General features: G+C 58.0%; 124 protein-coding genes, 1 tRNA gene, 1 other RNA gene and 6 pseudogenes (2 of these 132 only partly in view). 41 read left to right on the top strand and 91 right to left on the bottom strand.

Going from position 1 to position 108,525, the window contains the following annotated elements; translation table 11 throughout:
* Positions 1-1,622, top strand: the 3' portion of a protein-coding gene (gene rpoD, locus LB453_RS05305; RefSeq protein WP_033752514.1) for an RNA polymerase sigma factor RpoD. The gene continues 223 nt to the left of window position 1, outside the view; 1,622 of the gene's 1,845 nt are visible here — the last part of the coding sequence; its start codon lies beyond the left edge, outside the window; the stop codon is at positions 1,620-1,622.
* A gap of 66 nt (positions 1,623-1,688) precedes the next feature.
* On the opposite strand, the gene mug is transcribed toward rpoD, so the two are convergent.
* A complete protein-coding gene (gene mug / locus LB453_RS05300) occupies positions 1,689-2,207 on the bottom strand; it encodes a G/U mismatch-specific DNA glycosylase (protein WP_103794627.1) in 519 nt (172 codons plus the stop codon).
* Positions 2,204-2,794 (bottom strand): TetR/AcrR family transcriptional regulator, encoded by a 591-nt coding sequence (locus LB453_RS05295; RefSeq protein ID WP_103794626.1) that lies wholly within the window; start codon positions 2,792-2,794, stop codon positions 2,204-2,206. Before LB453_RS05295 ends, mug begins: the two co-directional genes overlap by 4 nt.
* 132 nt (positions 2,795-2,926) lie before the next feature.
* On the opposite strand from LB453_RS05295, the gene LB453_RS05290 reads away from it, so the two are divergent.
* From LB453_RS05290 to LB453_RS05280, 3 genes are all read left to right on the top strand, one after another.
* On the top strand, positions 2,927-3,721 hold the full coding sequence (locus LB453_RS05290) for an SDR family NAD(P)-dependent oxidoreductase (RefSeq protein ID WP_103794625.1): 795 nt from the start codon (positions 2,927-2,929) through the stop codon (positions 3,719-3,721).
* Positions 3,722-3,944: 223 nt separating this feature from the next.
* Positions 3,945-4,020 (top strand) — tRNA-Ile (locus LB453_RS05285).
* Between the two features lie 125 nt (positions 4,021-4,145).
* A complete protein-coding gene (locus LB453_RS05280) occupies positions 4,146-4,520 on the top strand; it encodes a hypothetical protein (RefSeq protein ID WP_103794624.1) in 375 nt (124 codons plus the stop codon).
* 22 nt (positions 4,521-4,542) lie between these two features.
* Here the strand turns inward: LB453_RS05280 and LB453_RS05275 are convergent, their stop codons facing one another.
* The 14 genes from LB453_RS05275 to LB453_RS05210 all read right to left on the bottom strand — a co-directional run bounded on the left by LB453_RS05275 (position 4,543) and on the right by LB453_RS05210 (position 15,625).
* On the bottom strand, positions 4,543-4,761 hold the full coding sequence (locus tag LB453_RS05275; protein ID WP_103794623.1) for an ogr/Delta-like zinc finger family protein: 219 nt from the start codon (positions 4,759-4,761) through the stop codon (positions 4,543-4,545).
* Between the two features lie 63 nt (positions 4,762-4,824).
* On the bottom strand, positions 4,825-5,922 hold the full coding sequence (locus LB453_RS05270; RefSeq protein ID WP_103794622.1) for a phage late control D family protein: 1,098 nt from the start codon (positions 5,920-5,922) through the stop codon (positions 4,825-4,827).
* Positions 5,919-6,404 (bottom strand): phage tail protein, encoded by a 486-nt coding sequence (locus LB453_RS05265; protein WP_033752523.1) that lies wholly within the window; start codon positions 6,402-6,404, stop codon positions 5,919-5,921. The genes LB453_RS05270 and LB453_RS05265 overlap by 4 nt, the downstream gene beginning before the upstream one ends.
* Positions 6,404-9,085 (bottom strand): phage tail tape measure protein, encoded by a 2,682-nt coding sequence (locus LB453_RS05260; protein ID WP_103794621.1) that lies wholly within the window; start codon positions 9,083-9,085, stop codon positions 6,404-6,406. Before LB453_RS05260 ends, LB453_RS05265 begins: the two co-directional genes overlap by 1 nt.
* Positions 9,078-9,203, bottom strand: a complete 126-nt coding sequence (locus LB453_RS05255; RefSeq protein WP_224481611.1) for a GpE family phage tail protein — start codon at positions 9,201-9,203, stop codon at positions 9,078-9,080. The genes LB453_RS05260 and LB453_RS05255 overlap by 8 nt, the downstream gene beginning before the upstream one ends.
* Before the next feature lie 11 nt (positions 9,204-9,214).
* On the bottom strand, positions 9,215-9,517 hold the full coding sequence (locus LB453_RS05250; protein ID WP_033752527.1) for a phage tail assembly protein: 303 nt from the start codon (positions 9,515-9,517) through the stop codon (positions 9,215-9,217).
* A gap of 54 nt (positions 9,518-9,571) precedes the next feature.
* Positions 9,572-10,087, bottom strand: coding sequence for a phage major tail tube protein (locus tag LB453_RS05245; protein WP_033752530.1), 516 nt, complete (start codon positions 10,085-10,087; stop codon positions 9,572-9,574).
* 12 nt (positions 10,088-10,099) lie between these two features.
* On the bottom strand, positions 10,100-11,269 hold the full coding sequence (locus LB453_RS05240) for a phage tail sheath protein (RefSeq protein ID WP_103794620.1): 1,170 nt from the start codon (positions 11,267-11,269) through the stop codon (positions 10,100-10,102).
* 129 nt (positions 11,270-11,398) lie between these two features.
* Positions 11,399-11,860 (bottom strand): tail fiber assembly protein, encoded by a 462-nt coding sequence (locus LB453_RS05235; protein WP_224481610.1) that lies wholly within the window; start codon positions 11,858-11,860, stop codon positions 11,399-11,401.
* Positions 11,861-11,865: 5 nt separating this feature from the next.
* The gene (locus tag LB453_RS05230) at positions 11,866-13,188 is read right to left on the bottom strand and encodes a phage tail protein (protein ID WP_224481609.1); all 1,323 of its coding nucleotides are present in this window, start codon (positions 13,186-13,188) and stop codon (positions 11,866-11,868) included.
* Positions 13,185-13,796, bottom strand: a complete 612-nt coding sequence (locus LB453_RS05225; RefSeq protein ID WP_103794618.1) for a phage tail protein I — start codon at positions 13,794-13,796, stop codon at positions 13,185-13,187. The genes LB453_RS05230 and LB453_RS05225 overlap by 4 nt, the downstream gene beginning before the upstream one ends.
* On the bottom strand, positions 13,793-14,707 hold the full coding sequence (locus LB453_RS05220; protein WP_103794617.1) for a baseplate J/gp47 family protein: 915 nt from the start codon (positions 14,705-14,707) through the stop codon (positions 13,793-13,795). The genes LB453_RS05225 and LB453_RS05220 overlap by 4 nt, the downstream gene beginning before the upstream one ends.
* Positions 14,694-15,050 (bottom strand): GPW/gp25 family protein, encoded by a 357-nt coding sequence (locus tag LB453_RS05215; RefSeq protein WP_103794616.1) that lies wholly within the window; start codon positions 15,048-15,050, stop codon positions 14,694-14,696. The genes LB453_RS05220 and LB453_RS05215 overlap by 14 nt, the downstream gene beginning before the upstream one ends.
* Complete coding sequence (locus LB453_RS05210) at positions 15,047-15,625, bottom strand: phage baseplate assembly protein V (protein WP_103794615.1); 579 nt, start codon at positions 15,623-15,625, stop codon at positions 15,047-15,049. The genes LB453_RS05215 and LB453_RS05210 overlap by 4 nt, the downstream gene beginning before the upstream one ends.
* Positions 15,626-15,715: 90 nt before the next feature.
* On the opposite strand from LB453_RS05210, the gene LB453_RS05205 reads away from it, so the two are divergent.
* On the top strand, positions 15,716-16,600 hold the full coding sequence (locus tag LB453_RS05205; protein WP_103794614.1) for an FRG domain-containing protein: 885 nt from the start codon (positions 15,716-15,718) through the stop codon (positions 16,598-16,600).
* Between the two features lie 4 nt (positions 16,601-16,604).
* On the opposite strand, the gene LB453_RS05200 is transcribed toward LB453_RS05205, so the two are convergent.
* From LB453_RS05200 to LB453_RS05150, 11 genes are all read right to left on the bottom strand, one after another.
* Complete coding sequence (locus LB453_RS05200; RefSeq protein ID WP_103794613.1) at positions 16,605-17,054, bottom strand: phage virion morphogenesis protein; 450 nt, start codon at positions 17,052-17,054, stop codon at positions 16,605-16,607.
* Positions 17,047-17,478 (bottom strand): phage tail protein, encoded by a 432-nt coding sequence (locus tag LB453_RS05195; RefSeq protein ID WP_103794612.1) that lies wholly within the window; start codon positions 17,476-17,478, stop codon positions 17,047-17,049. Before LB453_RS05195 ends, LB453_RS05200 begins: the two co-directional genes overlap by 8 nt.
* Positions 17,441-17,680 (bottom strand): Rz1-like lysis system protein LysC, encoded by a 240-nt coding sequence (gene lysC / locus LB453_RS05190; protein ID WP_233215846.1) that lies wholly within the window; start codon positions 17,678-17,680, stop codon positions 17,441-17,443. The genes LB453_RS05195 and lysC (LB453_RS05190) overlap by 38 nt, the downstream gene beginning before the upstream one ends.
* Positions 17,574-18,008 carry an Rz-like lysis system protein LysB gene (gene lysB / locus LB453_RS05185; protein ID WP_103794611.1) on the bottom strand — a complete coding sequence of 145 codons (435 nt, stop codon included), beginning with the start codon at positions 18,006-18,008 and terminating at the stop codon, positions 17,574-17,576. Before lysB ends, lysC (LB453_RS05190) begins: the two co-directional genes overlap by 107 nt.
* Positions 18,005-18,520, bottom strand: coding sequence for a lysozyme (locus LB453_RS05180; protein ID WP_103794610.1), 516 nt, complete (start codon positions 18,518-18,520; stop codon positions 18,005-18,007). Before LB453_RS05180 ends, lysB begins: the two co-directional genes overlap by 4 nt.
* Positions 18,501-18,713, bottom strand: coding sequence for a hypothetical protein (locus LB453_RS05175; RefSeq protein WP_103794609.1), 213 nt, complete (start codon positions 18,711-18,713; stop codon positions 18,501-18,503). The genes LB453_RS05180 and LB453_RS05175 overlap by 20 nt, the downstream gene beginning before the upstream one ends.
* 3 nt (positions 18,714-18,716) lie before the next feature.
* Entirely contained in the window at positions 18,717-18,920 is a 204-nt protein-coding gene (locus LB453_RS05170) for a tail protein X (protein WP_103794608.1), read from the bottom strand.
* Positions 18,920-19,384, bottom strand: a complete 465-nt coding sequence (locus LB453_RS05165) for a head completion/stabilization protein (protein WP_103794607.1) — start codon at positions 19,382-19,384, stop codon at positions 18,920-18,922. Before LB453_RS05165 ends, LB453_RS05170 begins: the two co-directional genes overlap by 1 nt.
* A 100-nt stretch (positions 19,385-19,484) precedes the next feature.
* A complete protein-coding gene (locus tag LB453_RS05160; protein ID WP_103794606.1) occupies positions 19,485-20,135 on the bottom strand; it encodes a terminase endonuclease subunit in 651 nt (216 codons plus the stop codon).
* 3 nt (positions 20,136-20,138) lie between these two features.
* Positions 20,139-21,200, bottom strand: a complete 1,062-nt coding sequence (locus tag LB453_RS05155) for a phage major capsid protein, P2 family (protein WP_103794605.1) — start codon at positions 21,198-21,200, stop codon at positions 20,139-20,141.
* A 15-nt stretch (positions 21,201-21,215) separates the two neighbouring features.
* The gene (locus LB453_RS05150) at positions 21,216-22,070 is read right to left on the bottom strand and encodes a GPO family capsid scaffolding protein (protein WP_103794604.1); all 855 of its coding nucleotides are present in this window, start codon (positions 22,068-22,070) and stop codon (positions 21,216-21,218) included.
* A gap of 143 nt (positions 22,071-22,213) precedes the next feature.
* Between LB453_RS05150 and LB453_RS05145 the strand changes: the two genes are divergently transcribed.
* Both LB453_RS05145 and LB453_RS05140 read left to right on the top strand, forming a co-directional pair.
* Complete coding sequence (locus LB453_RS05145; RefSeq protein ID WP_103794603.1) at positions 22,214-23,980, top strand: terminase ATPase subunit family protein; 1,767 nt, start codon at positions 22,214-22,216, stop codon at positions 23,978-23,980.
* Complete coding sequence (locus LB453_RS05140) at positions 23,980-25,011, top strand: phage portal protein (protein WP_103794602.1); 1,032 nt, start codon at positions 23,980-23,982, stop codon at positions 25,009-25,011. The genes LB453_RS05145 and LB453_RS05140 overlap by 1 nt, the downstream gene beginning before the upstream one ends.
* Positions 25,012-25,029: 18 nt before the next feature.
* Here the strand turns inward: LB453_RS05140 and LB453_RS05135 are convergent, their stop codons facing one another.
* From LB453_RS05135 to LB453_RS05075, 13 genes are all read right to left on the bottom strand, one after another.
* On the bottom strand, positions 25,030-25,908 hold the full coding sequence (locus LB453_RS05135) for a hypothetical protein (RefSeq protein ID WP_146053803.1): 879 nt from the start codon (positions 25,906-25,908) through the stop codon (positions 25,030-25,032).
* 18 nt (positions 25,909-25,926) lie between these two features.
* Positions 25,927-26,574 carry a hypothetical protein gene (locus LB453_RS05130; protein ID WP_146053802.1) on the bottom strand — a complete coding sequence of 216 codons (648 nt, stop codon included), beginning with the start codon at positions 26,572-26,574 and terminating at the stop codon, positions 25,927-25,929.
* Between the two features lies 1 nt (position 26,575).
* Entirely contained in the window at positions 26,576-27,352 is a 777-nt protein-coding gene (locus LB453_RS05125) for a TIGR04255 family protein (RefSeq protein ID WP_103794600.1), read from the bottom strand.
* A 604-nt stretch (positions 27,353-27,956) separates the two neighbouring features.
* On the bottom strand, positions 27,957-28,190 hold the full coding sequence (locus LB453_RS05120) for a DinI-like family protein (RefSeq protein ID WP_103794598.1): 234 nt from the start codon (positions 28,188-28,190) through the stop codon (positions 27,957-27,959).
* A 13-nt stretch (positions 28,191-28,203) separates the two neighbouring features.
* Positions 28,204-28,392: a hypothetical protein gene (locus tag LB453_RS05115; RefSeq protein ID WP_103794597.1), complete on the bottom strand. Its 189-nt coding sequence runs from the start codon at positions 28,390-28,392 to the stop codon at positions 28,204-28,206.
* A gap of 120 nt (positions 28,393-28,512) precedes the next feature.
* Positions 28,513-30,765 (bottom strand): replication endonuclease, encoded by a 2,253-nt coding sequence (locus LB453_RS05110; RefSeq protein WP_103794596.1) that lies wholly within the window; start codon positions 30,763-30,765, stop codon positions 28,513-28,515.
* Positions 30,762-31,625: a DNA adenine methylase gene (locus tag LB453_RS05105; RefSeq protein WP_103794595.1), complete on the bottom strand. Its 864-nt coding sequence runs from the start codon at positions 31,623-31,625 to the stop codon at positions 30,762-30,764. The genes LB453_RS05110 and LB453_RS05105 overlap by 4 nt, the downstream gene beginning before the upstream one ends.
* On the bottom strand, positions 31,622-31,849 hold the full coding sequence (locus LB453_RS05100; protein ID WP_096073689.1) for a TraR/DksA C4-type zinc finger protein: 228 nt from the start codon (positions 31,847-31,849) through the stop codon (positions 31,622-31,624). The genes LB453_RS05105 and LB453_RS05100 overlap by 4 nt, the downstream gene beginning before the upstream one ends.
* Positions 31,849-32,079 carry a DUF2732 family protein gene (locus tag LB453_RS05095; RefSeq protein WP_033755251.1) on the bottom strand — a complete coding sequence of 77 codons (231 nt, stop codon included), beginning with the start codon at positions 32,077-32,079 and terminating at the stop codon, positions 31,849-31,851. The genes LB453_RS05100 and LB453_RS05095 overlap by 1 nt, the downstream gene beginning before the upstream one ends.
* 69 nt (positions 32,080-32,148) lie before the next feature.
* Positions 32,149-32,490 carry a DUF5347 family protein gene (locus LB453_RS05090; RefSeq protein WP_103794594.1) on the bottom strand — a complete coding sequence of 114 codons (342 nt, stop codon included), beginning with the start codon at positions 32,488-32,490 and terminating at the stop codon, positions 32,149-32,151.
* Positions 32,427-32,630 carry a phage filamentation protein Fil family protein gene (locus tag LB453_RS05085; RefSeq protein ID WP_103794593.1) on the bottom strand — a complete coding sequence of 68 codons (204 nt, stop codon included), beginning with the start codon at positions 32,628-32,630 and terminating at the stop codon, positions 32,427-32,429. Before LB453_RS05085 ends, LB453_RS05090 begins: the two co-directional genes overlap by 64 nt.
* Positions 32,631-32,639: 9 nt before the next feature.
* A complete protein-coding gene (locus LB453_RS05080) occupies positions 32,640-33,149 on the bottom strand; it encodes a phage regulatory CII family protein (protein WP_103794592.1) in 510 nt (169 codons plus the stop codon).
* Positions 33,150-33,180: 31 nt separating this feature from the next.
* Complete coding sequence (locus tag LB453_RS05075; protein WP_103794591.1) at positions 33,181-33,420, bottom strand: regulator; 240 nt, start codon at positions 33,418-33,420, stop codon at positions 33,181-33,183.
* Positions 33,421-33,510: 90 nt separating this feature from the next.
* Between LB453_RS05075 and LB453_RS05070 the strand changes: the two genes are divergently transcribed.
* Together LB453_RS05070 and LB453_RS05065 are read left to right on the top strand one after the other, a co-directional pair.
* Positions 33,511-34,122 (top strand): phage repressor protein CI, encoded by a 612-nt coding sequence (locus LB453_RS05070; RefSeq protein ID WP_103794590.1) that lies wholly within the window; start codon positions 33,511-33,513, stop codon positions 34,120-34,122.
* Between the two features lie 5 nt (positions 34,123-34,127).
* Positions 34,128-35,141, top strand: coding sequence for a tyrosine-type recombinase/integrase (locus tag LB453_RS05065; protein ID WP_103794589.1), 1,014 nt, complete (start codon positions 34,128-34,130; stop codon positions 35,139-35,141).
* Between the two features lie 437 nt (positions 35,142-35,578).
* Here the strand turns inward: LB453_RS05065 and LB453_RS05060 are convergent.
* Positions 35,579-35,950, bottom strand: a pseudogene (locus LB453_RS05060) (VOC family protein).
* 93 nt (positions 35,951-36,043) lie between these two features.
* Between LB453_RS05060 and LB453_RS05055 the strand changes: the two are divergent.
* Complete coding sequence (locus tag LB453_RS05055; RefSeq protein WP_103794588.1) at positions 36,044-37,018, top strand: endonuclease domain-containing protein; 975 nt, start codon at positions 36,044-36,046, stop codon at positions 37,016-37,018.
* A gap of 199 nt (positions 37,019-37,217) precedes the next feature.
* Here LB453_RS05055 and LB453_RS05050 read toward each other — a convergent pair whose 3' ends face one another.
* The 5 genes and pseudogenes from LB453_RS05050 to LB453_RS05030 form a co-directional block, all read right to left on the bottom strand.
* A complete protein-coding gene (locus tag LB453_RS05050; RefSeq protein ID WP_103794587.1) occupies positions 37,218-37,961 on the bottom strand; it encodes an LEM-3-like GIY-YIG domain-containing protein in 744 nt (247 codons plus the stop codon).
* A 257-nt stretch (positions 37,962-38,218) separates the two neighbouring features.
* Positions 38,219-39,052: a GIY-YIG nuclease family protein gene (locus tag LB453_RS05045; protein WP_103794586.1), complete on the bottom strand. Its 834-nt coding sequence runs from the start codon at positions 39,050-39,052 to the stop codon at positions 38,219-38,221.
* A gap of 267 nt (positions 39,053-39,319) precedes the next feature.
* Positions 39,320-40,012: a hypothetical protein gene (locus LB453_RS05040; RefSeq protein ID WP_146053801.1), complete on the bottom strand. Its 693-nt coding sequence runs from the start codon at positions 40,010-40,012 to the stop codon at positions 39,320-39,322.
* Between the two features lie 666 nt (positions 40,013-40,678).
* Positions 40,679-41,425: pseudogene (locus tag LB453_RS05035) on the bottom strand (helicase RepA family protein).
* Between the two features lie 38 nt (positions 41,426-41,463).
* A pseudogene (locus LB453_RS05030) lies at positions 41,464-41,595 on the bottom strand (hypothetical protein); the annotation flags it as partial.
* 84 nt (positions 41,596-41,679) lie between these two features.
* Here LB453_RS05030 and LB453_RS05025 point away from each other — a divergent pair.
* Positions 41,680-42,045: a hypothetical protein gene (locus tag LB453_RS05025; protein ID WP_103794584.1), complete on the top strand. Its 366-nt coding sequence runs from the start codon at positions 41,680-41,682 to the stop codon at positions 42,043-42,045.
* 139 nt (positions 42,046-42,184) lie between these two features.
* Here LB453_RS05025 and LB453_RS05020 read toward each other — a convergent pair whose 3' ends face one another.
* Positions 42,185-43,582, bottom strand: coding sequence for an MFS transporter (locus LB453_RS05020; protein ID WP_103794583.1), 1,398 nt, complete (start codon positions 43,580-43,582; stop codon positions 42,185-42,187).
* A gap of 440 nt (positions 43,583-44,022) precedes the next feature.
* On the opposite strand from LB453_RS05020, the gene LB453_RS05015 reads away from it, so the two are divergent.
* The 3 genes from LB453_RS05015 to LB453_RS05005 all read left to right on the top strand — a co-directional run bounded on the left by LB453_RS05015 (position 44,023) and on the right by LB453_RS05005 (position 47,437).
* Positions 44,023-45,054 carry a LacI family DNA-binding transcriptional regulator gene (locus LB453_RS05015; RefSeq protein ID WP_103794582.1) on the top strand — a complete coding sequence of 344 codons (1,032 nt, stop codon included), beginning with the start codon at positions 44,023-44,025 and terminating at the stop codon, positions 45,052-45,054.
* A 253-nt stretch (positions 45,055-45,307) separates the two neighbouring features.
* On the top strand, positions 45,308-46,237 hold the full coding sequence (locus LB453_RS05010; RefSeq protein WP_224481608.1) for a dihydrodipicolinate synthase family protein: 930 nt from the start codon (positions 45,308-45,310) through the stop codon (positions 46,235-46,237).
* A gap of 276 nt (positions 46,238-46,513) precedes the next feature.
* Positions 46,514-47,437: an amidohydrolase family protein gene (locus LB453_RS05005; RefSeq protein ID WP_103794581.1), complete on the top strand. Its 924-nt coding sequence runs from the start codon at positions 46,514-46,516 to the stop codon at positions 47,435-47,437.
* 379 nt (positions 47,438-47,816) lie between these two features.
* Here LB453_RS05005 and LB453_RS05000 read toward each other — a convergent pair whose 3' ends face one another.
* The 9 genes from LB453_RS05000 to LB453_RS04960 all read right to left on the bottom strand — a co-directional run bounded on the left by LB453_RS05000 (position 47,817) and on the right by LB453_RS04960 (position 55,087).
* A complete protein-coding gene (locus LB453_RS05000; RefSeq protein ID WP_103794580.1) occupies positions 47,817-48,026 on the bottom strand; it encodes an ogr/Delta-like zinc finger family protein in 210 nt (69 codons plus the stop codon).
* A gap of 75 nt (positions 48,027-48,101) precedes the next feature.
* The gene (locus tag LB453_RS04995; RefSeq protein ID WP_103794857.1) at positions 48,102-49,226 is read right to left on the bottom strand and encodes a contractile injection system protein, VgrG/Pvc8 family; all 1,125 of its coding nucleotides are present in this window, start codon (positions 49,224-49,226) and stop codon (positions 48,102-48,104) included.
* A 14-nt stretch (positions 49,227-49,240) separates the two neighbouring features.
* Entirely contained in the window at positions 49,241-49,732 is a 492-nt protein-coding gene (locus LB453_RS04990; protein WP_103794579.1) for a phage tail protein, read from the bottom strand.
* Entirely contained in the window at positions 49,729-52,188 is a 2,460-nt protein-coding gene (locus LB453_RS04985; protein ID WP_103794578.1) for a phage tail tape measure protein, read from the bottom strand. The genes LB453_RS04990 and LB453_RS04985 overlap by 4 nt, the downstream gene beginning before the upstream one ends.
* Positions 52,181-52,303, bottom strand: a complete 123-nt coding sequence (locus LB453_RS04980; RefSeq protein WP_051563656.1) for a GpE family phage tail protein — start codon at positions 52,301-52,303, stop codon at positions 52,181-52,183. The genes LB453_RS04985 and LB453_RS04980 overlap by 8 nt, the downstream gene beginning before the upstream one ends.
* 14 nt (positions 52,304-52,317) lie before the next feature.
* Entirely contained in the window at positions 52,318-52,614 is a 297-nt protein-coding gene (locus tag LB453_RS04975) for a phage tail assembly protein (protein ID WP_103794577.1), read from the bottom strand.
* A 57-nt stretch (positions 52,615-52,671) separates the two neighbouring features.
* On the bottom strand, positions 52,672-53,181 hold the full coding sequence (locus tag LB453_RS04970) for a phage major tail tube protein (RefSeq protein WP_103794576.1): 510 nt from the start codon (positions 53,179-53,181) through the stop codon (positions 52,672-52,674).
* Positions 53,182-53,193: 12 nt separating this feature from the next.
* Positions 53,194-54,363 (bottom strand): phage tail sheath protein, encoded by a 1,170-nt coding sequence (locus LB453_RS04965; protein WP_103794575.1) that lies wholly within the window; start codon positions 54,361-54,363, stop codon positions 53,194-53,196.
* 142 nt (positions 54,364-54,505) lie between these two features.
* Positions 54,506-55,087: a recombinase family protein gene (locus LB453_RS04960; protein ID WP_103794574.1), complete on the bottom strand. Its 582-nt coding sequence runs from the start codon at positions 55,085-55,087 to the stop codon at positions 54,506-54,508.
* 33 nt (positions 55,088-55,120) lie between these two features.
* Between LB453_RS04960 and LB453_RS04955 the strand changes: the two genes are divergently transcribed.
* Together LB453_RS04955 and LB453_RS04950 are read left to right on the top strand one after the other, a co-directional pair.
* Positions 55,121-55,840 (top strand): hypothetical protein, encoded by a 720-nt coding sequence (locus tag LB453_RS04955; protein ID WP_103794573.1) that lies wholly within the window; start codon positions 55,121-55,123, stop codon positions 55,838-55,840.
* Entirely contained in the window at positions 55,837-56,028 is a 192-nt protein-coding gene (locus LB453_RS04950) for a hypothetical protein (RefSeq protein ID WP_103794572.1), read from the top strand. The genes LB453_RS04955 and LB453_RS04950 overlap by 4 nt, the downstream gene beginning before the upstream one ends.
* Positions 56,029-56,058: 30 nt before the next feature.
* Here LB453_RS04950 and LB453_RS04945 read toward each other — a convergent pair whose 3' ends face one another.
* The 18 genes and pseudogenes from LB453_RS04945 to LB453_RS04860 form a co-directional block, all read right to left on the bottom strand.
* Positions 56,059-56,646, bottom strand: coding sequence for a tail fiber assembly protein (locus tag LB453_RS04945; protein WP_103794571.1), 588 nt, complete (start codon positions 56,644-56,646; stop codon positions 56,059-56,061).
* On the bottom strand, positions 56,646-57,701 hold the full coding sequence (locus LB453_RS04940) for a phage tail protein (RefSeq protein ID WP_103794570.1): 1,056 nt from the start codon (positions 57,699-57,701) through the stop codon (positions 56,646-56,648). Before LB453_RS04940 ends, LB453_RS04945 begins: the two co-directional genes overlap by 1 nt.
* Positions 57,698-58,306 carry a phage tail protein I gene (locus LB453_RS04935; protein WP_103794569.1) on the bottom strand — a complete coding sequence of 203 codons (609 nt, stop codon included), beginning with the start codon at positions 58,304-58,306 and terminating at the stop codon, positions 57,698-57,700. Before LB453_RS04935 ends, LB453_RS04940 begins: the two co-directional genes overlap by 4 nt.
* Complete coding sequence (locus tag LB453_RS04930) at positions 58,299-59,207, bottom strand: baseplate J/gp47 family protein (RefSeq protein ID WP_224481607.1); 909 nt, start codon at positions 59,205-59,207, stop codon at positions 58,299-58,301. Before LB453_RS04930 ends, LB453_RS04935 begins: the two co-directional genes overlap by 8 nt.
* Before the next feature lie 4 nt (positions 59,208-59,211).
* On the bottom strand, positions 59,212-59,559 hold the full coding sequence (locus LB453_RS04925; RefSeq protein ID WP_103794567.1) for a GPW/gp25 family protein: 348 nt from the start codon (positions 59,557-59,559) through the stop codon (positions 59,212-59,214).
* Complete coding sequence (locus LB453_RS04920) at positions 59,559-60,149, bottom strand: phage baseplate assembly protein V (protein ID WP_103794566.1); 591 nt, start codon at positions 60,147-60,149, stop codon at positions 59,559-59,561. Before LB453_RS04920 ends, LB453_RS04925 begins: the two co-directional genes overlap by 1 nt.
* A gap of 71 nt (positions 60,150-60,220) precedes the next feature.
* Complete coding sequence (locus tag LB453_RS04915) at positions 60,221-60,676, bottom strand: phage tail protein (RefSeq protein WP_103794565.1); 456 nt, start codon at positions 60,674-60,676, stop codon at positions 60,221-60,223.
* Positions 60,615-60,929, bottom strand: a pseudogene (gene lysC / locus LB453_RS04910) (Rz1-like lysis system protein LysC); the annotation flags it as partial. The gene LB453_RS04915 and the pseudogene lysC (LB453_RS04910), both read right to left, overlap by 62 nt.
* Positions 60,850-61,200, bottom strand: a pseudogene (locus LB453_RS04905) (LysB family phage lysis regulatory protein); the annotation flags it as partial. The pseudogenes lysC (LB453_RS04910) and LB453_RS04905, both read right to left, overlap by 80 nt.
* Complete coding sequence (locus LB453_RS04900) at positions 61,197-61,706, bottom strand: lysozyme (RefSeq protein ID WP_103794563.1); 510 nt, start codon at positions 61,704-61,706, stop codon at positions 61,197-61,199. The pseudogene LB453_RS04905 and the gene LB453_RS04900, both read right to left, overlap by 4 nt.
* Positions 61,703-61,912 (bottom strand): HP1 family phage holin, encoded by a 210-nt coding sequence (locus tag LB453_RS04895; RefSeq protein ID WP_103794562.1) that lies wholly within the window; start codon positions 61,910-61,912, stop codon positions 61,703-61,705. Before LB453_RS04895 ends, LB453_RS04900 begins: the two co-directional genes overlap by 4 nt.
* A 2-nt stretch (positions 61,913-61,914) precedes the next feature.
* A complete protein-coding gene (locus tag LB453_RS04890; protein WP_103794561.1) occupies positions 61,915-62,118 on the bottom strand; it encodes a tail protein X in 204 nt (67 codons plus the stop codon).
* Positions 62,119-62,483: 365 nt separating this feature from the next.
* Entirely contained in the window at positions 62,484-62,675 is a 192-nt protein-coding gene (locus tag LB453_RS04885; RefSeq protein WP_033755060.1) for a hypothetical protein, read from the bottom strand.
* A gap of 166 nt (positions 62,676-62,841) precedes the next feature.
* Positions 62,842-64,809 (bottom strand): replication endonuclease, encoded by a 1,968-nt coding sequence (locus LB453_RS04880; RefSeq protein WP_103794560.1) that lies wholly within the window; start codon positions 64,807-64,809, stop codon positions 62,842-62,844.
* Entirely contained in the window at positions 64,809-65,033 is a 225-nt protein-coding gene (locus LB453_RS04875; RefSeq protein ID WP_103794559.1) for a TraR/DksA C4-type zinc finger protein, read from the bottom strand. Before LB453_RS04875 ends, LB453_RS04880 begins: the two co-directional genes overlap by 1 nt.
* Positions 65,033-65,251 carry a DUF2732 family protein gene (locus LB453_RS04870; RefSeq protein WP_103794558.1) on the bottom strand — a complete coding sequence of 73 codons (219 nt, stop codon included), beginning with the start codon at positions 65,249-65,251 and terminating at the stop codon, positions 65,033-65,035. Before LB453_RS04870 ends, LB453_RS04875 begins: the two co-directional genes overlap by 1 nt.
* Before the next feature lie 70 nt (positions 65,252-65,321).
* On the bottom strand, positions 65,322-65,642 hold the full coding sequence (locus LB453_RS04865) for a hypothetical protein (RefSeq protein WP_224481606.1): 321 nt from the start codon (positions 65,640-65,642) through the stop codon (positions 65,322-65,324).
* A 7-nt stretch (positions 65,643-65,649) separates the two neighbouring features.
* Complete coding sequence (locus LB453_RS04860; protein WP_146053800.1) at positions 65,650-65,868, bottom strand: hypothetical protein; 219 nt, start codon at positions 65,866-65,868, stop codon at positions 65,650-65,652.
* Between the two features lie 103 nt (positions 65,869-65,971).
* On the opposite strand from LB453_RS04860, the gene LB453_RS04855 reads away from it, so the two are divergent.
* The 3 genes from LB453_RS04855 (at position 65,972) to ddlA (ending at position 68,141) form a co-directional block, all read left to right on the top strand.
* Positions 65,972-66,586: a phage repressor protein CI gene (locus LB453_RS04855; RefSeq protein ID WP_103794556.1), complete on the top strand. Its 615-nt coding sequence runs from the start codon at positions 65,972-65,974 to the stop codon at positions 66,584-66,586.
* A gap of 37 nt (positions 66,587-66,623) precedes the next feature.
* Complete coding sequence (locus LB453_RS04850; RefSeq protein WP_103794555.1) at positions 66,624-66,959, top strand: hypothetical protein; 336 nt, start codon at positions 66,624-66,626, stop codon at positions 66,957-66,959.
* Positions 66,960-67,046: 87 nt separating this feature from the next.
* Positions 67,047-68,141, top strand: a complete 1,095-nt coding sequence (gene ddlA / locus LB453_RS04845; protein WP_103794554.1) for a D-alanine--D-alanine ligase — start codon at positions 67,047-67,049, stop codon at positions 68,139-68,141.
* Between the two features lie 19 nt (positions 68,142-68,160).
* Here the strand turns inward: ddlA and LB453_RS04840 are convergent, their stop codons facing one another.
* The 4 genes from LB453_RS04840 to LB453_RS04825 all read right to left on the bottom strand — a co-directional run bounded on the left by LB453_RS04840 (position 68,161) and on the right by LB453_RS04825 (position 73,453).
* On the bottom strand, positions 68,161-69,585 hold the full coding sequence (locus LB453_RS04840; RefSeq protein WP_103794553.1) for a GGDEF domain-containing protein: 1,425 nt from the start codon (positions 69,583-69,585) through the stop codon (positions 68,161-68,163).
* Positions 69,586-69,966: 381 nt separating this feature from the next.
* Complete coding sequence (locus LB453_RS04835) at positions 69,967-71,442, bottom strand: SulP family inorganic anion transporter (protein WP_103794552.1); 1,476 nt, start codon at positions 71,440-71,442, stop codon at positions 69,967-69,969.
* Positions 71,439-72,065, bottom strand: coding sequence for a carbonic anhydrase (locus LB453_RS04830; protein WP_103794551.1), 627 nt, complete (start codon positions 72,063-72,065; stop codon positions 71,439-71,441). The genes LB453_RS04835 and LB453_RS04830 overlap by 4 nt, the downstream gene beginning before the upstream one ends.
* Positions 72,066-72,643: 578 nt before the next feature.
* Complete coding sequence (locus LB453_RS04825; RefSeq protein ID WP_103794550.1) at positions 72,644-73,453, bottom strand: 5'-nucleotidase, lipoprotein e(P4) family; 810 nt, start codon at positions 73,451-73,453, stop codon at positions 72,644-72,646.
* A 98-nt stretch (positions 73,454-73,551) separates the two neighbouring features.
* Here LB453_RS04825 and LB453_RS04820 point away from each other — a divergent pair, with 98 nt between their 5' ends.
* Entirely contained in the window at positions 73,552-74,265 is a 714-nt protein-coding gene (locus LB453_RS04820; RefSeq protein WP_103794549.1) for a polyphenol oxidase family protein, read from the top strand.
* Positions 74,266-74,371: 106 nt separating this feature from the next.
* The gene (locus tag LB453_RS04815) at positions 74,372-76,387 is read left to right on the top strand and encodes an NADPH-dependent 2,4-dienoyl-CoA reductase (protein ID WP_224481605.1); all 2,016 of its coding nucleotides are present in this window, start codon (positions 74,372-74,374) and stop codon (positions 76,385-76,387) included.
* On the opposite strand, the gene rlmG is transcribed toward LB453_RS04815, so the two are convergent.
* Positions 76,388-77,506 carry a 23S rRNA (guanine(1835)-N(2))-methyltransferase RlmG gene (rlmG, locus tag LB453_RS04810; protein WP_103794548.1) on the bottom strand — a complete coding sequence of 373 codons (1,119 nt, stop codon included), beginning with the start codon at positions 77,504-77,506 and terminating at the stop codon, positions 76,388-76,390.
* A gap of 81 nt (positions 77,507-77,587) precedes the next feature.
* Here rlmG and LB453_RS04805 point away from each other — a divergent pair, with 81 nt between their 5' ends.
* The gene (locus tag LB453_RS04805; RefSeq protein WP_103794547.1) at positions 77,588-78,091 is read left to right on the top strand and encodes a M48 family metallopeptidase; all 504 of its coding nucleotides are present in this window, start codon (positions 77,588-77,590) and stop codon (positions 78,089-78,091) included.
* On the opposite strand, the gene LB453_RS04800 is transcribed toward LB453_RS04805, so the two are convergent.
* Positions 78,088-79,776 (bottom strand): chloride channel protein, encoded by a 1,689-nt coding sequence (locus LB453_RS04800; RefSeq protein WP_103794546.1) that lies wholly within the window; start codon positions 79,774-79,776, stop codon positions 78,088-78,090. The two genes, LB453_RS04805 and LB453_RS04800, sit on opposite strands and share 4 nt — an antisense overlap.
* 147 nt (positions 79,777-79,923) lie before the next feature.
* On the opposite strand from LB453_RS04800, the gene LB453_RS04795 reads away from it, so the two are divergent.
* The 3 genes from LB453_RS04795 to sstT all read left to right on the top strand — a co-directional run bounded on the left by LB453_RS04795 (position 79,924) and on the right by sstT (position 83,610).
* A complete protein-coding gene (locus tag LB453_RS04795; RefSeq protein ID WP_103794545.1) occupies positions 79,924-80,916 on the top strand; it encodes a Gfo/Idh/MocA family protein in 993 nt (330 codons plus the stop codon).
* A gap of 254 nt (positions 80,917-81,170) precedes the next feature.
* Positions 81,171-82,142: a TerC family protein gene (locus LB453_RS04790; protein ID WP_103794544.1), complete on the top strand. Its 972-nt coding sequence runs from the start codon at positions 81,171-81,173 to the stop codon at positions 82,140-82,142.
* 235 nt (positions 82,143-82,377) lie between these two features.
* Complete coding sequence (sstT, locus tag LB453_RS04785; RefSeq protein ID WP_103794543.1) at positions 82,378-83,610, top strand: serine/threonine transporter SstT; 1,233 nt, start codon at positions 82,378-82,380, stop codon at positions 83,608-83,610.
* Between the two features lie 449 nt (positions 83,611-84,059).
* Here sstT and LB453_RS04780 read toward each other — a convergent pair whose 3' ends face one another.
* The 3 genes and pseudogenes from LB453_RS04780 to uxaC form a co-directional block, all read right to left on the bottom strand.
* On the bottom strand, positions 84,060-85,550 hold the full coding sequence (locus LB453_RS04780; protein ID WP_103794542.1) for a UxaA family hydrolase: 1,491 nt from the start codon (positions 85,548-85,550) through the stop codon (positions 84,060-84,062).
* Between the two features lie 4 nt (positions 85,551-85,554).
* Complete coding sequence (locus tag LB453_RS04775) at positions 85,555-87,003, bottom strand: tagaturonate reductase (protein WP_103794541.1); 1,449 nt, start codon at positions 87,001-87,003, stop codon at positions 85,555-85,557.
* A 2-nt stretch (positions 87,004-87,005) separates the two neighbouring features.
* A pseudogene (gene uxaC / locus LB453_RS04770) lies at positions 87,006-88,423 on the bottom strand (glucuronate isomerase).
* 378 nt (positions 88,424-88,801) lie between these two features.
* Between uxaC and LB453_RS04765 the strand changes: the two are divergent.
* The 11 genes from LB453_RS04765 (at position 88,802) to LB453_RS04715 (ending at position 96,216) form a co-directional block, all read left to right on the top strand.
* Entirely contained in the window at positions 88,802-90,106 is a 1,305-nt protein-coding gene (locus tag LB453_RS04765; protein WP_103794539.1) for an MFS transporter, read from the top strand.
* Between the two features lie 111 nt (positions 90,107-90,217).
* A complete protein-coding gene (gene exuR, locus LB453_RS04760; protein WP_103794538.1) occupies positions 90,218-90,991 on the top strand; it encodes a transcriptional regulator ExuR in 774 nt (257 codons plus the stop codon).
* 322 nt (positions 90,992-91,313) lie between these two features.
* Positions 91,314-91,991 carry a DedA family protein gene (locus LB453_RS04755; RefSeq protein WP_103794537.1) on the top strand — a complete coding sequence of 226 codons (678 nt, stop codon included), beginning with the start codon at positions 91,314-91,316 and terminating at the stop codon, positions 91,989-91,991.
* Positions 91,988-92,350, top strand: a complete 363-nt coding sequence (mzrA, locus tag LB453_RS04750) for an EnvZ/OmpR regulon moderator MzrA (RefSeq protein ID WP_103794536.1) — start codon at positions 91,988-91,990, stop codon at positions 92,348-92,350. The genes LB453_RS04755 and mzrA overlap by 4 nt, the downstream gene beginning before the upstream one ends.
* Positions 92,351-92,528: 178 nt before the next feature.
* The gene (locus LB453_RS04745; RefSeq protein ID WP_103794535.1) at positions 92,529-92,903 is read left to right on the top strand and encodes a DUF1090 domain-containing protein; all 375 of its coding nucleotides are present in this window, start codon (positions 92,529-92,531) and stop codon (positions 92,901-92,903) included.
* Between the two features lie 36 nt (positions 92,904-92,939).
* On the top strand, positions 92,940-93,245 hold the full coding sequence (locus tag LB453_RS04740; protein WP_048784365.1) for a YqjD family protein: 306 nt from the start codon (positions 92,940-92,942) through the stop codon (positions 93,243-93,245).
* Positions 93,246-93,247: 2 nt separating this feature from the next.
* Complete coding sequence (locus tag LB453_RS04735; protein ID WP_199187292.1) at positions 93,248-93,646, top strand: phage holin family protein; 399 nt, start codon at positions 93,248-93,250, stop codon at positions 93,644-93,646.
* On the top strand, positions 93,643-93,933 hold the full coding sequence (locus tag LB453_RS04730; protein ID WP_103794533.1) for a YqjK-like family protein: 291 nt from the start codon (positions 93,643-93,645) through the stop codon (positions 93,931-93,933). The genes LB453_RS04735 and LB453_RS04730 overlap by 4 nt, the downstream gene beginning before the upstream one ends.
* A gap of 210 nt (positions 93,934-94,143) precedes the next feature.
* Complete coding sequence (locus tag LB453_RS04725; protein WP_103794532.1) at positions 94,144-94,557, top strand: DoxX family protein; 414 nt, start codon at positions 94,144-94,146, stop codon at positions 94,555-94,557.
* A gap of 75 nt (positions 94,558-94,632) precedes the next feature.
* Complete coding sequence (locus tag LB453_RS04720) at positions 94,633-95,607, top strand: glutathione S-transferase family protein (RefSeq protein WP_103794531.1); 975 nt, start codon at positions 94,633-94,635, stop codon at positions 95,605-95,607.
* Between the two features lie 126 nt (positions 95,608-95,733).
* Positions 95,734-96,216 (top strand): YlaC family protein, encoded by a 483-nt coding sequence (locus tag LB453_RS04715; RefSeq protein ID WP_103794530.1) that lies wholly within the window; start codon positions 95,734-95,736, stop codon positions 96,214-96,216.
* Here the strand turns inward: LB453_RS04715 and LB453_RS04710 are convergent.
* The 3 genes from LB453_RS04710 to rsmI form a co-directional block, all read right to left on the bottom strand.
* The gene (locus LB453_RS04710; RefSeq protein WP_103794529.1) at positions 96,213-97,616 is read right to left on the bottom strand and encodes a PLP-dependent aminotransferase family protein; all 1,404 of its coding nucleotides are present in this window, start codon (positions 97,614-97,616) and stop codon (positions 96,213-96,215) included. The two genes, LB453_RS04715 and LB453_RS04710, sit on opposite strands and share 4 nt — an antisense overlap.
* Positions 97,617-97,778: 162 nt before the next feature.
* Positions 97,779-98,156, bottom strand: an RNA gene (rnpB, locus tag LB453_RS04705) — RNase P RNA component class A.
* 33 nt (positions 98,157-98,189) lie between these two features.
* Positions 98,190-99,053: a 16S rRNA (cytidine(1402)-2'-O)-methyltransferase gene (gene rsmI, locus LB453_RS04700; RefSeq protein WP_103794528.1), complete on the bottom strand. Its 864-nt coding sequence runs from the start codon at positions 99,051-99,053 to the stop codon at positions 98,190-98,192.
* 62 nt (positions 99,054-99,115) lie between these two features.
* On the opposite strand from rsmI, the gene LB453_RS04695 reads away from it, so the two are divergent.
* The 4 genes from LB453_RS04695 to dolP are packed head-to-tail and all read left to right on the top strand — an operon-like array spanning position 99,116 to position 102,715.
* Complete coding sequence (locus tag LB453_RS04695) at positions 99,116-101,173, top strand: penicillin-binding protein activator (protein WP_103794527.1); 2,058 nt, start codon at positions 99,116-99,118, stop codon at positions 101,171-101,173.
* Entirely contained in the window at positions 101,131-101,526 is a 396-nt protein-coding gene (locus tag LB453_RS04690; protein WP_103794526.1) for a YraN family protein, read from the top strand. Before LB453_RS04695 ends, LB453_RS04690 begins: the two co-directional genes overlap by 43 nt.
* A gap of 14 nt (positions 101,527-101,540) precedes the next feature.
* The gene (diaA, locus tag LB453_RS04685; RefSeq protein ID WP_103794525.1) at positions 101,541-102,128 is read left to right on the top strand and encodes a DnaA initiator-associating protein DiaA; all 588 of its coding nucleotides are present in this window, start codon (positions 101,541-101,543) and stop codon (positions 102,126-102,128) included.
* A 14-nt stretch (positions 102,129-102,142) separates the two neighbouring features.
* The gene (gene dolP, locus LB453_RS04680; protein WP_103794524.1) at positions 102,143-102,715 is read left to right on the top strand and encodes a division/outer membrane stress-associated lipid-binding lipoprotein; all 573 of its coding nucleotides are present in this window, start codon (positions 102,143-102,145) and stop codon (positions 102,713-102,715) included.
* A gap of 108 nt (positions 102,716-102,823) precedes the next feature.
* Here dolP and LB453_RS04675 read toward each other — a convergent pair whose 3' ends face one another.
* Entirely contained in the window at positions 102,824-103,528 is a 705-nt protein-coding gene (locus tag LB453_RS04675; protein ID WP_103794523.1) for a pirin family protein, read from the bottom strand.
* Between the two features lie 130 nt (positions 103,529-103,658).
* On the opposite strand from LB453_RS04675, the gene LB453_RS04670 reads away from it, so the two are divergent.
* Positions 103,659-104,558: a LysR family transcriptional regulator gene (locus LB453_RS04670; RefSeq protein ID WP_048784382.1), complete on the top strand. Its 900-nt coding sequence runs from the start codon at positions 103,659-103,661 to the stop codon at positions 104,556-104,558.
* 43 nt (positions 104,559-104,601) lie between these two features.
* Here the strand turns inward: LB453_RS04670 and LB453_RS04665 are convergent, their stop codons facing one another.
* The 4 genes from LB453_RS04665 to LB453_RS04650 form a co-directional block, all read right to left on the bottom strand.
* Positions 104,602-106,512, bottom strand: a complete 1,911-nt coding sequence (locus tag LB453_RS04665; RefSeq protein WP_103794522.1) for a BglG family transcription antiterminator — start codon at positions 106,510-106,512, stop codon at positions 104,602-104,604.
* Between the two features lie 130 nt (positions 106,513-106,642).
* The gene (gene dagF / locus LB453_RS04660; protein WP_103794521.1) at positions 106,643-107,383 is read right to left on the bottom strand and encodes a 2-dehydro-3-deoxy-phosphogluconate aldolase; all 741 of its coding nucleotides are present in this window, start codon (positions 107,381-107,383) and stop codon (positions 106,643-106,645) included.
* Positions 107,380-108,501, bottom strand: coding sequence for a DgaE family pyridoxal phosphate-dependent ammonia lyase (locus LB453_RS04655; protein WP_103794520.1), 1,122 nt, complete (start codon positions 108,499-108,501; stop codon positions 107,380-107,382). The genes dagF and LB453_RS04655 overlap by 4 nt, the downstream gene beginning before the upstream one ends.
* Positions 108,485-108,525, bottom strand: the 3' end of a protein-coding gene (locus tag LB453_RS04650) for an amidohydrolase/deacetylase family metallohydrolase (protein WP_103794519.1). 1,093 nt of this gene lie beyond the right edge of the window; only the last 41 of its 1,134 coding nucleotides appear in the window; its start codon lies off the right edge, out of view — the gene reads right to left on this strand; it ends in the stop codon at positions 108,485-108,487. Before LB453_RS04650 ends, LB453_RS04655 begins: the two co-directional genes overlap by 17 nt.

Genomic DNA, 108,525 nt, shown 5'->3' with positions numbered 1-108,525 from the left:
ACGAAGATGCCGCGGAAGCCGCCGCTCAGGTGTTATCCAGCGTAGAATCTGAAATTGGCCGCACCACCGACCCGGTGCGCATGTATATGCGCGAAATGGGTACCGTTGAGCTGCTGACGCGCGAAGGCGAAATCGACATCGCCAAGCGCATCGAAGACGGTATCAACCAGGTACAGTGTTCGGTTGCGGAATATCCGGAAGCCATTACCTATCTGCTGGAGCAGTACGACAAAGTCGAAGCGGGCGAATCTCGCCTCTCCGACCTGATCACCGGCTTCGTGGATCCAAACGCTGAAGAAGATCTGGCGCCTACCGCCACCCACGTCGGCTCTGAGCTGTCTCAGGAAGACCGCGACGACGACGAAGATGAAGACGAAGAGAGCGAAGACGACAGCTCCGATGACGATAACTCTATCGATCCGGAACTGGCGCGCGAGAAATTCGTCGAGCTGCGCACGCAGTATGAAACGACCCGCCTTGTTATCAAGAGCAAAGGTCGCAGCCATGCTGACGCAGTCAAAGAGATTCAGAACCTTTCTGACGTCTTTAAGCAGTTCCGCCTGGTGCCGAAGCAGTTCGACTACCTGGTGAACAACATGCGCGAGATGATGGAGCGTGTGCGTACGCAAGAGCGCATCATCATGAAGCTGTGCGTTGAACTGTGCAAAATGCCGAAGAAAAACTTCATCACGCTGTTTACCGGCAACGAGACCAGTGAGAGCTGGTTCAAAGCCGCGCTGGCCATGAATAAACCCTGGTCAGAGAAGCTGAAAGAAGTGGAAGAAGATGTGATGCGCTGCCTGCAGAAGCTGCATCAGATCGAAGAAGAGACCGGCCTGACCATCGAGCAGGTTAAAGATATCAACCGTCGCATGTCTATCGGCGAAGCCAAAGCGCGTCGTGCGAAGAAAGAGATGGTGGAAGCGAACCTGCGTCTGGTGATTTCAATCGCGAAAAAATATACCAACCGCGGTCTGCAGTTCCTCGACCTGATTCAGGAAGGCAACATCGGCCTGATGAAGGCGGTTGATAAGTTTGAATACCGTCGCGGCTACAAGTTCTCGACCTATGCGACATGGTGGATCCGTCAGGCGATCACCCGCTCTATCGCCGACCAGGCGCGTACCATCCGTATTCCGGTGCATATGATTGAGACCATTAACAAGCTCAACCGTATTTCGCGCCAGATGCTGCAGGAGATGGGCCGCGAGCCGACGCCGGAAGAGCTGGCCGAGCGCATGCTGATGCCGGAAGACAAGATCCGCAAAGTGTTGAAAATCGCTAAAGAGCCTATCTCTATGGAGACGCCGATTGGCGACGACGAAGATTCGCATCTGGGCGACTTTATCGAAGACACCACGCTGGAGCTGCCGCTCGACTCTGCGACCTCCGAGAGCCTGCGTTCTGCTACCCATGACGTTCTGGCGGGCCTGACCGCGCGCGAAGCCAAAGTGCTGCGCATGCGTTTCGGTATCGATATGAACACCGACCATACGCTGGAAGAGGTGGGCAAACAGTTCGACGTTACGCGTGAGCGTATTCGTCAGATTGAGGCGAAAGCGCTGCGCAAGCTGCGCCATCCGAGCCGCTCGGAAGTGCTGCGTAGCTTCCTGGACGACTGATTGCATTAGCGTTAAAAAAACCCCGGCCTGCCGGGGTTTTTTATTGCCTCTTTTCTGCCTCGCGTTCTATTCCACATCCTGCTGCAGCGCATCATAGAGCTGTCGGTAGGCCGCGACGATCTCGTCAAGAGAGGCGCGGTTAAGGCCGCTGGGATTGGGCAGCACCCAGACCTGGGTTTTGCCCATAAAAATGCCCTGTAAGCCCCACTCCACCTTGCGCTGATTAAAGGCGCGCTTAAAGGCGTCTTTGCCGAGGATCGCCAGCATGCGCGGCTGGTAGTTAAGCACCTTATCGGTCAGGCGCGCGCCGCCGTCGCGCAGCTCCTCAGCCGCCAGCTGGTTCGCCTGCACGGTGGGACGCTCTACCAGCATGGTGATGCCGCAGCCGGTCTCCAGCAGCCGCTGCTCCTCTTCAGGTTTGAGCTGCTCTCGGGTAAAACCCGCCAGATGCAGCACCTTCCAGAAGCGGTTGCCGGGGTGGGCGAAGTGATAGCCGGTGTGCGCGGTCGAGTGCCCGGGATTAATGCCGCAGAACAGCACCTCCAGGCCGGGCGCAATAATGTCGCTGATGTTGTGCTCGCTCATGCCGCCTGCTCCAGTCCGGTGCGGCGCTTCAGCGCCTGCCTGCTGCGCGCCAGCATGGTCGCGGAGAGCGCCTTATCGGGACAGGCGCGCGCCAGCGCCAGCGCGCCGACCATTTCAGCCAGCAGGCTGCTGGCGAGCGCCTCGGCGTCGCGCTGTCCCAGCTCAGCGAGCAGTTCGCCTAACCGCTGCAGCATCGAAGTGACGCCCTGGGTAAAAATAGCTTGCGCCTCTTCTGGCAGATGACCGACCTCGCTGACCAGCGCGGGCACCGGGCAGCCCTCGGCGCGGCAGTCGCGATGCGCCTCTGACAGGTAATAGTCAATCAGGGCGCCCAGCCGTGCGGCCGGATCGGTGCCCTGCCACAGCGACGCCATGCGCTGCGCCGAGTCGGTAAACATTTCGGCGATAACCGCCTGCACCAGCGCCTCGCGCGAGTCAAAGTGCGCATAGAAGCCGCCGTGCGTCAGCCCGACGCGCTTCATCAGCGCCGCCACGCCGATGCTTTCCGTGCCGCATTCACGCATCACCCGCGCCGCCTCATCGAGGATACGCTGTCGCGTGCGCGCCTTGTGGCTCTGTTTATCCATCACTTTTTTCCCGCTGATATGTTCTGCCATTGATAGTAATTATTACGATCATCATATTCCAGCTTGACGGTGAATATGATGGTCGTCATATTGATTATAAATATGACAACCATCATACAAAAGAGGTTCATCATGTCAGCATCATCACAAGGCTTTGCTTTAATTACCGGCGCATCAAGCGGCATTGGCGCCACCTACGCTCGACGCCTGGCGGCGCGCGGCTACGATCTGATCCTGGTGGCGCGCGACCAGGCGAGGCTGGAGACGCTGGCGCAGACGCTGCGGCGACAGTATCAGATTGAGGCGCGTATTCTGCGCGCCGATCTGACTGATGCGGGCGATCTGCGGCGCGTTGAGCAAGAGCTGCGGGACAACCCCGCGATTACGCTGCTGGCGAATAACGCCGGTATGAGCGTGGACGGCGAGTTTATTGATGCCGATATCGATCGCATTGAGACCATGCTGGCGCTCAACATCATCGCCCCTGCCCGCCTGGCCCATGCGGCAGCCAATGCGTTTCGCGCGCGCGGACGCGGTGTGATTATCAATATCGCCTCGGTGCTGGCGCTGATGCATGAGCGGTTCAACGGCGCCTATAACGGCAGCAAATCCTTTGTGCTGACGCTGACCCGCTCGATGCAGCGCGAGCTGGAGAACAGCGGCGTGCAGGTGCAGGCCGTTTTGCCAGGCGCTACGCGAACCGAGATCTTCGACCGCTCCGGTAAGTCGATTGATGAGCTGCCGGCCGGTATGATTATGGAAGTGGAAGAGATGGTGGATGCCGCGCTGGCGGGACTGGAAGCGGGCGAAGCGGTGACCATCCCTGCGCTGGAAGAGATGGCGCTTTGGCAGGAGTATGACCGGGCGCGCGGCGCGATGCTGCCCTATCTTTCGCTAAACCAGTCGGCGTCGCGCTATCGCGACTGAGAGCCTGATGCTTTTAAGGTAAAAGCGAGGGTAAGAACCAGATAAGAGACGGGCCAGAGCGGGTTTGCTTACCCACTTTTGCTGGAGGGAATAGCTGAAAGCGGGCCGCGTGTTCTGGAAATAGTTAGTTTAATCAAGCACTCATGCGCTGGAGGATTTTTGAGCATCCGGCGGATGAGTGCTGGATCGCCTGAAACAGATACATTATAATCCCCGCTCCGCTGGCCCCTTAGCTCAGTGGTTAGAGCAGGCGACTCATAATCGCTTGGTCGCTGGTTCAAACCCAGCAGGGGCCACCAAATTTTAGCTTAAAAATCATTGAGTTAAGCCACCTTTTATTGGTGGCTTTTTTGTTTGCCGCGAGGTCATTGGCAGCAAAATGGCAGCAGATTTTTTGCCTAATCTCTAGTCTGAGGCTCATAACATGAAAAAAACCGCTTTAGCGCTTACCCTGTTCGCTTCCCTCAGTGCCCTGGCTGAAGAGGTGCCGAAGCCAGTACAAGAAGTGATTAACGTCTATCAACACTCTTCGTCCTCCCTGGAGAATGGTGTGCTTTCAATGACCATCACAAAACCTACCGTTAATGAAGAAATTGCTACCTCATTTTTTCGCGGGATATGCGATACGCAATATGTTGGGAAAAGCTGGCAACCTTCCCTGATTAAGAAAGTTGTAGTTTTAAACTCTTCTCAGGATCAGGAAGTGGTAATGAACGGAGGCGGCGCTGAATGCAAGAAGTTAGCGCCAATGAATATGAATGAGTCTGAAGTGTATATAAAGTCTCTGATTCAAAAATAAACCCGCATTAGCGGGTTCTTATTTATAACCAGAGCGCGCCCTGAAGTGTTCTGTCAGGATGCGGAGGGGCAGGCTTGACCTTGCCCGGATTCATTATAATTTCTGCCACTGTTTCATGGGACTTGAAGGTGCAACCACAATTGATGTTTTGGCACTGGTTATAGCGCTCCTTCGTTGACTTAGAAACTTGAAAGCTACTACGCGTATGGGCCGCATTCCCACACAATGGACAATTCATCATAACCCAGCCCCTTAATCTCATTTTGGGTGGATAATACACAAAAAACCCCAATTGGGATACTTCTTATTCCATTTCTAATGAGTCGATTTTGACTTCAAGATCAATGCTTGTTGTATAGCCACTGTCCGCGCTGAGGCTGTGCGTAAGCGTCGTTACAATCCATTCGCCCGCGTCTATCTGCTGCTTGAAGCCGCTCACCTTTACCGGCATTTCGGTGTAGAGATCTGCCCGGCCGCGAGCCAGCTGTATAGAAAACGACGCAACCCCGCGCTGCAGGCGCTCCCAACGCATTTTGGCCGCGCGCTCTGCATTGGCCCGGTTTGCATAGGTACGGCTCAGCACCAGGACGTTTTCATCCGTTCCGATCAGATAATCGCCCTGTTTGGCTTCTGGCTCTTTTTTCTTTGTCGTCTTTTTCCGCCTGCGCTTTACTTTCGCCACCGGTTTTTTTGTCGGTTCGCGGGTATGCAGCCAGCTGGCAATCACGCCGGTGTAGGCGTCACGGTCAGCCATGGTAAAGCGGTGGCTGTCGCCGTCCTTGCGTTGAATGGTGATCACCGGCAGCGCCTTACCGCTGGCCGTTTTTCCCTGCCCCTGACGTATGAACAGCAGATTGCCGTTTTTGATAGAGGCTATCGCACCTGACTGTTTCGCCAGGCGCATCAGAAAGCTGGCATCTGACTCGTTGGTCTGGTCAAGGTGATCTACGGCCATCTTCGCCACATCATCACCCAGGGCGATCTTCAGCTTGTGGCGGCCTGCAATGTCTTTCACGATGTCGCCCACGGTTGTCTGGTGCCATGATTTTTCACGCTTAGTATTGAGCGTCTGCCTGAAGTCGGCGCTGCGGGCGCGCAGGGTCAGCCGGTCAGGCGTGCCGGAGTGCTCAATCTCATCCACGATAAAGGTGCCTTTCGGAAAAAGCGCCTCACCCTGCCAGCCGAGCGCGAGCGACAGAGAGACGCCCCGGCGAGGCAGCAGCAGCTGGCAGTCTGCATCGTCCAGCTCGATGTCCAGCTGGTCAGCCTCAAACCCCCGGTTATCAGTGAGCGTCAGGCTCATAAGCCGCTTCTCAATCTTCTGCGTGATGTCCGCGCCTTCAAGCGTCAGCCTGAAAGAAGGGGAATTTGCCTGCCCGTTTATCCATTTCGTGGCGTTCATGAAAGCAGCCCTCCCATCATGCTGGTAACTTTACCCGCGGCGTCCGTCGCCGCGCCCTTCATGGCTGAGAGCTGATCGCTCAGACTGCCAAACATTTCGCCCAGCGTTTCGTCGGTGCGCTTCAGGGTGAGCGTGAACTCAATGCGCCGGCAGACGCCACTGCTGAAAAACTCCGCTTTGGTCTGGCTCAGGCTCTCGATCACAAACATGCCGTAAATGGTGCCGCTTCCTTCTATCAGCGGCCACGCGCGCCCCAGCTCTGCTATCTGCTCCAGCGCCAGCAGTGACAGCCTGCCGCCGGTAATCTCCGGCAGCAGAACGCCCGAAAGCGTCAGCGTTTCATTATCCGGCCCCAGAAACTGGAGGGACGAGCGCACGCCTACGCGGCTGTTTGACGGAAACCGCCAGCTGCGCTGGATCTGCAACTCCTGATAAGGGACCGTCTGCAGCATGAAAACGAACATCCCCAGCGTCATCATCATTATTCAAGTCCTTCTCTGTCGTGGTAACTGCTACGGGCGCGGGCCTTCGCCTGTCGCTCTTTTGCCTCAAGTCTGCGCATAACCTCGTCCGCCACGTCCTGCGCGCTCTGCCCTGGTTGCTGCATGATGGTGATAGGGGCATGAATGGTCACGGGCGATACACTGCCCACCGGTTGCGGTCGTGCCGCTTCCTGCCGGTATGCCTGCGCGGGCTGACTCATCGGATGTAACGGACGCGCAGCCGCTGGCGTTGCAGCCATGCCCATCGCCAGCGCGGCAGAGGCGGCCAGCGCGGCAGTGCGGCGGCGGCTGGTTATGTTGGCCGGGCCGTTCACAATTTCCGGCCCGTTTTCCCCGACGATGCCGAGCTGCCCGGACGGAATATGCCCGCCGGTGTCGTACATTCTCGGAAAAGCCGGGAAGCCGCCCGGCGGCAGCGCCACTTTCCCGTCTGCCGTGACCTGCGCCGGACGTGGTCGGGCTGCCTGCGCCGGTGCGCCTGGCTTGTCGTTGCCGGGCTTCAGAAAGTCCGGCAGGTAATCAGTCAATGAGGACAACTTGCTTTTGAGCGCATCCCATTTCTGGCTGATGCCTGCCAGCAGGCCATCAATCATCTGCGAGCCAGCTTCCTGAAAGCGCGCGGGCAGCGCCTTCACGTCGGCCTCGATTTCCTCCCATTTGGTGCTGATGTAGGTGCGGATGGCCGTCCATACATTGCTGACTTTGGTGCTGATGCCATCCCACAGCGCGGCAAATTTCGGCCCCAGCGTGTCCCAGTTCTGCCAGATATATATGGCCCCCATGGCAATCAGCCCGATCACAGCCAGAATGGGGTTCGCCATCATCAGCCGCCCCAGCCACAGCACGCCATTACCGACAAGGCCAATAGCCTTACGCATGAGGCCAAAAGAACTAAACGCCTGAAGGCCCGTCTTGTTCATAAGCATACGCATTAGCAGCATGGGGCCGATTGTTGACGCAAAGACCAGCAACGCCGCACCTATCCCTGCTGTCACGATGGCAAATCCCGCCGCTATCTTGAACAGCGCCGCCGTCAGTTGCGGGTGCTGTTTTACAAACGAGCCTAATGCGCCAGCGAGATTTCCCAGCCAGTCGGCCACCTGTTTAAGCACTGGCGCGACCGTCTCACCAATTGCAGCCATTGCATTAGTAAACGAGCCGCTCGCCGCATCCCAGCGGTTTGACAGCGTCTTTAATGAGGCGTCAACGCGCTCCCGCAGAGACGCCTGGTTGTCGAGCTTCGCTGCGGTTTCCCTGTACCCGTCAAGCCCTTTAGTAATCATGTTGTTTAGCACTTGCAGCGTTTCCGCATCGTCGCCAAACATATCTTTGAGCGTCCGCAGCCGCTTCTCGGTACTAAGCGCCTTGAGCTGATCCAGCTGCGCATACATTTTCTTAATACCGGCAAATTCTCCTTTGCCGTTGGTGAAATCAAATTTCACCCCCGTGCCCTTAAGGTCTTCGTTCACCCCTTTGATTTTCTTGTTGTCCATCATGGCCTGCAGCACCTTGCGGTAAGCGTTACCTGCCGAGCCGCCGTCCATGCCCTGCTGATCAGCCATCACAAGCAGGGGCGCAAATTCTCTCGCCGCATCGATCCCTTTCTTTTTGATGATGTCCATGGCGCTGCCGATTTTAGAAAAGCCCTGCAGCATGTTTTCCGAATCCACGCCCGCATAAAATCCCTTCTGAATGATGTCGGTGAGCGCCATCATGTCCTTTTCGCTGGTCTGCGTGGCGTCCTGCAGCTTCGCCGCAAACTCCGCCGCATCGGTCGGGGCCATCTGCAGCTGTACGCCGAGATAGGCCGTCGCCTCACCCAGCCCGCCCAGGATCGCCTGCGCGCTCATGCCCTGGCGGCGCAGCATGGTCATCATGTTCTGAAAGTCCGCCGTGGTGCCGGGCAGCTTGTCGCCCAGGCTCACCGCCAGCCTGTTGATTTTTTCATACTCCGGCAGCACCTTAGCGCCCGGCCCCATCATGGAGGCGGCCAGCTGCGTCGCGGCGTTCTCCGAATCCGCATAGGCGCGCACCGGGGCCATCAGGGTCGCGCCGGTAGCTACGCCGGTTGCCACCATGCCCGCGCCGTTACCGGCCAGCTTATTGCGCGTCTCGGTCAGCTTTTCATGCCGTGCCTGGATGTCGCGTATCTTCTGCTGGCGCTCGCCGAGCTTGCGCAGCTCTGCCTGCTGGCGTTCGATTGCCCCGGTTGCCGCCTGCGCGTCCGTTTTTAGCCGGCGCTGTGCCTCGCTCAGCTGTTTTGTATCAATGCCCGCCGCGTTCAGCGCCTCACGCTGGCGCTGCACCGACAGGCGCAGGCCGTTGTAGGTCTCCTGCAGCTGGCTGGCGCGGTTCTTTGCCTGCTCAAGCAGTCTGGCCTGCTGCGCCGTGGGCCTGTTCGTTTCGGTAAACTGCACGGCAAGGCGCGCCGCTTCCTCGCGGGCGGCCTTCAGGTTGTTGGCGGTAACGGCAAGCTGTGAGCGGGTTTTGCGGAATCCGTCAATGCGGCCCGCCTGCTCGTTAAGGGATTTTAGGCCGTCTTTGCTGGCCTTCAGCGCGGCCGACAGCTCCTTAGAGCCGTCGCGCGCGCTGCGAAAGGGGCGCGTGATTTTATCAACCGCGCTTAATACCACCTGCAGCCGCAGGTTTGTGTCACTCATCGTCACCGGCTCCGCTACGCTGCATCGCTTTATGCCGCCACTCCAGCACGTCCGTCAGAGACTCCGCGTACATCACCGGCGGCGGCCAGTGAAAAACGGTAGCGATGTCCGCTACCAAATCTTCTACCGTCAGGCTGTCGGGAAAGCTGACAGCGCCGACTTCGGCAACAAAAAAGTGATCACCTCGACCGACAGGGACAGCAGATCGGCGGGGTCCATTTCGTTAATTTCCTGCACGGTCAGCGCCGGGTTCGTGACGCGCGGCAGCACGGCCATCATCGCGTTCACGTCCATGTCCATCAGCGCCTGCAGGCGGATGCCGCGCAGCGCCCCGGCCTGCGGTTTGCGCACGGTCACGCTGGTAACTTCGGTTTTGCCGCGCAGAATGGGGGTGTCCAGCTCAACAGCTTTTTCGGTAGTTTTGTCGGTCATGGTTATTTTCCGTTTATACGTTTCAGAGCGGCAGGGCTGCCCCTGCCGGGTTTATCAGAGGCCGAGCGCGTTACGGTGCGCTTCCATGAGGTCGGTGCCGTCCACGATGTGGATCATGTTCACGAGGTCAATCTCGTAAACCACTTCGTTGTTAATGGTCAGCTTGGCGTAGCTGTTGGTCGCGGACACCTTGGTGGTGCTTGAATCGCCGGTCTTCCACTCGCCGGAATCCAGCTCTTTGTAGCGGCCGCGCGTGACCAGTTCGACCGCCTGCACTTCGCCGGTGTCGTCGCGCTGGATAGAGCCGGTAAAGCGCAGCTGCACGCCGTCCACGGTGGCGGTGCCCAGCTGCTTGAACAGCAGCGCCTCGGTGCCGCCTACAGTGAACTCCGTATCCAGCGCGCCGTCGTCCAGGCCCATGTCAATGTCTACCGCACCGGCCATGCCGCCGCCGCGGTACTTCTCAAACTTGCGGGTGACTTTTGGCAGGGTGATGGACTCAACCAGCCCCTGCCAGTTGTTGCCTGCGTTAAACACGTTCAGGTGCTTGAGCTTGCGGGGTAATGCCATGTTTCAGTCTCCTTATGCGCTCACGCGGCTGCTGAAATCGACCAGGTACTGGTCGGTGATACGCTGGCGCAGCAGCAGGTTTTCAAGCGGTGGCACCGGCGTGTAGTCGTAGTCGATGGTCAGCTTGCCCGCCTTCAGCGTGTCCTTGTCGTTCACGCTTTCATCCAGCCAGCAATCTGCCCCGATGAGGTAGCCCTGATTCACCAGGCTGCGCAGCTTCGCGCGGATGCTCTCGATGATGTCGCGGGCCAGCGACGGGTTCAGCGGACCGTCAACGGCCCACATCTGTGCCTCTGCCATGGTGTCCATCAGCACCTGCGCGGTGCGGGTGTAACACTCAAACTGAAAAAGCGCGTCGTCGCTCAGGCAGCGGGAACCCCAGAAGCGGAAACCGTCCTTGCGGATCAGCGTGGTGACGTCGTTCTGGTTCAGCAGGCCCGCGTCCGTCGCCGGATCCTGCAGGTCCCAGAACACGTCTTTGGAAATGCCGGTGACGCCGTTCACCCCGACGTTTGAGAGGGACTTGTGCCAGCCGGTCTGCTCGTCGATTTTGGCGCGCAGACCGAGCGCGCGGGCGGTGGCGTAGGCCGTCGCGTCCGCTTTCAGCACGGTGTCAAAGTTGATGAAGTCAGGCCAGATAAGCATCCCTTCGCGCTGGCTGAAGTTGGCGCGGTAGGCGATGGCTTCCTCTACGCTTTTGCAGCCGTAGGCCGACAGGTAGGCAAAGCCGCGCAGGCTCTGCGCCACGCTCAGCAGCTCGGTCGCAACGGCCTGCGTGTCATGTCCCGGCACGCCGAGAATGCGCGGCTTGACGCCACAGACGGCCTGCGCGGCCAGCAGCGCCTTCATGCCGGTGCGCTGGCCATCGGTCACGCCGCCGATGATGTTAGCGGTGGTTTCCGCCTCGGTTTCGCCCTGCGGTACGCGCACAACGACGGTGACGGGTTTTGCCTGGTCGGCTATGGCGTCCAGCGAGCGGGCCAGCGTGCCGGACTCGCCAGCCTTGCCGCTGGCGGTAAGCACGTCGGTCAGCAGCACCGGGCGGTTGAGCGGAAAGGTTGCCGCGTCGGCGTCGTCGCCGGTGCAGACCAGACCGACAATTGCCGTGCTGACGGTGGTGATAGTTCGGGTGCCCTCGTTGATTTCCTCAACGCGCACGCCGTGGTGATAATCCTGAGCCATGTGGCGGTTCTCCTGTAAAGGGGTTCCGCTATGGTGAAAGGTGGCGGGCGCGGGCGCACCCTGCGGGCATTGTGTGGAAAATCACACAAGGAACAGCGAAAAAAAGCGCCCCGGCGGGCGCTCATCCTGTCAGACCGGGGGCTGCGGCCACTCTTCCGGCGACTGCGCTTTCGCATCCGCGCGGCTCAGCAGGACGCGGTATTTTCTCCACGCCGTCAGCTGCACCTTCTCATCATCTGTCGCCATTTCCAGATCAACCGCGTCCTGCAGCGTGTCAATTTTCACCGTTGCATCCCGTAGCCTGGCCGTCATGATGGCTTGCTTTGCTTCATTATCTAGCATCGGCACGCGCGGCTCTCCCTGCTTAACTTCGCCGTCAATCAGCCTGGAATCTGGCCCCACCTGCTGGTAGGTTTCTGCTGACACCTCAGTTAAATTCTGGCTTTCGTACGCTTCAACTTCAGCCTGATTCACAGCAACCATCATGGCAACAACGTAGTGCTCTTCGTCCATCTTCAAAAAGAAACGGGTTTTAAATTCATGAAGCTGCGTTTCTTCACTTTGTTCAGTAGCTTTGTTTTCTTCAGCCATTTCAATCACCATACCGCAAAAACATTAATGTTCGTTGCCGGGCCATCGTTATATATACCAACCGAGCTAGGCCCTATGCCGTTTAGCCACACCCTGTTACCTGAGTTAAAGTTAGTAATATAAACACCAGGGTTACCCGGAAATGTCACAGGGAAAGTCCAGGTTGTGCTGCCATTTGCATTTAAGTTGACATTTGACCTCGCCCACATTGGCCCATTGGGAAATTTGGTCCATGCTCCATTCCCGTTATTACCGGACTGAAACTGGTCAAGCCGCACGGCATGCGCTGCCTGTGTCGCACCGCCCACACTGAAAGGCGTATACTGGTTTCCGGCCAGTGCGGCATAACTCTGCAATACAAAATTCAGACGGTCATTGTTAACTCCATAAGATCCGGTGCCGCTGTTCGCCATCTGGAATGCCTGTGCCGGGTCGCCGTTAAGCAGTGCTTTTAGCGCCAGTGCTACATTCATCTGCCCACGGTTTACAGCATGTCCGTCAAGCGTGGCGTCTTTGACGAAGAACTGCTGGTTGACGTTGCCCGTCAGCAATGCGCGCGCAGCAAGCTGATTCGTCATTGTGGTAGCAAAGTTCGGGTCGTTGCCCAGCGCGGCGGCCAGCTCGTTCAACGTGTCCAGCGCCTCCGGGGAGGACGCGACCAGCTGCGCAATGGCCGCCTGCACAAAGGCGGTCGTGGCAAGCAGCGTTGAATTGTTGCCCGTCGCTGGCGTCGGGGCTTTGGGCGTGCCGGTAAGCAGCGGGCTGTCTTTGGGCGCATACTGCTTGTGCGGGTCCGCCGCTGCAATATGCTTTGCCATCAAATCGTCCGCGTACTGCCTGACCTCGATCACGGCCTGGCTCACCTTGCTGTCAACATACTGCCGCGTTGCCAGCACCACGGCTGGATCAATCTTCAGGGTGATAGCGTCCGTACTGTTCACGATGATGAGCATGCGCACGGTCTGCGTGCGGCCGCTGCCTTCCTGCAGGGCGGGCTTGTAGGTTTCCGGCGTGTTACAGACCGCAATCAGCGTCCCCTCCGCATCAAACAGCCCCATTTCCCGGATCCAGAATCCGCCCTCAGTTTCGGGAATAACCTGCTCGGCAATCACCTGGCTGGCGTTGGTGGCATCGATACTCAACGTATTAAGGGCCGCCCGGCGCATCTCGTTTACCAGCTTTGTCTGGCTGGCGTTCGGCGTGGGCAGCGTGCCGCCGCCGTCGCCTACGGCCATCTGCGTGATATTCAGTTTTGTGCCGAGCGCGGCGGCGTTGGCAATTTTCGCCGCGCCCAGGTTGGTCACGATTGCGTAAAATTTTTGTGTCATTGTCCGACTTCCATCTGGTCGATAACGTGAACCGCCGCGCCCGTATACGTCGGGCCGCTGACGGAAAGAATTTCCGGGGTGTACGGGTAAACAGAAAGATCGTCACCGTCGTAGCTCGCGGCGGCTATGCGCGTTTCGCCGCTCACCTGCAGGTTGATGGACATGCCCAGCAGGTGACGGCTGCAGGGTTTGGCGTCACTTATGAGCCGCTCCAGCTCGTGATAGGTTTCTTCCGTAATGCCCTGGTCCTGCACGCCGATGTCCAGGCGAAACGTGCCGGGCGTTTCACCAGTTTTCCACCACTCAATAACGCGGATCAGGAACCCGAACGGCTCCACCACGCGCCGGATAGCGCTGATGGTGCCCTTATGCTGATGGATATAAAACGCATCGAGCACCACCTGCCGCTTGACGCTTTCCGCCCAGCCTTCGTCCCATCGGTCCACCGAAAACGCCCAGGCGAGATACGGCAGAAAGCTGACCGGGCAGGTTGCCGGGTTCCACAGGTCGCGCAGGGGTACGTTCAGGCCGGTAATGCCGCTGCAGGCTTCCGCCAGGCGGCGCTCCAGCGCGGACGAGCCGGACGGCATCAGGCTGCTGTTGCTCATATCAGTACCTCGTCAGCCGCCACCGAAATGTCCGTGCCGGTGCAGTTACCCGCTGCCGCACGGTCCAGGATGATGTCCGCAGCCGGTTCGATCATTTCCACCCAGTCCACGCCGGGCACGCGCAGCACCGCCCCGTAGGACTCGCGGCGCACGCTGCGGCCCAGCTTTTTCTGCTCGGTGAGGTAAGCGGCCAGCTGCGCGTTTGCCGCCTCCAGGCAGGGGCCGGCCGCCACGCCATCAAACAGGTGCAGCTTTGCCTTCACGCTGTAGTCATGAATGGTCGCGCCCTGCACGGTGACGCGGTCCGCTACGGGCCGCACCGTTTCCGCGTTTAGCGCGGTGTTCACTGTAGCCAGCAAATCCGCCGCCGCTTCGCCGTTCCCTTCGCGGCTCAGAACGGTGATCAGCACGCTGGCCGGTGACGGGCTGGTTGCCGACACGTCCTGGACGCGGCCGTCCGCGCTCTTTGCGTGAAACTCATAGGCCGCCGTCGGCCCGGCCACGCTCAGCCCCTCAAACGCCTCCGGCACGCGCACGCGCAGGGCATCGTCGGTTTCCATCACGGCATCGACAGGCGGCACTGCGTCAGGGTCAGCCGGGGTCACGGTCAGGCGCTGCACGTTATGGTTTGCGGCCAGCTGGTCCAGATCGCTGCCGAGCGCGTAGGCCACCATGACCGCCTGCGCCGCCTCGTTGATACGCTGGCGCAGCAGGATTTCCCTGTAGGTGTTTTCCTGCAGCGTCTTCACCATCGGATCGGACTCCAGCGCCAGCACGCGGCGCACCGCCGCCTGCTCCTCTTTCGGGTAGAGCGCGATCAGCGCCTCTTTGCGCTCGGTCAGCAGGGTTTCAAAGTCCGGCACCTCAATCACTTCAGGCGCGGGCAGCTGGGAAAGGTCAATTACTGCCACTGTTCACCCCCGTTGAAACAGACATGGCAACCGGCGAGCCGTCATCCCGCTGGCCGGTCAGTTCAACCACCATTGAGCCATCGAAGGCGCTGGTAATGTTGACGGTGTTCAGCCTGATGCGCGGCTCCCAGCGGCTGAGCGCGGTATACACTGCCGCCATCACCTGCAGGCGGATCACGTCATTTTGTGGCTGATCAATCAGCACCGACAGCAGCGAGCCGTATTCGCGGCGCTGCAGGCGGCTGCCTTCCGGCGTCATCAGAATGTCCCGTATGCTCTGCCGGATGTGATCGATGTCGGTGATCGCCTCGCCGGTGTCGCGGTTCATGCCGAGATACATCATTGCGGACCTCCTGACATATCGCTGCCGGACTTCACGCCGCCGTGCTGATGGGTATGCACCACGACGCCGTTTGAACTCATGCCGCCGCCGCCCTGCGTCACCGCGCCGTTCATCACGGTTTCGCTGTTGATCCGGGTCTGGTCAGCGTCCACGCCAAACTGCTCAGTGATGAGCCGAATCCCGTCGGCCGCCTCTATGCGCACGCTTTTGATGTTCTTTATCAGCAGCTGGCCGGTTTCCGGCTCGTACTGAAACCAGCCGCCGTCCTGAAACACGGTTGTCGCGCCGTTTTCTGAGTAGTCCGGCGGCGGAAAAGCGTCGGAATAGATGGCGGGCAGCGCAAACGCGGTTTCGAGATTGCCGCCCAGGCTCAGCAGCACAACTTGCTCGCCGACGGTGGGTTTCCACCATGTGCGGGTGCTGCCGGCGCGCATGGTGAGCCAGTTAATCCAGTTGGTTTCGATGTCGCCCGTTTTCACCCGGCACAGCCAGTTCACCGGGTCCACCTCGGACACGGTGCCGGTGCGGATCAGGTTAGTGATAAGGCGCATGATTTCGGTCAGTTTTTCGTTCATTACTAGAGATTGGCATCTAAAAATTTGAAACGGCAGCGTGTAGGATTGTGTGGCCGCTGATACAAGGTAACTTCAAAAAAGGATGAAATAATGGAAGCTCGCCAATACCCTACATATGAACTTCGCGAATTTAGTAACGCTAACGAACTATGGGATGCGCTCTCACCAACTCAAAAAATCGATCCCAATTGCGTCGATAATATTGTGTATCGTGGACAAGCAGATTCAGAATGGAAGTTAATTCCTTCAGCTTTAAGAGAGAGTCCAGCTTATATAACCTTGGGGTCTGAGCCTAAAGCAGATGAGCTAGTAGCCAATGAAATATTATTAATAAGCTCTTTCGTAAAAAGCTGCGATAGAGTTGGCATTAGAGTGCCCTACGACAGTCAGCATCTTCGCAATGAACATTTGGATATAGGTAAGCAAAATAAGTTTTTTATTAATCCTTCACTATGGCCTAATTCAGAGTTGTTGGACGTTATGGCTATGGCTCAACATCATGGGGTGCCAACGCGCCTGTTAGACTGGACGCGATTGGCATATACAGCACTTTATTTTGCAGCTAGTTCTTGCATTGCTAATTGTATGAACTGGAAAAAAAACAGCAAGCTGGCTATTTGGGCATTAAACACTGAAATGCTTGCACTTCATCCCAATATTAAGTTGCATGTTTCTGCAGGTTCAGTAAGCCCGCATCTTGCCGCCCAGTATGGACTATTTACCGTCCATCCAAATAAAGGAAAAAGAGGAGAGGTTATTAGCACGAAAAGTTTAGAGGAACTGACTGCAGATAGTCCCCATCCTATTTTTTTTAAGTACACCCTTCCAGTTAGTGAGGTTTTTCAAGCTTATAGACTTTTATATAAAGCAGGGTTTAACGCGGCAGATATTTACCCTTCGGCTGACGGCGCTGGCAAAGCGGTTCTTGATGAAATCAATTTTGAAAAAGCCAGGCGCCATATTGAGACTTTGTAGGCTATTAATTGGAGCTAAGCCAGCGTAGCAGGGTATCGCGCACTGAGCTTTCAATCTCGCTATTCATGCCCAGCAGCGGGCGCTCCGCATATTTGACCATCGTGCCGCGCCGGTTTACCCGGTCGCGCAGGCCGTAGTGATGCACGCGGGCCAGCTTCTGCACGGCAGGCGCAAAGGCTATTTCGGCCTGATCGGCGCTGGCCTGCGCCTTCAGGTACTTTGTGGTTTTGAGCTTCGCAAACATCTTGCGCCGGATGCGGCCCGGCTTCGTGCGGGCCGTGACGCGGCGGGGTTCCCATGCGGTGCCGTCCGGGGCACGCTGCGCCGTGATGTTCGCCTGCTGAATGCGGCGCACGTCGCGCGCAACCTCGCGCAGCATCCTTGTCCTGGCCGACGGTTCAAGCTGCGCCAGCAGCGCATCCAGCCAGGCGTCAACCTCATGCAGTTCAGCCATGGCGCGCCGTCCAGAACTCCTCCGGCGCGTCCGGCTCCGGTATGGCCTCGACCGTCATTTTCCCGTCCACCTCCCGCGCCAGCACCCGCTCGGTCAGCTTCAGGTTCATGCTGATGTCGCAGCGGTCATTGCCGAGGATGTCGGCCTCAAAGGTGAAGAGCTTTTCCCGCTCGCCGGGGTTCTGCAGGGCGTCCGGCTGATTTTCCCGCAGCCAGAACATTACCGGGGCCATCAGCAGGTTCTGGTCGCCGGTAAAGTCGGTAATCACCACGTTCAGGGTGTAGCGGTATTCCCATGAGATCGACGCGGCGGACGTGGCAACCAGCGCGCCGTTATCCACGAACAGGTGCAGCCGGTCGGGATTGTCCGCCACGTAGGGCACGGCTTTATTCAGGGCGTTTCGCAAGGACTGCGGCTTGTTCATCGTCTTTTTCCTGACAGCTGATAATGGTATCGACTTTGTCCGCGCACGCCGCCCAGGCGGCCTCGGTTTCATCCAGCAGGGCGTTCAGGTCGCCGTTACTTCGCGGCGCGGCCGGGTCCAGCTGGCAGCGGGTGATTTTGGGACAGCCACTCACGGTAAGATTCACCTCCGGCGAGGGCCGGTCGCTGGCGCAGCCGGACAACAGGATCAGGCAGAGGGGAATCAGCCCAGCGGCGCAGGTCTTCATTTTCACGTTTAAGCTCCTCAATGGTGCGTTGCCGGTCGCGCAGCAGCCTGCCGTTTTGCTCGGCGGCGGCATAAAGCTGCGTTTGCGCCTGGCTGTTCGTCTGCGTCAGAATGTTCAGGGCGATCAGCTGGCCGTTCTTTTGCGACAGCTTTTTGCCCTGGTCCGCAATCGTCGCCTGCTGCGTGCTGATGGTGTGGTGCGCATTGCTGAGCCGCCATGACTGCACGCCGAGCGCGGCCAGTAGGAGAAGGGCAAGCGCTGCTGCCAGCAGCACCCGCCTCATGCGCCCGCCCCCCTGAGACACCACTCCATTTCACGATGGCGGCGGTTATCCAGCCCCTGATTAAATACGCCTTTTACGTACACCCAGCGCGGCAGCTGTCCGCAGGCCTCACGCCATCGCCCCTGTTTCAGCAGCGCTACCATGGTTGATCCGCAGGCGTTGCCGGTGCCGACGTTGAACGCCAGCGACACCAGCACGTCATAAACCTGCTGCGGCATTGATACCGCCACGCAGCGCGCCAGTGCCGCCTCGACGCGTAACACGTTGGTGATGAAGTTGCCCGCCGCCTGCCGTTCCGTGATGGTTTTCCCCGGCACCACGCCGCGCGTGTTGCCGATCCCATCGGTCCAGACGCCGGCGCTGCACTGGTACGGCTGCAGGCGGCAGCCCTCATAGTCCGCGATGAGCTTCAGCCCCTCCACGGAGGTGTGCAGCTGCTGAAAGCCGGGCAGCGTGGCGGCCAGCGCCAGCACCACGCCCACGGCGCAGCGCTTAACGGTTTGCAGATTCATAGTCCTCCCGCGTGATGCGCCCGCTTGCCAGCAGCAGGTAGGTTTTGTGCTTGTAGTACCAGCTGATAAGCGCCATCAGCAGGCCGATGAAGACACCGGCCACGGTAGAAACGTCCTTTAGATCCATGCCACCCAGCCACGCCATCACTACCGCCACGCACCAGGTGATAAAGGTGCTGATTTTTTCCCACATAGTTCAGTCCCAAAGCTGGACGGCCTGCACGGTTGCCGTCGTCGTCACGTCCGGCAATTCCACTTCCAGCCCGTGCGGCAGGATGGGGCCATGCTCAGACAGCCCCGGATTCGCCCGTATAACCTGCTCGGTCATGCCCTGCGTGCGCCCGTAATGACGCCAGCAGATCGCGTCTACTGTGTCGTACTGCTGCGCACGCACTTTCATCAGATAAGCTCCACGGTGCTGTGCGGCAGGTTCTGCACGCGGCTGATGGCCCAGCGCGCATCCCGCCACAGGTCGCCGGTCGTGTCGGCCAGCTCCTCGCCGCGCTTCGCCGCTGCGGCGGTCGCGTCAAAGTCCTGATAGCGCTCGTTAAGCACCGCACGGGTCCAGCACCACACCGCGTTAAAGTAGTGATGCAGGCGCACGCTCTCACCGGCCAGCTTCTCCGCCGGCACGTCGGCCAGGGTGTTAAACCCGCGCAGCTCCTGCCGCTCGCGCCATGAATAAAGCTCGGTATTGACCTCCGCCATCGCGGTGAGCACTACCTGCTTTAAGCGCTCCGGCGTCACGGTGCCGTCTACGCGCATTGCGGCTCTGAACCTCGCCAGATCGACGTCCGGCCAGAACGAGTTGTTGGGGATAATTTCCGGCGTTCCCGTCGCCTTCTGCGGCGCTACAAATTCCATAGCCTTGATACTCCTGAAAAGGTTGGGCGGTGGACGGGGTTTTGATAAGGCTCAGCCTGTCGCCACCCCGTGCCGCCCCGCGCGTGGGCACGTCCGGTTATCAGCTGGCGTTGCGGATTTTCCGCTCCAGCTGCTCAATGTCTTTTTTCACGCCACAGCGCTCGTCGAGCTGCAGCGCCTGCTTAAGATGATTCAGGGCCATCATGGGCTGGCTGCCGGTAAGCACGTAGCCGATGGACTTGTGCAGGCGGGCACGCGACTGGTCCGGCATATCCAGCCCGTCGCTTGCCTCCAGCGTCTGCATCAGCAGGTCAGGATCAAAGTCGCTTTCTGCCATCAGGGCATTTTTAGCGGCGTCGGCCATCTCTTCGACCAGCAGGGTCTGCACGTTTCGGTTAAACCCCTGCGGCATAGACCAGCCGTGCTTAAGGGCATGGCGGCCAACGGCCAGCGCCCCGGCATAATCCCCGGCGTCAATGCGCCACAGCATCACGTACATCAGCACGTCATCCTGTTGCGCGCCGTCGGCGGCCAGCACGCCGTCTACCCAGGCGGCATATTTCGGCAGCACTTCTACCTTGATTTCGGCTTTTTTGACGTTGGACTGAATGCCCTTAAGGCGGCGGCGGTCTTCACCCAGCTGCATCAGCATCAGCTCGTATCCGTTCGCGTGCCGGGCAGAGCCGCCCGTGCGGGCGGCCTGCTCAGCCTGAACGCGCAGGCGGTGCTGCCGTGCGGGACTCAGGCTCATGGTTTACGCTCTGGCACCGGCATCAGCGGGCGCGCTAAAGTCGCCAATGGTGATGTTTTCGATCAGCGCGGCGCAGCGGTAATCCTCCACCACGTACGCCTCGTTAACCGACTCGTAGTTCTCGATGCGGTCGCGCTTCGGATTGTCGATAACCGAGCGGCGGCGGGTGTCCTCCTGCCAGTAAATCGACAGGTTATCCAGACGGGTGATCAGCAGGGCATTAGCCGGGAAGTACGGCGCGCGCACCGCCTGCAGGCCGCCCATACGTTTCTGGCTGATGATGAGATCGGCGGCAAGCTTTTCGGTATTGGCCTGCTCGTTGTTGACCAGCGGGAAATACTTGTCAGACAGCAGCTCGCGCCCGCAGATAACCACCATTTCGTCATCGTCCTGGAAGATGGGATCGATAAGCTCGTTAACCGCATCCATGACCAGCGCGTCCAGGTTGAGATAGGCGCCACCTTTGCCGACCTTCACCGATCCGGCGGTGGTTTCGCCGTCTTTAGTCGTGCTGCCCATCACGTTGTCCGGGGCGTCTTCGCGCAGCTTCTGCAGCCAGCCTTTGTTGACGTCCTGCAGCAGCGGGTTCTCTGCGCGGTTAGAGGTTTTGGCGCGCTTCATGCCGTTGAAGCCGATCATGATGCGGTCCAGCGCCTGGCGCTTCACGATGGCGTCGCGGATGCGGGTCTGGAAGTCCTGAAACTTCGCCCACATGTCCAGCTTCGCGTAGGTAATGGCCGTGTCGAAGTTGGTCTGCTCGCACTTGTACTCGGTGTCGGTCATCGCCGTTGGATCGGTCGGCTCGCGGTCCTTAGAGCTGGTATCGGTAGTGCCCGCGATGGTGCTGCCGACGCCGAGGCCCAGCAGCTGGCCGGACTGTTCGGATACGGCGATAACGTTAACCAGCGTCAGAAACGCGGTGCTCTGCTGGATGGTGTCCTCCAGCGTCTGCGCCACGGACGGCTCCACGCTGAACTTGCTGGAAAGCTCCGCAATCTCCACGGAATAGATGCGCGCCAGCTGGCTCAGGTAGGCGTTAAAGGCAAAACGGGTCTGTTTTTTCATGGGGTGTACTGCTCCTTAGCAGTTGGTCAGGTGAGCGGCCGGCGCATCGCCGCCCGGTGCGCGCTGGCGGTAGTCGGGGCGGCTGTCTGCGCGCTCCAGCTGCTCTTTGAGTGCGTTAAAGGCTTCCTTCTGCGCCGACAGATCATCCAGCTGCGACTGCAGGCTGCTTTCCAGCTGGCTCAGGCGCTCGGCCTGCTCGCCCAGCGTTCTGTCGGTGCGGGTGCCATAGTTCTGCTGCTCGCTGGCAATCAGCTCGACCGCCTGATGCACGTCGCTGAAACGGTCGTCATCGGTCTGCTTTTGTTTGGCAAACATCGCCTTGATGCGGGTAAACAGGGCGGGCTTTTCCTCCGGCACGTCTTCCAGCTCGATCACGGTTTCGGTGGCGGCGGTAAAGAGGTTGTCCGGGTGCTGCTTGCGGTTTGCCAGCGGGTTCTTTTCCGCCGACGCGCTGAACGCCAGCATTTCGGTGCCGAGGCTCGCCGGATCGTCCGTGGCAGCCAGGCCGACCAGGTAGGCTTTGCCGGTGTCGGCAAATTTAGTGCTGACCTCCATGGAGGTGAAAAGCTTCTGGCCCTTTTTGACCAGCTCGACGAGCGAATCTGTTGGCAGGATGTCGGCGTAGAGCGCCATTTTCCCGGCCAGCGGTCCGTCGGGGATTTCCTCCGCAACCAGCGCGCTCACCGAGCCGTAGCGGTTAAAGGTGCTGTCCGGGGCGTAAGACTTGATGTGCTCCAGATTAATCAGCGCGGTGTAGACCTGCGGGTTGTACGCGGCGGCCATCTGCACGAGCCACTCGCGGGAAATTTCGCGCCCGTCCGTGGTGGCACCTTCCACCCCGATCCGAAAACGCTTTGCAGTTACTGTCATGAGCCAGGCTCCGTTGTAAAAATTCGCTTTGAGGCTCTATGTTTGCGGCGGGAGGGGTATCGAAACAACGCGGGGCCATTGTGCGGAAAACCACACAATGAGGGGCGGCGGAAAAGGGACTGCCGGGGCCGTATTTTGGGGCCATGACAACGACACTCGCCCCCGAAGACCTCGATCCCCGCAGGCAGGCCTTGCTCCTGTACTTTCAGGGATACCGTATCGCCCGCATTGCTGAAATGCTGGGAGAGAAACCCGCAACCGTTCACAGCTGGAAGAAGCGCGATAAGTGGAACGACTACGGCCCGCTTGACCAGATGCAGCTCACCACCGCCGCGCGCTACTGTCAGCTGGTCATGAAGGAGACGAAAGAAGGGAAGGACTACAAGGAAATTGACCTGCTGGCGCGCCAGTCCGAGCGCCACGCCCGCATCGGCAAGTTCAGCAACGGCGGGAACGAGGCGGACCTTAACCCGAAGGTGGCAAACCGAAACAGCGGCACCCGCAAGCCACCGGAAAAGAACGTATTCAGCGACGAACAGATCGAGAAGCTGCAGGAGATTTTCCACGGCTCGATGTTCGGCTATCAGCGCCAGTGGTGGGATGCGGGCAACAAGCACCGCATCCGCAACGTGCTTAAATCCCGTCAGATCGGCGCGACGTTTTATTTTGCCCGCGAGGCGCTGATTGATGCCCTGACCACCGGGCGCAACCAGATTTTTCTCTCAGCCAGCAAGGCGCAGGCACACGTCTTTAAGCAGTACATCATGGAGTTTGCCAAAGAGGTGGATGTAGAGCTGAAAGGCGACCCGATGACGCTCAGCAACGGCGCGTGCCTGTACTTCCTCGGCACCAACGCCCGCACCGCGCAGAGCTATCACGGCAATCTCTACCTGGATGAATACTTCTGGATCCCGAAGTTTCAGGAGCTCCGCAAGGTGGCGTCCGGCATGGCCCTGCACAAGAAATGGCGGCAGACCTACTTTTCCACCCCGTCCAGCCTGACGCACAGCGCCTATCCGTTCTGGTCTGGCGCGCTCTTCAACCGTGGGCGTGCTAAGGCGGACCGCGTGGACATCGACCTGACCCACGGCAACCTGTCGCCGGGCCGCTTCTGCGATGACGGCCAGTTTCGCCAGATTGTCACGGTTGAGGACGCCGTGCGCGGCGGCTGTAACCTGTTCGACCTCGATCAGCTGCGCCTGGAATACAGCCCGCCGGAATATCAGAACCTGCTGATGTGTGAATTCGTGGACGACCTGGCCTCCGTGTTCCCGCTGCAGCTGCTGCAGAAGTGCATGGTAGACAGCTGGGAAGTCTGGAACGACTTCGAGGCGCTGGCGCTGCGCCCGTTCGGATGGCGCGAAGTCTGGATCGGCTATGACCCGGCGAAGGGCACGCAGAACGGCGACAGCGCCGGATGCGTGGTTATCGCGCCGCCCGCCGTGCCGGGCGGCAAGTTCCGCATTCTGGAGCGGCATCAGTGGCGGGGCATGGACTTTCGCGCGCAGGCCGAGTCCATCAAAAAGCTGACGCAGCAGTATAACGTCACCTATATCGGCATCGACTCCACGGGCGTTGGCCTCGGCGTCTATGAAAACGTGAAGATGTTTTTCCCGGCGGTGAAAGAATTTGTCTACAACCCGAACGTGAAAAACGCTCTGGTGCTGAAGGCGTACGACATCATCAGCAGCGGCCGTCTGGAGTTCGACGCCGGGCACCTCGACATCGCGCAGTCATTCATGGCTATCCGCCGGGCCACCACAGCCAGCGGCAACCGCCCGACCTATGAAGCCAGCCGCAGCGAAGAGGCAAGCCACGCCGATCTCGCCTGGGCGACGATGCACGCGCTGGCAAACGAACCGCTGCAGGGCGAAGCCGCCCACAGCCGCAACATTATGGAGATTTACTGATGAGCAAACGCAGGAACCGCACACGCACCCAGCCCGTGCAGCAGCAGATGACCGGCGGCGCGGCGTCAGAAGCTTTTACCTTCGGCGACCCGGTGCCGGTACTGGACCGCCGCGAACTGCTCGACTACGTGGAGTGCGTCATTAACGATCGCTGGTATGAGCCGCCGGTCAGCTTTGACGGGCTGGCGCGCACGTTCCGCGCCGCCGTGCATCACAGTTCGCCACTTAATGTGAAGCGCAACATACTGACCAGCTCTTTTATCCCGCATCCGCTGCTGAGTCAGCAGGCATTCAGCCGATTTGTGCAGGACTATCTGGTGTTTGGTAATGCGTATCTGGAGAAACGTACAAACCGCCTCGGCGGCGTGCTGGCACTGGAGCCTGCGCTGGCAAAATTCACGCGGCGGGGAATCGATCTTGATACATACTGGTTTGTGCAGTACGGCCTGAGCACGCAGCCTTACCAGTTCACAACGGGCAACATCTTTCACCTGATGGAACCTGATCTGAATCAGGAGGTTTACGGCCTGCCGGAATACCTTTCGGCCATCCCGTCCACGCTTCTGAACGAGTCAGCGACGCTGTTCCGCCGTAAGTATTACCTCAACGGCAGCCATGCGGGTTACATCATGTATGTTACGGACCCGTCTCAGAATCAGGAAGATGTGGACGCAATGCGCAAGGCGATGAAGAGCGCGAAGGGCCCTGGTAACTTCCGCAACCTGTTCATGTACTCGCCGAGCGGGAAAAAGGACGGGATTCAGATCATCCCACTGTCAGAGGTCGCGGCAAAGGATGAGTTTCTGAACATCAAGAACGTGAGCCGTGATGACATGCTGGCCGCGCACCGGGTGCCGCCGCAAATGATGGGCATTATCCCGAACAATACCGGTGGATTCGGTGACGTTGAAAAGGCCAGCCGTGTGTTTGTGCGTAATGAATTACTACCGCTGCAAATGAGAGTTTGCGAACTAAACGACTGGGTAAATGAAGAAATCATAAGGTTTAAGCCTTATTCATTTGATTTTTAATTCCTAATGACTGGGTGTCTACCACCCAGCCGAATTGAATTCTGCTGGTAACAATACATCACCGTCTTTAGATGCATAGGAAAAGTATTCCAGAGAAAAACGCTGATATCCTCTTTCAATATCTTTAGTGAACTCTGATTCAGGATAAATATCTACAGAATTAAGCCGAATCCCATTTGCTACAGATATTCTTGTTTTTAAACCATCAATTATGCTTTGAGAATGCTTAGCATCAAATTCAACATAATCGCGGCCTTTGATATGGGAAGGAACCGCCACGATAATGTCTAATTGGTAGTGTTGATTCTCAGAAAGCTCTGCGAAGGTATCAAGTCTAAAGTATATCCCCGCACAATACTTTCTAAAAATTTCGCTTTTCCACTGCGCGTCAAGTCGCTTACCAACTGATCTTAGTCGATTATTAAAAGCATCTGGAAAAGTTGGTTGCCTATAGCGCTCAGCAATCCAATCCAACAGCTGCTCTAAACGTCCATTGTTCCATATGATAGAGGTATCAGGAGAGCATTCTAAAAGAGATTCTCTATCAACTTGGGCAAAACTCATCGCAGTTACTTCAAGAAGTAAAACAGAATTGCCTATAGTAGCTGATGTGTGCAGGCATCTTGGGTTTTTGGCGTTAACAAAATTACCATTATGCTGATCAACCTCCCAGCATACAACAACCTGCGCCCATGGCTCTTTATCAAATGAGTCATCAATCAGGGCGCAGTCATATAACACAGGTATAATACGTGGGTTTTTTTTCCCTTCCAGGAAAGTGACCAATTTATTTGGCAACTCATCTTGAATATCAGGATGGTCAGCCAAGCTAATGAATGCTCCTCTCTTCCAACCAGCAGCAACTCTTTCATCTCTTTTTTCATGTAATTGGCTCATTCACTCCCCCAAAAGCTACTAACCTAAAATTTTTTTTCTTTTGACTGCGCCATCAATTTGCGTATAAATGTTATAATACGCATCGGTCAATTCATCAACTTTAAGTGTATTTTGGTGTAATATTGAACTTAGTTTTTTATCAGCTTTAGCTCCAAAAATGAATTTCGCGAATAATAATGAGTGCTCGCGCTTGAAAAACTTAGCAAACTCTGATAATTCCGATATTCTAATTGCAGTTTCCTGCCTAACTTTTGTGTTACTATTTGTTTTCCAGTTGTAGATTGTTTTTCGCTCCACCTTTAATATTTTCGCCCATTGTGCTGTTTTAAAACCAAAGTGCTCCTGTAAATTTTGGCTTAATTTGATGATGTTTTCATCATGGTTATTTTCTGTTTCCACCTCTCCCTTTTTGTTTCTATTAATAATAGGGCTTACTGCTTGATGATTGTTAGTGACACTACTTTGATTGGTAGTGGTTGGGGAACCTAAATTCATAAAAGCCAGTACCGCAGCAAATGCTAGGCCCGAAAATATACTGCCGTTTACAAAGCGTGAGTTCCCACTTTGGCCAGCTGTATGTTCATTAGACCTAGCGATATTAACTACTCCTGGGTCTAGGCTGGTAGTGACCTCCAGATGAGAGGAAGTGTTTGATTTATAAGTCATATTACCTCCCGTGTTTTTCTTCAACTATGATTTCTTCAAAGGCTTGGTTAGCATTGTTTCTTAATTGGTGTAACTTTTCTCTAATAAATGCATAATCAAACTCTTGAAGATCATGCTCAGTTGGGAAGAATGAATCAATATCTAAATAAGCAACTGGGCTTTCAATTATTTTAGATACATCATCTAAATCTGATGCCAAATCAAAAATATCAGGAAGATATTTAGGTGCGTTTATGTTTACACCACTGTTAATGTTGATTAAATCAGGCGCAATAGGGTATCTTGCATTTAAATTACTTCCCATTCTTGACCATTCATTAAGCTCAGGCTGCAAAAAGTCTAAGCGCTTAAACGAATCTCTAAACATAGTTTCAGAATCATATTCAAAATTGTTCAAAAACCTCATACCAATGAAAGAAACATGGGATATTTCGAATGCCTCGTTTACAGCTTCTAAAATAGTCATCATTCTTTCGAGAAAATCAGAGAAGCCTGCATAGCTTTTAGTATGCAAGATCAAAAAATTTGGAGTAACCCTAATGGCCCAAGCTTTATTTGCTGAAAGTAAGCTGAGCATTGGATCCGGCTCATTAACCAACTCTGCCTTACCATCTGTGCTGAAGTCAAAACGAAAAGAATTTTGCCTTCTAATTGGCTGAACGTGTGGGAACGATTTCCTCAGTTTTTCAATGATTTGATCCTTGCCCGAATCAAATTTTGAGTTAGAGATACGTCCGTATTGAATTTTAGAAAGCATGTAAATCAGATGCTCGCTCATTGCCTTGCTCCAATGTCATCACTATATGAGCTAAATATTACACACTTTTTCAGGCCGCGTACATGAATTACACACTTTTGAGGGGTCATACAACAAAGTTGATTGCGCGCGCTCGTACCCCCGCCACGCCTGCCCGCTTTATGTAGTGGTTTTCATGCATGTGCATGACATAAGCAAAAGCCCGCCATTACTGGCGGGCCGGGGCATAAACGATCCTTTTGGGATCATGCGATTTCATGCGGCATAGTCATGCAGTACCAGGTAACATCAAAACAGTGGCAACTGGTCATCAGGTTCTGTCTCTGGTGCTTTAACTTTTCGCCTAGTGAAGTCCATGGCAAGCAGGAGAGCCTCCCGGTAAGTCAGGGGAAACGGCCGGCTAAAGATAAACGCATTTTCGAAAGTCTGCCCCAGCCAGAAACCGCCGCCACACTCGCGTGACCTTTGAAACATAACCCATCCACCTGGACGGAAATATGGGAGGGATTCACCACAGTAAACGACCTGAAATTCAGAGTCTCGTCCCCCCATAACCTAACGCCTCGCACCCTCGTTGTTTAACCCTGCTTCCGTCAAAATCAAGCTTTTGACGTCTGCACGGTTATCAGTGCAGCCAGCTGTCATCTTCCCAAACGTTCTGGAGCAGATCATTTAGCAGCCGCCTGTCTTCGTTGAGTTTAAAGCCAGGCATTTCTATTCTTGTGTGGCTTCCCTGCCGTACCCGCACTACTGCTTCAGGGTGAAGCGCCACTACGCGCCTGTTTATCTCGTTATGAAAAGCTTCAATCACTGACTGGCTTAGTTTTTGATTTTTATCAAGCATAATTTCAACACGCATAGTCTCCCCGGAGTTATTCAGATACTTGCATAGATCGTGAATATTCGTGGCTTCTGACCTTACGCATTAGCTCATCAGTCAGCTCTGAAACCCACTGAATCGCGAGCTGTTTCTCATCTTCACTGCAATCACTTGCCGCAACAAGTTTCATAAATAAATCAATACGCTGGAGCTTCATTGACTCCAAAAAATAGTCTCGCATAATCCCTCCGCACAATGAACAACTGGTTATGCATACAGTATATTACGATTTTTCAAATGTGAAATGATTTTTTACGGTCAATAAGTCCTTATCTGAAAGCAGGCTCCTGAAGTTAAGACGTTAATTGGCTTCTTTCGCATCCTTAGAGGCACGAGCTAAGCGCCCTATTCGCTCCAGAATTTTATAACTTTTAGGTCCAGCATGAGGCCTCACTAGCTCACCATATGCAGAGCTGCGAAACAGTCGGCCAGCAATTTTTGTCTGCGTGCCGCCAATCAGGCGCACGGCCAGCCCGCGGCTGATGGTTTCACCGCATAAATCCTTCACCTGGCCTATCACGTTGTCGCACGCGGCCTCGATTTTGTCCGACCGCCTCAGCTGCAGATGCCGCTTTTCTGGCTCCTGTGCCCTGATCCGGCTCAGCAGCCGCCGCCGTTCTCTTCTGCTCATGCCGTCCAGGTCGATATCGTCGAAACTTGCCGGCGGGTTCGAATCCTCAAATCTCAAACCTCCCGTACAGTTATTGACAGAACTCCGAGAGGACGCGGACGCGTCCTTAAATTCAAAACCCAAATCAACGGCACGTTTCGGCACAATCTTCCACTGCGCCAGACGAGTGAGGATCGGCGTGTCTTCACCCACTTCCGTTGCATAAACGCCCTTGATGCGCACGGTTTCCTCGCCATACTCGTTCACGTCTTCGCTGGCCTGATACCAGGTGCGCACGGCCAGCTCGTCGCGGCGCACGAACGGGCCGCCCTGTGCGTTAACGTATCCTGCCCAGTCTCCCGCATCGGCGGCGTCATGCGCGGCCGCAAACTCAACGCTGAGGCCGTGGGCTGTTTCGCTGTCTGCCATGCGGCGCAGCTCGCGGTAAACCGTCACCGGCGCGCCGCCCACAAACTGGAATTGCCGGATGTGCCAGCGTGCCGCCCAGGCGGAAACGGCCGAGGCGGTTTCCTTCAGGTCTTTGCCGCTTTCGTCGTCCGTCTCGCCGTCCAGCGCGTAGCCGTCAATATTTTTGGAAATGTACTTAGCGACGTAGCCCGTTGCGCTGCCCTTTTCCGGGTCGATAGCCTCCGCGTGAAAGCGGGCCTTGCGGGCTTTGTCCGTCGTCAGCTCGCCGCTGTCTTCCTGCCAGGCGTAGTCACGCATAATCTCGCGCACGCGCTCAACCTGTTCGGGACGCATAAACATCAGCATGTGCCAGTGCGGGGTCGCGTCGTGATGAGGCTCGGCAACGCGGATCCCGAAGATTCGGATTTCATCACGATGCAGCTTGGCGCGGATTTTTTGCCAGACGCCGCAGAGATAGCGCTGGGTGTCGGCCGGGCTGGCGCCGTTCCATTTGCGGTTGCGATGACCGGTTTTGATTGTGGCGTGATAGCGCGCCGGGGCGGTCAGCGTGTAGAACTCGCCGATAAAGCCCATCTCGTTGCAGATGTTTTCGAAGCCGCGAATGCGGGTCATCAGCTCGCAGCGTCGGATTGCCGGGTTGGCCACGCTGCCGTCGTACTTCTCGATCAGGCTGATGCGGTTGCCTTCCTCGTCTTCCAGCTCCATGCCTTTCAGAAACTCACGGGTGCGGCGCTTCTGCTCGCGCCACTCTGAGACGGTCATGCTGCTGGCGTAGGGAGTATGTTTTTTGCTGACGTTAGCCAGGGCAATCTGCAGGTGTTCACGCCATGACGCGGCGACGCGGCGCAGGCGGCCCTTCCACCACTTTTCGGTCTGCATGCGCATGATCGCCGGGGTCACTTCCTCCGGGTCGAACAGACGGGACGAGACTTTTTCCCACAGCGGCGGCGTCTGGCTCAGCTCGCGGGTGATAGTGGCGGCGGTCATGTAAACGCGGTGCGTGTATTTGTAATCCGACTCGTCGCTGGCCTGCGCGTGCGCCTGTACCAGCTCGGCGAGGATGAAATTAGCCACATCCCCGGCCAGCAGATCGACGTCGGCGCGCGCCATGTCGGGCAGGCGGTTAAAGCGGCGCATCAGCTCCCACAGCGTGCCGGCCGCGCTGGCCGCGCCAGTCTGTTGCGCGGCATTGCCTGCAAGCAGGTTAAACGTGCCGCTGCTCATTTCGCCGAGGCGGTACTGCTCACTGACGCATTCAACGCGTGGCAATGTGCGCTCAACAAAGGTTTTTGCTAAGTACGCATTGGCACGGGCAATGCCCTGGGTCTTTTCAAGCTCGCTGACGCGGCGCTTAACGTCGAGCTGGATCAGCGTCGGCTGCTTTTCCAGTAATTCCTGCGCACGCGCTAAAGCCGCAATCATCTGACTGCGGCTGTGCATTTCCTCATAGGTAGGATACGGGCTGGCGATAGCTTCCCGTGGAGCATTCCACGGGTAAGCGTATTCCTGAATCATTGAACCGCCTGCACTTCTGCTGACCAGCCAGCGCCTGCCGCCGGATCAAAGCCGACAAATACTGCGCCCTCCTGTGGGCGGCGCACGGCGATGATTTCCGAGGCTCGCTTGCCCTCACCGGCGGCAACGCCGACAGAGCGGGCTACGCTGATTTTTGTAATGTTGAAATCGCGCAGGATGCTGCGGGTGTAGAAGGTATCGCTGTTTGAAACGACAACCGGACAGTGCTCCGAGACGCCGAGCAACATGCTGACCAGATCGTGATGCTCATCCTTGTCAAAGCCCGCCGAGTGATAGTCCGAAAACGTCCCGTCATACGGCGGATCGCAGTACACCACGTCGCCAGCTTTAGTCAGGCGCAGCGTTTCGCGAAAGTCGGCGCAGATAAACTTCGCGCGCTGCGCCTTTTCCGCGAATGCCTCAATTTCTTCCAGCGGGAAATAGGGTTTAGAGTAATTACCAAAAGGGATATTGAACTCGCCGCAACGATTATAGCGACAAAGGCCGCGATAGCCGTTGCGGTTCAGGTACAGGAAGTGCGCGGCGCGCTCCAGCAGGGGTAACGCCGGGTTATGGTTGAACGCCTCACGGACAGAATAATAACTTTCGCCTGTGGTGTTCTGATTGAACAGGCTGGCCGCCACAACGATAAAGGGGCGGGTGTGCTCCTTTATCTGGCGGTACATGTTGATCAGGTCGGGGTTAATATCCGCTACCAGATAGGAAGGGTAATCGGTGCTCATCATCACCGCGCAGGAACCGGCGAAGGGTTCGACCAGGCGATTACCTGCTGGCAGGTGCGCCAGCAGCTCAGGCATTACGCGGGACTTGCTGCCCGCCCATTTCAGAATGGTGCTCATGCCGCACCGCCTTTTGAGACTTTCGCGTACCGCTCAGCCATGTCCTGACAGCTGACACAACGAGTAACGCCACGCACGGCGCGGCGGCGCTGTTCCGGGATCGGCGCGTCGCAGTCTTCGCAGAATGAAGCCGCAACGCTGACCGGGCGATTAACCACGCTGGCGATGTTGCGCGCCAGCAGCTCATCGGCGCGCTGCTGCGCCATGTCCATTGAGTCAGCCATTAGCGCACCGCCTCACGAGCTTCGTTCTCATAGCGCTCTGCTTCAGCGCGGATTAACTCAATTGCCTCAAAGCGACTCGAAGATTTACGCTCAATCTGATCGGCCAATGCAACCAGGCGGCGCGCTACGAGCAATCCACGCTCTGCGCGCTCTTCCAAACGCGCAGCAGTGAGAAGCGTTGTCAGCTGCTCAACGTCAGCGTTAAAGGTTTTAATTTCGATATTTCGCATTTCACTTTCTCCAGAATTTGGGCAAAAGAATGCCCGGCGGGTTTACGCCATTTATTTGCTTGGGGTTAATTAATTAGGCAGAGCCATTCGCTTCGGAAATAAACTCACGACTGCTTTCAGATGATTCATTGCACGAATAAGCGCCGCTCTTTCATCAGTAGTCAGTTCACTAAATTCAGCCTCGTGCCTGTCTTTACCGATGTTTGCCAGGAAGAGAATCGCGCTCAGTGCGCGCTTGTTGTCCTGGTAATTACTGTCTGTCACATCGCGCATTTCAGAGAAAAATCGGGTCATATCTTTTTCACAGTTGCCGCCCATCAGCTGCGCGCGGATTAAGGCAACGTGATTCAGCGCCGAAACCCGTTGGCCGGCAGTAAGCTCAACCAGCATTGAATCGCCTTCGATAGCCATGTTTTACCTCTTTGCTCTTTTGCCTGTACCTGCTGGCTCAGCACCGGATGCCAGCGCTTGCCGTTCTCGCCCATAATCCAGCCATGCCCGTATGACATTGACGGACTCTGACGTTTGAGCCGTGCCGCAAATGAAATCATCGCGCGCCCTCAGCTGATGCCAATCGAAGCACCCAGCCCGCTGATAGCGTCAACGGTTGAGGCTAAAGTCGGGTTAGAGTGAACGCGATTCTGCACGGCCAGCGCGGCCAGCATCATGCAGCGGATCCCGGTATTGGCAGCTTCCAGAATGCCGCGGCGGCAGGTTGCCGTAATACGCTCCAGGTTCGCGGCGTTAGCGGCCATATGCCCGACTTCGGCGGTCGCCTTCAGCACGTACGTCGGAAACTTCTCTTTTGCCAGCTCGTTAACCGGCACGCACGGCAGACATTGCAGTTGCGCCAGCATGCCGTCCATCAGCGTGGCGTCTTCGGTCAGATCGGTGAGCAACAGCACTTCAGGAACGGTCAGCTGATGAACCTGATCCGGGTTCAGCTTGTTGCGCAGGGTCTGCACTTTCATACCTGCCCGCTGCGCCAGCTCCGTCATGTTGTGCGTAAGCGCAAACTTGCGGCAGGCATCGTCGTAATCGGTATGTGTGGAAACACGAAAATCAAACATGATTATTCCCTTTCGTTATCCCAATATGGATTTAACAAGCTTGCATTGTGATGTGGTAATCAGACGCAGCCTCGATAATGAGAGCCAGCATGTTTACCTCTACCAGGCCGTTAGCTCCTTCTTTCTTCCTGATTGGCAAGCGGTTTTCTTGGTACATTTTACGGGCAGTTCTCTTACAAATGCCTGTACGGCGGCAATACTCATCCAGAGAGATGTAAGGCTCTGAAATCACAAAGTTGAGATTAGGTCGCATTGAAAAATCACTTTTCATGATGCAAGATTCCTTTTGAGTTAGTAGATGTCAGTAAATGTCACTATATGTCATACATCACAAATGCGATGATAGGATCTCATAACAAACATGTCAAACACAATTGAGTCTCCAAAAGGTATCACGGAGCACCTTTACCCATCACAAGGTGGCGGTAAAGAAGCTATTAACCGCATCATGAGCGCCTATCAATTCAACACCCGACAAGCTTTGTGCAATCACTTAGGCATTTCACAGAGCACCATGGCTAACAGGTGGATGCGCGATACGTTCCCTCACGACTGGCTCATAGCCTGTCATTTAGATACCGGAACACCGCTACTATGGCTTGCTACAGGGCAAGGTGAATCTAGGAAGGAAGACAAGGAAGAAGCCTCAACCCGATTGAGATACAAAAAAATCTCGAATGGGGTTGAACAATCAAGCGAGCTAGTCAGCTATGACGCTCGGCTGCTACCCGCTAATGTCTCAGATCCGTTTTTTGTTGAGATTGATAACGCAGTTTATTTAATCGAAGGGGCTAAAGCTGAAGTTACAGATGGCCTCTGGTTAATCGACATCGACGGGCTGATCAGCATAAAAGAAGTCTATCGCCTGCCAGGAAAGAAACTTCGCGTTGAAAACGGACCGGCCTCTTTTGACTGCGCACCAGATGACATTAATGTGCTGGGTAGGATCGTATCTAAAACGGAGAGCGTTTAAAGCGAATGGCTGTTAACAAACTGCCTAATGGTAAGTGGCAAGCTCAGGTGTTTCCGAACGGGCGGGATGGCAAGCGGATCCGTCGTCAATTCGCTACAAAAGGCGAGGCGCTGTCTTTTGAAAAGCATATTAAGGATCAAGCGCAAGATAAGCCCTGGCTGGGAGAAAAGACTGACAAACGCACCGTCTTTGATTTGGTTGAAACGTGGTACAACGCACACGGCATAACTTTAACTGATGGGCAGAAGCGTAAAGATGCGATGGAGTTTGCATGTAAGGCTATGGGCAATCCACTTGCTTCCGAATTCAATGCTCGCATTTTTTCCGCATACCGCGAGCAGCGTTTGTCGGGCAAAATCACTCGCTCGACCCGCGTGAAAACTGTAACGCCGCGAACTGTCAATCTTGAACTAGCTTACTTTCGTGCAGTATTTAATGAACTTCGCCGTTTAGATGAATGGCAAGCCCCGAACCCGTTAGATAATGTCAGAGAATATAAAATAGCCGAATCTGAAATGGCTTATCTAACGAATGAAGAAATCAGAGAATTATTAAAAGAATGCGAAGCAAGCAGCTCTAAAGACTTATTATCAGTTGTTAAAATATGTTTGGCTACTGGTGCGCGCTGGGGAGAAGCTGAATCTTTAAAAGGAAATCAAATTAGAGCAGGTAAAGTTATCTTCACCAAAACAAAGGGGAAGAAAAATCGAGCAGTCCCTATTAGTGACTCGCTTGTTGCAGAACTTCCATCAAGCAGGAAAGCAAAACCGCTTTTTACTTCATGCTATGCAGCATTTAGATCAGCCCTAAAAAGAGCAGGAATTGAGACTCCAGCCGGGCAATTAACACATGTGTTGCGCCACACTTTCGCATCGCACTTTATGATGAATGGTGGCAATATTTTGGTGCTTCAGCGCATATTAGGTCACACTGACATAAAGGTTACGATGCGCTACGCTCACTTTGCACCCGATCATCTTTTTGAGGCCCTTAATCTCAATCCACTGGAAAGACTTTAAGCCGCAAAAATTGGCAGCAAAATGGCAGCAGAGGATGACACTATGTGACACTATATGTCACTATATGCCACACAAAAAGATATAAAAATCATTAACTTACTGATTTATCTGCGATCATTTTCGGACTCATAATCGCTTGGTCGCTGGTTCAAACCCAGCAGGGGCCACCAAATTATCAATGACTTACCTCAGAAGCTACCGTTGAGCTGGTTTTCCAGGATACTTATAGGATTCTGGTCAGAAGTAGATTGAAGTAGCAATTCCCCCATCCCTCATTTAGCCAATCTCGTCACACTAAGCTGTTTCAGCCCTAGAGCTACGTAATAATTAGGTCGCCTGTCGCATAAAGCTGCTCAGCAAATGCAATGTCCGCTATGAGCGAAAAGCGGACCTGGTATTGAAGCCGATCAGGCTTTAGTGACCTGACCTTCGAAGAGTTAATTTTGCTTGTGCTGGTAAAGATCCCAGCGGTTGCCGTAGATGTCCTCAAATACAACGACCATCCCGTAATCCTCCTTTCGCGGCTCCTGGCAAAAGCGGACGCCTTTCGCCTTCATAGCGTTATAGTCGCGCCAAAAATCGTCAGTCTATAGGAACAGGAATACCCCTCCGCCGCATTGGTTGCCGATAAAGTTTTCCTGCCGCTCGTTTGAAGCATGGGCCAGAAGAAGATTTCAGTCGCCTTCCGGATTTGGTGTTAAAACGACCCTGCGCTTACCCGGCTGCGGCGTATCCTTTACCAGCGTAAAACCCAGCTTGTCGGTGTAGTACTCAATCGCGCGGCCATAGTCATCGACCACCAGGGCCATCTATCCAATAGGAAACTTAATAATCCGCTTGGCCACGGTAACAGGTTGCATTTTTACCCTAAGCGTAAGGGAAAAAACAGAATATCCGTACTGATGTTAAATGCCAATTTTGATACCTTTAATAATAATCAACCAGATATCAAAAAGCATGAGTTTATCGTGAGCAAAAAGTTCGATAGGGATTTTTGGGTACGCATTAGTTGGCTTGTGGTGTTATTGCCGTTATGTTTCATGTTCCCGCTGCTGTTATTTGCTGTTATTTTGGTCATTATGGGATTGTGTAAACACTTCACAAAAGACAGTTTTGATAAAAAAATTAATAACCAGAAACAGATTCAACAGTTAAGTTGGCTCAATGCTACTCCAGAGGATGATTGGTACGATTTATTTATGGCTGAATGCGAGTCACCGGCTGAAGAACAATTTCTAGCAGCGATGATCAGAGAGTTAAATCTTAAGCCAAGCGCAGGAAAATTAGTATGCTCATTACTGACGCTAGAAATGCAGGTTAGATCTCCGCCTTACCGTTTTGACTTTCTGGTCAACGGCAGACAGGTTGTTGAGATTGATGGCGCAGCATGGCATTCATCGCCTGAACAAGTTGAGCGTGATCGCATAAGAGATAAGATTTCATTAGAACGAGGTTACAGGGTACTACGGATCCCTGCAAAGGTCGTTTTCAGAACCCCAAATGAAGCGGTTCGGCGAGTGAAGGCAACACTTACCGAAACGCCTTTTTATACAAATATTGATTTTGCAAAAGTAAAGGAGCCTGAGAATTCGCCAGCCAGAATCCTGTCACCATTAGGATTTTTAAGTGCAATTTCTGTTGCGCTTGGGGAGTTAAATGAGAAGGCCTCCAGAATGCAAAAAGAAGCAGAAGAAAAAGAAAAAGCTGCAAAGCTTGAGGCATCTAATAAAGTTAATTCTGTACTAAATGAAAAAATTGTTAGTACTAACAGTCAATCTATCCCTGTTATGGACGAAGAACTGAGATTAATTATTGAAGAGTGCTCAAAGATTTTTGACGATACCAAATCAGATGAAAAAATAAAAAAAGAATTTTAGTAACCCAAACCAACTCTGCTCACTGATGACACAGACGTTTGGCAACCGTAACTGATAGCTTTTTATGCGCTACTGGCTCATGCTTGTACAAAGGGGCTCATAAGTACGCCAAGATCCGTTAAGAGCGAGGAACAGACATTGGCAGTCTCAACAACATGACTAGCATGGAGGTGTATTAATCAACGGAGAACAGGTCAGTTTATCGTGTCAGCCCTACTTTTACGAAAGGGCTACCATGACTGCGCGATTTTTTGATTAGCTTGCCCACGTATAATTCTCTGACTTCTGGTGATGCAATTCGTCCAACAAACTCTGAACGGTTGGTTTCGGGAGGGATGATCAGTTCCCGGGTAAAGTACTGCTGGGAGCCAGCCTTTATCCAGCCGTGTATCTCGTAAACTTCCATCACCAAACCGCCGTAAGTGGCGTATGCAAATTGCAGGTTTTCATCTTTTGGTACTTTTGCCCAGACGCCACGCGTTGCTTCATATAGTGCAAGTGCACTCATGCCAGACTTGTATGTGCTGTTTAGCAAAAAAGCGAGCCCTGCATGTTCAGGTGCGATTTCCGTCTCTTGCTTAAGAAGAAGATGGTTGAGCTCATCCAGCGTGATTCGCCCCATAAGAGAGCTGCTTCCTCGTACTTTGTTGGTTAGTTCTCCAACACCTAAGAGATCAATACATGTTGCTTCAACAAGCTTCGCGGTTGCCTCATCCATGCCATGACGTAGTATGTCGATACCCAGATTACCTGTTTTCAACAGATGATTAATTCGTTCTGATTTCGGAGAGTCATCATTATACTTTATATGATCAAGACAGCGTTCTGACTTGCCTTTGCCTATATAAAACGGCCTTTTAGTTGCATCTTCAGTGTCATAAAATGCATAAACATAGAACTTAGCCATCCCTAAAGCTTTCGAGTATTTTGAAAAATCTTTCACAACATTGCTCCCTGAGGACAAAATTATTTAATTTCAGTATCGGCACTATAGTTCAGAACTTAAAAACAAAAAATCAGTGTATAGATTGACCTGCGCCCATTGATGAATATGGGCCAAAGTTCGCAACAACTGCTATTGGCATATAACAGCCCACGGCAACGGCCAAAAGCGGCAATAAAGCGAAAACCGCAATTGTTCCAACATTGATGTCGGATCTTAATTTATGGGGAGCAGTTCGGTGTGTTTTTACAGGCTTATTAGTTCCGGTTATGGCCAAATTCCCGCGAGAGCAGTATTTGTTTCCAGTGAGTTTCTCGACGGTCAATTTCACCCTTTTCGGCATTAAGATCTATGACTTCCAGGATCGCGAAAGTGATATTCTGCAGTCTGTTTTCATCGCCTGTGCCGAAAGCTTTCTTAAGCCCTACATTACCACCATGCCCGGAACCAAAATAATATTCCCATCGGCCCCATATCCCCTCTATTCCATCGGCTTTTCCAACGTAGAGTTTTCCGCCGTCCCGATCAGTTAATACATAGATGCCTTTAACCACGGACAGTGCGGTACGCCAGGATTGCAGATTAAGTCTAAGGATCGAGCCGATGCTGTTCCGGTCCAGCACGACATTGCGGTAGCCGGGAAACTCGCCGAAGGCCAGAGGTGCCGGGGTGATGGCACTGATTACCAGTTCGCTCTGAATACTTTCACCTAGGCGAATATAGTTGCGAACTGTATTTTTAAAGCTGATATACATCCTTCCAGCGTATTCTTCAGTCTCTGGGATTTTCTGAAGCTGGTACTGATAATACAGTTCCTCACGACCAGGGTAGGCTTTCTTTCCCGCGTTACCTATCTGCTGAAATGCTCCTGCAAATAGCCAAGTTTCAGTCCCCGGGATCCTGATCAGTGAAACGACATATATGCGGCTAAATTCCAGTCGCTTCTGCCAGCACTGCCAGTCGTCGAAAGTCCCTTCAAGGAATTTAACTAGCGGATCCTCTTTATAATCATTTAATTGCGCAAGATGGACTTTGGTGGCTTCAGGCGCTAGATCAGGAAACTTCATCTTAAGATAATCAAAAAGCTTCAATTTCTCTCCTTAATAGTCAGCTGAGTCTGTTAATTATTTGCCGTGACTTCACGTTACATGCCGGCACTTCACTAAGCTTTTGCTCACAAATCAACACAATTCGATTTTAGCAACGTCTGCTTCTGGCACAAAGCAGCCATGCGCGCAAGGCAAAGTCTGCTGTGAGCGAAAAGCGGACTTTTTAGCGGTTTTGCCGCTGCTGAAGGATTTGTGTATGAGTCAAGTAGGTGCCACTCAGTAAAAATTTGCTTTTTACATCCCATTTTTCTATTTTTTTGATTTTACAATCGATGGTTGTTCACTAAATACATTAGTGTTTAAAGTAAACTTGTAGCATTCATCAGTATTTTTTCTTAGATACATCACCCCCCATTGTTTTGCTCCGCAATCCGATAAAAATGACGCATCCGACAAAATAGCTATTCTTGCAACATAAACCGTAGATAGAGCAGCCAGAATAAAAGGCATTACCAAAACAATCATCAGAGATTGCAACATGCTAACAACCTTGACAAAGATTGATTGCTCATAACTACCTTTCATCGACTTAGGGGCAAAATTGACAAAGTTACTAGTAATCATGCCTATAGTACTGGATACGCCGGTAAAAACTATCAAGAAGAAATATAAAACGCAAATAGAAACTGGAATGGCAACAAGGGCTGGAGAGTATTTTAAATATTCTTCGTTAACATTATAAATAACACTAAGCATCTTGAGTGTCAACACATAAGAAACAAACCATATCACCACGTTATACAACTTAAGTGCATATGCGCTTTTTGTTATTTTTGCCAGCAGATACCTTTCTGGGTAAAGTTTATAGCAGCCATAAGCAAATAGAATAGAAAATCCAATAAAAACATGTTCGTACTTAAGAAGTAACAACTCAGCAGTGAAAATGCCTATCGATAGGAAAGGAATCTTTTTCTCTCTCATGAAATCATCCTTATCAGTCATGGTAATCACCCAAAAAGTTATTTATGGAAATAATATATAATATAAAAGCCATACTATTACCTTCCACCTCGCACCTTTATATTTTTCTGTGACATAGGGTGTGGAACTTTACCTTAAAGGTTCATGATTGGATATAAAACAGATAAAATTAAATAAGCGAACATTCACAATAAGAGTTCTGTTATGCGACATTTAACTCAGACACCTCAGCTAACATGTCAAAGTCCGCTTCTGGCACAAAGCGGTCATCATCATGGGCTTTCCTAAGTAAGCCATAACGTCGGGCCAGCGATGCATAAGTATAGGGCCATTTAAACCTCTCTTACTATCCCCACTTGCCCCCACCTGTTTTTTCTAAACCCTGCTCCGTCCAGTACTGATGCGGGTTTCAGGGGTTCTCCCCACTTTCTGGGTATATACAGGTGAAAAGTGGGGATTGTGGGGTCGCGCTCCCCATATTCCCCACAACCTCCCCACTTTTTTACCCAATTTATGATGAGAATGGAGCGTAAGGTGATCACCGTTCTGGGTAACCAGACCATCATTAGTCAGCTTCTGCAGCCAGCGGGTAAAGTGCTTGGTATTGATCCCCATAGCTTTAAGGTCGTCGCGTACAATCATTTTTGTACATACCTCTTGGCTGGCAATACGACTACGAATAGCCTGTCAGAGCGCAATATGATTTCCTGTAATATTCGGCACGCCGGCCAGTTCTGGTTCGTCCTCATCAGCCTCACGGGCGACATCCCGCACGGCCAGCGAATGGATCTCCTCCCCCTCTTCGTCGGTGAACAGCTTTACCGGCTGCAGGTCGTACGCCCGGCGCTTCGGCTCCTCAGCGTCCATCATTTTGGTACAGGTGAGGATAAAGGCGATTCGCTCAGCATCCAGACCCATACGAAATGAGCTGGAGCCCCGCGCACCTTTAGCTTCGTCTTTCCCTGAATGGTGAACCACCAGCACCGTGGCGCCGGCCTTCCGTTTGATTTCGTAACAACCCTCAACAAACGCGCCCATATCACGGGCGTCGTTTTCGTCATTGCCGCCAAAGCAGCGTGCCAGCGTGTCGATGACAATCATACGCACCGGCAGACCGCCATCTGACTCAATCTGCTTTGCCGCCTGGATAACCTCCTGCACCTCTGACTGACGCACCGGAAAGACAGGCCGGTTTACCAGCCAGAGGTTTTCTACGCGCTGCTGTTAAACCTGCTCCCAGGCACGGATGCGGCGCGGTACGCCAATGCCGCCCTCACCCACGATATACAGCACCGCACCACGGTTTACCTTGCGGTCTGCCCGTGGGATGCACGCCGAAATATGGCAGGCCCAGTAAACGGCAAGAAAGCTTTTGAACGAGCCGCTGGGACCATAGATGCTGCACAGAGCCTGCGCAGGCAGGATATGCTTCATCAGATAGTCCTGACGGGCGTCAAAACCCTCAGAGTCGCTCATTTCGGTATCCCTCCGCTCATCTGGAACTTCCCGATCAGCGGGTGATACCAGTACGCCGAGCCATACTTGCGTTTGGCGGCACGCAGTACCAGCCGTGCCGCTTTATAAAATTTCTCGTCCGGCACCAACCCCAGCCTGACTCACTTCAGCAGTTCACTTCCGCCTCGATTAAGATTAATCTTAGCGCTTACTTTTTTGAGAAGGACTTCTTAATGAAATTACTTGTTGGGGCTGCGCTTTTACTCACCTCTGCCGCTGCAAACGCAGGCTTTGTTCATCCACTGGACTTTGATGGCTCAGAAGCCCAGAAGAAAGAAGTGATCAGCTATATCCAGAAGCGAGTGAAAGCGGATTACTGTGACGGCCAGCTCGATATGTGCCAGCCGACCACCTTACGCATGATGGAAAAGCAGAACCTGAACGCATTTAAAAAACTCACAAAAGTGACCGACAGGCAGGTGTTAGATCGCGTCATCAAAGATTACTGCCAGGGAACGCTGGATATGTGCAGCTACACCACGCTTGAGATGATGTACAAACAGAACGCCAAAGCCACTAAGCAAGAACTTAGCTGGTAATAAAAAGAAACCACCTTCTCAGGTGGTTTTTTTGCAGAGTTTAACCTGCCAGCACGTTTGCAATACCCTCTTTTGGCGCCTGCCGAATGAATGAGCTCGTAGGGTTTATCGGTAACAGCTAGTGCCAGCGCAGGCCCCTCTATGGCGACAGCTCCTCTAACGACTTCCCTTTGGTTTCAATAGCGTAAAACCAGGTAATTAAGCCGCCAATAAGCGCAATGACCGCAAAAGTAATAAACACAAAGCGCATGCCAAAGCCGCTGACGATAAAACCTACCATCAGCGGGCCAATGGATGACCCCGCGCGTAGCCAGGCGCTGGAATAGGCGGTGCCAATGGCGCGCAGTCTGGTGGGATAAAGCTCAGCCGCATAGAGATAAAGCGAAAAGGCGATGGTCTGAAGAATGGCGTAGGTCAAACTTCCCAGAATAAGAATCTCAACGGCAGATTTTGCCCCCAGAACAGAAAGCGTAATCAGCGGAACGATAGCCAGCAGAAAGGCCCATGTGTACCAGCGCTTGCGACCTATGCGGTCGATCAGCAGGGCACAAATTACCGAAGCCACCACCCCGCATGAGGAGGTGATCCAGCCGTAAGCCAGGCTGGTATCAAGAGATAGGTTAAACCAGGTTTTATAGAGGGTTGGGAACCAGGTAATCATGCCGTTGTTCACGCTGTAAACCGTCAGCCACAATCCCCAAAGCATAAAGGTTCGGGATTTATAGATGCCCCCAAAGAGAGCCTTGACCCCTTCCGGTGCCGCTTTCTGCGCGGCGGGCGCTTTAACTTCAGGTTCGGGTAACGTCATCCCACGCCTGATGACCTCAGCTTCTAAGGTGGATACGACGTTTTCCGCCTCTTGCAGCTTACCTTTTGAAGCCAGCCAGCGTGGCGACTCTGGCATTAACCAGCGCAGGGGAACAGTCAGCGCGGAGGGAACTAAGCCAATTAAAAACATCACTTTCCAGCCATAGATGGGCACCAGAAAATATCCCACCAGCCCGGCGAACATCATTCCAACAGGGAAAATCACCTCATACAGTAAAAAGAAGCGTCCGCGCTTTTTGGCCCCGACAAATTCATTGATATAGGCGCTGGCAACGGGCACCTCGGCACCGATCCCTACCCCCTGCAAAAAGCGAATAATAAGAATTGACCAGCCGTTCCAGGCAAAAAGGCAGGCAGCATCCATCACGACGAACATAATAATGGTGATACGTAACACGCCAATTCGGCCTATTTTTTCCGCCAGCGAGCCAAAAAAAAGCGCGCCGCACAGCTGCCCGACATAACTGGCCGCAATAATAAGACCGACAAAGGTTGGCGTCAGCCCCCATTCCTGGGTGAGCTGGGGAAGCGCAAAGGCGATAGCAATAATGGTGTAGGCATCAAAGAAGGTAGATAAGCCGACAATAATACGGATCGCCTTCAGCCGCCGGGTAATAGGCAGACGTTCCAGCCTTGCCAGCAGCACGGCTGGTGTTGAAGCAGTTCCGCTGTCAACGACGTAATCTGAAGCAGTGGCCTGAATTGACATAATAGTGTCCTGTTAGACGTTGTCGGTGCGCATACACGTAACCTTATGAATAACAACAGGACAACGATTCCTTATTCACATAACGTGTTGCATAAAGTGCTGTCTGAATCAGCGCGTGATAACGTTACTGCAATCGATTTCATTTGCGGTGAATTCTTTGCTGGATTTACCGCTAAGTCAATTACGCCAGTTGTATAAATGTCGAGCGGTTCACAAACTAAAAAAAACTAACGGGGAAATATCCCCGTCGATGAATTTATAAAAAGACATTTAAAAATAGCAATTTAATAGCCATTCAACGCCGACCTGGCAAAGTGAAGCACCATTTCTTTTGTCCAGACAAAGTTTGACGTAAGATCCTTAAACCCCTCGGTTTGCACGATGGTATTCGTTGAACGGGCAACAGGGATCTTTACCCGATTGATGAGCTGGAGCAGCAGATGGATCAAGATAGTGAACTGAACGATTTGCCGGAAAAGAAGCTGGCGACAATGCGGGATGTTGCGCGTGCTGCGGGCGTTAGCGTCTCGACCGTTTCGCGCGTACTTGATGAAAGATTACCCACCTCGCGCAGCGCCTCGGCGGAAAAAATTCGCCAGGTTGCCCGAGAGCTGGGCTACCGCCGGGACTATGTTGCCTCCAGCCTGCGGCGTGGCGATACCGGCACGCTTGGCGTATTGGTTCCGAGACTGACCGATGCCGTCACCGCCATGCTTTTTGAAGAGATAGCCAGAGCTGCAGCCCGGAGAGGCTATTTTGCGATCGTTGCCACCTGCGGCGACAGCAAAGAGCAGGAGAAGAAGGCCGTTGAGTCACTACTGGATCGCCGGGTAGACGGGCTGATTATGTCCACCTGCCGGCTAGACGATCCTTTGCCCCAAACTCTGCGCGAACGGGATATTCCCCATGTTCTGGCGCTGCGCACCGACGGTTCCAGCCCTTCATCGGTCGGGGACGATGAGCTTGGCGGCTATCTGGCCACGCGGCACCTGATAGATTTAGGGCATCGTGATATCGGCCTGATTGGCGGCCCTGATTTTGCTTCTAACGCCCTTAGCCGGCGTAAGGGCTTCGAGCAGGCAATGCGGGAAGCCGGGCTGAAGATCGAAGCTGAATGGTGCTGTCATTCTGATTTCAATATCGCCTCAGGCGAGCAGCAGGGAATGAAAATTCTCAGCCAGCGCCATCGCCCAAGCGCGCTGTTTGCCGTTAACGACGAGCTGGCGATTGGCGTTCTTGCTGCCGCGCATCAGCAGGGCCTGATCATTGGCGAAGATCTCTCCCTGGTGGGATATAACGATATTCCACTGGTAAGCAGACTGCCCGTGGCGCTGACCTCGGTCAGAACCCCGCTGGAGCATATCGCCAGCGATGCGGTTGATATGTTATTGAATCCAGAGCTAAATAATAATATGCGGATTACCACGCCCTCTCTTATCCCCCGTAAGTCCACCTCTTCTCCACGTAAATAATTCGGCCCGGATCCTCATCAGCTTTCACACACTAAGCCGCTGAGGGTTGCATTTTGTATCCAGGATCTCATCCCGGAGGCTGATTGCTGTTCTGTTTGTGATCGTCGTTGCATTTTTAACCAGCCTGCCGTTGACGATTTAATTTTCGCGGTTCAATGTCAGTTACGTGAAAACGATTGCAGAAACGATTTCATTTCTGTTCTTAACGATCGCTAAACCCTGACAGACAGGCTTACTCATCAAGGAGATAGTTATGATTAACATCGATCTGAAAGGCTTAACGCCGGCTCCGGTTACTCCCTTCACTCGCGATGGTCGCGTCGACTATGACGCCATTCAGCGCCTCGGTAACTGGCTGGGAAGTATCGACGGCGTGAAAGGCCTGGTGGTGCTGGGACATGCCGGAGAGGGAACGTTTCTTACCCAGGAAGAGCAGGCGAATGTTATCCGCGCATTCGTTAAGTCTGTAGATAACAAACTGCCGATTATTGCCGGTATTACCGGTGAAGGCACAGAAGTGGCTGCGCTGGAAGCGAAGCGTGCCGTTGACGCTGGCGCATCAGCCGGCCTGCTCTATCCTTCTCACGGCTGGCTGCGTTTTGGCTATCAGGATGGCGCGCCCCAGGATCGCTACCGCGTGGTTTATGAGGAAAGCGGCCTGCCGCTGATTCTTTTCCAGTACCCGGATGTCACTAAAGCCACCTACAATCTGAAAACGCTGCTGGAGATCTCCGCTCAGCCAGGCGTATTTGCCATGAAAAATGGCGTGCGCAATATGCGCCGCTGGGACACTGAAATCCCGGTGATTCGTCGCGAGCGCCCCAACCTGCAAATTTTAAGCTGTCACGATGAATATCTGCTGCATACCGCTTTTGACGTTGATGGCTTCCTGGTTGGCTACGGTAATATCGCCCCTGAGCCGCTAATTGAGATGATTAAGGCGGGCAAAGCGGGCGACTACGTTAAAGCGCGTCAGCTGCACGACCGTCTGCTGCCAGTCACCAAAAGCGTCTACCACCGTGGTTCACACATGGAGGGCACCGTTGCCCTTAAGCATGCTTTGGTTGCGCGTGGCATCCTTGAACATGCGACCGTTCGCTCACCGCTGCTGCCGCTCGAAAACGGCGCTGAGAAAGAGATCCACGATGCAATGCGCGCCGCTGAGCTGGGCCGCGTCCGCTAATTTATGCTGACTCTGCTGTTAATCCGCAATACAGAAAGACTGTGTTGCGGATAATTATGTTTTCTCCCGATCTCTTTTTCACAGGCAATTATCATATCGGGATTCCTGTCTGTAACTTTTCCCAGCGGGGTGCATCAATCGATTAAGCCTTACTGTTGAGGATAAATCGGCGGGCTCTATTTTCGCTACGCCTCTGTTTTCGGAAATGGATAATTCGTTTCCCCGTGCGCTCAATAAAACGGGCATTAAATTCATGCCCGACTATCAGGAGGACAGATGCCCGTAACCCGTCGACACTTTTTACAGTTAAGCTCTGCATGTGCTGTTGCTGCCACTTTTCCCGCCTTTGCAAACGTGCCTTATAGCGCAGGCGATCATCCCCCGAAATTAATTCCGCCAGCAGGAAGCGTAGATTGTCATATGCACCTCTACGACAGCCGTTGTCCCTCTGTGCCTGGCACCAAAATTGTTAACCCCGCCAATGCCTCACTGGAAGATTATCGCAGGCTACAGCAGAGGTTGGGGATCGGCCGAATGGTGATTGTGACCCCGTCGAGATATGGCACCAATAACAGCGTCTTACTGAATGGTCTGGCAGCCAGCAACGGCAGTGCACGCGGCGTGGCCGTTGTAGATGGCACGGTAACCGATGATGAGTTGCAAAAGCTGCATCAGGCTGGCGTCAGGGGGATTCGATTTAACCTTGTCTACAGTCAGTTCGACCCGAATGATATGGCGACGTTAGCTGCGCGCATACACCCGCTTAACTGGCATATTCAGGTAGTGTCGTCAGGTGAACAGTTAGTCGCGCTGGAAAACCAGCTGCAAAAATTACCGACGCCGGTTGTGATCGATCATATGGGGCATGTTCCTCAGCCTGATGGCCTTAAGTCGCCTGTCTTTGCGACGCTGCGCCGTATGCTTGACGGGCAGAAAACCTGGGTAAAACTCTCCGGGGCTTACATTGATTCCCGGACGGGTGCGCCTGGCTATAACGATGTCGCTCCCGTTGCCCAGAGTCTGGTCAGGATTAATGCCGAACGTCTGTTATGGGGTAGCGACTGGCCTCACCCCACTCAACCAGATGAAAATAAGCCCGATGATGCGGTATTGCTCGATCTTATGAACATCTGGGCGCCAGATAGCCGCGATCGCGAAAGAATACTGCGCGACAATCCGGTTAAGCTTTATGGGTTCTGACGAGCGGGAGCAGCGACTGCTCTCTGTAAAGTCACCGCGGGAAATATGTGCGTCCGGGGGATAACCTGATGCTGATTAACAGCGCTGCACCTGGGGCGCCCTTATTTGCCGCCTGGCTTCTCTGAAAAATATTCATCGCTTACTGCTTCTGAAATAAATAACGGCCGCGCTGAGGACGTTAAAAAGCGCCGCGCTTCTCCTGGCATAGTGAACAGCAGGGGCTGGATGGCTGCTTTGAGGGTTTTAATCAGGGCGTACAGTTATGGCCAGCGCAGGCAAGGCAGCCGTTGCCCGCTCCGTACACTTATTGACAGCACTCCAAGAGGCGGCGCTGCCGCCATAAAAAAACCCGCTTGCGCGGGCTTTGCTCTTTAAAGGCTCAGGCGCGAGCCTGAGTCTGCTTCTTTGCTATCGCCACCTTCTCGATTTTACCCGGCGTGACGATCATCCCGGTCACGCTTTCGTGCGTCTTAAAGGTGCAGCTGCAGTTGATGTTCTGGCACTGGTTATAGCGCTCTTTGGTCTCGTTAGAGATATAACGGCTACTGCGCGTATGGGCAGCGCTCTGACACAGCGGACAATGCATCATTTGTGAGTTCCTCCGTAGTTGACGCAGCCATTATCGCGCCAATTACTCACAAAAAGCAAATTAATTAACTATTAGTTAGTCAATTCTCTCGTATTCCACATCTGTGATGTCATTCTCCAGCTCCAGCGTAGTGGTAAACCCGTCGCTTACGCTCAGATTATGCGTCACCTTACTGATTATCCAGGCGCTGGCGTCAATCATCGCTTTAAAGCCGCTGACCCTGACCGGGGTTTCAGGATAGAGATCCGCGCGTCCTGTCGCCAGCTGAAAGGTAAAGTGAGCCGCGCCGCGCTGTATCTGGTTCCACTTCGCCTCCGCCGCCGCCATTGCCGCCTCTTCGCTGTTGAACACCTCCGGCAGCACCAGCAGGCTCTCTTTTGCGCCGGAGAGATAATCCCCTTCCTGATTACCCGTTAGCGGCGGCGCGCTCTGTGCATCCGGATGGGCGACCGCGCTGGCGTTCGTGGCCTTTGCCTTGCGCTGCAGCTGCAGCACATGCGTCTTCGCCTCCTTTGTTGAGAGCCATCTCGCCTGCACGCCGGTATAACTGGTGCGGTCGGCAACAGTAAAATTGTGTTTATCCCCATCCTGGCGCGTCAGCGTCACCGTTGGGATCGCCTTGCCGCTGGCTAACTGGCCGCTGCCGGGGCGCAAAAAAAGCAGCCGCCCCGCTTTGATAACCGCGACCGCGCCATAGCGTTGTGCCAGTCGGGTAACGAAGCTGGGATCGGTTTCGTGGGTCTGATCGATATGATCGATCTTGATCCCGGCAAACCCGTCCGCCATCTGCAAAATCAGCCCGCAGCGCTGCGCTATCTGCGTCACAATGCTGCCCAGCGTAGTGTCGTGGTATGAGAGGTCGCGCGCCTTGCCCAGCTCCCCGCGAAAATCGACGCTGCGCGCCAGGATAGTCAGCACATCGGGCGCGCCGCCGTGGCTTACCTGATCGACCGTAAAATCGCCCTTGTTATGCAGCTGGCCAACCCAGCCCAGGAACAGCGACACCACCGTGCCGCGCTGCGGCAGCTGCAGCAGCCCGTCGCTGTCGTCCAGCGTCAGTTTTAGCGTATCCGCTTCGAAGCCGCGATTATCGGTAAGCGCCAGCGAGATCAGCCGATCGCGCAGATTGGGCGTCACATCCTTGCTGCCGAGCCACAGCATAAAATCGGGCGCCGGCCGGCTGCCCGCCTTAATCGCCATCGCGCCGAGTTCACTCACAGTGAGAAGCCTCCCGTCGTGATGCCTGAAGAGAGCTTGCCCGCCGCCGCTTCTGCCTTCGCCCACAGCGCGCTGCCCTGCGCTTTCAGGTCGCCGAACATCGAGACCAGCGACTCGTCAATGCGCATCAGGTCGAGGGTAAAGGCAATTACGCGCGCGCTGCCGTCGGCGTAGAAATCGCTGTGCGTCGTCTTAAAGCTCTCAATCACATACATGCCGTAGATGGTGCCGTCGCCGCCGATCAGCGGCCAGGCGCGCCCTTCGTCAGCCAGTAGCTGAAACGCCTGCGCCTTAACCGGGCCGCCGGTAAGCTCCGGGCGCAGCTCGCCGCTCAGGGAGATCTTGTCGCTGCCTTTGCCGGTAAACTGCGCTGCGTTGCGCCTGCCGACGCGGGTATTGCTGGCCCACTTCCAGTCGCTGCTGTGTATCAGCTGGCTGTAGGGCAGCGTCTGCCGCATAAAGGGCAGCATGCCGTAGATCATCATCATGGATAGAATCCTCCTGTCATGGCGCTGCGCTGCCGGTTTTGCTGCTCAAACTGCTGCTGATTTAAATGCTCCTGCACAACCCGTCCAATCTCATGGGCGTCCATTCCGGCTGGCGCATTCACCGTAATATTGTTGGTGTAGGCGTTCTGCTGCGTCATGCTGCCCGCGGCGGGCGCCACCACCGGCCGGTAGGTCGCGCCGCCGGTCAGCACTTTGGTTTGCAGCCCGCTGGCGTCGGGCACGGCGCCGTTCTCAACGGCTGCCGCGTCTGGCGGCAGATCCGCCTTCAGATCTTTGCTTTTACTGCTGACGATGCCGAGCTTGTTCAGCACCCAGTTGATGCCGCTGGTGAGCTGATCCAGTGCGTGGCCAGGGATCTTCAGCGCCTCGGCGAGCATATTGCCGAAGCTTTTCCCCATATCGCCAGCGACAGCCAGCTGCGCCTGCGTCGCTTTCACCGGCTCCAGCAGCTGGGTAAAGCCGTTCCACACCGACTTAACCTTGTCCGTCACCCAGGCGAACACCGGCTGCAGCGGGGCAAAGGCGTCGCCGATCGGGCCCATCGCTGCGGAAAACCCCTGCGCGACGCCGCTGATAAAGGCGCTGATGGGCTCCCAGTACTGACGGATCAGCAGCGCGCCGCCGACGATAGCCGCCACGATAGCTACCACCGGCAAGGTGATGGCGCCGATGGCGCTGACGATAGCGCCGCCCACTACCGTGAACAGGCCGCCAAGGATCTCGACGCCGGCCATAATGGCGCCGACCCCGCTCACCACCGGCCAGACCGCCATGCCGATAGCGCTCAGCGCGCCGACAAAGGTCATCGCGACCGCCGCCGCCGTTGCGATGCCGCTGGCCAGCGCCGGGTTATCCTGCAGCCACTGGTCGATGGTCTGCAGGAACTGCGTCGCCTCCTGCGTCAGCGTGCGCAGCGGGCCGTCAAGCGGCGCGAAAAGGTCGACGCCAATAGCCGCCTTCGAGGCATCCAGCTTTTGCAGATCCCCGCCGAGGCTGTCCTGCTGCGCCTGCGCCCTGCGCGCCGTCCCGCCGTCGGATTGCTGTACCGAGGCGGTAAGCGTCTCCAGCTCGCCGCTGGCGGCGCCCTGCGTCAGCAGCGAGGCTGACGAGGCCGCCTTCGCGCCAACAATGCTCTTCAGCACGTCCGCCTGCTGCGTCGCGTTCATCCCCTTTCTGGCGAAGGCGGCCTGAATATCTTTCAGCAGCGGCAGGATCTGCCGTGCGTCGCCGTTTTCGTCGCGGGTGGACACGCCAAGCGCAGCGATAGTACGTTCGCCGTCGCGCGTCTGTAGCTGAGTCAGGATCGTGCTGACCTCGTCGCCCGCCGCCGCGCCGGTAATATGATTTTTCGCCAGCAGCCCCAGCATGGCGGAGGTCTGCTCAACGCCGACGCCGGCGCTTTTTGCCACCGGCGCAACGCTGCTCAGCGCGCTGCTCAGATCCTCAAACTTCATTCCGGCCTGGTCGAGTGTGGCGCTAAGCACATCGCCCAGATGGGCAATATCCCCGCTGTTGAGGCCGAAGGCGCTTTTTGTCTCCATCAGCAGACCGGCGTTATCCTCTGCCGAATGCTGGTTGACCTGCGCCATATTCAGCGCCACCGGCGTCGCGGAGGTGATATCGTCGATCGTCCCGCCCGCCTGGGCGATATCGAGCTGGGTCTGCGCCACCGCCTGCGCCGGGATGCCGGTCTGCACGCTGAGGCTGCGCGCCTGTTTATCCAGCGCGACCGCCTGCGGCGACCCTTTCTGCAGGCCGGTTTTGGCCTGCAGGGCAGCATCGGTGCGCGCCAGCTCGTAGCCGGGACGCAGCAGCGCGGCGCCAGCGGTGAAGCCCGCTTTCGCCAGGCCGATGCCCGCCGCGCTGGCGCTGCGGATCTTGCCCGCCAGCGCCTGACCTTTGCGGTAGCGCTCCGCCGTCTGGTTTTGCCGCTCCTGCTGCTGGTTCAGCCGCTGCAGCTGCTGTTGCTGACCGTTAAGGTGCTGGCTGGCCTGCGCCGCGGCGGTTTTCAGCCGCAGCTGTTCGCTGCTCAGGCTGCGCGTAGAGATACCCGCGCCGTTCAGGCTTTCTCGCTGCTGCTGCATCGACAGACGCAGGCTCTGCGCCTGACTCTGCAGCGCAGCGGTACGCTGACGCGCCTTTTCCAGCGCGCGGCTCTGCTGCTCCGCAGGCTGATGGCTGTTGCGCATCGCCAGCGCCAGCGCCGCCGTTTCCGCCTTCGCCTGTTTAAGCTGCTGCTGCGTGTCGTTCAGCTGGCGGCTGGTGGCGCGAAAGCCGTCGATTTTCGCCGACTGCGCCTGCAGCGCCGCCAGGCTCCGCTGCGTATCAGCAATGGAGCCGGCGACTTTTTGCGTTTCGTTCTGAAGGCTCTGTAGCGGGCGCAGCGCCTGATTAACCGCCTTCAGCAGCGCCTGCAGTTTGAGGTCTTCACTCATCCGTATTTGCTCCGCTGCGGATCAGGGCTTTATGCCGCCAGTCGAGGAGCTCGGCCAGCGGCAGATCGTTCATATCAGAAAGAGGCCAGTGAAAAATGGCGGCGATATCAGCCATCAGATCGTTGACCGTCAGTCCGCCGGGCCAGTCGACGCTGCCGACTTCGACTGCAAAAAACCAATCACCTTGCCGCCGAGCGCAATCAGGTCCACCGGGTCGAGGCTGTTGCACTCCGCTTTGGTCAGCGCAGGCAGCGTAATACGCGGCAGCACCGTCAGCAGCGCATCGACGTCGGAGGAGGCCAGGTCGGCAAGGCGCACGCCGCGCAGCGAGCCGGCGCTCGGCTTAATCAGCTCAACCTGCGCGATGGTCGCATCGCCGCGTTTCAGCGGGGTTTCCAGCTCAACGCTATTTTCATTCTGTTCCATGCTTCTCTCCAGGTTCCCACAGGGTAAAAAAGCCAGCGCCGGGCGCTGGCGTCAGGGTTAAGCCAGGCCGAGGTTTTTACGGCGCTGCGCAAGGCGATCGTCGCCGTTCACCTTTTCGACCATGTTGACGGTATCGATCTCAATCAGCTCTTTACCGTTCCAGGTGAGTTTGAAGTAGGTGTTTTTGGTGGTGATTTTGGTTTCGGTCTCTTCGCCCTGTTTGGCTTCGCCAAAGTCGAACGCCTGATGACGGCCGCGCACCTCAATCTCCACCGCAATCTCTTCGCCGGTGTCGTCACGCTGGTAAGAGCCGGTAAAACGCAGCGGCACGGCAGAACCGCCCCACTGCGTCAGCACCAGATCGTCCATCCCGGCGATGGTCCACTCCATATCGAGCGCGTCATCGTCCAGGCCGTTGTCGATAAAGGCGGCGCCGTTCATGCCGCCGCCGCGATAGGCGTCCAGCTTGCGAGAGAGTTTCGGCAGGGTGACGGAAGAGACAACGCCCTGATAGCTGTTTGAATCATTGAAAAGGTTCAGCCCTTTCAGTTTGCGGGGTAGTGCCATTTATCCGGCTCCTTAGCTGTTTACGGATGCGGCGAAGTTCGCCAGATAGGTGTCGGTGATGCGCTGGCGCAGGGTCAGATCTTCCAGCGGCGGCACCGGCGTGTAGTCGTAGTCGATAAAGAGTTTGCCCGCCTTCAGGGTGTCGGCGTCGTTGGCGCTCTCGTCGTACCAGGCGGAGGCACCCAGCAGGTAGCCAGCACTGACCAGCTCGCGGAATTTGGCGTTGATGCCCGCGATGATCTCGCGCACCAGAACCGGCGTCAGCGGTTTGTCTACCGCCCACATGTGCGCTTCAGCCATGGTGTCAGCCAGAACCTGCGCGGTGCGGGTGTAGTTCTCAAACTGAAACAGCGGGTCGTCGCTACAGGTGCGGTTGCCCCAGAAGCGGAAGCCGTCTTTGCGGATCAGCGTGGTGACGTCCGCCGCGTTGAGCAGGTCAGCGTCTGTGCCGGTCTGTTGCAGATCCCAGAACACCGGCGCAGAGATGCCGGTGACGCCGTTGACGCCGACGTTCGACAGGGTTTTATGCCAGCCGGTGTCGTTGTCGATTTTGGCGCGCAGGCCCAGCGCACGCGCAGTGGCGTAAGCGGTATCGGATTGGCTGGTTGCGGTGTTCCAGGCAACAAAGTCCGGCCAGATCACCATCAGCTCGCGCTGGCTGAAATTTTTGCGGTAATTCATGGCGTCGCTGATGGTTTTGCAGTTCCAGGCTGACACATAGGCGAAGGCGCGCAGCTGCTGCGCGATACTTGCCAGCGCGGTCGCCACTTCCTGCGAGTCGAGGCCCGGTACGGCGAGAATACGCGGCTTAACGTCAAGCTGCGTCTGCGCCGTCAGCAGCGCCTTCATACCGGTGTACTGGCCATTCTCATCGGTGGTGCCGATGATATTGGAGGTGGTCGCTTCGGGGGTCTCGCCTTCAGCAACGCGTACCACGACGGTGACCGGTTTTGACTGATCGGCAATCGCCTGCAGCGATGCCGCCAGCGTGCCTTTGCTACCGGCTTTGGCGATAGCGGCCTGCACGTTGGTCAGCAGCACCGGGGTGTTGAGGGGGAAAGCCTTAGCGTCTGCGTCCGCTGCAGTGCAGACCAGGCCGACTACGGCGGTGGATACAGTAGAGATGGTGCGCGTGCCGTCATTGATTTCGACAACGCGTACACCGTGATGATAATCAGACATCTGATGTACTCCGTGTTGAGGGTGGAGTCAGATTGTCAGGTCAGCTGAGAGAAATCATGCGGTTGCGGTTTGCTGGGGGATGAGCGGACAGCGGCCTCGCGCGGGAAGAACCACTGCGGTTTTTCAGCCGTTGCTATTACGCTCAGGATGCCGCTTCCTGCCTGCTTTCGGGCGCCCTGGCCGGAAAGTATTTATAGAGGGTTGATAGCGCGACGTTATAAATGATCGCCAGCTGCTGGCGGCTGTGTCCCTTAGCCAGCAGCCGACTTATTTGCTCGACCTCCTCCGGGCTTAATGCTTTGGGCCGCCCGCCTAGCCGTCCTTTTGCTCTGGCAGCGGCCAGCCCGGCCAGGGTGCGCTCAACGATAAGCTCGCGCTCCATTTCTGCCAGCGCCGACATAACGTGAAAAAAGAAGCGCCCCATCGCGCTGCTGGTGTCGATGCTGTCGGTTAAAGAGCGGAAATGCGCGCCGCGTTCGTGCAGTTCGGAAATTAGCGCAATCAGGTTTTTCACGCTGCGTCCGAGCCGGTCCAGTTTCCAGACGACCAGCGTATCGCCTTTGCTGATGCATTTAAGCGCCTGTTTGAGGCCCGGACGGGTTGCGGTTTTGCCGCTGATACGATCTTCAAAAATACGGTCACAATTTGCGCTTAACAGCGCATCGCGCTGTAAGTCGCAGTTCTGGTCAATTGTTGATACGCGAATATAACCAATCATGGCCATACGTTTTTCTCTTCGGCTTATCTGGGACGGTTTTTGGCGGATTTTGCCATGTGGAACGGGTTTATCAAAAACCTTGGTATTAGCGAAAAGTTTTCAGGCAGGCTTTTGCGGGTGCGTACTATCAGCGAATCCGGCAGCTACACAAAGCCGGCTGATGCTTCTCTTTTGTTCGTGAGCGTCACGGCGGGTGGTGGCGGCGGTGGCGGCACGCAGACAACAAGCAGCACCCAAGTATCCGCCGGCGCGGGCGGCGGCGCGGGCGGCACGGCACAGTCCTGGCTCAACGTAAAGGATATCTCTTTCCCTGTACCCGTAACGGTCGGAAAAGGTGGGGCCGGTGGTCTTTATGGTAATGCCACGGGCGCAGGCGCGGCGGGCGGCAGCTCCAGCTTCGGCACTTATCTTTCTGCGCTGTCAGGTGCAGGAGGCGGTAACGGAGGTGTAGTTACATTTGGCGAATTCATGCTGGTATCGAACGGCGGCGGTGGCGAAGCGTATGGAGGTAATTTCCTCAACGCTAAGGGCAGCGCAGGTGGGCGCGCAATTATCCTTAATCGGGGCTATGAATCCGGCGAAGGCGGCTCATCCATTCATAGTGCTGGGGGTGATCCAATTGCTGCAGGAAGAACAGTCGTCGGGAGCGACGGGCGTAAAGGAGCCGGAGGCGGCGGCGCGTTCGCGATTCAGAGTTCTGACGCAATGTCTGGAGGCAAAGGCGGGGACGGTTTTATTACAATCTGGGAATATTCATGATGTCAAAATATGCACGAATTGATGCTGGTAAAACGATGGAGCTGTTTAGCACGGATAAGAACATAAGTACGCTGTTTCATCCGTCTATTGAATGGGTAGATATAACCGGCCTTGAGCCTGCGCCGCTTGTTGGCTGGCTTTATACTGACGGCACATTCTCGGAACCCGAGGAAACAAGCGCTTTATAATTATCGGCCCGCTATTGCGGGCCTTATTTATTAGGGTTTTTTCGGCCAGATAATGTCTGGCGCGGCTGAAATATCAACCGCCTGAACCGCCTGAATATATTTCATCCAGGCGGTAAGCGAGACTTTGTCTGCATCCGTAATAATGCCGAGCAGCAGCTGCGTCTGCCATGCCTGAGTGATATCGTTCGCCTCGCTGATAAGCACAGATTTCTCCCGGGCTGCGCTATTCACAACGGCAGCCTGCTTCGCATCCGCATCCGTTACCCACTTTTCCCCGTCCCAACGATCCCAGTCGGTTACAGGTGCAATGACAGTTGTTTCTTCCGGATAATCTCCTAACTCTGAAATTACGATTTTCGAGCCATCAGCAATGGAGTAAACCGTTTCGCCGCGATGGTCGGCAACAACCTGCCATTCGTCATCACGATAAACTGCTGTGTGCCCTGTCTTGGTAGCTGGCGGCACAGTGACGCAGGCGTTAGCAGGCAGTCCAACGCCTTGCGCCAGAAACTCATCGCTGGAGCCGATAAACTCACCACTCAGCGCGTCGAAGTTATATATCGTCAATGTGCCGGCTGATTTTGCCAGGCCATTTTTATCCAGTACAGCCTTAGCCATTATGCGGCCCTCACGATGTAGTTAAATGCAATGTTATGAGGTCTGGTTTCACTGCCCCCCGTTTTTTCCATCGTGATATAAGTCCAGGCTCTTGAGCCCTCACGCAGACCGCCGTCAACGCCCTCGCTGTTTTGATCGGTAAAGGCAATGAAATTTGTTGAAGGCGTGCCGTATTCATTAATCAAGCGATGGTTATGGGAACGCAATTCATCGGCCTGAACAGTAAGAAGAGCACGCCCGGAATCCACTCCGCGTCCGTCGTCCCAGCCACGAATAAATTCACCACGCAAATCGGGAAGTTTCAGAGAAGGATAAACCTGCGCCAGTTTAGGGTACTGAGCCGCCGTAAATGCCGCACCGTTGCACTTCAGCCAGCCTGCGGGTGGCGTCGCTGATGGCCACGGAACGGGCACGCCCACCGGTAACGCGGAGCCTTCTCCTAAACCAAGGTTTTGTAGAACCTCCGCCACCTTCCCTGCACTCTTCACCTCCGCCAGCGCATTAGCGATCTGCAGATACTGCTGATGCGGATTAGCCGCGGCAATATGGTCGGCCAGCCCCTTATCCGCATACTGCTTCGCCTCAATCACCCCGTTGTCCACATACTGGCGCGTCGCCAGCACCACCGACGGGTCAATCTTCAGCGTGACCGCATCCGTGCTGTTAACGATGATAATCATGCGCACCGTCTGCGTACGGCCGCTGCCCTCCTGCAGCTGCGGCTTATAGGTCTCCGCGCAGTTGGCGACGGCAATCATCACGCCATCGGCGTCAAACAGGCCGATTTCGCGGATCCAGAAGCCACCTTCGTTCTCCGGGATAATCTGCTCGGCGATAATCTGGCTGCTGTTGTTGGCGTCGACGCTGAGGGAATTAAGCGCCGCACGGCGTTTTTCTCCCACCAGCCCGGCCTGCGAGGCATTGGGCGTCGGCAGCGAACCGCCGCCGTCACCTACCGCCATCTCTGTGATTTGCAGCTTAGTGCCGAGCGCCGTGGCGTTCGCCAGCTTAGCCGCGCCCTGATTGGTCAGCAGGGCATAATATTTCGTTGTCATGTGCGCACTTCCGTCAGGTCAATTAAATGTACCGCTGTGCCGGTGTAGCCCGGCCCGTTCACGGTGATGATTTCAGGGGTGTAGGGGTAAACCGTCAGCTCGTCGCCGCTGTAGCTGGCAGCAGCCACCGGCAGCGTTCCGCTGGAGTCCAGATTGATAGAGAGGCCGATCAGATGACGGCTGCACGGCTTCGCGTCAGCAATTAACCGCTCCAGCTCGTTGTACATCTCCTCGGTAATCCCGGTTTCGAGCACGCCAACATCGAGGCGAAACGTGCCCGGAGCCTCGCCAGACTTCCACCACTCGGTGATGCGGATGAGATAGCCGAGCGGCTCCACAACGCGTCGCAGCGAGCCAATGGTGCCTTTATGGCGATGTACGTACTCCGAGGCGGCCACGACGCTGCGTTTGGTTGCCTCGCTCCAGCCAGCGTCCCAGCGGTCCACCGACCAGGCCCAGGCGAGATAAGGCAGCAGTTCCACCGGACAGGTCTGCGCATTCCACAGCTGGCGCAGCGGGACCGGCATCGCCTCGATAGCGGCGCAGGCCCGGGCGGCCGCCACCTCCAGCGGCGAGGAGCCAGTCGGCAGCAGCCAATCACTCATCGGAACCTCCTACCGTGATGCTGTAGCCGCTGCACCAGGCGGCCTGAGTTTTATCCAGCACCACATCTGCCGCCGGCTGCGCCAGCTCGACGCGCTGTACGCCTTCCACATGCAGCGCGGCGTAAAGCGCCGACTGGCGAATATCGCGCCCCAGCCGCGACTGGGCGTTGATAAAGGCGAGCAGCTTCGCCTCGGCGGCGGCGCGGATCGGCTCCGCTTCGGGGCCGGGATAGAGAAACAACGTCGCGTCAACGCGGTAGCTGACGATAGTCGCCGCCTGCACCTGAACGCGATCGGCGACCGGACGCACATCCTCATCGTTAAGCGCGCTCGCCACGATTTCCAGCAGATCGGCAGGCGCGGAGCCGTCGCCTTCGCGGCTCAGCACGGTGATCACCACCTCCGCCGGCGCCGGACTGGTGGCGGAAACGTCCGCCACGCGTCCATCAGCGCTTTTGGCGTGATACTCATAGGCACCGCTCGGCCCCGCCACGCTCAGCCCTTCTAAGGCGGCGGCAATGCGCATGCGAAAGTTGTCGTCGCTCTCCATCACCGCCGCGGTCGGCGGCAGCGTGCTGTTGTCAGCCGCCCTCAGCGTCAGCCGGGTTACGCCGTTATTGGCGCCCAGCTGGTCGAGATCGGCGCCGGTCGCCCAGGCGACCATATTGGCTTTCGCCGCCTCGTTGATGCGCTGACGCAGAATCAGCTCGCGGTAGGCGTTCTCCTGCAGCAGCTTCACCAGCGGCTCCGACTCCAGCGCCAGCGTGCGGGTTATCGCCGCCTGCTGCTCGGGCGGATAGAGGGAAATCAGCGTCGCCTTACGCTCGGCCAGCAGGGTTTCATAATCCAGCGCCTCCACCACATCGGGCGCAGGCAGCTGGCTCAGGTCAATGGTTGCCATAGGTTCAGCTCACGGGAATGGTCAGGGAAAATTCTTGCGCCGTATCGCTGCGGCTGCCGGTAAGCTCTACCGTCATGCCGCCGTCATACGACGCCTCATAGCTGATAGCGCTCAGCTGAATGCGCGGCTCCCACTGCAACAGCGCCATATAGCAGGCGGACATAATTTGCAGGCGCAGCGCCGGGTTTTGCGGCTGATCGATCAGCGCCGACAGCAGCGAGCCGTACCGGCGGCGCATCACGCGCGAGCCAAGCGGCGTGGTCAAAATATCGCGCACCGACTGCCGGATATGCTCCAGGTCCGTTAGCGCCGTGCCGCTGTCGCGGCTCATACCGAGATATTTTTCAGCCATTACTGCGGCCCTCCCGACAGATCGCCGCCCGATTTCACGCCGCCATGCTGATGGGCGTCGACCACGATGCCGTTAGAGCTCAGGCTGCCGCCGCTGTGGGTCACGTTGCCCTGCAGCGTGCCGCCGCCGGTTACCTCCAGCGTGGCGGTTTTCAGCTTTGCGCTGCACTCCACCAGCGGCGCGTCAAACAGGATGCGGGTTGCCGCCTGGATGCGGGCGGTCTGAATGCCGCTCGCCTGCAGCGCCCCGCTCTGCGGCTCATACTCGATAACCGCGCCGTCGGGAAAGGCCCAGTGCAGCGCGTCAGCCGAGGCGGAAGGCGCGGGATGGCTGTCGGAAAAGATGCCCGGCAGGATAAAGCCGGTATTCAGCTCGCCGCCCAGGCTCAGCACCAGCACCTGTTCGCCGATCGACGGCGCGCTCCAGGCGCGGGAGCGTCCGGCGCGGGCGCTGAGCCACGGCAGCCAGCCGGTTTCATTGTCGCCGCTGCGTACGCGGCAGCGCCCGCTCTGGGGATCCACCGCCGAGACGGTGCCGATGCGGATAAGGTTGCGCAGCAGGCGCAGGATTTCGCTGATATGTTCGTTCATGTCGCTAGTGTTACCTCGGGTGCATGCGGCCAGCAACGCAGTGCCGACCGCTGAGAGATGACAGGACAGCTTTAGCGCTGCCACTCGCTGACCAGCGCGCCGTGCACCCAGAGCTGCAGCGGTGCCTCATCGTTCGCGGGCGGCGTCGGCTCGCCGGGAAAGGTGACCTGCAGCGCGCTGTCCGCCTGCGTGACCAGCACGCGCTCGCTCAGCTGCAGGCCGATGCTGAGCGTGCCGGCGGCGTCGGACGCGAAGGTAAAATCGCTGCGTCGTTTCTCGGCGTTGCCCATCATCTCCGGCTGGTTATCACGCAGCCAGGCGAGCAGCGGCACGATAACCGCCTCGATATCCTGCTCAACGTCGGCGAGGGTTAATTCCAGCCGGTAGCGATACTCAAAAGAGAGCGACGGCGCGCTGGTCGCCACCACCGTTCCAGCGGCTATCGTCATGGTCAGCCGCTCCGGGTTTTGCTGAAGCAGCGGCACGCTGCGGTTCAGCGCCGCGCGTAGCTGTTGAGGTTTCTGCATCTTGTTGCTCCTGACACGCTTTAATGGTTTCAATCTGCAGCCCGCACGACACGAGCGCAGCCTCTAGCTGACGGTTATCTGCCGCCAGATCGCCCTGGGTTTGCAGGCTGTTGCCCGGCACTGGACAGCTGTTCACGCGCGGACAGCCAGCCCAGATAATCGCGGGCGTTGTCGAAGGAGGGACGGCTGTGCAGCCGGATAAGATCGTCAGGCAGAGCGGCAGCAGACCACTCGCGTAACGCCTGATTTGCATCGGTTTCCCTCGCTATATGCACTTCACGGTTGAGGGCGAGGCGGCTGGCACGGCTCTGCTGCTGACGCAGCGCCGCCTCGCGTTTGCTGTTTGCCTGCGCCTCGTCACTCAGGCGGGCGATGGTCTGGTCACGGCTGGCGAGATCGGCGGAGAGCGCGAGGCTGATGCGCTGCGCCTCGCGGAGCTGCGCCCCGACCTGAACAACGCGCCAGCCGGTGAGAGCGAGCGCCAGCAGCAGCGCCGCCAGCAGCGCGAGACAGAGGCGCGTCATACCACGCCTCGCAGGCACCAGGCGCGCTCCCGCTCGCGCCGCTGCGCCAGCCCGGCGCTTTTCACGCCGTTCACGTAGATCCAGCGCGGCAGCTGGTCGCACGCCGCGCGCCAGCGCTGCTGGTTGAGATAGCTCGCCATGGTTGAGCGGCAGGCGGCGTCGGTGCCGACGTTAAAGGCAAAGCTCGCCAGCGCGTCCCAGACCGGCTGCGGCATCGCCACCGGCACGCAGAGAGAGAGCTGGCGTTCGACACGTATCAGATCGTCCACCAGATTCACCGCCACCTGGCGCTCGCTGACGACGCTCTGCGGCGTCACGCCTGCGGTATGGCCGATGCCGTTGGTCCAGACGCCAGCGCTGCACTGATAGGGCGAGGTGCGGCAGCCCTCTGCGTCGGCCAGCAGCTGCAGGCCGCCGGAGGAGATTTTCAACGTAGAGAATGACGGCAGCAGCGCGGCGATCCCCAGTACGGCGGCCACGGCGCAGCGCTTTGCGTTCTGGCTCAGGATCGCCTCCCTGCGCGCTGGCGCTGAAGCTCATAGGTTTTGCGGCGGTAGTGCCAGTTGATAAAAAAGGTCGCCACGTTAACCATCAGGGTGATGACCGCCACGCCGGAGCCGACCAGAAAAGCGATATCCTGAATGGTGTGACGACCCAGCCACATCAGAAACAGGCTGACCAGGTAGTTAATCAGCGAGCTGGTTTTCTCCATCTTCAGTCCCACAGATTGACGGTTTCGCCGGTGGCCGCGTCCGGCAGATCGGGCAGCGTCAGGGCATAGCCGTGCGGCAGCACCGCGCCGCGTTCGGCGAGGCCGGGATTGGCGGCGTAAACCTGCTCGACCGCCTGCTGCGTGCGGCCGTAGTAGCGATAGCAGATCTCATCGACCGTATCGCCCTGGAGCGCGTAGATATTCATGGCGATAGCTCCCCATCAGGCCCGCGGACGGGCACGCTAAAATTGTGCGTCACTGTTGTTGTTCCCCGTTGGAGGTAATGTCGGCCAGCCCGGCTTCGGGCCGGCTTTGCGGTTGCGTGCGGCGGCGCTTGCGCGTCATCCGGTCTGCTCAGTCTCCCCGCTGCAGGGCAATGGCTCAACGCCAGGCCGCCCGCTGGAATATGGGCAAACAGCGAGATCGCGGCGCAAAAAAAACGGCACCCTGAGGGTGCCGTTAGCGCTTCCAGCTGGCCGTCGCCGAAGGGCGAGCGCGTTATAAGGAAAGGATGAGAATCAGTCGCTGTTTGTGCCTTGAGCCGTCGTATCTCATCGCCATACCTGCATTGTTATTTGTTGGTGGGTATCGCGGAGAACGAAACGGCAAATTCCTTGTTCTTTATCATCATATCGCCGGCAATCTCGGCAATCAGAGCGAGGGCCACTTCCCGGTCGCGTTCCCTGCAAACTCCTTCAGTGGTCAGACGTGCAATGAGCTCGACGCGCTCAAGCATTACCTGTTCTTGTAAATCAGTATCCACTTTCCCTCCCCCATCTTATAACTGTATATCTATACAGTAGCACAGCATGCAATCTGATATAAAGAAAATTAAGGCCCGAATACCCTCCTCTTAGGCTATTGATATAGCGACTTTTTTGGCGGCGTTAGCGCTAAGCCAAATGAGTAAAAAAGGCGGAAAAAGCGCGTCAGGGCGGCGCGTTCTGGCTGTATAAACCGCCCTCGCCAGCCGGTTTTGCCCGGTTTTTTACTGTCGGTTCGGGCCAATGATTTAACCGCGCTAATAGCCCTGGCCGACGCGCTATCCGCGTACAGTTAATGACAGAACTCGAACTGCAGGCTGATGCGTTCTGCTCAACAGGGCCAGCCTCCGCTTTACGTTTCGGCACCAGCTTCCAGCTGACCAGTCGGGTCAGTAGCGGTTGCTTATCGTCCAGCGCGTTGAGGTAGACCCCTTTAATGCGCATAATCTCTTCGCCCCAGCTGTTGCACTCCTTCGCCTGTTGATACCAGACGCGCACCGCCAGCTCATCGCGACGCACGAACGGGCCGCCCTGGACGTTCACATAGGCGGCCCAGTCGCCGCTGTCGGCCGCCGCGCGCGCCTCGGCCAGCTCCGCGCTCAGCCCCTCGCCCTGAGTCAGACGGCGCAGCTCACGCCAGACGGTCACCGGCGCGCCGCCGACAAACTGAAACTGGCGGATATGCCAGCGCCCCGCCCAGGCGGAAACCGCGGCGGCGCAGTCGCGCAGCGGCTCGCCGCTCTCGCTGTCGCGCTCGCCGTCGAGGGCGTAGCCGTCGATATTTTTGGCGATATATTTCGCGATATAGCCCGTGGCGCTGCCCTTTTGCGGGTCGATGGCGGTGGTGTGGAAGCGGGCCTTGCGCGCTTTTTCGCCGATCAGCTCTTCGCTGTCCTGCTGGCAGGCATATTCCGTCAGGATCTGGCGCACCTGTGCAGCCTGCTGGGGACGCATAAACAGCAGCAGATGCCAGTGCGGCGTGCCGTCATGGTGGGGTTCAGCAACGCGGATGCCGAACAGGCGGATCTGCTCGCGGTGCAGCCTGGCGCGCACCTTTTGCCAGAGCTGACAGAGGTAGCGCTGCGTCTCAGCGGGGCTGGCACCGCCCCATTTGGGGTTGTGCTGGCCGCTGCTGAGCGTGGCGTGATAGCGCGCCGGCGCGGTCAGGGTGCAAAACTCGCCGATGTAGCCCATCTCATTGCAGATCGTCTCAAAGCCGCGAATGCGCGTCATCAGCTCGCAGCGGCGGATGGCGGGATTGGCAACGCTGCCGTCATGCTTGTCGATCAGGCTGATGCGGTTGCCCTCTTCATCTTCCAGCTCCATGCCCTGTAAAAAGTCGCGGGTGCGCCGCTTCTGCTCGCGCCATTCGGCAATGGTGGCGCGGCTGGCATAGGGCGAACGCGTCTTACTGACCTGCGCCAGCGCAATCTGCAGATGTTCGCGCCATTCGGCGGCGAGACGGCGCAGCCGCCCTTTCCACCAGCTTTCGCCCTGCATGCGCATGATCGCCGGCGTCACCTCTTCCGGTGCAAAGAGGCGCGTGGTGACCTTCTGCCACAGCGGCGGCGTCTGGCGGAATTCGCGGGTAAGGGTCGCGGCGGTCAGATAGAGGGAGTGGCTATAGCGCCAGTCCGATTCGCCGCCGTTCTGCCCGTGCAGCTGCACCAGCTCGGCGAAGATAAAGCTGGCGATATCCCCTGCCAGCCGATCGACATCGGCGCGCGCCATATCGGGCAGCTGGTTAAAGCGGCGCATCAGCTCCCACAGCGTGCCTGCCGCCGCTGCGGCACCCTTTTCCTGCGCCGCGTGGCCGCACAGCCGCGCGGCGGTGCCGTGCCCCATGGCGCCGAGCCGATACTGCGCGCTGACCCGCTCCAGGCGCGGCAGCAGGCGTTCGGCGAAGGCGCCTGTCAGCCAGTCCGCGGCGCTGGCCGGGCCGCGCTCGCGTTCCAGCTGGCCGTGACGCAGCCTGACCACGCGCTGCACCAGCGACGGTTGCTGCTCCAGCGCCTTCCAGGCCTGTGAGATCGCGGCCAGCCGGCGGCTGCGCTGCTGCATAGCGGCGTGCGTAGGATAAGGCGAGGCGATAGCCTGACGCGGCGCGCTCCACGGCCAGAGAAAATGCTGCACTAGCGGCCGCCCTGATAGTGGCGGCCGCGCAGCTCGGCGATCTCCTGACAGGCGACGCAGCGGGAGACGCCGCTCAGGGCACGGCGGCGCGCCTCGGGGATCGCGCTGTCGCACGCCTCGCAGAACAAGGCGCTGACGCCTTTCGGCCGCTGCGTCACCGCAGCGATATCGAGCGCCAGCTGCTCCGCCTGGCGCTGCTGTTCAATGTCCATGCTATCGACCATCAGCGCAGCTCCTGCGCTTCATTGCGGTAGCGCTGCGCTTCATAGCGAAGCAGTTCGGCGGCCTCGATACCGCTCAGGCCCTGGCGGCCGATATGCGTCGCCATCGCGGCCAGACGGTTTGCCACCGCCTGCGCGCGGCCTTTACGCTCGTCGTCGCGCGCCGCGCTGAGCAGAGCGTTCAGCGCATCGCTGTCGGCGTTAAAATTCGGGTATTTCATCTCATCTCTCCTGAATGTGGGCAAAGGGAGGCCCGACGGGTTGACGTCATTGTTTTGCGGTTAAGATCGATTATTCAGACAGATACTGGTCGGCGTCGGAAAAGGGACGCGGCATCAGCCTGCCCCAGCGCACCATTTTGTTCATGGCGGCAATAATCAGCGCGCGCCGCGCCTCATCGAAAGATTCAAAGGCGTTGCCCACCTCCTGAAGCCGGAAGCTGCCGGGGCTTTCCCGGTTCGCCAGCGTCAGCACGCAGAACTTAAATTCATCGCTCTGCCGGTTAAAGGCGACCAGCGCCGGATTACGGCTGTCGCTCCGCATTCGCCGCCAGCTTTTGCGAAACTCATCGAAGCTCATGGTCGCCGCAGGTTCAGACGGGCTATTCATCATAAGTGAATCAGACTGGCTGAAAATTAACAGAAAAAGAAAACAGCGTTTTCGCCGCGCTCGCTGGCCCCTTTTGCCCCTCTTCTGCTGCTGCGGCTGGTGCGCAGGGCGTCGCGCGCAGCCAGGCTAACAGGCGGTTTGCCTGAGCAAAAAGGGGCGAAACAGAAGATTTAACGCTGATTCGTAATAAAAGGAGCGCAGCTATGGCATTTGTAATATCAGGCCTCATAGGGCATCATCTCCAGTTAACCAAATGTCAGTCATATGCGATAACATTCACAACGCAGTGATGCTAATTCAAATATGTTAGTAACACAAGAGGAAGCTCAAAAATGTTAGTCACTAATTTTAACGGGAGCGGCGGGGCTATCCTCGACAGGCTGATTCAGGCCTATGGGTTTAAACAGAAATCGCAATATGCGGAGCATGTCGGTCTCTCTTCGAGCAACCTGGCAATGCGTTATAAAAGAGACGCTTTCCCGGCGGACCTGGTGGTGCAGTGCCTTATCGACACCGATGCGGAGCTGAACTGGATCCTCTACGGTCAGGGTAATCCCCCCAGCGCGGTACAGGCGCTGACGGCGGAAAAAGGCAGCGAAAGTCACCCGATGAAGAGTCTTACCGATATCGAACGGGTAAAGTTAACAAATGGTGAACTCGCGCCTGTCGATTTTGTGACTCTGGAGAGCAAGCTGTTCCTTGATAAGGTCGCGCCTCACAGCAACCTGCTGGCGGTGATTGAAGGGGAGCAGCAGTACATCGTTAACCGCAGCTTTAAGGCGGTGGTGGACGGCAAATGGCTGCTGGATATTGAAGGCATGGCCAGCCTGCGTAACCTTTCGCGCCTGCCCGGCGGCCGGGTCAGAATCAGCGGCGGCGACGCTGAATTTGAATGCGCGCTGAACGAGATTTCCGCCACCGGCATCGTTGTGATGACCTTAATTTAATGGAGCCGCGTTTCGCCTCAGCGAACCGAACTGACAGATGAGATCCAGACTGACCCTTCTCCTTCCGCTTCTCCTCCTCTGCGTAGCCGCTGCCTGGTACTGGCTGACGCCGCACTACAGCAAAGAGGATGAGGCCTACTACATCTCGGTGTTCTGCGCGATTCATCATGACGACAGCCGCCGCTTTGTGGCGGATATGCGCACGGTTATCGAAGGCGGTAACTCCGACTATGCGCTGCAGAAAACCCACTTCCAGCCGCGCCTCGGCGAGCACATAGCGGAGGCCTGGCAGAAGCTGAGCGCCGGGCAAAAAGCGCAGGCCAGCGCCGACGCCGCCCAGTGCCGCGCCCTGCTCTCCGCCGCGCTGAATTAAGCTGCCCCCAGGCTGCGCCATGCCGTTACAGCGCGAAATCCGCGTGTTATCTTGTGGGTTTCGCAACATCTTTTCAGGCAAGCTCTAATGACAAAACTGCGGGTAGGCATTGTGTTCGGCGGCAAATCGGCCGAGCACGAAGTATCGTTACAGTCGGCTAAAAATATCCTTGATGCGATTGATAAGACGCGTTTCGAGCCGGTGCTGTTAGGCATTGATAAGCAGGGTCAGTGGCATCTGAACGACACCTCTGACTTTCTGATAAACGCGCAGGATCCGGCGCTGATCGCCCTTAACCGCGCTGGCGAAAGCGTGGCGCTGGTGCCGGGCGAGTCGCAGCAGCAGGTGATCGCCCGCCAGAGTGGCGATGCGCTGTCGCAGATCGATGTGATCTTCCCTATCGTCCACGGCACGCTCGGCGAAGATGGGTCGCTGCAGGGACTGCTGCGCATGGCGTCGCTGCCTTTTGTCGGCTCCGGCGTGCTTGGCTCGGCGGTCAGCATGGATAAAGATTTCACCAAACGTCTGCTGCGCGACGCCGGGCTGCAGGTCGCGCCCTGGATTAGCGTTACCCAGGCGCAGCGGCCACATATTCAGGCGGCGGAGATCGTCGCGCAGCTGGGCCTGCCGCTGTTTATCAAGCCAGCCAACCAGGGCTCTTCGGTAGGCGTCAGCAAAGTCGACAGCGTTGACGACTTCGACCGCGCGCTGGACCTCGCCTTTACCTTTGACCGTAAAGTACTTATAGAAACCGGCATCAAAGGCCGTGAAATCGAGTGCGCGGTGCTGGGCAACGACGAACCGCAGGCGAGCCCGTGCGGCGAAGTGGTGGTGCACGACGCCTTCTACTCCTACGAAACCAAATATATCAGCGAAACCGGCGCGCAGACGCAGGTGCCCGCCGCCATCGACGACGGGCGCAGCGAAGCGATCCGCGCCGTGGCGATCAAGGCGTTTCAGGCGCTGGAGTGCAGCGGAATGGCGCGCGTGGACGTTTTCCTGACGGAAGCGGGCGAGATTATTGTCAACGAGGTGAATACCCTGCCCGGCTTCACCAATATCAGCATGTATCCCAAACTGTGGCAGGCGGCGGGACTGAGCTATCGCGATCTTATTAGCCGCCTGATCGAGCTGGCGCTGGAGCGCCATCAGCAACTCAGCCAGCTTAAAAGCAGCGTGTAGAGATAAGGCGACGCGGCGGTTACGCCACGTCGCTGGCCAGCGTCAGGGTTCTGAAGGCGGGCGTGGTCTGGTTGCGCCCGTTGCGCTTGGAGAGATAAAGATTTTTATCCGCGGCGGATATGAGCTGGTTAACCAGGCTGTGCCAGTCGCGCTCTTCGCCCGCCTTGCCCTGCGCCAGCCCCAGGCTAACGGTAACGGTGACGGTGTTGCCCTGCAGCCAGAACTTCTCTTTGCCGATCGCCTGCCGCACCGCCTCCGCCAGCTGGTAGAGTCGGGCGGGTCGCGCGTCGAACAGCACAATAGCAAACTCTTCCCCACCGAAGCGGCAGATGCGCCCCTGCGCGCCCACCACCTGCTGCATCCGCAGCGCAATCTCCTCCAGCACGCCGTCGCCAGCGTCATGGCCGAAGTTATCGTTGATCGCTTTGAAATAGTCGACATCCAGCAGGATAACGCCGACGCTGCGCTGCGCCGAGAACGGCTCCTCTTTCAGGCTTTCATACAGCCCGGATCGCGACAGCAGCTGGGTCAGAAAATCGTAGTTGGCGCGCAGCGCCAGCCGCTGATTAAGCTGGCGCACCGCATCCATACTGACGGCGACAATCAGGGGGCTGATGGCGACGGTGGCCACGCCGAGACGCGCCGAGGTGAGATGGCTTAAGTGCAGCAGGTTATCGTTGCCCTGAATGTTCATTACGCCGTGCGATACCAGCACGATTTCGCTGATGCCGGTCAGCAGGATCGCCAGGCTGGTGACCGGGATCGGCAAGACGATGGCGCACCAGATCAGCGCCGGAACCGGAAAGGTCAGACTGCCGGCGCCGCCCATCATGGCGCCGACTACCAGCGACAGCACTACGCTCAGCAGCGGCAGCCATTTGCCCGGCGAGAGCAGCGCGGCGAACGACAGGCTGCGCCAGTTGCGCGCCAGCAGGAACGGCAGCAGCATCAGGCCAGTGGAGAACTGTTCGCTGAACCAGTCGCCCCAGGCGGTGGCGAAGCGGGTGTCAAAGCTCATATCCTGCGCCAGCCCGCCCCAGGTGGCGCAGGCGAAGGCGGCCAGCAGGCAGGCGGGAAAGATGCGCAGCGCGTTGTTTATCTGTCTGCGGTCGGAGTCGCGCAGGTAGTGCTTCACCAGCATCGAGACGGAGATAATGATAAACAGCAGGTTGGCGACGTTCAGGGTCACGGCGGGCCACGCCCAGCCGGAAAAGAGCGTGTCGTTCACCACCATGGCGGCGAAGCTGGCAACGTAGTAGCGCATGCGGTGCAGCCAGGGGTGGCGCACAATAACGGCGGCGACGATGGCGTTCACCGGCCAGAAAAGCGAGAGTTCTGCGGGCACGCGCAGATGGCTGCCCAAAAAACAAAACAGCAGGGTAATAAGAAACAGCGAGAGGAGATTGGTTATCGTGTTGTGCTCTGCAAACAGCTTAACGCGCATAGGTTTAAACCCTGTAGCCTGTAAATTGCCTGCTCCCTGCCCATCCCGGACGTTCGCCGCACGCCATTAAACCGCATCAGCCGCCCGGGCAATTCAGTGAATAAACGGCAGGGATCGGCGCTACTCGCGATGTGGGCTGCGCCGCCTGGCTTACAGCGCAGAGATTATGCCTTAAATAAAAAAATCGGCTATCCGAGATATCCGATTTTTAGCGCGGTCAGCCTGGGTGCGACGGCGGGTGGAAGGGCCCGATCGCAAAGACGCAAAAGCGGCATCCTTGCCGGCTCGGCCCGCAACATCCCTGTTGCGGGACGCTTTGCTCTTCGTGCCCTGCCACCCGCCTGGTTGAACGCCGGTGCGGCCTGAAAAAGCGCAACTGCGTTACTTCACCGCGACCGGCCACTGGCTAAGGCGAATCCCGCGCTTATCCGCGTTGTCGCCGAAATCCTTCAGCACCGCCTTCACGTCAGGATCCAGATACTCAGCGTTATCGTGATCCACGATCACCACGCTGTTCTCCGGGATCTCCGCCAGCAGCCCCTGCAGTTTCGGATTGTGCAGAAAGGTCAGATTCTGCTGAAAGCGCAGCACATAGTGATCGTCGTAGCGCGTCAGCTGAAGCGCATTGCGGTGGCTCTTATACAGGCTGTAGAGCATCTGCGTCGCCAGACCGATACCGATGCCCATCAGCATGCCGAAGACGATAATGCCGACGATGGTAGCGAGGAACGGCACGTACTGCTGCGCGCCCATGCGGAACTGCTCCACGAACAGCTGCGGCGTCGCCAGCTTATAGCCGGTATAGATCAGCACCGCCGCCAGGCTGGCCAGCGGAATGGCGTTCAGCATATCGCTGAACCAGAGCCCGCAGATCAGCAGCAGCACGCCGTGGATCAGAATAGAGAGTTTGGTCTGCGCGCCGGTGTTAACGTTCACCGAACTGCGTACGATCACCGCCGTAATCGGCATCGCGCCCAGCAGGCCGGCGCTGAGATTGCCGATCCCCTGCGCGAACATCTCACGATTGGGCGACGGCGGTGGGTTTTGCGGGCGCAGCTTCTTCAGCGCCTCCTGGCTCAGCAGCGTCTCCAGGCTGGCGACCAGCGCCAGCGTTACCGCTACCACCCAGACCGACGGGTTTTGCCACGCGTTCCAGGCCGGACGCTCTATCTGCGCCGTCAGCGCGGAGAAGCTGTCGAACGACGGCAGCGCAATGCGCGACAGCTGATCGGCCATCTCCGGCATCAGCCGTCCGCCGAAAACCGTGGCGGCGCAGCCGAACAGCACCGCCACCAGCGGCCCCGGTATCCATCCCAGTGCGCCCGCCTTCTTCACCATCGGCGTGGTCCACAGCCAGAGGATCGCCAGGCTGCCGCCAGCGACCAGCATCGCGGGCGCGGAAAAGGTCGTAGCCCCGCTGGCGAATCCAGCCAGGCCGGCATCGCCCTCAATACCGAACGCCACCGGGATCTGCTGGATAATCAGCAAAATACCGATAGCGGCCAGCATGCCCTTAATCACGCTGCCCGGCACCAGCGAGATAAACCGCCCGGCGCGCAGCAGGCCGAGGCCACACTGCATCAGGCCAGCCAGCACCAGCGCGGTAAGGAAAGCGCTGAAGCTGCCGAGCGTCTCGACCGAGGCGACGACAATCGTCACCAGACCCGCCGCCGGGCCGCTGACGGCAAAGCGCGACGGGCTAAGGGCGGTGACCAGCAGCCCGCCGATCACCCCGGTCAGCAGGCCGACGAACGGCGGCAGACCGCTCGCCTGCGCAATGCCCAGGCAGAGCGGCAGCGCAACCAGAAAAACCACCAGGCCGGCAGGAATATCCTGACGAAGCGTATTCACATTCATGGCGAAGATTCCTCTGCTGATTGCTGGATTAACTCTTTAAGGTGGCCCGACTGCAGATCGTAAACGCAGCCGAACAGATCTAACGTCTGGCCCGCGCGCCATGCGTCGCGCACCGGCGCGGCGGCGGCGAGGCGGGCGAACTGCGCCAGCACGTTCACCTCCACCAGCCGGTTCAGCGTCTCCGCGGCTGGCTGCGGCTCGTCCGGCAGCGCCTCTCCTAATGCCTGACGCAGCGCGGTGATACGGCGCGCCAGCGCTGAATCTTCGTGCGCCAGCGGGCTTCGCGGCAGATCAAGCGCCGCCTGGACGCCGCCGCAGCCGTAGTGGCCGCACAGCACGATGCGCTTTACGCCGAGATAGATGATGGCGTACTGCAGCACGCTCATCAGGTTGTCATCGCCGTCGACCACCATATTGGCGATATTGCGATGCACGAAGAGTTCGCCGGGGTGCGAGCCGGTCAGAACCTCGGCCGGGACGCGGCTGTCTGAACAGCCAATCCAGAGGGAGTGTGGTTTTTGTTGATGGAGGTATTGTTCAAAATAGTCAGGGTTACGCTCGCGGCGCTGCAGCGCCCAGCTGCGATTTTTCGCTAATAAAGGTTTCAGTGTCGTCACAATCATCTCTCTCAACAACCGGGGATCCCATATTCAGGCCAACAAGGTGGCGAACCGGCTCACAGTTAACCAATATGGGTCAAAGGAATAATGCAGTTGATGGCAGGAATTGTTTATAGACGTTTATGTTTAATTACGCACCCGTAATTTCTTTTCAGACCAGAACAGCCCGATTTTTGTAAGGAATAATTCAGTTCAGGTAAATTTCAGGTAAAGCTATTTAAGCAGGGCTAATTCAGATGGGATGAAAAACTCATATAAAATAGCTAACTATCAACACATTAAAATAACCACTTATTTAAAATGGCTTTTTGGCTGACAAATAATGACATTTTAGCGTGTCCCGCTGTTAAGCAGGCTCAGTTACCAGCGGCACTTTAATACAGATAAGTCCGAATTACATTTTTAATCAATAGCGTTTACCACTGGCTGCGAGCGAAAAAGGCAGCGTAATAAACTTAATAAAAGTGCTTTTGAAAGTAAGAGATAATTAAATTAGTTTGCATGAATATAGTTACCAATAACGTAAATAGCGGCGGTCAGAAAAACAGAGCCCGACGACGTGGGCTCTTTCGCTTGACGAATTATTTACCGTTCCACGCCTTCAGCTGCGCATCGCGCGTTGAGAGCTGCTGCTGCGGCGTCAGCTTGTTGTAGTTTTCCGCCATGCCGCTCTCCCAGTCGCCATAGAGCGGATTAGGCAACACGATAAACTGAGTGCCGAACAGCGCGTGGTTCTGGCTGACAAAGGCGCGACGCTGCGCGTTGCCCTGATGCCAGGTCGCCGCGCCAAAATCGTTCAGGTTATCGCCGACGTAGAGCACCACGTTATAGCCCGCCGCTTTGATGGCGTCGAAACGTGCCTGCTTGTTTGAGCTGCCGGTGCTGAGGCGCACGGTCTGCGGCGTCACCTGCGGGAAGCCAAGCTGCGTCAGGTTGGCGACGGTAGCATCGAAATCCTTCTGGTCGCGGTTCGACACGTAGAAGAGCGTGCCGCCGTGCGAGGTAACGTAGCGGGCGAAATCGACCGCGCCGGGCACCGCCAGCGCCTGCTTCGCCTGAGTCCATGTTGACCAGGTTTGCGCGCTGAACGGCTGGCCGTTTTTCGCCTGCCAGGCGCTGTAGGCGCTGTTGTCGATCATGGTTTCATCGAGATCGACGATCACCGCTTTGGGCTTGCCGGTCAGCGACGGCGCGGCGTCAAACGCCAGCCGCGCGCCGTTAAAGGCCTGCCACGTCAGCGCCTGATACTCGCCGGACTGCTGGAACCAGTTAAGGGCCAGCACCGACTGCTGGCCGAGCTGCTGCTGCGCATGTTGCGCCGACTGCGGGGCGCAGCCCGACAGCATCAGCGCCATCAGGCCGCTGGTCAGCAGCGTTGCGGTTATTTTCATCCTGTTATCCTTAAGCCGAAAGTGGGAAGAGGTAACGCTTTAAAAATGTAGCAGTTAACCTAAGCTGAATGCAGCTAAACGCCTCAGAGGAGATTCATATGGGAATCCGCGTACGCTCTGCCCTGCTCGATGCGCTGGAGTGGGTGGAATATGCCTTTCAGCCCGCCGGGGAAGCGCCGCCCGACAATGTCGCCTACGGCCATCAGCGCCACAGCGCGACGGTGGTGGATGACGAGGCCAACGTGCCGCCAAAAAGCTGCGAGTCGGACGGGATTATTGGCCTGGGCACCCGGCCGGTCGCGGTCTATACCGCCGACTGCCTGCCGGTGCTGATCGCCGATACCCAGCAGCGGCGCGTGGCGGCGGTACATGCCGGGCTGAAAGGCACGCTGGCGGGCGTGCTGGAGCGCGCCATAGCAAGGCTGTGTGAAGCGGGCAGCTCGCCCGACAGCCTCTGTGTCGCTATCGGCCCGGCTATCGCGCCCTGCTGCTATGAGCTGGGCGAAGAGATGCTGGGCGTTATCGCGCCTGCGCGCTCCAACCCCGCGTCGCCCTGCTGGTGCCGCGAGCAGCCACAGAATCCGCTCGCCGTCAGGCCGCAGGCGAAGGCGACCCGCAATGGCGTCTGGTTCGATCTGCCGCAGCTGGCGACAGAGCGACTGATCGCGGCGGGCGTACCGGCGGCTAATATAGAGAACGTGCGCTTTTGCACCTACTGCATGGCGGAAACCGACTCCAGCTATCGCCGCAATACCCACTTCAACAGCGGCTACCAGTCGCGCTTCTCATGGATACGCCGTCGGGAGAGCTAAGGCCTGCTTTTTTGATGCGCCTCACAGCGCGGCAAACTTTCACTTTTTTTTAACATCACGGCAGCTACATTACACTCATCCGACCACTTAACTGAGTGATGCCGCCGTGAAGAGTCCCGCCTACCCTGCTCTGTTCGCCCCGCTCGATCTGGGGTTTACGCAGCTGCGCAACCGCTTCCTGATGGGTTCGATGCATACCGGACTGGAAGAGCATCCCGAGGGCGCGCAGCGCCTTGCCGCGTTTTATGGCGAGCGCGTGCGCGAAGGCGTCGCGCTGATCGTCACCGGCGGCGTCGCCCCCAACGCGCAGGGAGTGGCCATAAAGCATGGCGCGACGCTGGTCTCGCCGGAGCAGTGCGACTGGCATCGCCCGATCACCGACGCGGTACATGCGGAAGGCGGCAAAATCGCCCTGCAGATCCTGCATACCGGCCGCTACAGCTACCAGCAGGATCTGGTGGCCCCCTCGGCGATTCAGGCACCCATTAACCCTTATCTGCCGCAGGAGATGAATGAGCAGACGATCCTGCAAACCATCGACGATTTCGCGCGCTGCGCCCGGCTGGCGCGGCAGGCAGGCTATGACGGCGTGGAGATTATGGGCTCAGAAGGCTACCTGATTAATCAGTTTTTAGCGCCGCGCACCAACCAGCGCAGCGACCGCTGGGGCGGCGACGCTACGCGCCGACAGGCGTTTGCGCTGGCCGTTACCCGCGCGGTGCGCGACGCCGTGGGCTGCGACTTTATCGTGATCATTCGTCTGTCGATGCTCGATCTGGTGGAGGACGGCAGCTCGCTGGAAGAGACACTGGCGCTGGCGGCGGAACTGGAAAAGTGCGGCGTCACCCTGTTCAATACCGGCATCGGCTGGCATGAAGCGCGCGTTCCAACCATCGCCACTTCGGTACCGCGCGCGGCCTTCGCCACGGCGGCGCAACGGCTGCGGCAGCATGTTTCGGTGCCGGTGATCGCCACCAACCGCATCAACCATCCGCAGGTCGCCGAGCAGCTGCTGCAGAGCGGCTGTGCGGATATGGTGTCGCTGGCACGTCCGTTTCTCGCCGACGCCGCCTTTGTCAGCAAATCGGCGCGCGGCGCGGCGCAGAGCATTAATACCTGTATCGCCTGCAACCAGGCCTGCCTCGACCAGATCTTTGTGGGTAAGGTCACCTCCTGTCTGGTGAATCCGCGCGCCTGCCACGAATCCCTGATGCCGGTCACGCCCTGCGCTGCGCCGAAGTTTATCGCGGTGGTGGGCGCCGGTCCGGCGGGCATGGCCTTCGCGCTGCAGGCGGCGCAGCGCGGCCATCGGGTGCAACTCTATGAAGCTGACGACGCCATCGGCGGCCAGTTCAATATCGCGCGCCAGATCCCGGGCAAAGCGGAGTTCAGCGAAACCCTGCGCTACTTTGCCCACCAGCTTGCCGCCGCTGGCGTCAGGATATCTACCGGCCGCCGGGTAACGGCGGCAGATCTGGACGAGGCCGATGAGGTGGTGCTGGCGACCGGCATTCAGCCGCGCACGCCAGCGATCCCCGGCATCGATCATCCCAGCGTGCTGAGCTATCTTGAGGTGCTGCGCGACAAAAAACCGGTGGGCAGCCGCGTCGCCATTATCGGCGCAGGCGGCATCGGCTTCGATACCGCCATGTACCTCTCTCAGCCGGCAGAAGAGCAGAACAGCGAAAGCTTCTGCCGCGAATGGGGCATCGATCTGACGCTGGCGCAGCGCGGCGGCCTGACGTACCCCAGGCCGCTGCCTGCCGCTCGCGCCATCTGGCTGCTGCAGCGCAAGCCGGGTAAACCGGGCGCGGGGCTGGGCAAAACCACCGGCTGGATCCATCGCGCCACGCTGCAGGCGCGCGGCGTGCAGATGTGGGGCGGCGTCGAGTATCTGGCGATCGATGATAAGGGGCTGCTGCTGCGCCGTGATGGCGCAGTGGAGAGAGTGGCGGTGGATAACGTGATTATCTGCGCCGGTCAGGAGCCGCAGCGTGCGCTGGAGGCCGCGCTGCGTGCGCGCGGCAAAGCCGTTCACCTTATAGGCGGCGCCGACGTGGCGCTGGAGCTGGATGCCCGCCGGGCGATCGCCCAGGCGGTGCAGCTGGCGCTGGCTATCTGATCAGCGCATCTTTACCGCGCGCAGCACCACGAACTTCTGGTTCGAAGCCACCAGCGTGCAGTTGCCGAACAGTTTTTTCAGCTTGTGGTGATAGTCGAGGTGGCGGTTGCCGACGATGCGCAGCTCGCCGCCGTACTGCAGGCAGCGTTTGGCGTCGCGGAACATCTGCCACGCCAGGTGGTCGGTGACGGCGTGCTGCTGATGGAACGGCGGGTTGCAGAGCACGGCATGCAGGCGGTCTGAAGGGTAGCCGCTCAGCACGTTGTTGAAGCGAAACTGGCAGCGCGCCAGATCCTGCGGCCGGTTCACCTCGACGTTAAGCTGGCTCGACGCCACCGCCATATAAGACTCATCGAGAAAATGCACCTCCGCCTGCGGATTGCTCTCCAGCGCCATCAGGCCGATCACCCCGTTGCCGCAGCCGAGATCGACAATCTCGCCTTCGATATTTTCCGGCAGGTGCTGCATAAAGAGGCGTGCGCCGATATCCAGCGAGGTGCGCGAGAAGACGTTGGCGTGGTTGTGGATCTGGTACGGCGTCCCGTCCAGCGGCCAGACGGTGGTCGATGCCTGCGGTGCCAGCGTCGGTGCGCTGAACTGGGTATAGATCAGACGCGCTTTTTTCCACGCCAGCGAGGTACGGGTGTCGCCGAGGATCTTCTCGAACAGCTGCAGCGTCGAGTTGTGGATCTCTTTGGCGCGCGCCGCCGCCAGGATCACCGTATCGGCGGTCACCACTTCGCGCAGGGCGCGCAGCTGCTGCTCCAGCAGCGCCAGGGTTTTCGGCACCTTAATCAGCACCGCCGCCGGCGCGGCGGGCAGCGGATCGAGGCTGCTGAGAAAATGCACTTCGCCGTCGTCGAGCGCGTTCAGGCGCAGGTTTTGCCGCGTCGCCTGCTGGCTGAGCCAGGAGTCGCTGACGTGCCAGACCGGACGCGGGTTAAGCGCGCAGGTGAGCGCGCCGAAGCTGTCGTTGAACACCAGGATCGGCCCTTCCGGCAGCGTCTGCTGCAGCAGATATTCATCCGCCGCGTCCCACGCCTGAAGCGGGCTCTCTTCACGCATTTGCGGAAAACGATGCAGGATCAGGGTGCGATCCACTAGTTCAAGTTGGCTCATGAATTCTCCGGCTGGTACAATCTGGCTGTTTTACGCCCTAAAAAGGGGGCGCAGTATACTGTCTTTCGCCGGGAATCCCTAATGTCCTCACTTATCTATCTGCAGGGTTATCCTGAGAACATCCTTCAGCAGGTGCAGACGCTGATCGACAATGAAAAACTTGGCGCTTTTTTGCAGCAGCGCTATCCCGACACCCACGATATCGTTAGCGATAAAGCGTTATACGACTATACCCAGGCGCTAAAAAATCGCTTTATGCGCAACGCTCCGCCCATCAATAAAGTGCTCTGGGACAATAAAATCAAGGTGATGAAGCACGCGCTCGGCCTGCATACGGCGGTATCGCGCGTTCAGGGCGGCAAGCTTAAGGCCAAAGCGGAGATCCGCGTCTCGACCTTTTTCCGCCTCGCCCCCGAGCCCTTTCTGCGCATGATCGTGGTACACGAGCTGGCGCACCTGAAAGAGAAAGAGCACGACAAGGCGTTCTATCAGCTCTGCTGCCATATGGAGCCGGACTACCATCAGCTGGAGTTCGACGCCCGCCTCTGGATGACGGATCAGGCGATGCGCGGCAACGCCGCCTAAAGGAACTCCTGCGCTTTCTGGATCAGGCTGGTTTTGGTCAGCGCGCCGAGGAAACGCTTCTCCTGCGGATTATTCAGCACCGGCAGGCGCTCCAGCGTGACGCGCGCGAACGCCTCCCAGCCTTCGCGCATGCTCTGGTTCTGGTAGACGAAGGGAAAGTTATCGTCCATTACCGTAGAGACCGGCGAATCCAGCGTGATCTCCTGCGCCAGCACCTTGCGCGCGATATCGTGGATCGACACCACGCCGAGAAAGGCGCCCGCCGCGTTGATAACGTAGACGTAGCGCTCGCGCTTCAGCGAGCTGACCGCCAGCGCCTGCCCAACCGACTCCTGCGGCTGCAGCGCCGCTCCCGGAATAATCAGCTGCGCCACGCGCATATTGTCGAAGTCATATTTCGCCTCCGAGCGGTGAAAGTGGTTGCCGACCACCGGATAGGTGCTGGCGGACTGCAGGCGGTAGACCACCATTGACGCCAGCACGGCGGCGATCATCACCGGAAAGAGCAGCGAGCTGTTGAGCGTCATCTCCAGCACCATCAGGATCGCCATCAGCGGCGCCTGGCTGACCGCGGCCAGCACCGCCGCCATACCGATCGCCGCGTAAAGCAGCACGTTGCCGAGCGGCAGATGCAGCGCCGCGCCCAGCGTCGCCAGCGCCACGCCCAGCAGCGCGCCGATCAGCAGCGACGGCGTAAACAGGCCGCCTACCGCGTTGGAGCCGACCGACAGGGTGGTCGCCAGCGTCTTCAGCACCAGCAGCAGCAGCAGGCCGGGCAGCAGATAGTCGCCCGCCATGATTTTAACGATCACTTCATAGCCGTTGCCCAGAATATCGGTAGAGATCAGCGCCAGCAGCCCCACCGCCAGGCCGCCGACACCCAGCCGCAGCGGCAGCGAACGGATATGACTGAACAGCGCTTTGCTGCGCGCGATAAGCTTAATCAGCAGCCAGCCCGCCAGCCCGGCCGCCAGGCCAATAACCACCGTCAGCAGCAGGCTGCTGAGGTCCATCTGAAAGCTGGCGTCCGCCAGCGGATAGAGCGCGTTGCGGAAGCCCAGCGACCACATGGTCATCACGGCGACCGAAGAGGCGATGACCAGCGGGATCAGACGCTGCAGCGCCGAGATGCCGAAGGCGATTTCCGCGACGAAGATCGCCGACGCCAGCGGCGCGTGGTAGACCGATGAGAGCCCTGCGGCGGCGGCCATCGCCACCACATCGCTGTTTTTCAGGTTGAGTGCGGCGGGCATACAGCGGCCCAGCACGCTGCCGCACAGCGCGGAGAGCTGCACCATCGGCCCCTCTTTACCGATAGAGGCGCCCGATCCGATGCTGGCGATAGAGGAGAGCGCGCGAAACAGCGAGGTACGGGTCGGCACCGCATCGAGCCGCGCGTTAATGACCTCCAGATAGTCGGTCTTAACCGTCTGCTGCTGCTCGATACTCACCGCGTAGCGCAGAAAAAATCCCGCCAGCACGCCGCCCGCGCCCACCAGCAGCGGCCAGAAGATCCACGGCCAGACGTGCATCGCCACGGTAATCTCACTGTCGCTGCTGAACAGCACGCGGTTGATCAGCTCGATAACGCCGCGAAACGCCAGCGTCACCAGCGACGCCGCGACGCCTACCGGGATTGCGACCAGCAGCGTGGTCCAGTTCAGTGCGTGTTTACTTCCTTTCAAGCGCCTTCTCCACCTTTTTCAGCCAGTCGCCGTTGCGTCATCACTATATTGGAAGGCGGATCGCAGGATCAAATACCCCTTCTTTCCGACGCTTGCGCCCGCTCGCCTGCATGCTACTCTGCCGCTATTTGCCGCAGGAGAGCCGATGTGATCCGTTTTGCTATTGTGGGAACCAACTGGATAACGCGCCAGTTTATCGATGCCGCGCATGAAACCGGCCATCTGCGCCTGAACGCCATCTATTCGCGCACGCAGCAGCAGGCGGAGGCCTTCGCCGCTGACTATCCCTGTTCGCATCTTTTTACCTCGCTGGAGGCGCTGGCCGCCAGCGATCTTATCGACGCGGTCTACCTGGCGAGTCCGAACGCCCTGCACTGCGAGCAGGCGCTGCTGTTTATGTCGCACGGCAAGCACGTTATCTGCGAAAAGCCGCTCGCCTCCAACCTGCATGAGGCGGAGCAGATGATCGCCTGCGCCCGGCAGCATCAGGTGATCCTGTTCGAGGCGTTTAAAACCGCCAGCCTGCCTAATTTCGCGCAGCTGCAGCAGGCGCTGCCCGCCATCGGGCCGCTGCGCAAAGCGCTGTTCAGCTACTGCCAGTATTCGTCGCGCTATCAGCGCTACCTCGACGGCGAGCATCCCAACACCTTTGATCCGCGCTGGTCTAATGGCTCGATAATGGATATCGGCTACTACTGCCTGGCGACGGCGGTGGCGCTGTGGGGCGCGCCGCAGGGGGTGAAGGCCAGCGCGACGCTGCTGGCGAGCGGCGTTGACGGCCACGGCAGCGTGCTGCTCGACTATGGCGACTTCGACGTCACGCTGCTGCACTCCAAGGTCAGCGACTCGCGCATCGCCAGCGAAATTCAGGGCGAAGCGGGTTCGCTGCTGATCGAAAAGCTGTCGGAGATGCAGTCGGTCAGCCTGGCGCTGCGCCAGAGCGCCCCACAGGTGCAGGATCTCAGCCAGCCTCAGCATATCAATACCATGCTTTATGAGGCTCACACCTTTGCGCAGCTGGTGCGGCAGCATTGCGTCGAGCATCCGGGGCTGGAGCGCGCGCGCATCACCGCCGCGCTGCTGACCGAGATCCGCCGCCAGACCGGCGTCATTTTCCCTGCCGATCATCGGCTTGTGTAAATATGTCTAAATATGAATGGTCCGCTATTGCCTCTTTCCCGGCCAGCGCCTATCTTAACTGCCAGCAAAGGGGAGTAACTTGTAAGCTGTACGATCGTCATTACGATGCCTGAGCATCCGGTCGGCAGGCAACCCGGAATCTGATTCTGCGTTGTAAGTGAGACCTTGCCGGAAGGCGAGGTTTGCTTACATCTTTGTAAAGCGGCTGACGTCTTCTGACTTCAGCCGTTTTTTATTTCAGGGCAGGAAACGCTATGCAGACTGTAGGAACGCCTCTTCTCTGGGGCAGCTTTGCGGTAGTGGTGCTTATCATGCTGGCGATCGATCTCTTTTTACAGGGACGTCGTGGCTCGCAGACCATGAGTTTTAAACAGGCGGCCATCTGGTCGCTGATTTGGGTGTCGGTGTCGCTGCTGTTTAGTGCCGCCTTCTGGTGGTATCTGGAGGGGAGCGCCGGGCGCGAAGTCGCCACCTCACAAACCCTGGCGTTTTTAACCGGTTACGTGCTGGAAAAAGCGCTGGCGGTCGATAACGTCTTTGTCTGGCTGATGCTCTTCAGCTACTTCTCTATTCCCGCTGCGCTGCAGCGCCGCGTGCTGATTTACGGCGTGCTGGGCGCGATTGTGCTGCGCACCATTATGATTTTCGCGGGCAGCTGGCTGGTAACGCAGTTTAGCTGGATCCTCTATCTGTTCGGCGCGTTCCTGCTGCTGACCGGCCTGAAGATGGCCTTCGCCAAAGAGGATGATGAAAACGCGGTGGGCGACAAGCCGGTGGTGCGCTGGCTGCGCAAGCATCTGCGCATGACCGACGAGCTGGAGGGCGAGAAGTTTTTCACCCGCCGGAACGGCGTGCTGTTTGCCACGCCGCTGCTGCTGGTATTGATTATGGTTGAGCTGAGCGACGTGATTTTCGCGGTCGACAGTATCCCGGCGATCTTCGCCGTGACCACCGATCCCTTTATCGTGCTGACCTCTAACCTGTTCGCTATTCTCGGCCTGCGCGCGATGTACTTTCTGCTGGCCAACGTCGCCGAGCGCTTCTCGATGCTCAAATATGGCCTGGCGATCGTGCTGGTGTTTATCGGCATTAAGATGCTGATCGTCGAGTTCTATCATATCCCGGTGGCAGTCTCGCTGAGCGTCGTCGGCGTGATCCTCGGCTCGACCCTGTTGATCAACACCTGGGTGAATCGCAAAAGGGACCAGAAAAAACTCTCGCAATAATCCGCTACAGGGGCAGGTAATGCCCCTGTTTTATTTTGCCAGCCCCGGATGCGACATTTCATCGCTCTGTCACACTCTCTTCATACAGCATAATAGAAACCCGATCCTCCTCTCAGCGGCAGAATTATCTCTTTCCTCGCCCGCTCTTTTCCTTATACTTCGCCGGGCAAACCGCTTCAGGCGCGTTAATCGACGCCCTCTGAAGCCACATCCCGCTACAACGTAAAGAACAATTATGCAGAACTCACTTTCCGGTCGTCTGGGCGCGCTACTCGCAGGAAGCCTGGTGAAACAAATTATGGTAGGGCTGGTGGCCGGCGTGGCGCTGGCCTGGGTCTCGAAGGATGCCGCGCTGGCCGTCGGCCTGCTGGGCGAGCTGTTCGTCAGCGCGCTGAAGGCGGTTGCGCCGCTGCTGGTGCTGGTGCTGGTGATCGCCTCGATCGCTAATCATCAGCAGGGTCAGAAGACCAATATCAAACCGATTATCGCGCTCTATCTGTTAAGCACCTTTTTTGCCGCGGTGATTGCGGTAGTGTTCAGCCACCTGATGCCGCAGACGCTGACGCTGGCGGTGGGCAAAACCGAGATTACGCCGCCGTCGGGCATTACCGAGGTGCTGCGCGGTCTGCTGATGAATATGGTGGCGAACCCGATTACCGCGCTGATGGAAGCAAACTATATCGGCATTCTGGTATGGGCGATCGGTCTCGGTCTGGCGTTTCGTCACAGCACGCCCGGCACGCGCGCCCTGCTTAACGACGCCTCCAGCGCCGTCACCTGGCTGGTTCGCTGCGTGATCCGCTGCGCGCCAGTCGGCATTTTCGGCCTGGTGGCCTCGATTCTGGCCTCTACCGGCTTTGGCGCGCTGTGGCAGTATGCGCACCTGCTGGCGCTGCTGCTGGGCTGTATGGCGCTGATGGCGCTGGTGGTGAACCCGATGCTGGTCTACAGCAAGATCCGCCGTAATCCCTATCCGCTGGTGTTTACCTGCCTGCGCGAGAGCGGCGTGACCGCCTTTTTTACCCGCAGTTCTGCTGCCAATATTCCGGTGAATATGGCGCTGGCGAAACGCCTGAAGCTGGATGAGGATACCTATTCGGTGTCGATTCCGCTGGGCGCGACCATCAGTATGGCGGGCGCCTCTATCACCATTACCGTGCTGACGCTGGCGGCGGTGCATACGCTGGGGATTCAGGTGGACGTGTCGACCGCGATTCTGCTGAGTCTGGTGGCGTCGCTGTGCGCCTGTGGCGCTTCGGGCGTGGCGGGTGGTTCGCTGCTGCTGATCCCGGTGGCCTGTAATATGTTCGGTATTCCCAACGAGCTGGCGATGCAGGTGGTGGCAACCGGTTTTATTATCAGCGTGCTGCAGGATTCCGCCGAAACGGCGCTGAACTCCTCGACCGATATTCTGTTTACCGCCGCGGTCTGTCAGGCGGAAGCCGAGCGGGAAACCAGCCGGGCTTAATCTTTAGCTATGCGGCTGAGGTTGCGGTTAAAGCCGCAGCCAAAGCCGTTTCATCCGCGCTGGCTCGTGGTTACCCTTCGCTATTGCCGTCTGTTAGCGTCGTGCCCTCGCGGGTGGCATGGACCGATCGCAAAGGCGCTTTTCGCATCCCTGCTCGCTCGGCCCGCGCCGTCCATGGCGCGGGACGCTTTGCTCCCCGTTCCATGCCGCCCGCGCTTTGAACTTTTGCGCCGTTTAATCCGCGCCCAGGCTCGTCGTTACCTTTCGCTATTGTTGTCTGTTAGCGTCGTGCCCTCGCGGGTGGCATGGACCGATCGCAAAGGCGCTTTTCGCATCCCTGCTCGCTCGTCCCGCGCCATCCATGGCGCGGGACGCTTTGCTCCCCGTTCCATGCCGCCCGCTCTCTGAGCTTTTGTGCTGCCTGAAGCAGCGCCGTCTGAAGCAGTGATTTATAACGTAACGCCGCTTTTAAAAATCGCCAGCTCGCGGAAATCGTTCTTCTCGTTATTGGTCAGCTCGCCGCTGGCTATCGCCACGATGGTGTCGACGAAATCTTCCAGCAGCGCATCCATGCTCATCCCTTCCAGCAGACGGCCCGCGTTAAAATCGATCCAGTGCGGCTTCTTCTCCGCCAGCGGCGTGTTGGTCGCCAGCTTCACCGTCGGTACAAAACCGCCGTAGGGGGTGCCGCGCCCGGTGCTGAACAGCACCATATGGCAGCCCGCGCCCGCCAGCGCGCTGGTGGCGACCGCGTCGTTGCCCGGCGCGCTCAGCAGATTCAGCCCCGGCGTTTTCAGCCGCTCGCCATACTTCAGCACGTCCACCACCTGGCTGGAGCCCGCTTTCTGGGTGCAGCCCAGCGACTTCTCTTCCAGCGTGGTAATGCCGCCCGCTTTATTGCCCGGCGACGGATTCTCATAAATCGGCTGCTGATGATCGATAAAGTAGCGCTTGAAGTCGTTGATCATCGCCACGGTCTTCTCAAAGGTCGACTCATCGCGGCAGCGGCTCATCAGAATACGCTCCGCGCCGAACATTTCCGGCACCTCGGTCAGCACCGTGGTGCCGCCGTTGGCGATCATCTGATCGGAGAAACGCCCCAGCAGCGGGTTAGCGGTAATGCCGGAGAAGCCGTCGGAGCCGCCGCACTCCAGCCCGAACTTCAGCTCGCTCAGCCTGCCCGGCTGGCGTCGGTCGTGACGCATCGCCTCATACAGGGCGCGCAGATGCTCCAGTCCCGCTTCTACCTCGTCGTCGTGCTGCTGGCACACCATAAACTGAATGCGATCGCTTTCCGGCAGCCCCAGCGTCTCGCGGAAGGCATCGACCTGGTTGTTTTCGCAGCCGAGGCCAATTACCAGCACCGCGCCGGCGTTAGGGTGGCGCACCATATTTTGCAGCATGGTGCGGGTATTCTCATGATCCTGACCCAGCTGCGAACAGCCAAAGGTATGGCTGAACAGAAACGCACCGTCGGTGCCCGCCGCGTTATCGGTCTCTTTCAGAAAACGCTGCAGGATCTGACGCGCTATGCCGTTAACGCAGCCGACGGTCGGCAGGATCCACAGCTCGTTGCGGATCCCGACATCGCCACTGGCGCGGCGATAGATCTGCACCTCGCGATCGCCCGGCTGCGGCGGCACCTCAACAAACTCCGGTCGGTAGTCGTACTCGTCCAGATCGCTCAGGTTGGTGCGTGCGTTGCTGGAGTGGATCACCTCGCCTGCGGCGATCGGCTGCGTGGCGTGCGCGATCGGCAGCCCATACTTGATCACCTGCTCGCCCTCGGCGAGGGGACGCAGCGCAAACTTATGGCCGCGCGTCACCGCCTGCAGCAGCTGCACCGCCGTCTGCTGCAGATCGATGGTCTGCCCCGCCTCTAAGTCGCGCAGCGCCACGGCGACGTTATCCTGAGAGTGAATCTTAATCGCGTCTTGCATAGCTTTATCCCAGTGTGCTCAACGCCTCACGCATGCCGTGGACGATGATATTTTGCAGGTGTCGGCTGACCTCGTGCGCCAGCTGCGGCCGCCGGGTCAAATCTTCTCCCCAGTGCTGCGCGTCGCTTAACACCTCGCGCACCAGCTGTTCCGGGGAGATCTGGTCGTTATTAAGGGCGTGCCAGTTTTTTTCAAAGCGCGCCAGCCAGTGCGCGTCATCCTGCAGCGGCCAGCTTTTTTCTCCCGACGCGCCGCGATAGAAGGCGATCAGCGCCGCCAGCGCAAAGGTCAGGCGCGGCGGCCAGACCCCGCTCTGCGCATGCGCCGCCAGCAGCGGCGTCAGCAGGCGGGTGCGAAACTTGGTCATTCCGTTAAGCGCGATAGAGAGCAGCGCATGGCGGATAAAAGGGTTGCGGAAACGCCGCTCGACCGCGTCGGCAAAGGCGTGCAGCTCGCTGCGCGGCAGATCCAGCGTAGGAATGATCTCCTCGCGCAGCAGGCGATCGACAAAGTCCGCAATGGCGGGATCGGCCATTGCGTCGCCGACGCTCTCCAGACCCGCCTGAAACGCCACCGGCACCATGGCGGTATGCGCGCCGTTGAGGATCGCCACTTTCTGCGCCTTCCACGGCGCAATGTCCTCTACCAGCCGCACCTGCGGCGCCAGCGCATCGAGCTTCAGCTCAGCGAACAGCGCGCGCGGCCCCTGCAGAATGAACTGGTAGTAGACCTCGCCCGCCACCAGAAAACGATCCTCGTAGCCGAGCTGAGCGGCAAGCGCCTCGCTCTCCGGCGGGAAACCAGTCACGATGCGGTCCACCAGCGTGTTGTAAAACACGCAGTGCTGCGACACCCAGGCGGCGAAGCTTTCCGGCAGCTGCCAGTGGCGCGCATAGCGCAGCACCAGCTCGCGCAGCGCGTCGCCGTTATGGTCGATCAGCTCGCAGGGCACAATCAGCCAGCCCTTGTCGCTGGCGCCGCTGAAGTGTTCAAAGCGCGTCCATAACAGCTGCGTCAGCTTGCCGGGAAAGCTGGATGCGGGCGCATCCGTCAGGCGATCCCCTTCGGCAAAGGTGATGCCCGCTTCGGTGGTGTTAGAAAAGAGGAACCGCATCTGCGGCGCGCGCGCCAGCGCCAGAAAATCGTCGTACTGGGTAGCGGGCTGGATCTCACGGTTCAGACTGCGGATCAGACGCGTTTCACTGACGCGCTCGCCCTGCTCGTTAAGCCCGCGGATTAGGGTGGTATAGAGCCCGTCCTGCTGGTTCAGCGTGTCGCTGACGGCGCGGTTGCGCGGCCGCACCACCACGATGCCCGCGTCGATGCCCTGATGCTGGTTCAGCCAGTCGAGCTGCCAGTCGATAAAGGCGCGCAGAAAGTTGCCTTCGCCAAACTGGATAACGCGCTCGCTGTAGATCGCGCCGGGAAAGTCGTGACGGTTTAGCCGCTGCATGCTCAGGCTCCCAGCTCGATGCCGAAGTAGTCGCGCGCGTTATTGAAGCAGATGTTTTGCACCATCTGGCCCAGCAGCGCCTCGTCGTCCGGCGCTTCGCCGTTCTCAACCCAGCGGCCAATCATCTGGCACAGCAGGCGGCGGAAATATTCGTGGCGCGTATAGGAGAGGAAGCTGCGGCTGTCGGTCAGCATGCCGACAAAGCGGCTGAGCAGGCCCATCTGCGCCAGCTGCGTCATCTGGCGCTGCATGCCGTCGAGCTGGTCATTAAACCACCAGGCGGAGCCGAACTGCATTTTGCCCGCCTCGCCTTCGCCCTGGAAATTGCCCGCCATGGTCGCCAGCACCTCGTTGTCGCGCGGGTTCAGGCAGTAGAGGATGGTTTTCGGCAGCGCGTTATGCAGATTCTGCGCGCCGAGCAGCTTCGCCAGCGGTTCCGCCAGCGGCCGATCGTTAATGGAGTCAAAGCCCACATCCGGGCCGAGCAGCTCGAACTGGCGGCGGTTGGTGTTGCGCAGCGCGCCGATATGGTACTGCTGCACCCAGCCGCGACGCGCATATTTCCCCCCCCCAGCCACACCAGCACGGCGGTTTTAAACTGCGCGATCGCCTCTGCATCCGGCGTCTTGCCGGCGCGGCGGGCGGCGAGAATGGCGTCCAGCGTCGCGTCGTCCGCTTCGGCGTAGAGCACCACGTCGAGCGCGTGGTCCGACACCTTGCAGCCGTGCTCGGCGAAGTAGTCGAGACGCTTGCTGAGCGCGCTGCGCAGATCGTCGAAGCGGCGCACGCTAATGTCGGTCAGTGATTCGAGCTTCTCAATCCAGGCGAGGAAGCCGTCCGCTTCGATATTAAAGGCTTTATCCGGACGCCAGCTCGGCAGCACCTTGACGTCAAAGCTGCCATCCTGCGCCAGCGCCCGGTGATGCTGCAGATCATCCAGCGGATCGTCGGTGGTGCCAACCATCTTCACGTTCATCTGCTGCATGATGCCGCGCGCGGTAAAGTCATCCTGCGCCAGCAGCGCATTGCAGCGATCCCAGATGGCGTCGGCGGTTTTCTCAGAGAGCAAGGTGTCGGTGATGCCGAAGGGGCGACGCAGCTCGAGGTGCGTCCAGTGATAGAGCGGGTTGCCAATGGTGTGCGGCACGGTGCGCGCCCAGGCGTTGAATTTTTCGCGGTCGCTGGCGTCGCCGGTGCAGAACGCCTCCGGTACGCCGTTCGCGCGCATGGCGCGCCATTTGTAGTGATCGCCTTTCAGCCAGATATCATAGAGGTTGGCAAAGCGGTAATTTTCGGCAATCTGCTGCGGAGGAAGATGGCAGTGATAGTCGAAAATCGGCTGATCCTTTGCGTAGTCATGGTAAAGACGACGGGCAAATTCGGTATCCAGTAAAAAATCCTCGGTCATAAAACGCGACATGCTTGCTTCCTCTTGGATAGAGCCTTAATGCGCTCAAAGTTATCATACCAATTTTAGCCCACCACAGAATTTTTTGAGATCTCGCTCACATAAACAGCAGTAATTCCCTGGTCTCATGGACGTTTTTGCTCTCCACAGCGTGCTAAATGGCTGTACTGACGCCTGTTTAAAGTATCCCACATTGCAAAAGGGGCTTTTGTGATGGCTCTCAACTTTTAAAGTTGTATAACAAGTTACGCTCTCGCTCCGTAATGGCAAGGTAAACACAGGGTCGCTTTTGTGCGGCCTGCGGGCGTGAGATTAGGTCGGATCACGGTTGTCCCGCTCCAGATAACAACAGCGGCAAGACCGCAAAGAGAACACTGGAAGAGGTAAAAGATGCGTAAGATTAAAGGGCTACGCTGGTATATGATCGGCCTGGTGACGCTGGGCACCGTGCTGGGTTATCTCACCCGCAATACCATCGCCGTCGCCGCACCGACGCTCCAGACCGATTTACATATCACCACCCAACAATACTCCTACATCGTGGCGGCCTACTCCGCCTGCTATACCCTTATGCAGCCGGTCGCCGGTTACGTGCTCGATCTGCTCGGCACCAAAGTCGGCTATGCCGTGTTCGCCGTGCTGTGGGCAATCTTCTGCGCTGCCACGGCGATGGCCGGCAGCTGGGGCGGATTCGCGCTGGCGCGCGGCGCGGTGGGCGCGGCGGAAGCGGCGATGATCCCGGCGGGGCTGAAGGCGAGCAGCGAATGGTTCCCGGCTAAGGAGCGCTCGATCGCCGTGGGCTACTTCAACGTCGGCTCCTCTATCGGCGCGATGCTGGCGCCGCCGCTGGTGGTGTGGGCGATCGTGGCGCACAGCTGGCAGATGGCGTTTATCATTACCGGCGTGCTGAGCCTGCTCTGGGCGATCTGCTGGCTGATCTTCTATAAACATCCGAAGCAGCAGACCAAACTCAGCGAGGAGGAGCGTCAGTACATTATTTCCGGTCAGGAAGCGCAGCATCAGACCGGCAACACGAAAAAAATGTCGGCGCGTCAGATCCTGCGCAACCGCCAGTTCTGGGGCATCGCGCTGCCGCGCTTCCTGGCGGAACCGGCCTGGGGCACCTTTAACGCCTGGATCCCGCTGTTTATGTTTAAGGTCTATGGCTTCAACCTGAAAGAGATTGCGCTGTTCGCCTGGATGCCGATGCTGTTCGCCGATCTCGGCTGCATCCTCGGCGGGTATCTGCCGCCGCTGTTTCAGCGCTGGTTCGGCGTGAACCTGATCGTGTCGCGCAAGCTGGTGGTCACCATGGGCGCGGTGCTGATGATTGGCCCCGGCACCATCGGCCTTTTCACCAGCCCTTATGTCGCTATCGCCCTGCTCTGCGTCGGCGGCTTCGCTCATCAGGCGCTCTCCGGCGCGCTGATTACCCTCTCCTCCGACGTTTTTGGCCGTAATGAAGTGGCGACCGCTAACGGGCTGACCGGCATGGCAGCCTGGACGGCCAGCACCCTGTTTGCGCTGGTGGTGGGCGCGCTGGCCGACACGCTGGGCTTCAGCCCGCTGTTCGCCGCGCTGGCGGTGTTTGATCTGCTGGGTGCCGTGGTGATCTGGACGGTGCTGCGTAATAAGCCAGTCTCTGAGCTGGAAAAAGAGGTGACGCCGCCGCAGGCCACCCCGCTACGCAGCTAATCGCGCTGATAAATCGGCAGGTAATGCGTCCCGCGCACGGAGTGCGCGGGACCTTTTATTTCATGCCCGCAAAGTGGTATAACAACTTTATTTGCGACACGAGAATGCCCTATGGAACTGACCGAACCTCGTCGACTTTATCAACAGCTCGCCAGCGATCTGAAAAGCCGTATTGAAACAGGCGTTTATCCTGTGGGCGACAAACTGCCCGCCGAACGCCTGATCGCGGAAGAGATGAACGTCAGCCGCACCGTAGTGCGCGAAGCGATCATCATGCTGGAGGTGGAAGGCTACGTCGAGGTGCGCAAAGGCTCCGGCATTCACGTTATCGCCAGCCAGCAGCAAAACCGGGTGATGACCTCCAGCCAGCTCGAGTTCGCCAGTTTTGGCCCGTTCGAACTGCTGCAGGCGCGCCAGCTGATTGAGAGCAACGTCGCTGAGTTCGCCGCGACCCAGGTGACGCGCCAGGACATTATCGAGCTGATGGCGATTCAGGAAAAAGCGCGTCAGGAAGATCATTTTCGCGATTCGCAGTGGGACATGCAGTTTCACGTGCGCATTGCGCAATCCACCCAAAACAGTGCGCTGGCGGCCATTGTCGAAAAAATGTGGCTGCATCGCCTGCATAACCCCTACTGGCTCAAACTCCATGAGCATATCGACCAGCGCAGTATCCTCAGCTGGTGCGACGACCACGATCAAATCCTCAAGGCGCTTATGCGCAAAGATCCCGCCGCCTGCAAACTGGCGATGTGGCAACATCTGGAAAATACTAAGCAGATGCTGTTTAACGCGACCGCCGATGACTTTGAATTTAATGTGGATCGTTATATGTTTGCCGAAAATCCCGTCATCCTGCCGGACGGCTCGAGCAATTCACATTGATTCTGCTACCTTTTCAGGCAGTAAAGTCAGTTAATCTGCAATAGTGTCAGGTCGTGTAAAGCTCCTTTTGACGGGCCGCGTCAAAGGGTAAAACTCCTGTGCGGCGGGCACATTCCCCTGTCTCAGACCTGTGATTTTTGTTACAGTTATCGACCCTTTCTTACCCTTTGCGACAGGGTTTAAAAATTCGCTGATTTAACAATCTATTCTGGAAGGATCCGGAAAGCCCTGCACAGACTGCGCTCCAAAAACAGATAACCAACCGCCGGTCTGCGCTTATGTCTTCTAAGACGCGTTAAACAATGATGTTCAGGAATGATTGATGGATATTTTGCATGCGTTGCTGCAGGCGTTGTGGCAACAGGATTATGAAACCCTTTCCGATCCAACGCTGGTATGGGCCATTTACGGCGTGCTCTTCTTGATCCTGTTTCTCGAGAATGGCCTGCTGCCCGCCGCCTTTCTGCCGGGCGACAGCCTGCTGATTCTGGTGGGGGTGCTGATCGCCAAAGGCACCATGAGCTTTCCGCTTACCGTGCTGGTGCTGACCACCGGCGCCAGCCTCGGCTGCTGGGTCAGCTATATTCAGGGCCGCTGGCTTGGCAACACGCCAACGGTGCAGAAATGGCTCTCCCATCTTCCCGCGCAGTATCACGCCCGCGCGCACAGCCTGTTTCATCGCCACGGGCTCTCTGCCTTGCTGATTGGCCGCTTTATCGCTTTTGTGCGCACCCTGCTGCCGACCATTGCCGGGCTTTCCGGGCTGGATAACGCGCGCTTCCAGTTTTTTAACTGGGTCAGCGCCCTGCTCTGGGTGCTGATTCTCACCGTATTCGGCTTTGCGCTGGGCAAAACGCCCATTTTCCGCCGCTATGAAGATGAGCTGATGTTCTGCCTGATGCTGCTGCCGCTGGTGCTGCTGGTGGTTGGCCTGGTGGGATCGCTGGTGGTGCTGTGGCGCAAGCGCCAGGCGAATCAGAACGGCAAGGGCGAGTCATGAAGATTTATGGCCTCTTTCGCCGCCGCATGATCCCCTGGCTGGCCCTCGGCACGCTGCTGCTGCTGGCGATCTGCCTGACGCCGACGCTGCTGCAGCACGAAAGCGTGGTGCAGATCCGCGTATCCCACGCCGGCGGCCCGCTGCCGGACGGCTTCTACCTCTATCAGCAGCTGACGGCTCAGGGCATTCGTATCAAAAGCATTACCCCTTCGGGCGATGCGCTGATTATTCATTTCGAAAACGAAGAGCAAAGCCTCGCCGCGCAAAAAGTGCTGCGCCGACTGCTGCCGGACGGCTTTGTCGTGGCCAGGCATCCCGACTCCGCTTCCGCCGCCTCGACAACGCTGAATATCTCCTGATCCGCCGTTGCCGTTCTGCGCTGACAGAACGGCAACAGAATAATCTGTATCCCCCCGTCTTTTTTGAACTTTTTACAGGCGCTGTCTATGCTTAGTGGATGGCTCAGCATCTGACACGCCAGGACGATGACGCTGTCCGCTCGCGGCAGGTCAGCAACAAAGGAAGGTAACAAGCCTGATGAAACATCAATTACTTCTTGGCCTCGCGCTGTTTTCTCTCTCAGGTTCGCTGATGGCGGCAGAATCGCTCTGTCAGCAGAAAGAGCAGGATATTCAGCATGAAATTGCGATGGCAAAACAGCATAACAATCAGCGTCGCGTTAATGGACTGGAGCGCGCCCTGACCGAAGTGCGCGCGAACTGTAGCGACAACAAACTGAAAGCCTCTCACCAGGCGCGCATCAAGGCGCAGCAAGAGAAAGTTGCTGAGCGCGAGCGCGAACTGAAAGAGGAGCGTCAGGATGGCGACGACAGGGACAAAATCGCCAAATGCGAACGTAAACTGGAAGAAGCACGCCAGGAGCTGAAAAAGTTACAGGCGGAGCCTTATTAACCCGGACTCAACCACTGAAGCTAAAAGGAACATTACATGTCAAAAGACACTTCATCAGAACATTTGCGTGCTGAGTTAAAAAATCTGGCGGACACTCTGGAAGAGGTGCTGAGCAGCACAACGGATAAGTCCAAAGGCGAACTGGATAAGCTGCGTCAGAAAGCGCGCGTCGCCCTCGACAGCTCGCGCGAGAAGCTGGGCGACTCCGGCGAATATCTGGCGCAGACCACGCGTGAAGCCGCGCAGAAAGCAGACGGCTACGTGCGTGAAAATCCCTGGCATGGCGTTGGCATCGGTGCGGCCATTGGCGTAGCGATCGGCATCCTGATTTCACGGCGTTAATTATGGCGGATTCTCAGCAGAGCCACGGCCCCGGCAAAGGGGTCATCAACATTGGTCAGCGCATTGTTACTACGCTGGTCAGCATGGTCGAGACCCGCGTACGGCTGGCGGTGGTCGAGCTGGAAGCGGAAAAGGCCAACCTGATTCAGCTGCTGCTGATGGTTGGCCTGACCATGCTGTTTACCGCATTCGGGCTGATGAGCCTGATGGTGTTGATTATCTGGGCCGTTGACGCACAGTATCGCCTGATGGCGATCGGCATCACCACCGGCGTTCTCTTTCTTCTGGCGATTATCTTCGGCCTGTGGAGCCTGCGTAAATCGCGCCAGTCCACGCTGCTGCACCATACGCGCAAAGAGCTGGAGACCGATCGCAAGCTGCTGGAGGATGACCACGTATGAGCCGCAGCAAACTGGAACGTGAAGCGCGCATTCATGAGTTACTCGGCGAAGTTCAGCAGCAGCGGCTCGACCTGAGCGCGAGCCGCCGCGACTTCCTGCTCAGCACGGCGCAGTACGATCGCGGCTGGCTGACGTTCCTCAGCATGCGGCGCTATCTGGCAATCGGCAGCAGCGCATTAGCTATCTGGTCGGTGCGCAGCCCGAACAAATTTATGCGTCTGATTAAGCGCGGGTTCGGCGTCTGGAGCACCTGGCGCATGCTGAAAGCAGCACTGCCGCAGCGCTGATCCCCTCTCTGCATTCAGCCGGTGCGAAACCACCGGCTTCGCTTCATCAGATTTCCTGAATAACACCTACAGAATATCTCGCTTACAACCTTTCCACTGCGCGACTATTATCTCCAGCTATCAGCTCAGCAAACGGCAACAGCGCCTTTTGCCGGGAATTATCCCACGCAGGCGCGATTGCCCTGCCGAAAATCTAGCCTGGAGTTAATGATGAAAAAATTCGAAGATACTGGTCTGCTGCTGGCGCGCATCTTAATGCCAATCCTGTTTATCACGGCCGGCTGGGGCAAAATTACCGGCTATGCTGGCACGCAGCAGTATATGGAAGCGATGGGCGTGCCGGGCTTTATGCTGCCGCTGGTGATCCTGCTCGAATTTGGCGGCGGCCTGGCGATCCTGTTTGGTTTTCTGACCCGTTTTACCGCGCTGTTTACCGCCGGTTTCACTATCCTGACGGCGTTCCTGTTTCACAGCAACTTCGCGGAAGGCGTGAACCAGCTGATGTTTATGAAAAACCTCTCTATCGCAGGTGGTTTCCTGGTACTGGGCCTGGTGGGTCCGGGCGCCTACAGCATCGACCGTCTGCTGCGTAAGAAAGCTGCGCCGGCTGCGGCGCTGCGTTAAGCACACATCTGGCGTAATGCCACATATACTTAGCAGGGCGAGGATACTCCTCGCCCTGTTTGCACTGGAGGCGATATGGGCCAACTGATTGAGGGTGTCTGGCACGACACCTGGTACGACACCAAATCAACCGGCGGACGCTTCAAGCGCACTGAAGCGGTCTGGCGCAACTGGGTGACAGCGGACGGCAGCGCCGGCCCGACGGGCAAGGCGGGCTTTAAAGCCGAGCGCGATCGCTATCATTTGTACGTTTCTCTCGCCTGCCCCTGGGCGCACCGCACGCTGCTGATGCGTCAGCTCAAAGGGCTGGAGTCGATGATTGACGTCTCCGTGGTGCATCCGTTGATGCTGGAGAACGGCTGGACCTTCGACGACGATTTTCCCGACGCCACCGGCGACAAGCTCTATCAGAACGAATTTCTCTATCAGCTCTACCTGCATGCCGATCCGCACTACAGCGGACGCGTGACGGTGCCTGTGCTGTGGGATAAGCAGCAGGGCACCATCGTCAGCAACGAATCGGCGGATATTATTCGCATGTTCAACAGCGCCTTTGACGCCGTCGGCGCGCGCGCCGGGGATTACTACCCGCCTGCCCTGCGCGAGAAGATCGACGAGCTGAACGGCTGGATTTACGACACGGTTAACAACGGCGTCTACAAATCGGGCTTCGCGACCTCGCAGGCGGCCTATGATGAGTCGGTGACCGCGCTATTCCATTCGCTGTCGCGTCTGGAGCAGATTCTGGGGCAGCATCGCTATCTGACCGGCGATCGGCTGACCGAAGCGGATCTGCGCCTCTGGACCACGCTGGTGCGTTTCGATCCGGTCTACGTCACCCATTTTAAGTGCGATCGCCACCGCATCGGCGACTATCTCAATCTGAGCGGCTTTCTGCGTGATATCTACCAGATGCCGGGCATCGCCGAGACGGTGAACCTGCCTCATATCCGCCATCACTATTACGTGAGCCATAAAACCATCAACCCGAACGGCGTGATTTCGCTGGGCCCGGCGTTTGACTGGGATGAGCCGCACGGGCGCGGCTAAACGCACGCGCCGTTCTTACGGGACGGCGCGCTGCACAACTGTTATAAAAATTCTGCGCGTTTCTGTCTCTCCTCCGGCTAGCGGTTATCTGTTCTACTGAGCAGAAAAATGACGGTGAGGTGAACAATGGACGCCATTAAACAAATCTTAATCGACGAAATCGCGACGCTTAATCGTGAAGAGCGCCGTGACAACCGGCCGCGGTTTAGCTTCTCTTTTCTGAAAACTCATCCCGGCCTCTGGGCGCTGATGTATCTCTGCTACGCTCTCTGCGTGGCGCTGATCTTCTCTACCGAGATGCTGGGCTGGCCCGCCTTCTGGTTCGCCACCCTGTTCGTGCTGGTGATGAGCTTTCTGATGCTGCTGGATATCAACCCGAAATATCGCTTCGAGGATATCGACGCGCTGGATCTGCGCGTCTGCTATAACGGCGAGTGGTACTACGTGCAGCCGGTCTCTGAAGGCAGCGTGAAAAAGATCCTGAATCTGCCGGACGCGCCGGAAGAGGTGAAGAGCGGCATTCATCGCCTGCTGCAGCAGAAAGGCGAAGTGGATTTCTATGACGTCTACTATCTGACCTGGGGCCACCGGCAGGCGGCGCAGGTTTAATCTCTCTGCTGGTCGGCAATCAGCCGACCCAGCGTTTCGATCGCCGCTTCGGCGCGCGTATCCCACGGCCAGGCGGCGTTGATGCGAAAACAGTGGGTAAACTCTTCGCCCGCTGAAAACAGCCGCCCCGGCGCAATGCTGATCCCCTGCTGCAACGCCTGTTGATAGAGCTGCGTGGTGTCATAGCCGCGCGGCAGCGTCACCCACAAAAAGAAGCCTCCCGGCGAATCGCTCACGCTGGCACCCTCCGGCAGCGCACGGCAGAGCGCCTGACGCACCCACTCTTTGCGCCGCGCCAGCGTCTGCCGCAGCTTTTTCAGATGGGTATCGTAGCGGCGCGTAGCGAGAAAGTCCGCCAGCGCCAGCTGCATCGGCGCGCTGGTAGAAAGCGTGCTCATCAGCTGCAGACGCTGGATGCGCTGGGCGTGCTGTCCCGCCGCGACCCAGCCGACGCGAAACCCCGCCACCAGGCATTTGGAAAAAGAGCCGCAGTGCAGCACGTCCCCGCCGCGATCCCAGTATTTCGCCGGATGCGGCGCGTCAGCGCCCGCCCAGAGTTCGGCGTAGACATCATCTTCAATCAGCGGCACCTGATAGCGCGCCAGCAGCGCTACCAGCTGCGCCTTGCGCGTGGGCGAAAGCGTCACGCCGAGCGGATTTTGCAGCGTGGTCATCAGCCAGCACGCCTTTACCGGCCAGCGCTGCAGCGTCTCCTCCAACTGCTGCATATCGATGCCCTGCTGCGCGTCGCTCGGCACCGCGAGCGCTTTAAGCTTTAACCGCTCGATCGCCTGCAGCGCGCCATAGAAGGTCGGCTGCTCGACAACCACGTAGTCGCCGGGCTCGGTCAGCGCCTGCAGGCTGAGATTAAGCGCTTCCAGCGCGCCGTTGGTAATGACGATTTCATCCGGCGACAGCGTGATGCCCTGCCGCGCGTAGCGCTGCGCCAGCATCTGTCGCAGCGCCGCATTGCCGGGCGGCAGGTTATTGAGCGCGTCGAGCGGCGTCAGCTGATGGGAGACGTTGGTCAGCGAGCGCATCAGCTGACGCTGCGGGAAGAGTTCGGGATCGGGAAAGGCGGAGCCAAACGGGACAATCGCCGGATCGCGGATCGCCTGCAGCACGTCGAAGACGAAGTTGTTGATATCGACCTGCTCGCTGAGCGCCACCTGCGCCGGCGCGGTTTGCAGCGCGCGCGGCGCGACGTAGTAGCCGGACTGCGGCCGCGAGACGATCCAGCCCTGGCTCTCCAGCACCTCGTAGGCGTGCATCACCGTCATCAGGCTCAGCCCGTGCTGCGCCACCTGCTGACGCAGCGACGGCAGCTTCGTGCCCGGCGGCCAGATGCCCGCCTCGATCTGCTGCTGAATCTCATCCGTCAGTTGCTGGTATTTCGCCACGGGCTGCTCCTTCTGTTGCCGGGGCGCAGTTTAGCATGGCGAGGCGCCGGTGTGCCGTCGTCAGATCCTGAGAAGCGTGCAATGGGGCGATAAAGCCACAAGGGATAAGGCATCAGCCAGCAGAAAGCAAAAACCCCGCTTGCGCGGGGTCTTCACCTGAAAAGTCGAAACTGACCGATAAGCCGGGTTCTGTCGTGGACAGTCATTCATCTAGGCCAGCAATCGCTCACTGGCTCAAGCAGCCTACCCGGGTTCAGTACGGGCCGTACCATGCGAACCCCTATTTGGCCTTGCTCCGGGTGGAGTTTACCGTGCCGCGAACTGTTACCAGACGCGCGGTGCGCTCTTACCGCACCCTTTCACCCTTACCTGATCCCATAAATGGGCCATCGGCGGTTTGCTCTCTGTTGCACTGGTCGTAGGCTTGCGCCCCCCAGGCGTTACCTGGCACCCTGCCCTATGGAGCCCGGACTTTCCTCCCCTCTGCCCGTCTCCCTACAAGAGGGACGACGACAAAGCGGCGACTGTCTGGTCAGCTTCGGCGCAGGATATTAGGGCATTCAGCCCCATTTGTCACGCCTCTTGCTGATCGAGGGCAAAGCGATAGAGCGCATTTTTCTTCACGCCGTGGATTTCCGCCGTCAGCGCCGCGGCCTTTTTCAGCGGCAGCTCTTTCTGCAGCAGCGCCAGGGTGCGCAGCGCATCGGCGGGCAGCGCCTCTTCATCCGCCTTATGCCCTTCGACGATCAGCACCATTTCACCTTTGCGGCGATTCTCATCCTCTTTGATCCAGGCGAGCAGCTCGCCCACCGGCGCGCCGTGAATCGACTCCCAGGTTTTGCTCAGCTCGCGCGCCAGCACCACGTAACGATCGGCGCCCAGCTCGTTCGCCATATCCTGCAGGCTGTCGAGCAGACGGTGGGTGGACTCGTAGAAAATCAGGGTGCGCGGCTCCTGTGCCAGCGCGCGCAGCGCGTCGCAGCGCGCCTTGGTTTTGGCGGGCAGAAACCCTTCGTAACAGAAACGATCGGACGGTAATCCGGCGGCGCTTAATGCTGTGACGGCGGCGCAGGCACCGGGCAGCGGCACGACGCGAATGCCCGCCTCGCGGCAGCGGCGCACCAGATGGTAGCCCGGATCGTTGATTAGCGGGGTACCGGCGTCGGAAACCAGCGCAATGCTCTGCCCTTGCTGTAGCTTCGCCAGCAGCAGTTCGGCCTTCTGCTGTTCATTGTGGTCGTGAAGTGCGAAGAGCCGCGCAGCGATGGCGAAATGTTGTAGCAACAGTCCGGTATGACGTGTATCTTCCGCTGCGACCAGATCGACGCCCGAAAGCACCGTCAGCGCCCGCTGGGTGATATCACCCAAATTACCAATCGGGGTTGGAACGATGTAGAGCGTGCTGGCAGAAATCTCTGCCCGATCGAGTTGTTTCATTGTTTCATCCGAATTGCCGATTTAATATTGAGCATCTTGAAAAAAACATCACTGGATACAGTATGCTTCCTTCAAAAGTCGTTCGTCATAAAGCAGGACGCTTTGTGCCTGTCCTTCTTGCTGGGCTGATTTTAGCCGCCTGTAGCGGTCAGGGGCCGCAAACCTCAAACGTAAATATTCAGGGGCCCATTACCGGCGGGTCTGATTACTATCTGCAGCAAGTGCAGCAAAGCAGCGATGATAGCAGGACAGACTGGCAATTACTTGCCATCCGTGCCCTGATGAAAGAAGGAAAGTATCCTCAAGCCGGCCAGCAGCTGAACCTGCTGCCGAGCCAGCTCAGCGACACGCAACAGCAGGAGCTGCTGCTGCTTAAATCGCAGTTCCTGTTTAGCCAGCAGAACGTGCCAGGGGCGACGCAGCTGCTGAATCAGGTCAAGGTGGACGATCTGTCGAAAGAGCAGCAGGCGCGCTACTATGGCCTGCAGATCGCCGCCGCGCAGGGCAAACCCTCGCTGACGCTGCTGCGCGCCTATATTGCGCAGGAGCCGCTGCTGAGCGGCGACGATCGTCAGAAAAACATCGACGCCACCTGGCAGACGCTGACGCAGATGACGCCGCAGGAGGCGAGCAGCCTGGTGATCAACGCCGATGAAAACACCCTGCAGGGCTGGCTGGATCTGCTTAACGTCTGGCGCGCCAACGCGCAGGACGGCGAGATGCTGAAGTCCGCCCTGAAAGACTGGCAGACGCGCTATCCGCAAAACCCGGCGGCTAAAACCCTGCCGACGCCGCTGAGCCAGGCGCAGAACTACACCAAAGCCTCAACCAGCACTATTGCGCTGCTGCTGCCGCTGAACGGTCAGGCGCAGGTTTTCGCCAGCGCCATTCAAAAAGGCTTTAACGATGCGAAAAATGGCGCGCTGAACGCCGCGCCGCAGCCTGCCGCACAGCCCGCGACCCAGTCGGCCGCCGCGGATAGCGCGCAGCCTGCGAACCCGCCAGCTGCCGCGGAAAGCGCGCCAGCCGGTGAAGCCAACGCCGTGGTCAGCCCGGCTGCCGCCGCCATCACGCCAGAGGCGGCCCAGCAGCCCGCTGCCGCACAGCCTCAGCCAGCGGCCAGCGCGCCCTCCAGCAGCGCTCAGGTCAAGGTGTACGACACCAGCAGCCAGTCGATTCAGCAGGTTATGCAGCAGGCGCAGCAGGATGGCGCGACCCTGGTGGTCGGCCCGCTGCTGAAAAATAATGTCGAAACGGTCGCCAACAGCCAGACGCCGCTCAACGTGCTGGCGCTCAACGCGCCGGAGCAGATCCAGAACCATCCGAATATTTGCTATTTTGCGCTTTCTCCTGAAGACGAAGCGCGCGATGCCGCGCACCATATGTGGAACCAGGGCAAGCGCCAGCCGCTGCTGCTGGTGCCGCGCAGCAGCTTCGGCGATCGCGTGGTCAACGCCTTTGCGCAGGAGTGGCAGAAGCTGGGCGGCTCGGCGCCGCTGCAGCAACGCTTCGGCTCGACCGCTGAGCTGAAACAGGGGATCAACAGCGGCGCGGGCATTACGCTGAGCGGCACGCCGGTCAATGTCCAGCCTGCCGCAGCTGACTCCCAGGGCGTGACTATTGCCGGACTGAATATTCCGGCGCCGCAGCAGCAGAGCGAGCCGGCGGCAGCGAGCGGCGGCGGCGTCGATTCGGTCTATATCGTCTCGACGCAGGATGAGCTGCAGCTGATCAAGCCGATGATCGCTATGCGCACCGGCAGCCGCAGCGCAGCCTCGCTCTACGCCAGCTCGCGCAGCTATCAGGCAGGCGCTGGCCCGGACTTCCGTCTGGAGATGGAAGGCCTGCAGTTCAGCGATATTCCGCTGCTCTCGGGCCGTAATCCGGCGCTGATGCAGCGCGCGGCGCAGTCGTTCAATAACGACTACTCGCTGGTTCGCCTCTATGCGATGGGCATCGACGCCTGGACGCTGGCGAACAGTTTCAACCAGATGCGCCAGACGCCGGGCTTCACCATCGACGGCAATACCGGCAAGCTGAGCGCGAATCAGGATTGCGTGATCAACAGGACGTTGTCATGGAGCCAGTATCGTCAGGGCGAGATCGTTCCCGCCTCCTGACCACTCGGCGCCTCGGCGCTGAACAGGAACAGCGCGCCCGGCGCTATTTAGAGCGCGCCGGGCTGCGCTGGGTCGCCAGCAACGTGACTTATCGCGGCGGCGAGCTGGATCTCATCATGCGCGACGGCGCATGCTGGGTATTCGTAGAGGTGCGCTACCGGCGCGATGCGCGCTACGGTGGCGCGCTGGCCAGCGTGACTCGCCTCAAACGGCAAAAGCTGCTGCGCGCCGCCGCCCTCTGGCTGGCCCAGCGCGGCGGCAGTTTTGATACGGTGGATTGCCGTTTCGACATCATCGCCATTACCGGTACGGCGCTGGAGTGGCTGCCCAATGCCTTTAATGCAGACGTATAGAACCAGGTGGTCGTGTGCAGGACAGAATTAAAGCGTGTTTTACTGAAAGTATTCAAACCCAGATTGCCGCCGCAGAAGCGCTGCCGGATGCCATTTCCCGCGCCGCGATGACGCTGGTGCAGTGCCTGCTTAACGGCAATAAAATCCTCAGCTGCGGCAACGGCGCATCGGCCGCCAACGCGCAGCATTTCGCCGCCAGCATGATCAACCGCTTCGAGACCGAGCGCCCCAGCCTGCCTGCGCTGGCGCTCAGCGCGGACAACGTGATGCTGACGGCGATCGGCAACGATCGTCAACACGATGAAATCTACGCCAAACAGGTACGCGCGCTGGGTCAGACCGGCGACGTCCTGCTGGCAATCTCCACCCGCGGCAACACGCGCGATATCGTTAAAGCGGTGGAAGCCGCGGTTACCCGTGATATGACCATCGTTGCGCTTACCGGCTATGACGGCGGCGAGCTGGCGGGCCTGCTCGGCCCGCACGACGTGGAAATTCGCATTCCGTCGCACCGCAGCGCCCGCATCCATGAGATGCATATGCTGACGCTGAACTGTCTGTGCGATCTGATTGATAACACCCTGTTTCCCCACCAGGAATGACTGAAGGAGCAAACATGAAAGCATTGAACGCTGTCGCTATCCTGTTAACCGCTATGCTGTTGCAGGGCTGCGTTGCCGTCGTCGCCGGCGGCGCGGCCGTCGCCACTAAAACCGCCACCGATCCGCGCACCGTCGGCACCCAGGTTGATGACGGCACGCTGGAGCTGCGCGTCAGCAACGCGCTGGCGAAAGATCAGCAGATTAAAAGCGACGCGCGCGTTATCGCCACCGCCTATCAGGGCAAAGTGCTGCTGACCGGCCAGGCGCCGTCGCAGGATATCGCCAGCCGCGCGAAGCAGATCGCCATGGGCGTTGACGGCGCAACCGAGGTCTACAACGAGATTCGCATTGGTCAGAAGGTCAGCCTTGGCACCTCGTCGTCGGATACCTGGATCACCACCAAAATTCGCTCGCAGCTGCTGGGCAGCGATCAGGTGAAATCATCGAACGTGAAGGTGACCACCGAGAACGGCGAAGTGTTCCTGTTAGGTCTGGTGACCGAGGAAGAGGCGAAGGCGGCGGCGGATATCGCCAGCCGGGTGAGCGGCGTGAAGCACGTGACCACCGCGTTCACCATGCTGAAGTAAGCGAGCCTCTTCTCCGCTCATCTGTTCACTGGCGGAGAAGAGGAGACGCAGAGCCACGGATAAAACCCGCGGCAACAGATGCAAAAGGGCGGCTCTGGCCGCCCTTTTTTACACCGGTATATCGATCACCAGCGCCCGCGTCGCGGTTTTTGCCCGCAGCCGGATCTGCTGCTCCTCCTGCAAAAACGCCCCGTCGCCACAGCCCAGCTTCTCATGACGATCCTCGTGCGTCACCGCCTCCAGCGAGCCGTGAATCGACTGCAGATAGGCGCGCGGCCCGCGCAGCGTCAGCGACTGCTCTTCGCCCGGCGCCAGCAGCAGCTGATGCACCCACACCTGCTGACGCAGCTGCAGGCTGTTGCCCGCGCCGTCCGGCGAGGCGATCAGCTGCAGATGGCCATGCTCCGACAGCGCGATCTTTTGCAGCGTCGGGTTTTCCCGCTCGGGACAGGCGGCCAGCCAGATCTGCATGCGCGTCAGCGGCTGATCCTTACGCAGGTTGATTTCGCTGTAGCTGACGCCCTGCTGCGTGGCAAGCAGCAGCGCTTCGCCCTCGCGCGCGACGATATGGTTGCCTTCGCTGTCGCGGTACTCCGCCTCGCCCTGCAGCACGATATTCAGCACGTCGACCTGTGGATAGGTGCGCGGCTGAAAGGCGGCCCCTGGCGCCAGCACTTCCTGATTCAGCACCCGTAGCGAGGCGTAGCCCATTAATTTGGGATCGAAATAGTGACCAAAAGAGAAACTGTAGCGTGCCTGCAACCAGCCAAAATCGGCCTGACCGCACGCGGACGCACTGCGCGTCGTTATCATAATTTACCTCCAGCTCGCTGCGGCAGAGAGCGGCCGCAGACTTGATACCCATTATGGTAAAAGGCTGGACGCCGTATTGTTAGCCAGTTAATCTGCCGTGCATATTCAAATTTCCTGAAAGAGAGTTCGGATGGCTAAAGAGCGTGCCTTAACCCTTGAAGCGCTGCGCGTTATGGATGCAATCGATCGCCGCGGCAGTTTTGCGGCGGCGGCGGACGAGCTGGGGCGCGTCCCGTCGGCGCTCAGCTACACCATGCAAAAGCTGGAAGAGGAGCTGGATGTGGTGCTGTTCGACCGCTCTGGCCACCGAACGAAATTCACCAACGTCGGGCGCATGCTGCTGGAGCGCGGGCGCGTGCTGCTGGAGGCGGCAGACAAGCTCACCACCGACGCCGAAGCGCTGGCACGCGGCTGGGAAACCCACCTGACTATCGTCACCGAAGCGCTGGTGCCGACCGACGCCCTCTTCCCGCTGGTAGAGAAGCTGTCGGAAAAAGCCAACACCCAGATTTCATTGATCACCGAAGTGCTGGCGGGCGCGTGGGAGCGGCTGGAGCAGGGCCGCGCCGATATCGTCATCGCCCCGGATATGCACTTCCGCGCCTCCACCGAAATCAATACCCGCAAGCTCTACACCATGATGAGCGTCTATGTCGCCAGCGCTGACCACCCTATTCACAACGAGCCGGAACCCCAGTCGGAGGTGACGCGCGTGAAGTATCGCGGCATTGCGGTGGCCGATACGGCGCGCGAGCGCCCGGTGCTGACGGTGCAGCTGCTGGATAAACAGCAGCGTCTGACGGTCAGCAGCATGGATGACAAGCGCCGCGCGCTGCTGGCGGGGCTGGGCGTCGCTACCATGCCCTATTCGCTGGTGGAGAAGGATATAGCGGAAGGTCGGCTGCGCGTCGTCAGCCCGGAATATACCCGCGAAGTCGATATTATTATGGCGTGGCGCCGCGACAGCATGGGCGAAGCCAAAGCCTGGTGCCTGCGCGAGATCCCGCGTCTGCTGGCGAAAAAAAGCTAGTCGCCCAACGGCACCAGATTACCTCAGAGACGGGAGCCGGCTATTACAGCCGCCCCAGACACTCAATCGCCACCGCCTTGAAGGCGGCAAAATCCTGGCTGTCACGCAGCCGGGTCATCGCCCTTTCGCGCATAAAGGTCACGAAGAGATCGTAGATCGCCATCGCCTCTTCATACTCGCTTTTACTGATCGCCAGCAGGAAGATCACCGACGCGGTATCGTCGCCCCACGCGATGCCCTGCGGTGCCAGCACCGTATAGACCACGGTCTTTTTCGCCAGCAGGCCGAGCGAGTGCGGCAGCGCGATGCCCTCGCCCAGCATGGTGCTGACGATCGCCTCGCGCTCCTCTACCGAGGGATAAAAGCTCGCGTCGACAAACCCCTCCGCCTCCAGCTGGTCGCACAGCTGACGAAACAGCTGCGACTGCGTCATCGGCTTATCGACGATCAGGAAGTGCTGCGCGTCGAAAAACTTCTCCAGCATATAGGGGCGGGTGCGATCCACCAGCACCAGCTTGCCGATCTGCTCCAGCTGGAAGCCGGTGGGAAACGGCGATATCACCACCACCGGCTTATCCTTCTCGCTTAGCCGCGTGGTAGAGATAACGAAATCTTCGTCGATGCGCGTGCGCGCCTCATAGTCGCGCTGCGACAGCCGACCGGTGACCTGCAGCTGCGGATATTTGCGCAGCAGCATCGCCTCAATCATCCGCAGCGTGGAGTTGCCGCTGTCGCACACCAGCAGCACCTGCGGACGGCGCTGGTAGCCGACGTCGTAGTGGCGCTCCAGCCCGACGCCGATATGCAGCACCAGAAAGCCGATCTCATTCTCGCTGATAACGTAAGGCGTGTATTTGCCCCAGCTGGAGACCGCCGCCAGCGTCACGTCATAGGCCATCGGGTAGTGCTGTTTGATATTGCTCAGCAGCGGATTAGGGATATGGATCTGATAGCGCACGCGGGTGATCATGGTTTTAATGTGCGTCAGCAGATCGGCGCGCAGCTGTTCGTCGCCCTGCAGGTTGTAGTTGTAGTGGGTGTTGATATAGCTCAGCAGATAGTCCACCAGCGCGTCGGCGTCATCGGCGTTGATGGTGCTCGGCGCCACCTCCTGCATCTGGCGCGCCGCAATATTGACGCGTAGCCAGCCCTCTTCCGCCGGCGACACCGGCTTGCCCACCAGCGGCCGCAGCAGATTAATCAGCTCGTGCGCCGCCTCGCGTACGTCCAGCCCGACATCCTCCGCGCCGGGATCGCTCAGCGGATAGCCTTCGCTGATGCGCCGCACCGCCACGGCGCAGTAGAGGCGCAGATAGCGCTCCCCCTCGTCGCTGAGGCGAACGTTATGGCGCGTCAGGCACTGCTGCAGCAGCGGACGCAGCGTCTCCAGAATATTGCTGTGCAGCGCTTCAATGGTGATCAGCGGGCTGTCGGCCTGCTCCTGATCGATCTGCCACAGCAGATCGGTCAGGCAGGTGCGGATCGCCACTTCGCTGCCGAACAGCTTCATGCCGTAGTGGGGCTTGCTCTCGATAGTCAGGTGATAGCGCGCCAGCCACTCGCGCACCTCGGTCATATCGTTTTGCAGCGTGGCGCGGCTGACGAACCACTCATCGGCCAGATCCTCCAGCTTGAGCGACCAGGCGGCGGTCAGAAAGCGCGTCAGCATATAGCGCACCCGTTCGGCAGAGGTGCGCGGCACGCGCAGCGGCGAACGGCTTTGCCGCTCCAGACGCTGGAAGCGCTGCGCGTCGTCGATTTTAAGCTGATAGCCCGCGCCGCGGTTGAGCACGAACTGCGCGCCGTGCTCTGCCAGCAGCGCGTTCAACGCGCTGATATCGGCGCGCACGGTGCGCGTTGAAACGGCGAAGCGCCGCGCCAGCTCATCCTGAGGCAGCGTTTCGTTTTGCAGGGCGTCAAACAGTTGCGCAAGGCGTTGATTTGGAAATCTCACGGCGGTCTACCTGTTACGGCGCTGGCATGCATTCAGCGGCATCATGTCGAAAAATAGCAGCCTAAAGCGAACGGCCCGTGACGTCCAGGCAAGCGCCGACGCCCGGTGAAGCGCGCCGGCTTGCCTGCCGTTACGGCAGCAGTTTTTTGCAAATGGCCAGCAGCTGGCGCACATCTTCGACGCGCGTGTCGCCGCTGGCGGGATCGATAATAGAGCTGTAGACGTGCGGGATGATTTTACTGACGCCCGCCTCCAGCGCGATGCGCAGGATCGCTTCAACGTTATCGAGATCGATGCCGCCGGTCGGCTCCAGCCAGAAGTCATGCGCCGCGCACGCCTGAGCGACGGCGCGGTACTCGTCCACCGCCTTTAGCCCGCCCATCGGGAAATATTTCACCGAGCTGCCGCCCATGTCCTTGAGCAGCGCGATGGCGCTCTCAATCGGCACCAGCGCGTCTCTGCCCTGCGAGCTGAGCGGGCCGGTGGAAATTTTTACCACGCCCGGTATGCCGGACGGCGAAATCAAACCGTTGACCACGGTTTGCGACTGGCCCAGCAGCGCGCGGCTGGTGGCGACGCCGGTAAAGACCTGGTTTACATGCTGCGGCTGCAGCACGGCGGAAATCTCGCTCACCATTTTTGACTGATTCGGGTCGCCCGCGCCGAGTCCCACCGAGAGCGCATTGTCGATCAGCGCGGCATAGTCGCGCATATCGGCGATAGCCGCTTCGTTGCTGCTGTAGTTCTTTGACAGCACGCCCACCAGCACGTGCCCTTCCGCCGCTTCCCAGATGGCGCGCGCGTTGGCTTTCGATCCGGCCAGCACGTTAAGGCACAGGCGATCCTGATAGAAATTGGGGGTCAGCTTCATGCGGTTGTTCCTCTGTTCAACAGCGTCTGAATCGAGGTGAAGATAGTGTGCAGCTGCGCCGCGCTGACGCTGCGCACATCCGCCTCGATAATGCCTTCATTGGCTTTGTAGCCGCGAAAATAGATAGCGGTCTCGCCGTTCTTCAGCGCCTGCACGATATCGCCGGTACGCTGGCCGATGGCCGCCTCATCAAACTTGATTTCAGCACGGGCGATATCGCGCCCCGCCGCATCCCATACCACGCGGGCGCTTACCCCCTGCAGCTGGTTAAGGTTGTTGATAAAGGGGGTCATCTTCTCCACCATCTGTGCGCCGCTGGTTTTTTCCTGGTGCAGATAGTTTTCAATCGCCTGAGTCAGGCCGAGAATGCCCTCTTTGCCTACCTTCATCGCCCGGCCGATGCCGTTGCTCTGTCGCTTCACCCACTCCACGGGCTGCGCTCTGCCGATCACCAGCCCGCTGGTCGGCCCCTCAATCGCCTTCGCGCCGCTGTAGATCACCAGATCGGCGCCGTACTGGTAGTAGCACTGCAAATCCTCTTCGGCGGCCGCGTCGACGATCAGCGGCACGCCGTGTTTGCGCGCCACAACCGCCGCCTGCTCGACGCTGAGGTGGCTTTTCTGCACGCAGTGATGGGATTTCACGTAGAGGATAGCGGCGGTCTGCGGCGTAATCGCCGCCGCCAGCTGCTCGGGCGAACACTCGTTGCTGTAGCCCGCCTCCACCAGACGCCCGCCCCCCAGCGCCACCATGCTGCCCACCGGCGCGCCGTAGTTAACGTTGTGGCCTTTCGGTACCACGATGTGGTGCGGCACCTCAAGCGGCGCGGCGTGCAGATTATCCAGCAGCCAGTCATTCTCTTTAACGATCACCGCCGCCACGCACTGGGCGATGCCCGCCGAGGCGCAGGAGACCACCACCGCGTTTTCCACCTTCAGCAGCTGCGCGATATACGCGCCGGTCTTGTTGACCAGATCTTTCATTTCAAAATAGTGGCTGAGGCCGCTCTGCACGGCGTCGACCACCTCTGCCGATGGCGTAGAGACGCCGAGGATCGTCATGCGGCCAGAGGCATTAATAACCGGCTTCAGGCCATATTTTTCATAGATCGAAGACATTGGCTTTCCCTTCTTCTGTCAGGA

Origin of the sequence: Pantoea agglomerans, assembly GCF_020149765.1 — a bacterium.
GTDB classification, from domain to species: Bacteria; Pseudomonadota; Gammaproteobacteria; order Enterobacterales; family Enterobacteriaceae; genus Pantoea; species Pantoea alvi.
This window is presented reverse-complemented; position numbering and strand designations above follow the sequence as displayed.

Excerpts from the sequence above, each read along its gene's own strand:
- LB453_RS05295 (WP_103794626.1), bottom strand. The coding sequence starts at position 2,794 with ATGGATAAACAGAGCCACAAGGCGCGCACGCGACAGCGTATCCTCGAT.
- LB453_RS05080 (WP_103794592.1), bottom strand. The coding sequence starts at position 33,149 with ATGTTTGATTTTCGTGTTTCCACACATACCGATTACGACGATGCCTGC.
- LB453_RS05175 (WP_103794609.1), bottom strand. The coding sequence starts at position 18,713 with ATGTGGGAAAAAATCAGCACCTTTATCACCTGGTGCGTGGCGGTAGTG.
- LB453_RS04745 (WP_103794535.1), top strand. The coding sequence starts at position 92,529 with ATGAAACATCAATTACTTCTTGGCCTCGCGCTGTTTTCTCTCTCAGGT.
- LB453_RS04840 (WP_103794553.1), bottom strand. The coding sequence starts at position 69,585 with ATGCGCGTTAAGCTGTTTGCAGAGCACAACACGATAACCAATCTCCTC.
- LB453_RS05085 (WP_103794593.1), bottom strand. The coding sequence starts at position 32,630 with ATGATTTCATTTGCGGCACGGCTCAAACGTCAGAGTCCGTCAATGTCA.
- LB453_RS05090 (WP_103794594.1), bottom strand. The coding sequence starts at position 32,490 with ATGGCTATCGAAGGCGATTCAATGCTGGTTGAGCTTACTGCCGGCCAA.
- LB453_RS04790 (WP_103794544.1), top strand. The coding sequence starts at position 81,171 with ATGCAGACTGTAGGAACGCCTCTTCTCTGGGGCAGCTTTGCGGTAGTG.
- LB453_RS04930 (WP_224481607.1), bottom strand. The coding sequence starts at position 59,207 with ATGGCAACCATTGACCTGAGCCAGCTGCCTGCGCCCGATGTGGTGGAG.
- mug (WP_103794627.1), bottom strand. The coding sequence starts at position 2,207 with ATGAGCGAGCACAACATCAGCGACATTATTGCGCCCGGCCTGGAGGTG.
- LB453_RS05025 (WP_103794584.1), top strand. The coding sequence starts at position 41,680 with ATGAAATTACTTGTTGGGGCTGCGCTTTTACTCACCTCTGCCGCTGCA.
- LB453_RS05205 (WP_103794614.1), top strand. The coding sequence starts at position 15,716 with ATGGAAGCTCGCCAATACCCTACATATGAACTTCGCGAATTTAGTAAC.
- LB453_RS04895 (WP_103794562.1), bottom strand. The coding sequence starts at position 61,912 with ATGGAGAAAACCAGCTCGCTGATTAACTACCTGGTCAGCCTGTTTCTG.
- LB453_RS05155 (WP_103794605.1), bottom strand. The coding sequence starts at position 21,200 with ATGAAAAAACAGACCCGTTTTGCCTTTAACGCCTACCTGAGCCAGCTG.
- LB453_RS05015 (WP_103794582.1), top strand. The coding sequence starts at position 44,023 with ATGGATCAAGATAGTGAACTGAACGATTTGCCGGAAAAGAAGCTGGCG.
- dolP (WP_103794524.1), top strand. The coding sequence starts at position 102,143 with ATGAAAGCATTGAACGCTGTCGCTATCCTGTTAACCGCTATGCTGTTG.
- LB453_RS05265 (WP_033752523.1), bottom strand. The coding sequence starts at position 6,404 with ATGATGATGACGCTGGGGATGTTCGTTTTCATGCTGCAGACGGTCCCT.
- LB453_RS05055 (WP_103794588.1), top strand. The coding sequence starts at position 36,044 with ATGTTAAATGCCAATTTTGATACCTTTAATAATAATCAACCAGATATC.
- LB453_RS05235 (WP_224481610.1), bottom strand. The coding sequence starts at position 11,860 with ATGGCTGAAGAAAACAAAGCTACTGAACAAAGTGAAGAAACGCAGCTT.
- LB453_RS05095 (WP_033755251.1), bottom strand. The coding sequence starts at position 32,079 with ATGCGAAATATCGAAATTAAAACCTTTAACGCTGACGTTGAGCAGCTG.
- LB453_RS05290 (WP_103794625.1), top strand. The coding sequence starts at position 2,927 with ATGTCAGCATCATCACAAGGCTTTGCTTTAATTACCGGCGCATCAAGC.
- LB453_RS05125 (WP_103794600.1), bottom strand. The coding sequence starts at position 27,352 with ATGAGCGAGCATCTGATTTACATGCTTTCTAAAATTCAATACGGACGT.
- LB453_RS05105 (WP_103794595.1), bottom strand. The coding sequence starts at position 31,625 with ATGAGCACCATTCTGAAATGGGCGGGCAGCAAGTCCCGCGTAATGCCT.
- LB453_RS05160 (WP_103794606.1), bottom strand. The coding sequence starts at position 20,135 with ATGAGCCTGAGTCCCGCACGGCAGCACCGCCTGCGCGTTCAGGCTGAG.
- LB453_RS04870 (WP_103794558.1), bottom strand. The coding sequence starts at position 65,251 with ATGAAATACCCGAATTTTAACGCCGACAGCGATGCGCTGAACGCTCTG.
- LB453_RS04655 (WP_103794520.1), bottom strand. The coding sequence starts at position 108,501 with ATGTCTTCGATCTATGAAAAATATGGCCTGAAGCCGGTTATTAATGCC.
- LB453_RS05195 (WP_103794612.1), bottom strand. The coding sequence starts at position 17,478 with ATGAACAAGCCGCAGTCCTTGCGAAACGCCCTGAATAAAGCCGTGCCC.
- LB453_RS05005 (WP_103794581.1), top strand. The coding sequence starts at position 46,514 with ATGCCCGTAACCCGTCGACACTTTTTACAGTTAAGCTCTGCATGTGCT.
- LB453_RS04980 (WP_051563656.1), bottom strand. The coding sequence starts at position 52,303 with ATGGCTGATATCGCCGCCATTTTTCACTGGCCTCTTTCTGATATGAAC.
- LB453_RS04690 (WP_103794526.1), top strand. The coding sequence starts at position 101,131 with ATGGAGCCAGTATCGTCAGGGCGAGATCGTTCCCGCCTCCTGACCACT.
- LB453_RS04855 (WP_103794556.1), top strand. The coding sequence starts at position 65,972 with ATGTTAGTCACTAATTTTAACGGGAGCGGCGGGGCTATCCTCGACAGG.
- sstT (WP_103794543.1), top strand. The coding sequence starts at position 82,378 with ATGCAGAACTCACTTTCCGGTCGTCTGGGCGCGCTACTCGCAGGAAGC.
- LB453_RS05230 (WP_224481609.1), bottom strand. The coding sequence starts at position 13,188 with ATGACACAAAAATTTTACGCAATCGTGACCAACCTGGGCGCGGCGAAA.
- LB453_RS05225 (WP_103794618.1), bottom strand. The coding sequence starts at position 13,796 with ATGAGCAACAGCAGCCTGATGCCGTCCGGCTCGTCCGCGCTGGAGCGC.
- LB453_RS05110 (WP_103794596.1), bottom strand. The coding sequence starts at position 30,765 with ATGATTCAGGAATACGCTTACCCGTGGAATGCTCCACGGGAAGCTATC.
- LB453_RS05075 (WP_103794591.1), bottom strand. The coding sequence starts at position 33,420 with ATGAAAAGTGATTTTTCAATGCGACCTAATCTCAACTTTGTGATTTCA.
- LB453_RS04735 (WP_199187292.1), top strand. The coding sequence starts at position 93,248 with ATGGCGGATTCTCAGCAGAGCCACGGCCCCGGCAAAGGGGTCATCAAC.
- lysB (WP_103794611.1), bottom strand. The coding sequence starts at position 18,008 with ATGAGGCGGGTGCTGCTGGCAGCAGCGCTTGCCCTTCTCCTACTGGCC.
- LB453_RS05010 (WP_224481608.1), top strand. The coding sequence starts at position 45,308 with ATGATTAACATCGATCTGAAAGGCTTAACGCCGGCTCCGGTTACTCCC.
- LB453_RS05270 (WP_103794622.1), bottom strand. The coding sequence starts at position 5,922 with ATGAACGCCACGAAATGGATAAACGGGCAGGCAAATTCCCCTTCTTTC.
- LB453_RS04775 (WP_103794541.1), bottom strand. The coding sequence starts at position 87,003 with ATGCAGCGGCTAAACCGTCACGACTTTCCCGGCGCGATCTACAGCGAG.
- LB453_RS05275 (WP_103794623.1), bottom strand. The coding sequence starts at position 4,761 with ATGATGAATTGTCCATTGTGTGGGAATGCGGCCCATACGCGTAGTAGC.
- LB453_RS05135 (WP_146053803.1), bottom strand. The coding sequence starts at position 25,908 with ATGAGCCAATTACATGAAAAAAGAGATGAAAGAGTTGCTGCTGGTTGG.
- LB453_RS04915 (WP_103794565.1), bottom strand. The coding sequence starts at position 60,676 with ATGCAGAAACCTCAACAGCTACGCGCGGCGCTGAACCGCAGCGTGCCG.
- LB453_RS04740 (WP_048784365.1), top strand. The coding sequence starts at position 92,940 with ATGTCAAAAGACACTTCATCAGAACATTTGCGTGCTGAGTTAAAAAAT.
- LB453_RS05260 (WP_103794621.1), bottom strand. The coding sequence starts at position 9,085 with ATGAGTGACACAAACCTGCGGCTGCAGGTGGTATTAAGCGCGGTTGAT.
- LB453_RS04720 (WP_103794531.1), top strand. The coding sequence starts at position 94,633 with ATGGGCCAACTGATTGAGGGTGTCTGGCACGACACCTGGTACGACACC.
- LB453_RS05000 (WP_103794580.1), bottom strand. The coding sequence starts at position 48,026 with ATGATGCATTGTCCGCTGTGTCAGAGCGCTGCCCATACGCGCAGTAGC.
- LB453_RS04715 (WP_103794530.1), top strand. The coding sequence starts at position 95,734 with ATGGACGCCATTAAACAAATCTTAATCGACGAAATCGCGACGCTTAAT.
- LB453_RS04765 (WP_103794539.1), top strand. The coding sequence starts at position 88,802 with ATGCGTAAGATTAAAGGGCTACGCTGGTATATGATCGGCCTGGTGACG.
- LB453_RS05070 (WP_103794590.1), top strand. The coding sequence starts at position 33,511 with ATGTCAAACACAATTGAGTCTCCAAAAGGTATCACGGAGCACCTTTAC.
- LB453_RS04995 (WP_103794857.1), bottom strand. The coding sequence starts at position 49,226 with ATGGCGATTAAGGCGGGCAGCCGGCCGGCGCCCGATTTTATGCTGTGG.
- LB453_RS04945 (WP_103794571.1), bottom strand. The coding sequence starts at position 56,646 with ATGGCTAAGGCTGTACTGGATAAAAATGGCCTGGCAAAATCAGCCGGC.
- LB453_RS04985 (WP_103794578.1), bottom strand. The coding sequence starts at position 52,188 with ATGAGTGAAGACCTCAAACTGCAGGCGCTGCTGAAGGCGGTTAATCAG.
- LB453_RS05215 (WP_103794616.1), bottom strand. The coding sequence starts at position 15,050 with ATGATGTATCTCGGCATGAACCGCGACACCGGCGAGGCGATCACCGAC.
- LB453_RS04975 (WP_103794577.1), bottom strand. The coding sequence starts at position 52,614 with ATGGAACAGAATGAAAATAGCGTTGAGCTGGAAACCCCGCTGAAACGC.
- LB453_RS05120 (WP_103794598.1), bottom strand. The coding sequence starts at position 28,190 with ATGCGTGTTGAAATTATGCTTGATAAAAATCAAAAACTAAGCCAGTCA.
- LB453_RS04960 (WP_103794574.1), bottom strand. The coding sequence starts at position 55,087 with ATGGCCATGATTGGTTATATTCGCGTATCAACAATTGACCAGAACTGC.
- LB453_RS04835 (WP_103794552.1), bottom strand. The coding sequence starts at position 71,442 with ATGAATGTGAATACGCTTCGTCAGGATATTCCTGCCGGCCTGGTGGTT.
- LB453_RS04695 (WP_103794527.1), top strand. The coding sequence starts at position 99,116 with ATGCTTCCTTCAAAAGTCGTTCGTCATAAAGCAGGACGCTTTGTGCCT.
- LB453_RS05020 (WP_103794583.1), bottom strand. The coding sequence starts at position 43,582 with ATGTCAATTCAGGCCACTGCTTCAGATTACGTCGTTGACAGCGGAACT.
- LB453_RS05145 (WP_103794603.1), top strand. The coding sequence starts at position 22,214 with ATGACAACGACACTCGCCCCCGAAGACCTCGATCCCCGCAGGCAGGCC.
- LB453_RS05115 (WP_103794597.1), bottom strand. The coding sequence starts at position 28,392 with ATGCGAGACTATTTTTTGGAGTCAATGAAGCTCCAGCGTATTGATTTA.
- LB453_RS04725 (WP_103794532.1), top strand. The coding sequence starts at position 94,144 with ATGAAAAAATTCGAAGATACTGGTCTGCTGCTGGCGCGCATCTTAATG.
- LB453_RS04825 (WP_103794550.1), bottom strand. The coding sequence starts at position 73,453 with ATGAAAATAACCGCAACGCTGCTGACCAGCGGCCTGATGGCGCTGATG.
- LB453_RS04865 (WP_224481606.1), bottom strand. The coding sequence starts at position 65,642 with ATGATGAATAGCCCGTCTGAACCTGCGGCGACCATGAGCTTCGATGAG.
- LB453_RS05170 (WP_103794608.1), bottom strand. The coding sequence starts at position 18,920 with ATGAAAGTGCGTGCGCAGCAGTACGACACAGTAGACGCGATCTGCTGG.
- LB453_RS04780 (WP_103794542.1), bottom strand. The coding sequence starts at position 85,550 with ATGCAAGACGCGATTAAGATTCACTCTCAGGATAACGTCGCCGTGGCG.
- LB453_RS05200 (WP_103794613.1), bottom strand. The coding sequence starts at position 17,054 with ATGGCTGAACTGCATGAGGTTGACGCCTGGCTGGATGCGCTGCTGGCG.
- LB453_RS05250 (WP_033752527.1), bottom strand. The coding sequence starts at position 9,517 with ATGACCGACAAAACTACCGAAAAAGCTGTTGAGCTGGACACCCCCATT.
- LB453_RS04920 (WP_103794566.1), bottom strand. The coding sequence starts at position 60,149 with ATGAACGAACATATCAGCGAAATCCTGCGCCTGCTGCGCAACCTTATC.
- mzrA (WP_103794536.1), top strand. The coding sequence starts at position 91,988 with ATGAAGATTTATGGCCTCTTTCGCCGCCGCATGATCCCCTGGCTGGCC.
- LB453_RS04965 (WP_103794575.1), bottom strand. The coding sequence starts at position 54,363 with ATGTCTGATTATCATCACGGTGTACGCGTTGTCGAAATCAATGACGGC.
- LB453_RS04970 (WP_103794576.1), bottom strand. The coding sequence starts at position 53,181 with ATGGCACTACCCCGCAAACTGAAAGGGCTGAACCTTTTCAATGATTCA.
- LB453_RS05150 (WP_103794604.1), bottom strand. The coding sequence starts at position 22,070 with ATGACAGTAACTGCAAAGCGTTTTCGGATCGGGGTGGAAGGTGCCACC.
- LB453_RS04875 (WP_103794559.1), bottom strand. The coding sequence starts at position 65,033 with ATGGTCGATAGCATGGACATTGAACAGCAGCGCCAGGCGGAGCAGCTG.
- LB453_RS04820 (WP_103794549.1), top strand. The coding sequence starts at position 73,552 with ATGGGAATCCGCGTACGCTCTGCCCTGCTCGATGCGCTGGAGTGGGTG.
- LB453_RS04890 (WP_103794561.1), bottom strand. The coding sequence starts at position 62,118 with ATGAATATCTACGCGCTCCAGGGCGATACGGTCGATGAGATCTGCTAT.
- LB453_RS05245 (WP_033752530.1), bottom strand. The coding sequence starts at position 10,087 with ATGGCATTACCCCGCAAGCTCAAGCACCTGAACGTGTTTAACGCAGGC.
- LB453_RS05180 (WP_103794610.1), bottom strand. The coding sequence starts at position 18,520 with ATGAATCTGCAAACCGTTAAGCGCTGCGCCGTGGGCGTGGTGCTGGCG.
- LB453_RS04940 (WP_103794570.1), bottom strand. The coding sequence starts at position 57,701 with ATGACAACGAAATATTATGCCCTGCTGACCAATCAGGGCGCGGCTAAG.
- LB453_RS04950 (WP_103794572.1), top strand. The coding sequence starts at position 55,837 with ATGATGTCAAAATATGCACGAATTGATGCTGGTAAAACGATGGAGCTG.
- LB453_RS05040 (WP_146053801.1), bottom strand. The coding sequence starts at position 40,012 with ATGACTGATAAGGATGATTTCATGAGAGAGAAAAAGATTCCTTTCCTA.
- LB453_RS04860 (WP_146053800.1), bottom strand. The coding sequence starts at position 65,868 with ATGAGGCCTGATATTACAAATGCCATAGCTGCGCTCCTTTTATTACGA.
- LB453_RS05130 (WP_146053802.1), bottom strand. The coding sequence starts at position 26,574 with ATGACTTATAAATCAAACACTTCCTCTCATCTGGAGGTCACTACCAGC.
- LB453_RS04805 (WP_103794547.1), top strand. The coding sequence starts at position 77,588 with ATGTCCTCACTTATCTATCTGCAGGGTTATCCTGAGAACATCCTTCAG.
- LB453_RS05100 (WP_096073689.1), bottom strand. The coding sequence starts at position 31,849 with ATGGCTGACTCAATGGACATGGCGCAGCAGCGCGCCGATGAGCTGCTG.
- LB453_RS05240 (WP_103794620.1), bottom strand. The coding sequence starts at position 11,269 with ATGGCTCAGGATTATCACCACGGCGTGCGCGTTGAGGAAATCAACGAG.
- LB453_RS04990 (WP_103794579.1), bottom strand. The coding sequence starts at position 49,732 with ATGATGATGATCTACGGCATGCTGCCCTTTATGCGGCAGACGCTGCCC.
- exuR (WP_103794538.1), top strand. The coding sequence starts at position 90,218 with ATGGAACTGACCGAACCTCGTCGACTTTATCAACAGCTCGCCAGCGAT.
- LB453_RS04675 (WP_103794523.1), bottom strand. The coding sequence starts at position 103,528 with ATGATAACGACGCGCAGTGCGTCCGCGTGCGGTCAGGCCGATTTTGGC.
- LB453_RS05280 (WP_103794624.1), top strand. The coding sequence starts at position 4,146 with ATGAAAAAAACCGCTTTAGCGCTTACCCTGTTCGCTTCCCTCAGTGCC.
- LB453_RS04850 (WP_103794555.1), top strand. The coding sequence starts at position 66,624 with ATGAGATCCAGACTGACCCTTCTCCTTCCGCTTCTCCTCCTCTGCGTA.
- ddlA (WP_103794554.1), top strand. The coding sequence starts at position 67,047 with ATGACAAAACTGCGGGTAGGCATTGTGTTCGGCGGCAAATCGGCCGAG.
- LB453_RS04755 (WP_103794537.1), top strand. The coding sequence starts at position 91,314 with ATGGATATTTTGCATGCGTTGCTGCAGGCGTTGTGGCAACAGGATTAT.
- LB453_RS04670 (WP_048784382.1), top strand. The coding sequence starts at position 103,659 with ATGGCTAAAGAGCGTGCCTTAACCCTTGAAGCGCTGCGCGTTATGGAT.
- LB453_RS05165 (WP_103794607.1), bottom strand. The coding sequence starts at position 19,384 with ATGGAATTTGTAGCGCCGCAGAAGGCGACGGGAACGCCGGAAATTATC.
- rlmG (WP_103794548.1), bottom strand. The coding sequence starts at position 77,506 with ATGAGCCAACTTGAACTAGTGGATCGCACCCTGATCCTGCATCGTTTT.
- LB453_RS04730 (WP_103794533.1), top strand. The coding sequence starts at position 93,643 with ATGAGCCGCAGCAAACTGGAACGTGAAGCGCGCATTCATGAGTTACTC.
- LB453_RS04830 (WP_103794551.1), bottom strand. The coding sequence starts at position 72,065 with ATGATTGTGACGACACTGAAACCTTTATTAGCGAAAAATCGCAGCTGG.
- dagF (WP_103794521.1), bottom strand. The coding sequence starts at position 107,383 with ATGAAGCTGACCCCCAATTTCTATCAGGATCGCCTGTGCCTTAACGTG.
- LB453_RS05210 (WP_103794615.1), bottom strand. The coding sequence starts at position 15,625 with ATGAACGAAAAACTGACCGAAATCATGCGCCTTATCACTAACCTGATC.
- LB453_RS04935 (WP_103794569.1), bottom strand. The coding sequence starts at position 58,306 with ATGAGTGATTGGCTGCTGCCGACTGGCTCCTCGCCGCTGGAGGTGGCG.
- rsmI (WP_103794528.1), bottom strand. The coding sequence starts at position 99,053 with ATGAAACAACTCGATCGGGCAGAGATTTCTGCCAGCACGCTCTACATC.
- LB453_RS04925 (WP_103794567.1), bottom strand. The coding sequence starts at position 59,559 with ATGGCTGAAAAATATCTCGGTATGAGCCGCGACAGCGGCACGGCGCTA.
- LB453_RS05065 (WP_103794589.1), top strand. The coding sequence starts at position 34,128 with ATGGCTGTTAACAAACTGCCTAATGGTAAGTGGCAAGCTCAGGTGTTT.
- LB453_RS05140 (WP_103794602.1), top strand. The coding sequence starts at position 23,980 with ATGAGCAAACGCAGGAACCGCACACGCACCCAGCCCGTGCAGCAGCAG.